General features: G+C 32.2%; 103 protein-coding genes (2 of these 103 cut by a window edge). 56 read left to right on the top strand and 47 right to left on the bottom strand.

The genetic code is table 11. The features are described from left to right. From WNY78_RS00745 to panC, 8 genes are all read right to left on the bottom strand, one after another. Nucleotides 1–2246 carry the 5' portion of a LamG-like jellyroll fold domain-containing protein gene (locus WNY78_RS00745; protein ID WP_342871263.1) on the bottom strand. The gene continues 1603 nt to the left of window position 1, outside the view, so only the first 2246 of its 3849 coding nucleotides appear in the window; its start codon is at nt 2244–2246; its stop codon lies beyond the left edge, outside the window. A 281-nt stretch (nt 2247–2527) separates the two neighbouring features. Then, nucleotides 2528–2659 carry a hypothetical protein gene (locus WNY78_RS00740; RefSeq protein WP_342871262.1) on the bottom strand — a complete coding sequence of 44 codons (132 nt, stop codon included), beginning with the start codon at nt 2657–2659 and terminating at the stop codon, nt 2528–2530. An 82-nt stretch (nt 2660–2741) separates the two neighbouring features. Further along, a complete protein-coding gene (gene radA / locus WNY78_RS00735; protein WP_342871261.1) occupies nt 2742–4100 on the bottom strand; it encodes a DNA repair protein RadA in 1359 nt (452 codons plus the stop codon). A 196-nt stretch (nt 4101–4296) separates the two neighbouring features. Next, entirely contained in the window at nt 4297–5478 is a 1182-nt protein-coding gene (locus WNY78_RS00730) for an alpha/beta hydrolase-fold protein (RefSeq protein ID WP_342871260.1), read from the bottom strand. Between the two features lie 88 nt (nt 5479–5566). After that, nucleotides 5567–6709, bottom strand: a complete 1143-nt coding sequence (locus WNY78_RS00725) for an alpha/beta hydrolase-fold protein (RefSeq protein WP_342871259.1) — start codon at nt 6707–6709, stop codon at nt 5567–5569. A gap of 37 nt (nt 6710–6746) precedes the next feature. After that, entirely contained in the window at nt 6747–7655 is a 909-nt protein-coding gene (locus tag WNY78_RS00720; protein WP_342871800.1) for a lysylphosphatidylglycerol synthase transmembrane domain-containing protein, read from the bottom strand. A 49-nt stretch (nt 7656–7704) separates the two neighbouring features. After that, nucleotides 7705–8055, bottom strand: a complete 351-nt coding sequence (gene panD / locus WNY78_RS00715; RefSeq protein ID WP_342871258.1) for an aspartate 1-decarboxylase — start codon at nt 8053–8055, stop codon at nt 7705–7707. A gap of 13 nt (nt 8056–8068) precedes the next feature. Further along, nucleotides 8069–8920 carry a pantoate--beta-alanine ligase gene (gene panC / locus WNY78_RS00710; RefSeq protein ID WP_342871257.1) on the bottom strand — a complete coding sequence of 284 codons (852 nt, stop codon included), beginning with the start codon at nt 8918–8920 and terminating at the stop codon, nt 8069–8071. Nucleotides 8921–9029: 109 nt separating this feature from the next. On the opposite strand from panC, the gene WNY78_RS00705 reads away from it, so the two are divergent. The 7 genes from WNY78_RS00705 (at nt 9030) to WNY78_RS00675 (ending at nt 20064) form a co-directional block, all read left to right on the top strand. Continuing rightward, nucleotides 9030–9839, top strand: coding sequence for a glycogen/starch synthase (locus WNY78_RS00705; RefSeq protein WP_342871256.1), 810 nt, complete (start codon nt 9030–9032; stop codon nt 9837–9839). An 11-nt stretch (nt 9840–9850) separates the two neighbouring features. Then, complete coding sequence (locus WNY78_RS00700) at nt 9851–11500, top strand: DUF4270 domain-containing protein (protein ID WP_342871255.1); 1650 nt, start codon at nt 9851–9853, stop codon at nt 11498–11500. A gap of 6 nt (nt 11501–11506) precedes the next feature. Then, nucleotides 11507–13354 (top strand): glutamine--fructose-6-phosphate transaminase (isomerizing), encoded by a 1848-nt coding sequence (glmS, locus tag WNY78_RS00695; RefSeq protein WP_342871254.1) that lies wholly within the window; start codon nt 11507–11509, stop codon nt 13352–13354. A gap of 197 nt (nt 13355–13551) precedes the next feature. Beyond that, a complete protein-coding gene (locus WNY78_RS00690; protein ID WP_342871253.1) occupies nt 13552–16341 on the top strand; it encodes a TonB-dependent receptor in 2790 nt (929 codons plus the stop codon). A gap of 11 nt (nt 16342–16352) precedes the next feature. Then, entirely contained in the window at nt 16353–18002 is a 1650-nt protein-coding gene (locus WNY78_RS00685; protein ID WP_342871252.1) for a G-D-S-L family lipolytic protein, read from the top strand. A 179-nt stretch (nt 18003–18181) separates the two neighbouring features. Then, entirely contained in the window at nt 18182–19690 is a 1509-nt protein-coding gene (gene atpD / locus WNY78_RS00680) for a F0F1 ATP synthase subunit beta (protein WP_342871251.1), read from the top strand. 80 nt (nt 19691–19770) lie between these two features. Then, nucleotides 19771–20064: a F0F1 ATP synthase subunit epsilon gene (locus WNY78_RS00675; RefSeq protein ID WP_342871250.1), complete on the top strand. Its 294-nt coding sequence runs from the start codon at nt 19771–19773 to the stop codon at nt 20062–20064. A gap of 753 nt (nt 20065–20817) precedes the next feature. Here the strand turns inward: WNY78_RS00675 and WNY78_RS00670 are convergent. The 11 genes from WNY78_RS00670 to WNY78_RS00620 all read right to left on the bottom strand — a co-directional run bounded on the left by WNY78_RS00670 (nt 20818) and on the right by WNY78_RS00620 (nt 28708). After that, a complete protein-coding gene (locus tag WNY78_RS00670; RefSeq protein ID WP_342871249.1) occupies nt 20818–21063 on the bottom strand; it encodes a DUF6090 family protein in 246 nt (81 codons plus the stop codon). Between the two features lie 275 nt (nt 21064–21338). Then, complete coding sequence (gene rsgA / locus WNY78_RS00665) at nt 21339–22406, bottom strand: ribosome small subunit-dependent GTPase A (protein ID WP_342871248.1); 1068 nt, start codon at nt 22404–22406, stop codon at nt 21339–21341. Between the two features lie 158 nt (nt 22407–22564). Next, on the bottom strand, nt 22565–23485 hold the full coding sequence (locus WNY78_RS00660; protein ID WP_342871247.1) for a hypothetical protein: 921 nt from the start codon (nt 23483–23485) through the stop codon (nt 22565–22567). A gap of 181 nt (nt 23486–23666) precedes the next feature. Beyond that, complete coding sequence (locus WNY78_RS00655) at nt 23667–24224, bottom strand: hypothetical protein (protein WP_342871246.1); 558 nt, start codon at nt 24222–24224, stop codon at nt 23667–23669. A 212-nt stretch (nt 24225–24436) separates the two neighbouring features. After that, nucleotides 24437–24910, bottom strand: coding sequence for a hypothetical protein (locus WNY78_RS00650; RefSeq protein ID WP_342871245.1), 474 nt, complete (start codon nt 24908–24910; stop codon nt 24437–24439). Nucleotides 24911–24969: 59 nt separating this feature from the next. Next, nucleotides 24970–25410, bottom strand: a complete 441-nt coding sequence (gene umuD / locus WNY78_RS00645; protein WP_342871244.1) for a translesion error-prone DNA polymerase V autoproteolytic subunit — start codon at nt 25408–25410, stop codon at nt 24970–24972. 123 nt (nt 25411–25533) lie between these two features. Beyond that, entirely contained in the window at nt 25534–26790 is a 1257-nt protein-coding gene (locus tag WNY78_RS00640) for a Y-family DNA polymerase (protein WP_342871243.1), read from the bottom strand. Nucleotides 26791–26849: 59 nt separating this feature from the next. Next, on the bottom strand, nt 26850–27092 hold the full coding sequence (locus WNY78_RS00635) for an ankyrin repeat domain-containing protein (RefSeq protein ID WP_342871799.1): 243 nt from the start codon (nt 27090–27092) through the stop codon (nt 26850–26852). Between the two features lie 100 nt (nt 27093–27192). Further along, nucleotides 27193–27408 carry a helix-turn-helix transcriptional regulator gene (locus tag WNY78_RS00630; RefSeq protein WP_342871242.1) on the bottom strand — a complete coding sequence of 72 codons (216 nt, stop codon included), beginning with the start codon at nt 27406–27408 and terminating at the stop codon, nt 27193–27195. 2 nt (nt 27409–27410) lie between these two features. Continuing rightward, the gene (locus WNY78_RS00625) at nt 27411–28229 is read right to left on the bottom strand and encodes a DUF2975 domain-containing protein (RefSeq protein WP_342871241.1); all 819 of its coding nucleotides are present in this window, start codon (nt 28227–28229) and stop codon (nt 27411–27413) included. A 2-nt stretch (nt 28230–28231) separates the two neighbouring features. Continuing rightward, a complete protein-coding gene (locus WNY78_RS00620; protein WP_342871240.1) occupies nt 28232–28708 on the bottom strand; it encodes a DUF2975 domain-containing protein in 477 nt (158 codons plus the stop codon). Nucleotides 28709–28850: 142 nt separating this feature from the next. Between WNY78_RS00620 and WNY78_RS00615 the strand changes: the two genes are divergently transcribed. The 5 genes from WNY78_RS00615 to bioA all read left to right on the top strand — a co-directional run bounded on the left by WNY78_RS00615 (nt 28851) and on the right by bioA (nt 33055). Continuing rightward, nucleotides 28851–29378, top strand: a complete 528-nt coding sequence (locus WNY78_RS00615) for a hypothetical protein (protein ID WP_342871239.1) — start codon at nt 28851–28853, stop codon at nt 29376–29378. Between the two features lie 9 nt (nt 29379–29387). Further along, nucleotides 29388–30536: a pyridoxal phosphate-dependent aminotransferase family protein gene (locus tag WNY78_RS00610; RefSeq protein WP_342871238.1), complete on the top strand. Its 1149-nt coding sequence runs from the start codon at nt 29388–29390 to the stop codon at nt 30534–30536. 15 nt (nt 30537–30551) lie between these two features. Beyond that, entirely contained in the window at nt 30552–30941 is a 390-nt protein-coding gene (locus WNY78_RS00605) for a DUF2007 domain-containing protein (RefSeq protein ID WP_342871237.1), read from the top strand. A 34-nt stretch (nt 30942–30975) separates the two neighbouring features. Then, nucleotides 30976–31587 carry a dethiobiotin synthase gene (gene bioD, locus WNY78_RS00600; protein ID WP_342871236.1) on the top strand — a complete coding sequence of 204 codons (612 nt, stop codon included), beginning with the start codon at nt 30976–30978 and terminating at the stop codon, nt 31585–31587. A gap of 202 nt (nt 31588–31789) precedes the next feature. Continuing rightward, nucleotides 31790–33055: an adenosylmethionine--8-amino-7-oxononanoate transaminase gene (gene bioA, locus WNY78_RS00595; protein WP_342871235.1), complete on the top strand. Its 1266-nt coding sequence runs from the start codon at nt 31790–31792 to the stop codon at nt 33053–33055. 48 nt (nt 33056–33103) lie between these two features. On the opposite strand, the gene WNY78_RS00590 is transcribed toward bioA, so the two are convergent. Continuing rightward, nucleotides 33104–33526 (bottom strand): cytochrome c oxidase assembly factor Coa1 family protein, encoded by a 423-nt coding sequence (locus tag WNY78_RS00590; protein ID WP_342871234.1) that lies wholly within the window; start codon nt 33524–33526, stop codon nt 33104–33106. A 128-nt stretch (nt 33527–33654) separates the two neighbouring features. On the opposite strand from WNY78_RS00590, the gene WNY78_RS00585 reads away from it, so the two are divergent. The 5 genes from WNY78_RS00585 to bioB all read left to right on the top strand — a co-directional run bounded on the left by WNY78_RS00585 (nt 33655) and on the right by bioB (nt 39325). Beyond that, on the top strand, nt 33655–34818 hold the full coding sequence (locus tag WNY78_RS00585; protein WP_342871233.1) for a beta-ketoacyl synthase N-terminal-like domain-containing protein: 1164 nt from the start codon (nt 33655–33657) through the stop codon (nt 34816–34818). A 72-nt stretch (nt 34819–34890) separates the two neighbouring features. After that, entirely contained in the window at nt 34891–35520 is a 630-nt protein-coding gene (locus tag WNY78_RS00580) for a hypothetical protein (RefSeq protein WP_342871232.1), read from the top strand. Then, the gene (locus WNY78_RS00575) at nt 35492–36919 is read left to right on the top strand and encodes an SPFH domain-containing protein (RefSeq protein WP_342871231.1); all 1428 of its coding nucleotides are present in this window, start codon (nt 35492–35494) and stop codon (nt 36917–36919) included. The genes WNY78_RS00580 and WNY78_RS00575 overlap by 29 nt, the downstream gene beginning before the upstream one ends. Nucleotides 36920–37228: 309 nt before the next feature. Further along, nucleotides 37229–38197, top strand: a complete 969-nt coding sequence (locus WNY78_RS00570; RefSeq protein ID WP_342871230.1) for an alpha/beta fold hydrolase — start codon at nt 37229–37231, stop codon at nt 38195–38197. 33 nt (nt 38198–38230) lie between these two features. Further along, nucleotides 38231–39325, top strand: coding sequence for a biotin synthase BioB (gene bioB, locus WNY78_RS00565; RefSeq protein WP_342871229.1), 1095 nt, complete (start codon nt 38231–38233; stop codon nt 39323–39325). A gap of 153 nt (nt 39326–39478) precedes the next feature. On the opposite strand, the gene WNY78_RS00560 is transcribed toward bioB, so the two are convergent. After that, a complete protein-coding gene (locus WNY78_RS00560; RefSeq protein ID WP_342871228.1) occupies nt 39479–39616 on the bottom strand; it encodes a hypothetical protein in 138 nt (45 codons plus the stop codon). Nucleotides 39617–39643: 27 nt separating this feature from the next. On the opposite strand from WNY78_RS00560, the gene WNY78_RS00555 reads away from it, so the two are divergent. Both WNY78_RS00555 and WNY78_RS00550 read left to right on the top strand, forming a co-directional pair. Then, nucleotides 39644–40504 (top strand): cupin-like domain-containing protein, encoded by an 861-nt coding sequence (locus tag WNY78_RS00555; protein WP_342871227.1) that lies wholly within the window; start codon nt 39644–39646, stop codon nt 40502–40504. 54 nt (nt 40505–40558) lie between these two features. Beyond that, on the top strand, nt 40559–41047 hold the full coding sequence (locus WNY78_RS00550) for a DUF6646 family protein (RefSeq protein WP_342871226.1): 489 nt from the start codon (nt 40559–40561) through the stop codon (nt 41045–41047). Between the two features lie 57 nt (nt 41048–41104). Here the strand turns inward: WNY78_RS00550 and WNY78_RS00545 are convergent, their stop codons facing one another. Beyond that, nucleotides 41105–41578 (bottom strand): regulatory protein RecX, encoded by a 474-nt coding sequence (locus WNY78_RS00545; protein ID WP_342871225.1) that lies wholly within the window; start codon nt 41576–41578, stop codon nt 41105–41107. 111 nt (nt 41579–41689) lie between these two features. Here WNY78_RS00545 and WNY78_RS00540 point away from each other — a divergent pair, with 111 nt between their 5' ends. After that, nucleotides 41690–47218, top strand: coding sequence for a GEVED domain-containing protein (locus WNY78_RS00540; RefSeq protein ID WP_342871224.1), 5529 nt, complete (start codon nt 41690–41692; stop codon nt 47216–47218). A 57-nt stretch (nt 47219–47275) separates the two neighbouring features. Here the strand turns inward: WNY78_RS00540 and WNY78_RS00535 are convergent, their stop codons facing one another. From WNY78_RS00535 to gdhA, 4 genes are all read right to left on the bottom strand, one after another. Continuing rightward, a complete protein-coding gene (locus WNY78_RS00535) occupies nt 47276–49684 on the bottom strand; it encodes a TonB-dependent receptor (RefSeq protein WP_342871223.1) in 2409 nt (802 codons plus the stop codon). Nucleotides 49685–49688: 4 nt separating this feature from the next. Beyond that, the gene (recO, locus tag WNY78_RS00530; protein WP_342871222.1) at nt 49689–50408 is read right to left on the bottom strand and encodes a DNA repair protein RecO; all 720 of its coding nucleotides are present in this window, start codon (nt 50406–50408) and stop codon (nt 49689–49691) included. A gap of 12 nt (nt 50409–50420) precedes the next feature. Then, entirely contained in the window at nt 50421–52790 is a 2370-nt protein-coding gene (locus WNY78_RS00525) for an ABC transporter substrate-binding protein (protein ID WP_342871221.1), read from the bottom strand. A gap of 126 nt (nt 52791–52916) precedes the next feature. After that, nucleotides 52917–54260, bottom strand: coding sequence for an NADP-specific glutamate dehydrogenase (gene gdhA, locus WNY78_RS00520; RefSeq protein WP_342871220.1), 1344 nt, complete (start codon nt 54258–54260; stop codon nt 52917–52919). A 223-nt stretch (nt 54261–54483) separates the two neighbouring features. On the opposite strand from gdhA, the gene WNY78_RS00515 reads away from it, so the two are divergent. Beyond that, nucleotides 54484–55302, top strand: a complete 819-nt coding sequence (locus WNY78_RS00515; protein ID WP_342871219.1) for a glutamate dehydrogenase — start codon at nt 54484–54486, stop codon at nt 55300–55302. Between the two features lie 68 nt (nt 55303–55370). Here the strand turns inward: WNY78_RS00515 and WNY78_RS00510 are convergent, their stop codons facing one another. Further along, complete coding sequence (locus WNY78_RS00510) at nt 55371–56540, bottom strand: cystathionine gamma-synthase (RefSeq protein WP_342871798.1); 1170 nt, start codon at nt 56538–56540, stop codon at nt 55371–55373. Nucleotides 56541–56655: 115 nt separating this feature from the next. Between WNY78_RS00510 and WNY78_RS00505 the strand changes: the two genes are divergently transcribed. After that, nucleotides 56656–57372, top strand: a complete 717-nt coding sequence (locus tag WNY78_RS00505) for a DUF3298 and DUF4163 domain-containing protein (protein ID WP_342871218.1) — start codon at nt 56656–56658, stop codon at nt 57370–57372. Here WNY78_RS00505 and WNY78_RS00500 read toward each other — a convergent pair. Then, nucleotides 57369–58628 carry a sodium:proton antiporter gene (locus WNY78_RS00500; protein ID WP_342871217.1) on the bottom strand — a complete coding sequence of 420 codons (1260 nt, stop codon included), beginning with the start codon at nt 58626–58628 and terminating at the stop codon, nt 57369–57371. The two genes, WNY78_RS00505 and WNY78_RS00500, sit on opposite strands and share 4 nt — an antisense overlap. Before the next feature lie 102 nt (nt 58629–58730). Between WNY78_RS00500 and WNY78_RS00495 the strand changes: the two genes are divergently transcribed. Next, the gene (locus tag WNY78_RS00495) at nt 58731–59090 is read left to right on the top strand and encodes an ArsC/Spx/MgsR family protein (protein WP_342871216.1); all 360 of its coding nucleotides are present in this window, start codon (nt 58731–58733) and stop codon (nt 59088–59090) included. Then, nucleotides 59083–59976: a DMT family transporter gene (locus WNY78_RS00490; protein ID WP_342871215.1), complete on the top strand. Its 894-nt coding sequence runs from the start codon at nt 59083–59085 to the stop codon at nt 59974–59976. The genes WNY78_RS00495 and WNY78_RS00490 overlap by 8 nt, the downstream gene beginning before the upstream one ends. On the opposite strand, the gene WNY78_RS00485 is transcribed toward WNY78_RS00490, so the two are convergent. Then, a complete protein-coding gene (locus tag WNY78_RS00485) occupies nt 59973–60449 on the bottom strand; it encodes an acyl-CoA thioesterase (RefSeq protein ID WP_342871214.1) in 477 nt (158 codons plus the stop codon). The two genes, WNY78_RS00490 and WNY78_RS00485, sit on opposite strands and share 4 nt — an antisense overlap. A 141-nt stretch (nt 60450–60590) precedes the next feature. On the opposite strand from WNY78_RS00485, the gene WNY78_RS00480 reads away from it, so the two are divergent. The 4 genes from WNY78_RS00480 (at nt 60591) to WNY78_RS00465 (ending at nt 63111) form a co-directional block, all read left to right on the top strand. Next, nucleotides 60591–61448 (top strand): YicC/YloC family endoribonuclease, encoded by an 858-nt coding sequence (locus tag WNY78_RS00480; RefSeq protein WP_342871213.1) that lies wholly within the window; start codon nt 60591–60593, stop codon nt 61446–61448. 26 nt (nt 61449–61474) lie between these two features. Then, nucleotides 61475–62065: a guanylate kinase gene (gene gmk / locus WNY78_RS00475; RefSeq protein WP_342871212.1), complete on the top strand. Its 591-nt coding sequence runs from the start codon at nt 61475–61477 to the stop codon at nt 62063–62065. Nucleotides 62066–62068: 3 nt separating this feature from the next. After that, nucleotides 62069–62647, top strand: a complete 579-nt coding sequence (nadD, locus tag WNY78_RS00470) for a nicotinate (nicotinamide) nucleotide adenylyltransferase (protein WP_342871211.1) — start codon at nt 62069–62071, stop codon at nt 62645–62647. 125 nt (nt 62648–62772) lie between these two features. Further along, complete coding sequence (locus tag WNY78_RS00465) at nt 62773–63111, top strand: hypothetical protein (protein WP_342871210.1); 339 nt, start codon at nt 62773–62775, stop codon at nt 63109–63111. On the opposite strand, the gene WNY78_RS00460 is transcribed toward WNY78_RS00465, so the two are convergent. The 3 genes from WNY78_RS00460 to WNY78_RS00450 all read right to left on the bottom strand — a co-directional run bounded on the left by WNY78_RS00460 (nt 63108) and on the right by WNY78_RS00450 (nt 65444). Beyond that, complete coding sequence (locus tag WNY78_RS00460; protein ID WP_342871209.1) at nt 63108–63467, bottom strand: YraN family protein; 360 nt, start codon at nt 63465–63467, stop codon at nt 63108–63110. The genes WNY78_RS00465 and WNY78_RS00460 overlap by 4 nt on opposite strands. A gap of 290 nt (nt 63468–63757) precedes the next feature. Then, nucleotides 63758–64768 carry an LD-carboxypeptidase gene (locus WNY78_RS00455; RefSeq protein ID WP_342871208.1) on the bottom strand — a complete coding sequence of 337 codons (1011 nt, stop codon included), beginning with the start codon at nt 64766–64768 and terminating at the stop codon, nt 63758–63760. 43 nt (nt 64769–64811) lie between these two features. Next, nucleotides 64812–65444, bottom strand: a complete 633-nt coding sequence (locus tag WNY78_RS00450; RefSeq protein ID WP_342871207.1) for a hypothetical protein — start codon at nt 65442–65444, stop codon at nt 64812–64814. 111 nt (nt 65445–65555) lie between these two features. Between WNY78_RS00450 and metG the strand changes: the two genes are divergently transcribed. The 6 genes from metG to WNY78_RS00420 all read left to right on the top strand — a co-directional run bounded on the left by metG (nt 65556) and on the right by WNY78_RS00420 (nt 72828). Then, nucleotides 65556–67622, top strand: coding sequence for a methionine--tRNA ligase (metG, locus tag WNY78_RS00445; RefSeq protein ID WP_342871206.1), 2067 nt, complete (start codon nt 65556–65558; stop codon nt 67620–67622). Nucleotides 67623–67669: 47 nt separating this feature from the next. Beyond that, nucleotides 67670–68128 (top strand): META domain-containing protein, encoded by a 459-nt coding sequence (locus WNY78_RS00440; RefSeq protein ID WP_342871205.1) that lies wholly within the window; start codon nt 67670–67672, stop codon nt 68126–68128. Between the two features lie 167 nt (nt 68129–68295). Next, nucleotides 68296–68769: a lipocalin family protein gene (locus WNY78_RS00435; RefSeq protein WP_342871204.1), complete on the top strand. Its 474-nt coding sequence runs from the start codon at nt 68296–68298 to the stop codon at nt 68767–68769. A gap of 2 nt (nt 68770–68771) precedes the next feature. Beyond that, nucleotides 68772–69479 (top strand): OmpA family protein, encoded by a 708-nt coding sequence (locus WNY78_RS00430; protein WP_342871203.1) that lies wholly within the window; start codon nt 68772–68774, stop codon nt 69477–69479. 84 nt (nt 69480–69563) lie between these two features. Beyond that, nucleotides 69564–71684, top strand: coding sequence for a Tex family protein (locus WNY78_RS00425; RefSeq protein WP_342871202.1), 2121 nt, complete (start codon nt 69564–69566; stop codon nt 71682–71684). A gap of 334 nt (nt 71685–72018) precedes the next feature. After that, the gene (locus WNY78_RS00420; protein ID WP_342871201.1) at nt 72019–72828 is read left to right on the top strand and encodes a T9SS type A sorting domain-containing protein; all 810 of its coding nucleotides are present in this window, start codon (nt 72019–72021) and stop codon (nt 72826–72828) included. Nucleotides 72829–72887: 59 nt separating this feature from the next. On the opposite strand, the gene WNY78_RS00415 is transcribed toward WNY78_RS00420, so the two are convergent. Together WNY78_RS00415 and WNY78_RS00410 are read right to left on the bottom strand one after the other, a co-directional pair. After that, nucleotides 72888–75416 carry an alkaline phosphatase family protein gene (locus WNY78_RS00415; RefSeq protein ID WP_342871200.1) on the bottom strand — a complete coding sequence of 843 codons (2529 nt, stop codon included), beginning with the start codon at nt 75414–75416 and terminating at the stop codon, nt 72888–72890. Further along, entirely contained in the window at nt 75400–75546 is a 147-nt protein-coding gene (locus WNY78_RS00410; RefSeq protein ID WP_194506331.1) for a hypothetical protein, read from the bottom strand. The genes WNY78_RS00415 and WNY78_RS00410 overlap by 17 nt, the downstream gene beginning before the upstream one ends. 76 nt (nt 75547–75622) lie before the next feature. Here WNY78_RS00410 and WNY78_RS00405 point away from each other — a divergent pair, with 76 nt between their 5' ends. The 5 genes from WNY78_RS00405 to WNY78_RS00385 all read left to right on the top strand — a co-directional run bounded on the left by WNY78_RS00405 (nt 75623) and on the right by WNY78_RS00385 (nt 83922). After that, nucleotides 75623–76525, top strand: a complete 903-nt coding sequence (locus WNY78_RS00405) for a histone deacetylase (protein ID WP_342871199.1) — start codon at nt 75623–75625, stop codon at nt 76523–76525. Nucleotides 76526–76617: 92 nt separating this feature from the next. Continuing rightward, complete coding sequence (locus WNY78_RS00400; RefSeq protein ID WP_342871198.1) at nt 76618–78756, top strand: hypothetical protein; 2139 nt, start codon at nt 76618–76620, stop codon at nt 78754–78756. After that, nucleotides 78725–79018 (top strand): hypothetical protein, encoded by a 294-nt coding sequence (locus WNY78_RS00395; protein ID WP_342871197.1) that lies wholly within the window; start codon nt 78725–78727, stop codon nt 79016–79018. The genes WNY78_RS00400 and WNY78_RS00395 overlap by 32 nt, the downstream gene beginning before the upstream one ends. A 13-nt stretch (nt 79019–79031) precedes the next feature. Continuing rightward, on the top strand, nt 79032–81434 hold the full coding sequence (locus WNY78_RS00390; RefSeq protein ID WP_342871196.1) for a hypothetical protein: 2403 nt from the start codon (nt 79032–79034) through the stop codon (nt 81432–81434). A 94-nt stretch (nt 81435–81528) separates the two neighbouring features. Then, nucleotides 81529–83922: a hypothetical protein gene (locus WNY78_RS00385; protein WP_342871195.1), complete on the top strand. Its 2394-nt coding sequence runs from the start codon at nt 81529–81531 to the stop codon at nt 83920–83922. An 88-nt stretch (nt 83923–84010) separates the two neighbouring features. Here the strand turns inward: WNY78_RS00385 and ssb are convergent, their stop codons facing one another. Continuing rightward, entirely contained in the window at nt 84011–84343 is a 333-nt protein-coding gene (ssb, locus tag WNY78_RS00380; protein WP_342871194.1) for a single-stranded DNA-binding protein, read from the bottom strand. A gap of 248 nt (nt 84344–84591) precedes the next feature. Here ssb and WNY78_RS00375 point away from each other — a divergent pair, with 248 nt between their 5' ends. Genes WNY78_RS00375 through WNY78_RS00365 form a run of 3 tightly spaced genes read left to right on the top strand, consistent with a single transcriptional unit; the run spans nt 84592 to nt 86362 of the window. Then, nucleotides 84592–85236 (top strand): fused MFS/spermidine synthase, encoded by a 645-nt coding sequence (locus WNY78_RS00375; protein ID WP_342871193.1) that lies wholly within the window; start codon nt 84592–84594, stop codon nt 85234–85236. Between the two features lie 33 nt (nt 85237–85269). Further along, on the top strand, nt 85270–85620 hold the full coding sequence (locus WNY78_RS00370; RefSeq protein ID WP_342871192.1) for a hypothetical protein: 351 nt from the start codon (nt 85270–85272) through the stop codon (nt 85618–85620). Between the two features lie 52 nt (nt 85621–85672). Continuing rightward, nucleotides 85673–86362 carry a DUF4898 domain-containing protein gene (locus WNY78_RS00365; RefSeq protein WP_342871191.1) on the top strand — a complete coding sequence of 230 codons (690 nt, stop codon included), beginning with the start codon at nt 85673–85675 and terminating at the stop codon, nt 86360–86362. Nucleotides 86363–86367: 5 nt separating this feature from the next. Here the strand turns inward: WNY78_RS00365 and WNY78_RS00360 are convergent, their stop codons facing one another. Beyond that, a complete protein-coding gene (locus WNY78_RS00360) occupies nt 86368–86835 on the bottom strand; it encodes a CBS domain-containing protein (protein ID WP_342871190.1) in 468 nt (155 codons plus the stop codon). 109 nt (nt 86836–86944) lie between these two features. On the opposite strand from WNY78_RS00360, the gene WNY78_RS00355 reads away from it, so the two are divergent. Beyond that, a complete protein-coding gene (locus WNY78_RS00355; protein ID WP_342871189.1) occupies nt 86945–87751 on the top strand; it encodes an NAD(P)-binding domain-containing protein in 807 nt (268 codons plus the stop codon). 85 nt (nt 87752–87836) lie between these two features. Beyond that, a complete protein-coding gene (locus WNY78_RS00350; RefSeq protein ID WP_342871188.1) occupies nt 87837–88526 on the top strand; it encodes a hypothetical protein in 690 nt (229 codons plus the stop codon). Nucleotides 88527–88621: 95 nt separating this feature from the next. Here WNY78_RS00350 and WNY78_RS00345 read toward each other — a convergent pair whose 3' ends face one another. Both WNY78_RS00345 and WNY78_RS00340 read right to left on the bottom strand, forming a co-directional pair. Next, nucleotides 88622–90685: a M13 family metallopeptidase gene (locus WNY78_RS00345; protein ID WP_342871187.1), complete on the bottom strand. Its 2064-nt coding sequence runs from the start codon at nt 90683–90685 to the stop codon at nt 88622–88624. Nucleotides 90686–90797: 112 nt separating this feature from the next. Further along, complete coding sequence (locus WNY78_RS00340) at nt 90798–91322, bottom strand: hypothetical protein (protein WP_342871186.1); 525 nt, start codon at nt 91320–91322, stop codon at nt 90798–90800. Nucleotides 91323–91474: 152 nt separating this feature from the next. On the opposite strand from WNY78_RS00340, the gene WNY78_RS00335 reads away from it, so the two are divergent. Further along, nucleotides 91475–92440 carry an NAD-dependent epimerase/dehydratase family protein gene (locus tag WNY78_RS00335; protein ID WP_342871185.1) on the top strand — a complete coding sequence of 322 codons (966 nt, stop codon included), beginning with the start codon at nt 91475–91477 and terminating at the stop codon, nt 92438–92440. Nucleotides 92441–92501: 61 nt separating this feature from the next. Here the strand turns inward: WNY78_RS00335 and WNY78_RS00330 are convergent, their stop codons facing one another. Continuing rightward, on the bottom strand, nt 92502–93080 hold the full coding sequence (locus tag WNY78_RS00330; protein WP_342871184.1) for a hypothetical protein: 579 nt from the start codon (nt 93078–93080) through the stop codon (nt 92502–92504). Between the two features lie 202 nt (nt 93081–93282). Here WNY78_RS00330 and WNY78_RS00325 point away from each other — a divergent pair, with 202 nt between their 5' ends. Continuing rightward, entirely contained in the window at nt 93283–94155 is an 873-nt protein-coding gene (locus tag WNY78_RS00325) for an AraC family transcriptional regulator (RefSeq protein ID WP_342871183.1), read from the top strand. 1 nt (nt 94156) lies between these two features. Here the strand turns inward: WNY78_RS00325 and WNY78_RS00320 are convergent, their stop codons facing one another. The 5 genes from WNY78_RS00320 to WNY78_RS00300 all read right to left on the bottom strand — a co-directional run bounded on the left by WNY78_RS00320 (nt 94157) and on the right by WNY78_RS00300 (nt 97705). Then, nucleotides 94157–94825, bottom strand: coding sequence for an HD domain-containing protein (locus WNY78_RS00320; protein WP_342871182.1), 669 nt, complete (start codon nt 94823–94825; stop codon nt 94157–94159). 50 nt (nt 94826–94875) lie between these two features. After that, nucleotides 94876–95865 (bottom strand): acyl-ACP desaturase, encoded by a 990-nt coding sequence (locus tag WNY78_RS00315; protein ID WP_342871181.1) that lies wholly within the window; start codon nt 95863–95865, stop codon nt 94876–94878. A 17-nt stretch (nt 95866–95882) separates the two neighbouring features. Further along, a complete protein-coding gene (locus tag WNY78_RS00310; RefSeq protein WP_342871180.1) occupies nt 95883–96623 on the bottom strand; it encodes a lysophospholipid acyltransferase family protein in 741 nt (246 codons plus the stop codon). A gap of 124 nt (nt 96624–96747) precedes the next feature. Next, nucleotides 96748–97158 carry a BrxA/BrxB family bacilliredoxin gene (locus WNY78_RS00305; RefSeq protein WP_342871179.1) on the bottom strand — a complete coding sequence of 137 codons (411 nt, stop codon included), beginning with the start codon at nt 97156–97158 and terminating at the stop codon, nt 96748–96750. A 139-nt stretch (nt 97159–97297) separates the two neighbouring features. Continuing rightward, the gene (locus WNY78_RS00300) at nt 97298–97705 is read right to left on the bottom strand and encodes a hypothetical protein (protein ID WP_342871178.1); all 408 of its coding nucleotides are present in this window, start codon (nt 97703–97705) and stop codon (nt 97298–97300) included. Between the two features lie 126 nt (nt 97706–97831). Here WNY78_RS00300 and WNY78_RS00295 point away from each other — a divergent pair, with 126 nt between their 5' ends. Further along, the gene (locus tag WNY78_RS00295) at nt 97832–98620 is read left to right on the top strand and encodes a DnaJ domain-containing protein (RefSeq protein WP_342871177.1); all 789 of its coding nucleotides are present in this window, start codon (nt 97832–97834) and stop codon (nt 98618–98620) included. Between the two features lie 3 nt (nt 98621–98623). Here WNY78_RS00295 and WNY78_RS00290 read toward each other — a convergent pair whose 3' ends face one another. Beyond that, nucleotides 98624–98773: a hypothetical protein gene (locus WNY78_RS00290; RefSeq protein ID WP_342871176.1), complete on the bottom strand. Its 150-nt coding sequence runs from the start codon at nt 98771–98773 to the stop codon at nt 98624–98626. A 272-nt stretch (nt 98774–99045) separates the two neighbouring features. Here WNY78_RS00290 and WNY78_RS00285 point away from each other — a divergent pair, with 272 nt between their 5' ends. The 3 genes from WNY78_RS00285 to WNY78_RS00275 all read left to right on the top strand — a co-directional run bounded on the left by WNY78_RS00285 (nt 99046) and on the right by WNY78_RS00275 (nt 102305). Beyond that, nucleotides 99046–99588 carry a sigma-70 family RNA polymerase sigma factor gene (locus tag WNY78_RS00285; protein ID WP_342871175.1) on the top strand — a complete coding sequence of 181 codons (543 nt, stop codon included), beginning with the start codon at nt 99046–99048 and terminating at the stop codon, nt 99586–99588. Nucleotides 99589–99600: 12 nt separating this feature from the next. Next, nucleotides 99601–101763, top strand: coding sequence for a hypothetical protein (locus tag WNY78_RS00280; RefSeq protein ID WP_342871174.1), 2163 nt, complete (start codon nt 99601–99603; stop codon nt 101761–101763). A gap of 116 nt (nt 101764–101879) precedes the next feature. Next, nucleotides 101880–102305, top strand: coding sequence for a hypothetical protein (locus tag WNY78_RS00275; protein WP_342871173.1), 426 nt, complete (start codon nt 101880–101882; stop codon nt 102303–102305). Here the strand turns inward: WNY78_RS00275 and WNY78_RS00270 are convergent. Then, nucleotides 102295–103782, bottom strand: a complete 1488-nt coding sequence (locus WNY78_RS00270) for a sulfatase-like hydrolase/transferase (protein ID WP_342871172.1) — start codon at nt 103780–103782, stop codon at nt 102295–102297. The genes WNY78_RS00275 and WNY78_RS00270 overlap by 11 nt on opposite strands. Before the next feature lie 24 nt (nt 103783–103806). Continuing rightward, a complete protein-coding gene (locus tag WNY78_RS00265; RefSeq protein WP_342871171.1) occupies nt 103807–104562 on the bottom strand; it encodes a DeoR/GlpR family DNA-binding transcription regulator in 756 nt (251 codons plus the stop codon). Between the two features lie 142 nt (nt 104563–104704). Between WNY78_RS00265 and WNY78_RS00260 the strand changes: the two genes are divergently transcribed. The 6 genes from WNY78_RS00260 to WNY78_RS00235 all read left to right on the top strand — a co-directional run. After that, nucleotides 104705–106273, top strand: a complete 1569-nt coding sequence (locus WNY78_RS00260) for a glycerol-3-phosphate dehydrogenase/oxidase (protein WP_342871170.1) — start codon at nt 104705–104707, stop codon at nt 106271–106273. Nucleotides 106274–106327: 54 nt separating this feature from the next. Continuing rightward, a complete protein-coding gene (glpK, locus tag WNY78_RS00255; RefSeq protein WP_342871169.1) occupies nt 106328–107830 on the top strand; it encodes a glycerol kinase GlpK in 1503 nt (500 codons plus the stop codon). Between the two features lie 7 nt (nt 107831–107837). Further along, nucleotides 107838–108566, top strand: a complete 729-nt coding sequence (locus WNY78_RS00250) for an MIP/aquaporin family protein (protein WP_342871168.1) — start codon at nt 107838–107840, stop codon at nt 108564–108566. A 91-nt stretch (nt 108567–108657) separates the two neighbouring features. Then, a complete protein-coding gene (locus tag WNY78_RS00245) occupies nt 108658–111429 on the top strand; it encodes a triple tyrosine motif-containing protein (protein WP_342871167.1) in 2772 nt (923 codons plus the stop codon). A 298-nt stretch (nt 111430–111727) separates the two neighbouring features. Then, nucleotides 111728–114763, top strand: coding sequence for a TonB-dependent receptor (locus WNY78_RS00240; protein ID WP_342871166.1), 3036 nt, complete (start codon nt 111728–111730; stop codon nt 114761–114763). A gap of 18 nt (nt 114764–114781) precedes the next feature. Continuing rightward, nucleotides 114782–115343: the start of a RagB/SusD family nutrient uptake outer membrane protein gene (locus WNY78_RS00235; RefSeq protein WP_342871165.1), read on the top strand. 1031 nt of this gene lie beyond the right edge of the window; 562 of the gene's 1593 nt are visible here — the first part of the coding sequence; its start codon is at nt 114782–114784; the stop codon falls past the right edge of the window.

The raw sequence follows: 115343 nt of genomic DNA, 5'->3' as shown, positions 1-115343 counted from the left end.
TGCGAGTCGGCTTGTAAATCTAAAGTTCCATTAAGTTCTAGATACCATGTATTATCAACTTTATGGTCTCCATTAATAGTCAATTTCTGATTTGAGTCTATGAACAACCCTAAATGAGTATGTGAATTCGTAGATGTTACTAAATTTTTAATGTGTACGATACTCCAATCTTTATTCGTCACTGCATTTTCAATATCCCAAATATCACCATGTAACCATGTATTTTGAGTACTCCAATCTCCATTAGCATTGGTTTGAAAAGGCATTGGTGCAGTTTGTGCTTGAATTGATGAGATATTGGTCACTTTAAGCGTTCTTCCGTATTGTGAATAATCATTTAGATTGTTTCCTCTAACTTCAGACATAGGATAATACGCTAAAAGGTTTGACCATAAAACGTTGTTTGAATTAGAATAATCTATAATATCTTTATCGATTAATGTACCTCTAACATTTCCGGAGAATTCAAAAATCTCTTGAAAAACCATTTGCTGAATTTGAGGAGCAGATAGCGCTTTATTAAAAACTCTTACTTCATCTAACTCACCCTTAAAATACTCTTTATTACTTACATTACTTGAACGTCGTCCAATTTCAAAAGCACCATTACTATCTGACGTCACCTCAATATTTACACCTATTGGACCTACATTAAAGCCTACTAACTCGCCATCAATGTATAACTCATTGAGTCCAGTTATAGAAGAAAATACTCCACTAACGTGATGCCATTCATTTTTACTTATTGCAGGACTGATAACCGAACGTGTGGTATTTCCTTCTGTTTTTGTTAAGAACCCAATTGTATTACCATTGTCTATATACAATCTACAACTTTGATCTTCTCCAGCGATAGTCATAGTGCCAGAAGCTGTATTATCTATTTTGACCCAAGCCATTATTGTAACTTGATCTAAATCATCAACAAAACCATCAACGGTTAGATAATCATCTATGCCATCAAAATCTAATTCTGCAGTTGGTGATGGATTTACATCAAATAAATCGCGATAGTCAACATCTCCTCCAGTTAATACATCAGTATCTGCATCTGGCAATTGGATTGAAGGATTATTAATACTTTCATTAACATCGAAAACAGGATCATTTGGACTTCCAGTTTCGAAATTATTATCTAAACCATCATTATCATCATCATTTCCAGAAACGGTATTTGCTAATCCGTTTTCTAAAATATCTGGTGTGCCATCATTATCTGAATCTGAATCTAGAAAATCTGGAATCCCATCACCATCTGTATCTACAGGAGTCAAACCTCCAGTGTAATTAGAATCAACTCCTGAACTTGAAAAAGTTCCAGAAGGCTGAACATAACCAACAGTTGATTGAGCTTCTACGTTATCTGGAATACCATCATTATCACTATCTATGTCTCTGTAGTTTGAAATCCCATCATTATCTGCGTCACTGAAAGAAATTTGAGGATCTGAAAAATTATTGACACAAGAAAATTCTAAACTGAAATATCTTACTAGGTTATTTATGTTTGCCCTAGCTAAAATTCCCATTTGAAAAGTCAAATTTGATTTATTAAAATAGCGCGCTTTTACATTAATCGTAGAATATGCGTTTGATGTTCCTTGATAATTGGTAGTTCCTGAGGTTGCTATTAAAAAATCATCTTCTTGAGTTATAGTGACATCTGTTGGATTATCAATAACATAACTATAAGGTACTGGAATTTTAATAACCTCAGCTTTTTGGTTATCTCCATCAATATCATTAAGATTCACAAAAAATTCTGGTATAACTATAGGTGTCGTTGTACTTGCAGTTACAAATTCTAGATTAAATTCAATATACCCTTCTTGTCCTGTTGTTAAAGACCCACATGTTACGCCTGGTTTTAGGTATTCAACTTGGGATGAATTGTCATCTAATAAAGGACAAGTAGCATTTACTCTAGAGTTTATTGTTAATAGACCGTCTATTCCTGGTGCTATATTAGCAAATCTAAATACCTCACCATCTAATAATGTATAAATATTATTATCACCTACAATTTCAGTAGGTAAATTACTGAAATCAAAATTTTCTTCGCTACCACATTCATTTGTAGTCACAATAGAATTACCTTTTTCAATACTATCCAAAATGCCATCATTGTCTGAATCTTCATCCATAGAATCAACAACAGTATCACCATCTGTATCTTGAGTAAAAGAAAATTGGGGAATAGAAAAAAGTATTAGAAAAAATACTATATGTAGTAATTTTCGCTTCATATTACAATGGTTAATTTTGATGACCAGTTTATTAGCCAAGTAGATTTTAAGAGGGACATCTATTTAATATATTACAAATTACAATTAAGTAATTCATCACATATTAAGTACAATATTACGCATTAGTTACAAGTATAAACATTAGACAATGTGTATATTAGATGAAATGTTTAGGAAATCAGTTGAATTGTCATTTGCTATAAATAAAACGCTCATAAAGACGCTAGAATACACGGTAAATTAGAAATAGTTATATTAAAAATATGACAAAAAAAGGCTAATTAACTGGCATCACCATTTTCTACGACTCTATCACTTAACCAATAATCTGAACCTCCACTTAGTACAGCAGTAGATCTAGGAACTCCTGAAAGAGTTTTTAAAAGTAGTGTGAAAAAAAAAATACTTTTCAAGAATACCTACAAGAATTTAGGTGAAAACGCATGTTTCATTTGGCAAATGCACATTCACCTATTTAAAGGTCTGATTTATTAATTAAATTATCAAATCTACAACATCCTCAATCTTAGAAATTAATTGTATCCTAATTGCTGATGGTTTCAAAGAAATTTTATTGTATTTAGATACAAAAATGGTTGAAAAGCCTAACTTTTCGGCTTCTATGATGCGTTGTTCTACGCGTTGAACTGGACGCACCTCTCCAGAAAGGCCAATTTCTGCAGCGAAACAAAAATCTTTTTGCAATGCGACATCTTCATTTGAAGATAAAATTGCTGCTACAACAGCCAAATCTATAGCTGGATCATCAACAGTAATTCCTCCAGTAATATTTAAAAACACATCCTTTGCTCCTAACCTAAAACCTGCACGTTTTTCTAAAACAGCTAATAACATATTAAGTCGTTTTGCATTGAAACCAGTAGCACTTCTTTGAGGTGTTCCATAAACTGCAGTACTAACCAACGCTTGAACTTCTATCATTAAAGGACGCATGCCTTCTAAAGTAGCAGCAATTGCATTACCAGATAAGTCCTCGTCTTTTTGTGAGATTAAAATTTCTGAAGGGTTAGAAACTTCACGTAATCCTGAACCTTGCATTTCGTAAATACCTAATTCATTAGTAGATCCAAAGCGGTTTTTATTGGCTCTTAGAATTCTAAACACATGATTACGATCACCTTCAAACTGTAAAACCGTATCGACCATATGTTCTAATATTTTTGGTCCTGCAATGTTTCCATCTTTTGTAATATGACCAATTAGAATCACTGGTGTAGCAGTTTCTTTCGCAAATTTAATGAGCTCTGTTGTGCATTCTTTTATTTGAGAAATACTTCCTGAAGAGGACTCAATATAATCACTATGTAGAGTTTGAATAGAATCTATGACCACAATATCTGGTTGTAATGATTCTATTTGTTTAAATATATTTTGAGTTTTAGTTTCTGTTAAAATATAACAATGATTTGCACTTGGATCAATACGCTCAGCACGCATTTTTATTTGCTTTTGACTCTCTTCTCCAGAAACGTATAAAGTTTTGTACGGTAATTTTAATGAGATTTGAAGTAATAATGTACTTTTTCCTATTCCAGGTTCTCCACCTAAAAGCGTTAGTGAACCAGGCACCAAACCGCCTCCAAGCACACGATTAAACTCTTCGTCCATCGTATTTAATCTGGCTTCTTTTGAGGTATCTATCTCATTTATCAAAAGTGGTTTTGAAGCTCTTTTTGAGGTATTAGCTGGTGTTTTCCAATCACTTTTTTCAGGTTTTTGGATGACCTCTTCAGTAATTGTATTCCATTCTTTACAAGCGGTACATTGACCTTGCCATTTAGAATACTGAGTGCCACAATTTTGACAAAAAAATGTTGTTTTAAGTTTAGCCATCTTTCTTTCTTCGGAAAAAGGATTCCGCAGTTAAAATTTCAGCTAAATTAAGATTTTTTAATTGATATCCTTGAACAAACTCATTATAGAAAAGAATTTTAGTGCCACAAGTTTTGATCTAAAACCTGAAGTAAAAAACCCTTTAATTTTTTTAAATAAGTAGACAAAAAAGTAGTCGGTCGAGTAAATGCTTAGTTTAGTTTTCTTCATCGTCTTCATTTTCAGTTTCGGTATCATCTTCTACGAATTTCAATCCCTCTACGTGAGCCATTATAAATTCTCTGTTTATATGAGACATTTCGTCTAAAGCTAGAGCAGACTCATATAACTTTACGGCCTTTTTTGTTTTACCTAATTTTTCGGCATGAAGTGCCATATAGTAAGTTCCAAAAGAAGAGTTTGGATTCAATTTATTGGCTAATTTTCCAATTTTGTAGACAGATTCTATGTCTTCTCGTTCATCTGCAATCGCAATTAATTGTTGTAATTCTTCTTCGGAAATAGGCTTAAAAATTCCGAAGAGATCATCAATACGCTTATAACGATCTACAATATAATCATCTAATGTACCTTCATATGGAAGTGCTTTTTCTCTTAATTCCTTTTCATCAAGAGGTTTATACAATTCAAAAATTCTATCTAAAGCTTTAGATAAAGCACCACTTACCAATGTGTAATGAGAATCACCTACTAGGTCATCAAAATAATACGTTAGGTATTGATTATCTAATATTTTTAAATCGTTATTTGTTTTTCTAATTCTGTCTCTTATTGGCTTTATATCTTTATCTGCTGTTGCCATGTAATAGAACACATCATTTTCTAACCACTCTAATCGTGTTGCCACGTTTTCACTCATAGTCCCTTTAAAATCTGGACTTAGATTTATATAAGCTTGAAAAACTGGAGTGTCTTGAAATAAAAATGAATTAATAAAGTTTCCCATTAAATCATGACCAACTGCGACCTTAAATTTACTCGTATTGTATTGAGAATCTATATAAGGAATTAATTCTTGGTCTATAAATTTATAGAAACGGTCACCAGATTCAAATGGAAGCCCTGAAACCTCATCATAATAACTATCGTAAAAACGCTCTTCACCTTGAACAACTCCAACAATTATTGATTTTGGCATTTCATCAAAATAAGTTTGATAGCTGACTTGACCTGCGACAGGTTCAAATAAATATTCAGCATCAAAAACGATGATGACAGGATGCTTTAAATCTGATTCTGGATCGTAATTATCGGGTAATTTAATTTTTAATTCTCTCGTAGAATTTAACTTTCGAGATTCAAATTTCTCATAGGTAACTTGCGCAAAAGATTGCACATAAAACAGTAATGAGAAGACAAAAAGTAGGGCTTTCTTCATCTTAAGTAGGTTTTAATTTAGGGACTGTAAATATACCTAAAATAAGTTAAACTACTAATTTATTCGACGAAATGCACAAATTAATTAACTATTTCTCCTGAAGGTCATAGATTTTATCCAGTAACATATCCTTGTTTACAAACTCAGAAGATTCTAAAAGCAAACCAGATTGATACTGAACTAAAGCTTTTCTATCATTGCCTGCCATTTCATAATATAACCCAGAGTAGTATGCACTAATCATTGATTCAGGATATTCATTTCTCGCAAGTTTAGATAAACTTTTCATAGACTCTATATCGTCCTTTTTCTTTGTTGCTGCTAAAATGGCTCTCAGATCATTTTCAACTACTTTCTTTTCAAACCCGTAGAAGAACTCAATATCTTCGTATTTTTTCATTAAATAAGCATAAGGACCTTCTTCATAGGTCAATACTTTCTCAACATATTCCTGTTTGTTAATAGGTTTATATAGACCAAAAATTTCGTTAATAGCTTTAGGAATCCCTAAACCTACAAGAGAATAATGATCTGCATCTGTAAAATCATCAAATCTGTAATGTAGCTTTGGATTTTCAATAGCGCTTAGTAAAGTATTACAAGCTAAAATATCTTCTCTTAAACCTTTGACATCATTATCGGCTGTAGCCAAATAGTAAAATGTATCTTCTGTAGTTATAGCGAGCTTTTCATTTAAACGATTTACCATCTCAGGTGATAAATCTGGACTAAAAGCTATATAACCTCTAAATAAAGGTTTGTCTTTAAATAACCAATAATTAAGAAAATTAGCACTTTGATCATGTCCTACTACGATTCTAAAATCTGAAGTCAAATAATTATCATTTATATAAGGTATAAGCTCCATACCAATAAATTCGAAGAACTGAGAGCCTCCTTCATCTGACGGAAAATACGTTGTATCACTAAAAGATAAATCTTCATCTCTTTTTTTAGCCTGATTGACACCAATCACAATTGATTTTGGCATATCTCCCCAATATGAGTGATAATCTACATTACCAGTCATAGGTTCAAATAAATAATCACCATCTAATACAACAACTAATGGGTAAGAAATATCACCTTCAGGATCATAATTTCTTGGTAATTGAATTTTAATCTCTCTTGTTTCACCAAGTTTAGAGGATTCAATGGTCTCATATATCACTTGAGAAGTTGCGATTTGGAAAAAGAAACCAAAACAAATTAATACTATAAATTTATTCATGATAAGCAAGGTTTAATAATTGAGGCAAGGTAAAAAATTATTTAATTCTATTATAAATTGGTAAGTAAATTAAAGATAATCCACCTAACACAATAATCATAAGTGTTTGGGATGACCACATAATCCAACCAAAAGCTATACTAGGTTCTTTTGCAATGGCAAATATTGAAAAAGCTGCATATACTGCTACTGGATAAGAACCTATACCTCCATTTGTTGCAGCGATACTGAAACTAGCAGAAATAAATCCAATTAATATAGCTGCTAAAGGCAGATTAGACGTTTCTGGAATTGCCCATGTTGTCACATAAAACATCAAAATATACATTCCCCAAATAAATAGAGTATGAAAAATAAAAGCCCATTTATTTTTCATTTTAAAAATACTCAAAATGCCTTCAACTAGTCCATTAACAAAAGAACGCACTTTAACAGCGATTTTTGATTGACTCTTTTTTACAAATAAGAAAAAGAGAGATCCTATTACAATAAGTCCAACAGCACCTAAAATAATTTTATAAGGATCAAATCTTTCAGAAAAAAACTGATAAATAAAATCAAATTCTAAAAACAAAGTGACTGTAATAATACCTAACATAACCACTAGATCTGCAATACGTTCTGCTACAATTGTGCCAAAACCTTTTTCAAAAGGGACTCCTTCATAATTTGTTAAAATGGTAGCTCTTGTAATTTCTCCAGCTCGTGGTATCGTATAATTAACAAGATACGTAGCAAAAACGGCCATGATACTATTAGGAAATCTCAATGTATAACCCAATGGTTCAATCATAAATTTCCACCTATAAGCTCTAGAAAGATGGCTTAAAAGTCCAAAAAACAAACCAAGACATATATAAGTATAATTGGCATTTTTGAAGTAAGTAATTAGCTCTTCCACTGAAATTTTAGACAAAGAATACCACACCAATGCCACTCCTAACAATAAAGGGAGTGTTATTTTTAGGATTTTACCAGTCTTTTTGTTCAAAAGCTTAATTTAAGAGGTTGTTAGCCTCATTAGGAAAAACTAATGAAGGCTTAAACACTTTAGCGTCTTCAATATCCATAAACGCATATGTAATTAAAATAAGTGTATCACCAACTGCTACTTTTCGCGCAGCTGCTCCATTTAAAGTGATTTCACCACTATTTCGTGGACCAGGAATACAATAGGTTTCTAGGCGTTCTCCATTATCATTATTGACAATTTGAACTTTTTCACCTTGAATAATATTTGCAGCTTCCATTAAATCCTCATCAATAGTAATACTACCAATATAATTTAGCTCTGCACCTGTAACTTTTACACGGTGAATTTTAGATTTTACAACTTGAATTTGCATGAGGCAAAGATAATTAATTTAGTGCGATATTATCTATAAGTCTAATATCGTCTGCATATACTGCAATAAATGCTCTATATGCTTTTTTGTTAGATTTTCGTTTAACTGTTTTTAGGGTTTTTATATCTGCTATAATAAAATATTCTAAGTCTAATAAATCATGTTTAGCAAATTGTTGAGTCACCCACTTTGTGACATAATTAGCACTTTTTGTGCCAAATTTTTCTTTAGCAGCTTTTATGGTTTTAAATATGAAAGGTGCAGCTTCTCGATATTCTGGTTTTAACCTTGTATTACGAGAACTCATTGCCAAACCATCTTTAGCCCTATGTATTTTACAACCAATTATGTTTACAGGTATATTGTGTTTTTCTACCAATTTTTTGATAATCATTAATTGCTGAAAATCTTTTTCACCAAAATAAGCGGTATCAGGCCTTACAATTTCAAAAAGTCGCTTTACAATTGTACCAACACCATCAAAATGACCATGTCTAAAACGGCCTTCCATTTCATGTTCTAAACCATCATAAAAAAATGACGTAGATGTTACGTTATCTCCATAAATATCATTTACTGTTGGTGCATAAACTATTATTTTTTCTTCGGAAATCGTAGTCAACAACTCAACATCGCTATCCAAAGTTCTTGGATATTTAACAAGATCTTCTTGATTATCAAACTGAGTAGGATTTACAAAAATACTAACAGCCATAACATCATTTTCACTCAAACCTTTGCTAATTAAGGAGCCATGACCTTCATGTAACGCACCCATAGTTGGCACAAAACCTATGGTTTTTTTATCTGACTTTAATGTATCGACATAAGCGATTAAGTCTGTTTTATTTTTAAAAATTCTCATACAATAACAAAAGTTTAACAGCGTGCAAACTTAATATTTTACTGACAATCTGCATAAATTTTTGTAATTTTGCATGTTTTTTACACTTAATTACAAAAACGAAAGATTTATGAAAGATAAGAGAATATTGTATGTGTCATCTGAGGTTGTACCATATTTACCAGAAACAGAGATTTCTTCAATGTCATTTGAAGCTCCAAAAATGGTAAACAAACAAGGAGGACAAATACGAATATTTATGCCTCGTTATGGAAACATAAATGAAAGAAGACACCAACTTCATGAAGTTATTCGTTTATCTGGTATTAATTTAGTTATCAATGACCTGGATATGCCATTAATCATTAAAGTGGCTTCTATTCCGAAGGAAAGAATACAAGTATACTTTATAGATAACGAAGAGTATTTTAAAAGAAAAGCAACATTGACTGATGAAGATGGAAAACTTTTTAATGATAATGACGAACGTGCAATCTTTTTTGCAAAAGGTGTCATTGAAACAGTAAAAAAACTAAACTGGTCTCCAGATATTATTCATGTTAATGGATGGTTAGCCTCTTTATTGCCTTTATACCTAAAAGAGTTTTACAAAAACGAACCTTTATTTACCGAAAGTAAAATTGTGACTTCTGTATACAATCAAACCTTTGAAGGCACGTTAGATAAGAATATGATTAATAAAGTGAAATTTGATAATATCGATGATGATAAGATTAAAGGTTTAGAAAAACCTACATACAATAATCTTATGAAAATTGCGATAGATAATTCTGATGCACTAATTAAAGGCTCAAATGAATTGCCAAAAGAATTAAGTGAGTATTTAGATGCTTCTGAAAAACCTGTTTTGGATTATTTCCCAATTGAAGATTTTGCTGACCATTTTACCGAATTTTACACTACTAGAGTTTTAGAATAGTAAATAGATTTATGAAAAAAATAAAAATTGCCCTGCGACACTTAGCATTACTGTTTGTTTTGCTAATCTCCTTTATTGCCTGTGACAAAGATTTTGCGAATATCGACTCAGATATTATCAATAATGCCAATGCTACTCATTTTGATACAAATGCACGATTATTTGATGTTATAGCCTATACTAAAGCATTAGATCCTGTTCAAACAAATGCTTTACCTATAAATCTTTTAGGTATTTATAAAGATCCTAGCGTTAGTTATGGTAGCACTACAGCAAGCTTAGTAACACAAATTAGAGCTGGAGCACAAGGCCCAGACTTTGGTGTTGAACCTGTTATTGACTCTGTAGTAATGACAATTCCATATTTTAGTACTGTAACAGGAATTGATTCTGATGGAATTACACAATATGAATTAGACTCCATATTTGGTTTAGGCACAATTAATTTATCAATTTATGAAAGTAATTACTTTTTAAGAGATTATGATCCTACTGCTTCAGATATTAATACACCTCAAAATTATTATTCTGATATGACAACTGGTTCAGATATGATAAGTAGTTCTCAATTAGAAGGTAATTTATTACATCAAATATTAAATTTTAATCCTAGTGCTGATCAAATTATCTTAACTGAAATAGATGAAGATGGAGAGACACAAGAATTAAATAGAATATCACCTTCTTTAAGAATTAAATTTGAGGACAATGCATATTGGCAAGAAAAGATAATTGACATGTCTGGTGAGACTGAATTAAGTAATATTAATAATTTTAATAATTATTTCAGAGGTCTTTATTTTAAGGCAGAGCCAACTTCTACAGAAGGTAAAATGATGCTATTAAATATGGCATCTAGTTCTGCAAACATCACTATTTATTACACTAGAGATCCTTTTACTGAAGGTTTAGATCGCGTACAAACAACTTTCACGTTTAGTTTCACAGGTAATAGAGTCAACTTTATATCAAATGATTTCCCGCTAATAAGTGGTAATGAAACTACTGGTGATGCTAATTTATATCTAAAAGGTGGGCAAGGGTCTATCGCAGAAATAAAACTTTTTAATGGTGAAGACCTAGATGAAGACAATCAAACAGACAATGCTTTTGAATTGTTTAAAAAAGAATTTGTAGAAACTGATGATGATGGAAACTTTGTAAGCTCAAAAAAGCTAATCAATGAAGCCAATCTTGTGTTTTATGTTAAACAAGATGAAGTTAATGCAAGTGGAGACGAACCAAATCGTGTCTTCTTATATGATATGAATAATAACGTAGCATTAACAGATTATTTCTTTGACAACACAAATACAACCAATCCTGAACTATCAATAAGTTCTCATTTAGTACCTTTAGAAAGAGAAAATGATGAAGCAACAGGTGAAGGAATAAGGTACAAAATTAGAATAACAGAACATCTAAATAATCTAATCCTTAGAGATTCTACTAATGTTAAGCTCGGTCTAGCAGTTTCTGGTAATGTTAACTTAGAAGGTAGCTCCATTCAGTATGATTTACTCAATCCAAGTGATGATGAGGATAAAGTTCCTGTAAGCTCTATTGTATCACCTAGAGGAACTGTTTTATATGGTAACAACACTAGTGATCAAGACAAAAAATTATATTTAGAAATATTTTTCACAGAACCAAACAACTAAAATTATATGTGTGGAATTGTAGGCTATATTGGCCATAGAGAAGCTTACCCAATAATTCTCAAAGGGTTAAAACGCTTAGAATACAGAGGTTATGATAGTGCAGGAATTGCACTTTACGATGGTACTGATATTAAATTATCTAAAACGAAAGGTAAAGTTGCAGATTTAGAAGAGCGTCTTGAAAAAGAAATCACTACTAATGGTACTTTAGGAATTGGGCATACACGTTGGGCAACACATGGTGTGCCAAATGATGTTAATTCACATCCACATTATTCAAATTCTGGGGATTTAGTAATCATTCATAATGGTATTATAGAAAATTATGAGTCTCTAAAGAAAGAATTAATTACTCGAGGTTATACTTTTAAATCTGACACAGATACTGAGGTTCTTGTCAATCTAATTGAAGACGTTAAGAAAAAAGAAAACACAAAGTTAGGTAAAGCTGTACAAATTGCATTAAATCAAGTTGTAGGTGCTTATGCTATTGCTGTTTTTGATAAAAACAAACCAAACGAAATTGTTGTTGCTCGACTAGGAAGCCCACTTGCCATAGGAATTGGAGAAGATGAGTTTTTCATAGCTAGTGACGCATCACCTTTTATTGAATACACCAAAAATGCTATTTATTTAGAAGATGAAGAAATGGCAATTGTACGTCGTCATAAAGGTGTGAAAATTAGAAAAATAAAAGATGACTCTCTAGTTGCTCCTTACATTCAAGAACTTCAATTGAATCTTGAACAAATTGAAAAAGGTGGATATGAGCATTTTATGCTTAAAGAAATCTATGAACAACCAAGTGCGATTTTAGATACTTTTAGAGGACGATTATTATCAAATGAAGCTATTATAAAAATGGCTGGTATTGAAGATAATATGAAAAAATTCCTCAATGCTAATAGAATTATTATTGTTGCGTGTGGTACATCTTGGCATGCTGGCTTAGTAGCAGAATATATTTTTGAAGACTTAGCTCGTATTCCTGTTGAAGTTGAATACGCTTCAGAGTTTAGATATAGAAACCCAATAATAAATGAAGGTGATGTAGTTATAGCTATTTCTCAATCTGGTGAAACTGCAGATACACTTGCAGCTATAAAACTTGCTAAATCTAAAGGCGCATTCGTTTTTGGAGTTTGTAATGTTGTTGGTTCTTCTATTGCTAGAGAAACTCATGCAGGTGCATATACGCATGCTGGACCAGAAATTGGAGTTGCATCAACAAAAGCATTCACAACCCAAATTACTGTACTCACATTAATTGCACTTCGTTTAGCAAGAGCTAAAGGAACAATTTCAAGTTCTGATTTTAGAATGCATTTAATCGAATTGGAGTTAATTCCAGAGAAAGTAAAAAAAGCATTAGAGTCTGACGCTTATGTCAAAACTATTGCAGCAATCTATAAAGATGCTAAGAATTTCTTATATCTTGGAAGAGGTTTTAATTTCCCAGTAGCCCTTGAAGGCGCACTTAAGCTTAAAGAGATTTCTTATATTCATGCTGAAGGATATCCAGCTGCAGAAATGAAACATGGTCCTATTGCTTTGATTGACGAAAACATGCCTATTGTTGTAATCGCTACTAAAAAAGGGCATTATGAAAAAGTAGTTAGTAATATTCAAGAAATTAAATCAAGATCTGGTAAAATTATTGGTATCGTTACTGTTGGTGATGAGCAAGTAAAAAACTTAGCAGATCATGTGATTGAAGTTCCAGAAACTATAGAATCTTTAACACCTTTGTTAACGACAATACCATTACAACTTTTATCTTATCATATAGCACTTATGCTAGGAAAAAATGTAGATCAACCTCGAAACCTTGCAAAAGCAGTTACGGTAGAATAGTTGAATCTTAATATTTGTTAAAAAAAATGCTGAAAATGTGAAATCCATATTTTCAGCTTTTTTTTTTATCAATCACACAAAAAATACATTCATTTATTGTTAAAAATTACTATGCACGCATAATTTTTTTGCTTTTTTTCATTTCAGTGTCATTAAATTATTTATATTGCTTTACTAAATTTAACTAATTCTCTAAAATGAAAACAATTTTCAAGATTATGATGCTGTTTTGCTGTGCTCTAACTTTTGCACAAACAACAACAGTAAAAGGTAAAGTCATCGATAATAATGGTATTCCATTACCAGGTGCAAATATCATTGTTGTTGGAACAACTACAGGTACAATTTCAGATTTCGATGGTAATTATACTTTAGTGGTAAACCAAGCACCTCCTTTCTCTATCCAAGTAAGTAGTGTAGGTTTTGAAAGTGTAACAAAAGAAATAACAACAAATCCACAAACTGTTGATATCACAATGACAGAAGGTAGTGCGCTTGATGAAGTCGTTATTTCTGCTTCTAGAACTCCAGAACGTATTTTTGAATCTCCTGTTACAGTCGAGCGATTTGGTCTTAAAGAAATTAAAAACACTGCATCTGCAGATTTTTATGATGGTTTAGAAAACCTAAAGGGTGTTGATGTCAATACAAACAGTTTAACATTTAAATCTGTAAACACAAGAGGTTTTGCAACATTTGCTAATAACAGATTCATGCAATTAGTTGATGGTATGGATAACTCTACACCTGCATTAAACTTCCCTATTGGAAATTTAGTAGGTATGGTTGAAACAGATGTTCAAAGTGTTGAATTACTTCCTGGTGCATCTTCTGCACTTTACGGAGCAAATGCCTTTAATGGTATTTTATTCATGCGAAGTAAAAACCCTTTTGATCATCAAGGTATTAGTGTTTCCTTAAAACGAGGTATTACTTCTCAGGAAGCAGCTGGAGATAATGAATATACAGATATAGGTATTAGAATGGCCTATAAATTCAGTGATAAGTTTGCTGCAAAAGTGAATTTTGGTTACTTACAAGGAACAGATTGGCAAGCAACTAGTGAGGTCGATAAAGACTTAGAAGGAGGAACTAGAGCTTCAAACTTGAGTTACAATGGAGTTAACGTCTATGGTGATGAAGTTGGAGCAAACATAAAAGATGTTGCATTAACGCTTGAAGGTTTAGGTATACTACCAGCTGGTGCAAATGCGCTAGTTCCTTCAGAAAGAGTTACTAGAATAGGTTACAATGAGCGTGATTTAACCAATTATAATGCTGAAAGTATAAAAGCAGATTGGGGATTATACTATCGCCCAATTGAAGATAATAATTTAGAGATTTCATATGTTGGTAAAGTGGGAACTGGAACTACAATTTACCAAGGTTTAAATAGATATAATATTAATGGTTTTTTCCAAGAACAACATAAATTAGAAGTAAGAAATGATAATTTCTTTGTAAGAGGATATGTTGTGGCAGATAATGCAGGAGATTCTTATGACATGGTATTTACAGGAATTCAGATTTTAAATGATTGGAAACCTCATGCTACTTATTTTGGAGAATATACTGGTGCCTATGTTCAAGCGACCTTAGGTGGAGCTACAAATGAACAAGCACATGCCATTGGTCGAGCTACTGCAGAAACAGGTCGTTTTGAACCTGGAACGCCAGAATATGATGCAGCATTTAATAAAAGTGTCAACGACCCTAACCTATTAACTGGTTCTAAATTTCAAGATGCTTCTAAATATTACCATGGAGATGCAAATTATAACTTTAGTCACTTAATTGATTTTGCTGAAATTCAAGTTGGTGGATCTTATAGAAAGTACAGTCTTAATTCTGGTGGTACAATTTACACAGATACAGATGGACCAATTGATTATTCAGAATTTGGTATGTATACTCAAATTCAAAAAAACTTAGACTTAAATGAGAATATGGAATTGAAGTTAACAGGATCTGTACGTTATGATAAATCCGAATTTTTTGATGGCTTTCTTTCTCCAAGAATTTCTGCAGGTTTAACTGTAAATAGAGATCACAATATTAGAGCTTCTGTTCAAAAAGGATTTAGAAATCCAACCACTCAAGATTTATTTATAGGATTAGATTCTGGTCAAGGATTCTTAGTAGGTTCTGCGCCTAGCAACCTAGATCGTTGGTCTAGAAATTTAGCTGTTTCTGGTGCAGGTCAAGCGCTTGGACAACCAGCAACTGTTAATCAAACTGGTGCTGCTCCTTACACTAATTCTTATTCTGCAACTTCATTAGAGAATTTTGCAGCTACAGGAGACCCTAACGTATTAGAGGTTGCAAATTCTTCTTTGGTAAAACCAGAGCAAGTAACTTCTGCAGAAATAGGTTATAGAGGTAAAGTCAAGAAATTTATTATTGATTTAAGCGTTTACTATAACAGTTACAAAGATTTTATTTCTCAAGAGCGAGTTGCTGCACCACTTTACGGTACAGCAGGTGATGGCTCATTATCAGTCTTAGCAATCGTTAATGGTGATTTCCAAGGCTACAGCGCTTATACAAATGCTAAAGCTGAAGTAAATTCTTATGGTGCAGCTATTGGAGTATCTACAAAGGTGTTTGGAGATTTTGATTTAGGTGGAAGTTATACTTACGCTAAACTAGATTTCGATCAAGAAAAGTTTCCAAATTTCACAACCAACTTTAACACTCCAGAGCATAAGTTCAAAGCTAATTTTGGAAATACAGACTTATTTAAAAACTTCGGATTTAATATTGCATATAGATTTAGTGATGATTATTTCTGGGAAGCTACTTTTGGAAATGGTGTAGTACCTGAGTTTCATGTTTTAGATGCGCAACTTAATTATAGAATTCCTAGTTTAAAATCACAATTTAAAATTGGTGCCACTAACTTAACTGGTGACGAATACTTCACCGCATTTGGTACTGGTAATATTGGATCTATGTATTATGCATCATGGACTATTAATAACTTATAAAAATTACAATAATGAAAACTATAAAATATATATTACTTTCTGCAGTCCTTATCGGGTTTACAGCCTGTAACGATGAAGAAGATTATGAAATTACAGAACCAGAAGTTGTACTTCCTGAATTGTCTGCTGGCTCTGCAAACTTTTCAAAATACGTGTCACTTGGAAATTCTTTAACAGCTGGTTATACTGATAATGCATTATTTATAGCAGGTCAAGAGAACTCTTTTCCAAATACGTTGTCTCAAAAATTCGCTCTTTTAGGTGGTGGTGCTTTTACGCAACCACTAATGAATGACAATTATGGTGGATTAATTGCTGGAGGACAAGTAGTTGTTAATCCTATGACAGGTGATACACTTTTTAAACCAAGACTAGTATTTGGAGGTGCAGGACCTGTAGCTTTAGAAAGTTTAAATCCTTTAGCTGTACCAACTACAGATTTCGCATTAAATAACCCAACTGGACCTTTTAATAATTTAGGTGTACCTGGAGCATTGAGTTTTCACTTATTAGGAAATGGCTATGGTAACTTAGCGAATTTTCCTGCTGCTGCAAATCCATACGCTATTAGAATCGCTGGAAATACAGATGCATCAATTATAGAATTAGCAATGGATCAAACGCCTACATTCTTTTCATTATGGATTGGTAATAACGATGTACTAGGTTATGCGACCTCTGGAGGAGCTTCTGGATCATTAACAGATCAAGCTACTTTTGATTTTGCATACGGTACATTAATAAGCACATTGACATCTCAAGGCGCTCAAGGTGTCGTTGCTAATATTCCAGATGTAACTACAATACCATATTTTACAACTGTACCATTTGCACCATTAGATCCAACAAACGAAGATTTTGGACCATTAATCCCAACTTTAAATGGTGTTTTCGGTCAATTAAATCAAGTATTTGCATATTTAGAAAGTCAAGGCGTTCCAAATGCAACTGATCGTCAAATTGTTTTTTCTGAAACAGCTGCAAGTCCAGTAGTAGTATTTGATGAAGGTTTAATGAATTTATCTGCTCAAATCACAGGCGTATTAAATGCAAGTCCAACTTTTCCTGCTTTTGTTCAATCATTTGGACTTCCAGCAGAAGCAGCTGGAGATGTCGCTACTTTATTCGGTCTTATTTATGGACAAGCTAGACAAGCTAATGCAGACGACTTATTAGTGTTGCCAAGTGCATCAATAATTGGAGAAGTAAACGAAGGGTTTGCAGCATTTTTAGAAACTCAAAATTTACCTCCTGCTCTAGCAGCTCAATTTGCTACTGAAGGTGTAACACTTCCTTTAGAAGACAAATGGGTATTATTACCTGCTGAACAAGCAGAAATTGCTATAGCTACTAATGGTTTCAATTCAACTATTTCTGCAACTGCTAGTCAAGCTGGATTAGCTTTTGTTGATGCAAATTTGTTATTAACGCAATTAGCTAATGGTGGTATCACAACTGGCGATTTCACATTAACATCTAATTTAGTTACAGGTGGTGCATTCTCTTTAGATGGTGTACATCCAAATGCAAGAGGTTATGCTCTAATTGCTAATGAATTTATGAGAGCTATTGATGCAACTTACGGTTCTAATTTTGAAGCGTCAGGTAATTTCGTAGATGTTGGTAATTACCCAACTAACTACTCCGAAAATTTGCAATAAAATAAAGACAAATTACATACTTAAAACACCCTCTTTCTTAAGCTAAGAAAGAGGGTGTTTTTTTTATACTGAAAAAAGCCAAAAAATAGACTTTATTTTTAAATTAAAAAATATATCTTTGCAGCGCGAAAAACGAATGTTTTTTCAATTGAAATATCTAAACATTAAACACATAAGTAATGTCAAAAGTTACAGGTAAAGTTGCACAAATAGTAGGTCCAGTTATCGATGTTGAATTCGGAGCTGGTGCTGAACTTCCAAAAATCTATGATTCTTTAGAAATTAAAAAAGCTGATGGATCTCTTTTAGTATTAGAAGTACAATCTCACATTGGTGAAGATACAGTTCGTACAATTGCGATGGACTCTTCTGATGGTCTAAGCAGAGGAACTGAAGTTAATGCAACTGGAGCTCCTATTCAAATGCCAATTGGCGGAGATATCTACGGACGTCTTTTTAACGTAATTGGAGATGCCATTGATGGTTTAGGTGATTTACCTAAAGCTGGAAATGCTGGTTTACCAATACACAGACAAGCACCTAAGTTTGAAGATTTATCAACTTCTACAGAAGTTTTATATACTGGTATTAAAGTAATCGATTTAATTGAGCCTTATGCAAAAGGTGGTAAAATTGGTTTATTTGGTGGTGCAGGTGTAGGTAAAACAGTATTAATTCAAGAGTTGATTAACAACATTGCAAAAGGACACGGTGGACTTTCTGTATTTGCTGGTGTAGGAGAACGTACTCGTGAGGGTAATGATTTACTTCGTGAAATGTTAGAATCTGGAATTATCAAATATGGTGATGACTTTATGCATTCTATGGAAGAAGGCGGATGGGATTTATCTAAAGTTGATAAACCTGGAATGAAAGATTCTAAAGCAACTTTCGTTTTCGGACAAATGAATGAGCCTCCTGGAGCTCGTGCTCGTGTAGCACTTTCAGGATTAACTATAGCAGAATATTTTAGAGATGGTGCTGGTGACGGACAAGGAAAAGATGTACTTTTCTTCGTAGATAATATCTTCCGTTTTACTCAAGCTGGTTCTGAGGTATCTGCACTATTAGGTCGTATGCCTTCTGCAGTAGGTTACCAACCAACATTAGCAACTGAAATGGGTGCAATGCAAGAACGAATTACTTCAACTAAAAAAGGATCTATTACATCTGTACAAGCGGTTTACGTACCTGCAGATGATTTAACCGATCCTGCTCCTGCTACAACCTTTGCTCACTTAGATGCAACAACTGTATTATCTCGTAAGATTGCTGAGTTAGGTATTTATCCTGCAGTAGATCCATTAGATTCTACATCACGTATCTTAGCAGCAGATATTTTAGGAGATGAGCATTACGATTGTGCAACTCGTGTTAAAGAGTTATTACAACGTTATAAAGAATTACAAGATATTATTGCCATCTTAGGTATGGAAGAATTATCTGAAGAAGATAAAATGGCTGTAAACCGTGCACGTCGTGTACAACGTTTCTTATCACAACCTTTCCACGTTGCTGAGCAATTTACAGGTCTTAAAGGTGTTTTAGTTGATATTAAAGAAACAATTACAGGATTTAACATGATTATGGATGGTGAATTAGATCACTTACCAGAAGCAGCGTTTAACCTTAAAGGAACTATCGAAGAAGCTATTGAAGCTGGAGAAAAAATGCTTGCAGAAGCTTAAACCTAGTAATCAGTCTTCAATTAAGCAGTTAGCGATAAGTGACTGTATTTTGAATACTAAATACTAAATACTTAAAAATTATGCTTTTAGAAATTGTATCACCGGAAGCTACATTGTTTAGTAGTGAAGTAGACTCAGTAGTTGTACCAGGAATTAATGGTGAGTTTCAAATGTTAAACAATCACGCTCCTATTATTTCATTATTATCATCAGGTACTATTAAAATTAATACGCACACACAATCTCATTTAGTATTTGATGAGCTACATGCGTCTGTTATACCTCACAATGATGACAATAAGGTTTTAACTGTGAAAATTAATTCTGGAACAGTTGAAATGAAAGACAATAAAGTTATTGTATTAGCAGATTAATTTTTTCTTCGGAAATTTAAAATATAAAAAACGTCAAACTTAAAGTTTGACGTTTTTTTCTTTATATATGTTTTTTCTATTCCATCTGAATTATAAGAACTCGTATTTTCAATAACCTCAAAAACATTTTCACGAATTACTTAGCAATACAACCTAAGGTGTTTACTTACGGATGCTTCACTAGTTTGCTTCGCTCAGATGTTCTTTTTGGCTAGTCAAAATAATTAAAATAAACGATCCTAAGTGGTTTCTATGTACACATAGACTAGCAATTGATTATACATCTTGTTATGCTTTTGTTATTTGTTTTCAATTATATATTGTTCAATTAGATTATTTAATGTTTTTGCCTTTTTATATAAAGCTAGTCTTACCATATGCGAATTAATTTCCCATGACTTCATCTTACTAATGTTCTCAATTAAGATTGGTTTAATAGCACTAAAATTTGGCCCTTCAAGAAACGTTAACTTTGGTGGTCCTGTATTTGCATTCCATCGGTCATCAAAATTGGGTTCGATAAAAGATGAATTATTATAATAGTGCTGATTTCTATCATTAAAAATAATGATTTGAGAATTATATAAACTCTCTTGTTTGACGACTTCTTCAAAAAATCTATAGTATTTCTGAATTGAATTACTTATCGTGTCTGATTGAATTAAATTTAGCTTTCCTGAAGATTTTAAATTTTCAAATTGTTCTGACCTTCTAACCAGCTAAGTCTGCTAGTTGTACGCAGATTTGATATTATTACTTGTTTTTTGATAGAAAGTTTGTGGAATTAAAAGTTCTTACCAAGGATGTATAGGCATCAAATTTAATTGTATCTCTAACGAAATGCGCTTCTAGTTCATCGATGTCATCATTTAGATTAGACTTAATTCCTATTAAATAGTCTAATTCTAATTTTTGATTTTGTCTTGATTGATTCCAATTATTTATCTGTAATGCAATTAAAATTCCGATAACCACAAGAACAATTTCTCCATATTGCATATTTAAAATACCTACCAGCTGGCAAGGCAGGCTTTCCAGTTTTATTTTTTTCCATAAGGTCGTATCGTATTTTTCTAAAGAATTTAATCATTGTTTAGTGGTTATTCATTATGAAACACAACATCTTCATTTATGGTTTGCTTCGACGGTTCACTTCGTTCACTTGTTACGCCTACAATATCAAAATACAGATTGGCTAAGTCTAAGTTATTAAAAGAAAACAAACCAGAATATAGAGTACATATCGAGATAATTAATTATAAACATTGTTATGCTTAGTACTTATTTCGTTTTCTTAGTTTTTTTACATTCTTAATCATTTTTCCAAAGTCTTTGTCCTTCTTTTTCTTTTCCTCAACAGTAGATTCATAAAAGGTTCTTTCTCTTTCCATCTTTTGAAAATTATTATAAGAATCTAGATCGATATGTTTATTTTCAACCGCATCGAGTATTGCACAACCCTGTTCTGTTATATGTGTGCAGTTCTTGAATTTACAACTTTGAGATAATTCAATTATTTCATCAAATGTAATTTCAAGTCCAGCGGAAGTATTAGTGATACCAATTTCTCTCATTCCAGGATTGTCGATTATAATTCCACCATTTTCTAAAATAATTAATTCTCGATGTGAGGTAATATGTTTTCCTCGATCAATACGCTCACTTATAGAACCTGTATTCATAAGTTCTTTACCTGATAGCAGATTTAGAAGTGTTGACTTTCCAACTCCAGATGAACCTAGCAAACAATAAGTCTTCCCTTTTTTTATAATTGCTTTTAATTCATCTAAACCAACACGAGATTGGTTGCTTATTGCAATTACAGAAATAGTTTTGATTCGTTCTTTTATTTCATTGATATATCTGTCTAATGTTGGCTCATCTATTAAATCTATTTTACTTAAAATAATGATTGGTTCAACTTTAGAAGTGTTGCAAATTGTTAAATACCGTTCTAAGCGATTAATATTAAAATCTCTATTTACTGATTGAACAATTAGACCATAATCAATATTAGTAGCAATAATTTGAATTTGCGCAGATTTTCCAACTGCTTGTCTTTCAATAATGGAATGTCTAGGGTAAATAGCATGTATTAACGCTTTATTCTCATCATATTGGGAAATTGCAACCCAATCTCCTACAGCTGGCAAATCGTATCTGCTTTGTGCAGTAAACCTTAAATTACCTATAAGTTCAGCTTCAAATTCTGTAGACTCTGTTTTAACAACATATCTATCTTTATGTTCCAATATAACACGACCAACATCAAATGACTTATTTATTTGTTCTTTTCGGAATGTATCTAAACTCGTATTATAACCTAAATCTTCAAGTTTCATTTCAGGTGAATTAACTGTATGAACACAACGTATTCTTGTATAGCTAGTTGCATTGGTAATAACTAAGTTAGCAAAAGAAAACGAACCAGAAGGAAATCCGTAGGATTTTCTAAGTATACGCAGACTGAGCAATTGGTTATGCACGTTGTTGGCTGCGGTTACTTATGTTTCCAATTTGTCAAGATATCAGCTATTTCTTTTCCAACCTCTTTTTCCAAACGAGTTGATAATTCTGTGTCAGAAAGTATTTCGTTTTTGCTTAAATCTGTATTAATCAAGAAATTGAGAAGCTTAATTAAAATATCGCTTTTACCGGAATCAATTATTGACTTTGCGTTTTGATAGAATTGCATTTGATACCATTCATAGTTTTGAGGCGTCAGTTTTTGAACATATTTTTCTTCAAAGTCTTTGAGTGTTTTATATTCAGCCATTCTATCTCCAGATTGTATTACAAATTCTGGATAGGTATCCATTAATTCATAAGAAGAATTAGATTTCTCTTTTATAAAAGAATACATACTCAATGTGGCAAATAATTCTTGTAACCACTTTCTTTGCGGTTTAGTCCCTTCTTTAAAATGATAAAGATGTGCTAATTCGTGAATTGATAAGGTCTCTCGGTAAAAGAGATCTAAATCAATATTCTCTCCGTAAACTGGTTTTAATGAAGTCCAATATTGTTCAGGTAATTGAGTAACCATTTTTTCTACTTCTCGCGAAACAACAGACTTATCTAATCCAAGTATTATATTTCCATTCCCAGCTTGAGGTAAACCAGGTGGTGGGAAATATGCGTATTTACTCCACTCTTTATTTTCAATGAATAAAACAGCAAAGTCTAAATCTGTTTGAAATATTTTGTCAAAGTACAATTTAGCATTGTTCAGGTTTTTCAGAGTTTCTGCTGTAGTTTTTATAGAATTATTTGAGACCAAAGTTTTAAAAGAATAATCTGTTTTTAATTCTATTAACCCACTATGAATAGAAGTGTCAATCCAAGTTTCTTGACCTTGCATCTGTATTGTTAAACAACATATTAAAACTGCAATCAGATTCGTTAAAGTTGATTTTTTCATAGTTCTGTTTTAATTGTTGCCAACATGTTCGTGTGAGGTTTACTTCACCAGTTCGCTTCGCTCGTGTGTTGCATTGGTAATAACTAAGTTAATAAAAGAAAACGAACCAGAGGGAAATCTATAGGATTTTCCGAGTAAACACAACATTAGCAATTAATTATACACCTTGTTAGCACTAGTTTTATTTCTTTTTTACGAATTTAATTCCAAGTATTATTAAGATTACTATCAAAGCAATAAAAAATATACTGGTTGTGGTGCTTTTTATAACTGAAAAAGTATTGGTTGCATTAACTGTAGTCTCTGTCAAATCTGGATAACTGTTCAACATTGTGATAATCCCAATATTTTCCAGATAATCCGCGATTCCCGCAATTATTGGTAACAGAGAAAGGTAGGTAAAAGGGGATTTGAGTTTGTTTAATTTTTTTAGAAAATATGCCAAAAGCAAAGAATAGGTCAGTCCAAAAAGTAGCGGATAAATCATATCCACAGGTATTTGGTTAGTTAAATAAATTTCACGTCCATTTTCACCAAGTGTACTAAATAATTTATTTACATAGTCCTGATTATATCCCGTTGGCAGCATATCCAACAATTTCATTCCGTTGGAGAATCCCATTGTCTTTGGAATCGTAACCAGTAACATGAATAGATAAACAACATTGGTCAGTATAAAAAGACCCAATATTTTTTTTCCGGAAGTGTATTTTTCTAGGATTTTACCGAATCGGTTCATTGTTTTTCAAATTAGTGCTAACGTTGTTGTGTATGGTTTGCTTCACCAGTTCGCTTCGCTCGTGTGTTGCGTTGGCTAGAACTAAGTTAATAAAAGAAAACGAACCAGAGGGAAATCCATAGGATTTTCCGAGTATACGCAGACGAGCAATTGGTTATGCACGTTGTTGTGCATTCGTTTTATTAAGGTTAAATATTTCTAATATCTTTAATTTATTTTCTTTTGATGCATATAGCCTCTATAGTTTGATGATTAATATTATTTATAACTTCCTGTTCAAAAACATTGAAAGTTATACCTCTAATAAGTCTAAATTTATAAATCTGATTTTCTTCCTGATAATGAAACCATCCAATTTTTTCTAAATCCATTAAACTATCATTAATGCTTATTTCGTTTCTGAATTTGCCTGAGTAATTGTTATATGCACATATTTGATTCGTTCTTTTGTTAATGGTATCATACCATATTTTTATATCAGGTAATGTGTAAGTGTAATAACTATGAAGTGTGTCAATTTTTACCTCTTTTAAATTGTCCAGCTCACTTTTTGTTAGAGAAAGAGAATATTTTCCAATCCTTTTGCCTTCAATAATTCGTAAATCAGATTTATCTACTTTATTACTGCATGATTGAACAATAATTAACACTAATATGATTAAGAGTGTTGTTGTTATATGTTTCATTAATTAAAATGTTTTTGATGATAAAGTAGATTCTCAAATGAAGCACAACACACATATATCTACACTTTCTTAATCACATTAGTAACAATACCCCAAATTAAAAAATTATTGTCTTCTGTAATATTTATGATGGGATAATTTGGGTTTTCTGGTTGCAACCACACTTCGCCATTAGAGACACGTAGTCGTTTTACGGTAAATTCGCCATCTAAAAAACAAACTGCAATTTTATTATTTACTGGCTCCAAGCTTCTATCTATAACCAATAAATCATTATCCTCTAATCCTGCTCCAATCATAGATTGACCACTAACACGAGCATAAAACGTGGCTTCTCTGTTTTTAACTAATTCATCATCTAATGATAAACGCTGTTCTTTAAAATCTTCTGCAGGAGATGGGAATCCTGCCGAAATACCTGTGTCAAATAATTGTGCTCCTGCACCTTCTATAGTTTCTGGTGTGAAGAAAGTTAAACTTCCTGATGTGTGTGCTATCATGGATTAAGTTTTTGTATTAGTTGATAAGCGCGTTAGGGGTTGCAGTGACATCCTTTTTTGCTTTTTACAAAAAAGATATAACGGAAAACCCGACCTTTAGGTAACGCCCAAATTATTATAATTTTATTTTACCACAATAATATCGTTAATATTTGTGGTGTATTTTGGTGATAATCGTTCTTGACGCATTTTCCATGTGCGTTTTAAATCTTGATTACCTAATTTAATTTTATGACTTTTATATTTTGCATTTAAACTATCTATGGACTGCATCAAAGGTTGATGTTTAGGGTTTTCTGCATCAAATAAATGCAATTGATGATTATCTGTTGGTACTATACCTGTTACAATGACACCAGCACGTTTGTACTTTATTCCCGATTTAAAGATAGACATTACAGCATTAACTGCGCAATTACTTATAATTAAAGATGAATTTGTTGGGTACGATAAATTAACATGTCTGCTTGCATGATGTTGTTCTAAATCTTTTTTGTGCCTATCGCTACTCAACATCACAATAATGACATGACAACTCGAGCCTTGTTTCCTTAATTTTTCGGCACAACTGGTAGCAAATGTAGAGATGCGTTCTTTTATATTATCTAGATCTGAATAGGTATATTCAAAACTTCTTGTTGTTGCAATAACACGTTTATTTTTAGGTTCATCTAACAGTATTTTAGAGTTGCCTTCTAAGTCTTTTTTTAGTTTCCACTCGGTAATTGAAAACGTTTTACGAACCCAATCATCTGATAATTGTGTAAAATCATAAGCTGTTTTACAGCCTTTGGCTTCTAATCGTTTTGCTAATCGACGACCAATTCCCCAAACGTTTCCAATTTTGGTCCATTTTAAGGCTTTGATTCTTTTGTCTTCACTGTCTATAACGTAGGTTCCTTTGGTTTCCTTCGGAAATTTTCTAGCGATCTTATTGGCGACTTTAGACAATGCTTTGGTAGGAGCTATACCAACACAGACCGGAATTCCTGTCCACTTCAAAATACGTGTTCTCATCTCATTTCCGTAGTGATTAAAATCATAGTTATGGAAACCCTTAAATTCTAGAAAAGATTCATCAATACTATACACTTCTACATCTGGTGTAAACTGTTCTAATATTCTCATGACGCGACTACTCATATCACCATATAATGGATAATTTGACGATAACACAACAATATTATTTGCCTTACAAAAGGGTTCCCATTTAAAAATAGGTGCTCCCATTGGCAAATCCAACGCTTTTGCTTCATCGCTACGTGAAATTACACAACCATCATTATTACTGAGAATAGCAATGGGTTGTCCTTGTAAATTAGGGTTAAAAACACGTTCGCAAGACGCATAGAAATTATTACAATCCACAAGTGCAAACATATGTGTAAATGTACAACAAATGTTTGAATTTAAGATTTTGTAAAATGAAATAAATTAGATTATAGAGCTGCTAAATATGTTGCAATTTCATCTTGTTTATATTTTTTAGCATAATCTAAGGCAGTAAGTCCTTTATCATTTTTGACCTCTAATTTTGCTCCAGCTTCCACCAATGATTTGACAAAATCTAAACGACCATATTTAACTGCATACATTAATGGTGTTTTACTCGTACAGACTTTTTCTAGATTTACTTTTTCGTCCAATAATAATTGGAAACAATCATTTGCATTTGATTTTATTGTTATGACTAATAAGGAATACGATGAGTTGCCGACATCAAAACAAGCGTTATGAAAATACTATTGTGATTAAAACTATTTTTATAACTCTTGTTTTTGATTAATCATTTTCTTCTTCTATATATTCTAATATATCACCTGGCTGACATTCTAAAGCGTCACAAATAGCTTCTAAAGTTGAAAACCGAATAGCCTTTGCTTTACCTGTTTTTAGTATGGATAGGTTTGCGGTTGTGATACCAACAATTTCGGCAAGTTCATTGCTTTTCATTTCGCGCTTTGCGAGCATGACATCAAGATTGACTACTATTGGCATAACTATATGGTTAGATCGTTTTCTTGTTGAATTAGACTACCTTTCTTTAATAAACTAGCAAGAACTAATAAAGAGAATCCAATAATAAAAAACATGAAGTCAAATTCTAATCTAGGATTCATGGAAAATTTAGTTACTCCATTAAATATGGTGTTATCAACTAAAGTTTCTGTTTTAACAAAGTAATATTTCTTACCGATAACGTAACTCATGACTAACTCAAAACTAGTACTAAATATAACAACCCAACCTATCAATCTTATCATTTTAAATAATGTAGGAGTAAAATTTAAATCTTTCTTTAGACTTTTAAAAATCTTCATCAATAAATAAAAAATAAGAGCTAAACACATAAATCCAACATAATTTTTCACAAGTTGAAGAATTAAAAAACTAGAGTTTTTAGATTTAGCAACTAAGTAACCTTGAGCATAAGTAACATGTTGATTAGTTGTAAACACTTCCTCATTATTTGGAAACTGAATACTTATAACATTTTTAACTCCAATCTTATCACTAACTGATAATTCAATAAACCGTTCTAATGTACCATAAGAAGATTTTTGACCTTTATCATCAGTATGAGTACTCTTAATATTAGACCAATTATTATTAAAAACCGTATTAGGAGCTTCTGCTCTGAGACGAACTGGTATATTATATCCTTTTGAATGATGATTTCCTGCAGAAATACTACCTGCTTTTCCATCAATTGTAAACGCTTCAAATCCAATTTGGATAACTATAAAAACTGTTATTATCCAAAATGCCAACGCGAAAAAGACATGTAAGCCAATTACTAAAATATTCTTTTTTCTCATAACTATATGGTTAATTCGTTTTCTTGTTTTAGGAGATTTCCGTTTTGTAAAATATCTGAAATGATATAGAGACTAAACCCTATAATCATTAAAAGAAAACCTTGTGCCATTTCACCAAGGAATAAAACTTCTTCTGAACGAAAAAGTAATACTATGCTAAACACAAGGTTCAAAAACCCTGAAATTAAGAACAGTTTTCCTGCAATTTTAAATTTAGTAGCGCTATTAGTGTTGAAGAAACCTTCTTTTATAATTTCTCCTAATCCGTTTTTTATAAATAATAAACCTACAAATGTTAGTACAGAAAAAATTAAACCAACAAACTGTGTATAGTATCCAAAAATGAATTCTTTGTATAAGTGTTCAAATTGATTTGTGAAATCAGTAAAAAAAGTGATATAAGCATTACCTAAAAAATGAATTAAGTAAATCACGATTAACACCAGTACAAAACCGTTTAAGAATTTTATTTTTTTCATGATTAAATCAATTTTATTATCGTTTAACAATAACAAATATATAAAAATTATTGATAAACAATAATTTTTTGTTAAAATCAGATCTATTTATTGTATTTCAAATGACGCTGTATTCCAAGTTTCATTATCTATATTTGTGGCTATGGATGCAATTATTAGATATACAAGAAAAGTGCCTATATGGAAAACTATTTTAGGATTTGCTGCAATAGGTGTTGGTCTTCTAGGCTTGATATCTCTAGTCTATTTAGCTTTAGTCCCTCTTCTTTTTGGGTTTATGATGTTAAAAACAAATGGATCGGAAATAGACCTAGAATCAAAAACCTATAGAGAAACAGATTCAATATTAGGTGTTAGTATTGGAAAATGGCAAACACTTCATAATCCAGAATATATTTCTGTGTTTAATACAACCGAAGATATTACTGTAAGAGCCTTAACCGCAGAAACCACAAATAGCTTCCCAATCATCGTACTGAACATTTTTTATGAAAGAAATAAAAAAATAACAGTTTATAAAACAGAAGATATTAAAGATGCCTTTGATGTCGCTTCTCACATTGCAGATGCATTAGCAATTGACCTATTAGATGCTACTGTAAAAAATGATTATAAATGGGTTGATACAGATATTCTCAGAGAAAAAGGTGACATTGTTTATACAGATTAATTTCAAAGGATGCTACCAAAAAAACTCCAAAACAAACTCGATAAGCGTCAACAAGACAATGCATTTAGACAACTAGGCACATCCAATAATCTCGTCGATTTTTCTTCTAACGATTATTTAGGGTTTTCCAAATCAAAAACCATATTTGATAACACTCATCAATATTTATTAGAAAACAACAACACTCAAAACGGAGCAACAGGCTCACGATTACTATCTGGTAATCACAAGCTTTTTACTCAAGTAGAGCAACAAATAAGTGATTTTCATAATAGTGAAACTGCGCTCATTTTTAATTCTGGTTATGATGCTAACTTAGGTTTTTTCTCATGCGTACCTCAGCGAAATGATATTATTTTATACGATGAATTTTGTCATGCATCCATTCGAGATGGTATTAATATGAGTAATGCAAAAGCGTATAAGTTTGAACATAATGATTTGCAAGCGTTAGAAAAAGAGATTCTTCGCTTCGCTCTGAATGACAACGACATGTATGTGATTACAGAATCAGTATTCTCCATGGATGGTGATTCTCCAGACCTAAAACAACTCTCAAAAATCTGCAAAAAGCACAATACAAACCTAATCATAGACGAAGCGCATGCAGTTGGCATTTTTGGAAAAAACGGAAACGGATTGGTGAACGAACTCCAATTAGAACATCAAGTTTTTGCAAGAATCATCACCTTTGGCAAAGCATTGGGTTGTCATGGCGCAGCAATTTTAGGAAGCCAAAAACTCAAAGATTATCTCATAAATTTTTCGCGACCTTTTATTTATACTACTGCATTACCACCTCACTCATTGGCTACTATTAAAGCAGCTTATGATGAGCTTGTCATTCAGATTGAAAGTGAAGAATCTCAATTAAATCAAATCCATCAAAACATCTATTTTTTTAAATCTGAAATTGAACGACTCCAACTTCAGCAGTTATTTATAGATAGTGATTCTGCAATTCAATGTTGTATTATCTCCGGAAATGAGCAGGTGAAGCACATTTCCGAGGCATTAAAAAAACAAGGATTTGACGTAAAAGCCATCCTCTCTCCTACTGTTCCAAAGGAAAAAGAACGTTTACGCTTTTGTTTACACAGTTATAATTCTTCAACAGAAATCACCAAAGTCATACAGTTACTTGCTACTTTTGTTTAAAATCAATGTGTCCCTATGATCGATAATTATAAAGTACTTACAACATTTCCTTATTCAACCGAAGCACAAATTACAAAGTCTAAACTCGAGTCAGAAGGCATTACTGTAATGTTATTAGACGAAAAAACTGTAGACTCAGACCCTTTAATAAGTCAAGCCATTGGAGGTGTCAAATTATTAGTAGCAGATGATGATTTTGAAAAAGCAGTACTAATCTTTAATGAGATAAGACCATATGAGCTTGATGTAAATGAAAATCCTATACATTGTCCATCATGCAATTCAACTCATATTTTGATTGCGCCTTTAGAACGCAAGAATCTATTTTATATGCTATTTCCATTTTTTGAAAAGACAAAACATATTTGTAACGATTGCAAAACGGTTTTTACAATAACTAATTAATTTAAAGAGATTCCTGCTTTTGCAGGACGTAAACATGAACACATATTTCATCACAGGAATTGGTACAGATGTTGGTAAAACTATAGCATCTGCAATTATAACAGAAGCCCTAGAAGCCGATTATTGGAAACCCATACAAGCAGGAGAATTAAATAATTGCGATACGAAAAAAGTGGAAAGTTTAGTTTCAAACACGAACTCAAAATTTCACGAGAATAGTTACGCATTACAAACACCAATGAGTCCTCATGCTGCTGCAGATATTGATAATATCACAATCGAACTCAAAAATATAACACCACCAAAAACCAAAAACAATCTAGTGATTGAAGGTGCTGGCGGATTATTGGTACCTATAAATACTAAAAACACAATTTTAGACCTCATCAAACCTAACTATAAAGTCATTGTGGTATCGAGGCACTATTTAGGCAGTATAAATCATACGCTTTTAACCCTTAATTTGTTAAAAGAAAAAGGATTTGATGTGGCTCTTATGTTCTCTGGAAATGAGCACAAAACAACAGAAGACATCATCACAAAAATGACAAATGTAAACGTTATTGGTCGCATAGATGAAGAACCGTATTTTGATAAAAATGTGATTTTGGAGTATGCTGAAAAATTTAGAAACAATTTAAAATAATCGTCACCCTGAACTTGTTTCAGGGTCACACAAACATGAAATATTAACCAATTCTTGCAGAACAAGTCATTTCAAAAGAGAAGTAATTGAAAATTGGCATAAATACTGAAAACTAAACTCAATCAAAAAGGCAAACCCAGATCTAGAAACTTTAGATTATTAAATAATGAGATGCTGAAACAAGTTCAGCATGACGTAAAAGATGAATTTAAAACAAAGAGATAAAAAACACCTCTGGCATCCACTAAAGCAACACCAACTGCATCCAGAAAGTCTAGCCATTATAAAAGCAAAAGGCTGTATCCTTACAGACGAAGATGGTAATGAATATATTGATGCAATTTCTTCGTGGTACACATCCATGTATGGACATTGCAACGATTACATTATCGAGAAGACCTACAAACAAATGCGGCAGCTTGATCAAATCATGTTTAGTGATTTCACACATGAACCTGCAATTGAACTATCTGAAAAACTTATAAAAATCCTACCAAAAGGTCAAAACAAGATTTTCTTTAATGACAACGGATCAACAGCTGTAGAAGCTGCTATTAAAATGGCATTGCAATATCATTTTAATAGTGATGATAAACGCTCTGTTTTTATTGCTTTTGAAAACGGATTTCATGGCGACACGTTTGGAGCCATGAGTGTTTCTGGCTTATCTGTTTATAATGGTCCCTTTGAGGAGTTTTTAATAGATGTCAAACGTATTCCAACTCCAGACGGTACAAATACAGAACACATTTTAAGTCTTTTAAAAGAGTACAACTCGCATCATAAAATAGCAGGATTTATTTACGAACCTTTAGTTCAAGGTGCTGCAGGAATGAAAATCTATGATGCTCAGGGTTTAAACAGTGTTCTATCATTTTGTAAACAACATCAAATCTTGACTATTGCAGATGAAGTCATGACAGGTTTTGGAAAAACAGGACGTTATTTCGCTTCAGATTATATCGAAACCAAACCAGACATTATTTGTTTAAGTAAAGCGTTAACCGCAGGATTAATCCCAATGGCAATCACATCTTGCACGCAAGATATTTATGATGCGTTTTTGAGCAATGATATGGCAAAAGGCTTTTTCCACTGTCACACGTATTCTGCAAATCCAATAGCGTGTGCAACTGCCATTGCTGGAATTGAGCTTTTAATATCTTCGGAAATTCAACACAACATCAAACAAATTTCCAAAGCTCATACAGACTTTGAACTCATAATAAAAAACCACCCAAAAGTAAAATCAACCAGACATATTGGAGTCATTTTCGCATTAGATCTCAACACCAAAATGGAACGTTATGGAGATTTGAGAGATAAGCTTCTCAAATTTTTTATGGATCGAGGTGTGTTTTTAAGACCATTAGGAAATACAATTTACATTCAAGTGCCTTATGTGATTTCTGATGTGCAACTCAAAAAAGTATATCAAGTTATTGAAGAGGCTTTAGAGATTATCTAACTAACATCCTGCAAGGTTATAGAAACCTTGCAGGATAATAGAGCACTATTAATATCTTACTACATCTAATAAATTAATAGTTTCTGTTTCTCCATCAATTTTCACGTAAAGTAAGTTGTATACCCACTCATCGTTTATTTTTTCAGCATCAACAATAATAACACCTTCGTCTTTTGGGCCTTTTATTGGTATCTCTAATGCTGCAGATGTCAATCCGTTTGAATACTTATAGCTTGAGTTTCCTATACCATCAGTCTCAATTGGTGTGCCTAAAAATTCAATAACGCGTTCATTTTCTATAGTTGTAGTATATGCATGTTTATAAGGTTCAGATTCCTTTACAGTATTTGAAACTTTATAAAATATACCACCTGCAATTAAAACTATGATAACAATAAATGATAAACAGCCTCCACCAAGTACCCAACCCCAATTTCTACTAAACCAACTTTTTCTTTTATATTCTTCCATAATGTTTTGATTGATTACTAAATGTAAGTAAACTAAAACAGGATTATGTTACAAATAGATAATAAATAACTACTGTTGGTTTTTAGACTACTGTTTAAATCTTACTTTTGTTTTAAATACATTTTCTATTGAATCAACCCATTTCGATAACCGCAATATCATCTATTTCCCCTTTAGGAAAAACTACTAAAAGCATCTGGAACACCTATCTAAATGATTCCCATTGTTTTACTGAAAAAGACGATGTTTTAGTGGCCACATTTCCGAAGGAATTAAAAGCAGATATAGAACAATTAAGACAATCTAACATAAAGTACAAATCGCTCGATAACTCTGTTTTGTATGCCATGTTCGCATCGAGACAAGCGATTAAAAATGCAGGATGGAAACCTACTGACAACTTCGGAATCAATATAGGATCCTCAAGAGGAGCAACAGCACTTTTTGAAACGTATCACGAAGAATTTCTACGGAATAAAAAAGCAGAAATCCTAACCTCACCAACTACAACCTTAGGAAATATCTCATCATGGGTTGCTCATGATTTACTAACCCAAGGACCAGAAATCTCCCATTCCATCACCTGTTCAACCGCTTTACATGCGATGCTTAATGGGATTGCATGGATCAACTCTGGTATGTGTGATAAATTTCTAGTTGGTGGTAGCGAAGCGCCTTTAACTGCATTTACAATTGCTCAAATGCAAGCTTTGAAGATTTATTCAAGAGCAAATTGTCATTCAGAACGAAGCGAAAAATCTCATTTCCCAAACCAAGCCCTTAACCCTAACAAAACCGAAAACACAATGATACTAGGTGAAGGTGCAGCGATGGCTTGTTTAGAATCTGGTGTACATAAAAACGCTTTAGCTAAAATAATAGGTGTTGGTTATGCTACCGAAATTCTAGAACACAATGCATCATTATCAACAAATGCTATGTGTTTTCAGCGTTCTATGACGATGGCTTTAGGTGATTTAAATCCTAACGAAATTGACGTTATAGTCACACATACACCAGGAACAATAAAAGGTGATCAGGCAGAAATAAATGCGATTTCAACAATTTTTTGTAACAAAATTCCTTCATTGACTACTAATAAATGGAAGATAGGTCACAGCCTTGGTGCTTCTGGACTTTTAAGTATTGAAATGGCAGTCCTGATGTTACAACATCAAAAATTCATTTCAGTCCCTTATTTAAAAACCGAAGCTCCAAAACACATTAAACATATTCTTGTTAATGCTGTTGGATTTGGAGGCAATGCAGTATCTATTTTACTTTCAAAATAACATTTAATATATATTGTAAGGCAGTTTTAAACGTCTTACCTTTAAATCTTAACTTTTTAATACTAATCGACTATGGAATGGTTTTCAGCTTTAGATGGATTCTCACAATTCTTTTGGATTATTGCGCTCATTGGCTCTGTAATTTTCGTTTTTGTAATCATTACCACATTCCTTGGAATGGATGGTGGAGACGACTTTGATGGTGTAGATTCTGAAATAGATGCAGATGGAGGCATTGGCTTTCAATTCATCACCTTTAAAAACCTAGTTGGTTTCTTTACTATTTTTGGATGGATAGGCATCGCTTGTATAAATGCAGGATTTTCAAAACCAATAACAGTAGTCGTTTCCTTATTTTGTGGATTATTAATGATGACCATAATGGCAGCAATGTTTTATGCTATGGGTAAATTAACAGATAGCGGAACTTTAAAATATAAAAATGCCATTGGTGCCATAGGCGAAATTTATCTCACTGTTGGTGCAAATCGCGAAAAAATGGGAAAAGTAAGCGTAAGAGTTCAAGGAACTTTAAGAGAACTTGAGGCACTTTCAGATTCATTATCTGAGCTTAAATCTGGAACCATCATTAAAGTGGTTGATGTTACTAGCAATGGCATCTTAATAGTAGAACAAACAAAAAAAGCAATAGAACCAATTAAAACCAAAACATATGAACTACCTAGTGACACAAAACTTTGATTTAGGATTTCCTATTGCAGCAGTGGCTGCAATACTTTTCATCTTTGTCTTTTTAATCATCCTTATAAAACGCTACAAGCGTTGTCCATCTGACCGTATTTTAGTGGTCTACGGAAAAGTAGGTGGTGGACAATCGGCAAAATGTATTCATGGTGGAGCAGCCTTTATTGTTCCTGTATTTCAGGATTATGAATTTCTAGATTTAACACCAATCTCTATTGAGGTTAACTTAGTAAACGCCTTATCTAAACAAAACATTCGTGTAAATGTACCTTCTCGATTCACCATTGGTGTCTCTACAGAACCTGGTGTGATGCAAAATGCAGCTGAGCGTTTATTAGGCTTAGGTCAAAATGAAATTCAAGAATTAGCACAGGAGATTATTTTCGGACAATTACGTTTGGTAGTTGCGTCTATGGATATTGAAGAAATTAATAATGATCGTGATAAATTTCTAACTAATATTTCTGCAAGTGTTGAGTCTGAATTAAAAAAAGTAGGTCTAAAATTAATCAACGTAAACATTACAGATATCGTTGATGAGTCTGGATATATTGAAGCACTTGGTAAAGAAGCTGCTGCACATGCAATCAATGCAGCACGTAAATCGGTTGCTGAGAAAACTAGAGATGGTTCTATTGGAGAAGCTAATGCTGTACAAGATGAAAGAACTCAAGTTGCTGCAGCAAATGCACAAGCCGTAGAAGGAGAAAATACAGCGAAAATTGCCGTAGCAAATTCAGATTCGTTACGTCGTCAACGTGAAGCAGAAGCTGAGCGTGTAGCAATCGCTTCAGAGAAAGTACAAGGTGCAAAAGCATTACAAGAATCATATGCTGCAGAGCAAGAAGCAGAAACTGCAAGAGCAGAACGTGAGCGTTCTTCTCAAATGGCAGATGTTATTGTACCTGCGGAAATTGATAAACGCAAAGTGGAAATCGATGCAGAAGCAGAAGCTGAACGTATTAGAAGACGAGCAAAAGGTGAGGCAGATGCGATATTATTTAAAGCACAAGCCGAAGCACAAGGTCAGTTTGAAGTCTTAACAAAACAAGCTGCTGGTATGGAGCAAATCGTTAAAGCTGCTGGAAACTCAAGTCGAGATGCAGTTTTATTATTAATTGCAGATAAATTACCTGAGTTAGTGAGACTACAAGCAGAAGCTATCAAAAACATTAAGATTGATAAAGTAACCGTTTGGGATAATGGAAGTAGTGGTGAAGATGGAAAATCATCTACAGCTAATTTCTTATCAGGAATGTACAAATCGGTTCCACCATTACAAGAAATGTTTAATATGGCTGGAATGGATTTACCTGAATATTTAAAAGGTAAAGACAAAGTACAACCAGAAGACGCTAAAGTTCTTCCGAAGAAAAAAGAAGACGACAAGAGTTAATCTAGTTTAGATTTAAAAAAATCCGCCACATGGCGGATTTTTTATTACTCTTTATTTTTATGTATCTATTATCTACATTGAAGAGATTCTTCAGTCATACTTCCTTCTGAATGACAGTAGGCTATTAATTAAAGACTAGTTTTTAAAAAAAATCAAAATGTCATTCATAACGCAGTGAAGAATCTTTTTTATAATAAATACCAGCACCTTATATAATTAAAATTCTTCACTGCATTATGTAATACAAATAGAGTTTAGCAAATTTAGAGACAGACATTTTTCTTTTATATTTACAATAAATTCATCCTTATGACCTCTACATTAAAAGCTTTACTTGTATTTGCATGTTTCACATGTTCAACGATATATTCCCAAACAGACCCAAACATCTTCGTTAAATTCGAATCTAAATTCTATGTGATTGATGGTTACAAAATCAATGTTGAAGTTTTAGGAGAAGGTGATCCTATCTTTTTTCTTCCTGGTGGACCTGGTAATTCTCACGATTATATGCAAGGTGCTTTTGGTCAGTATTACAAAACCAATACAGTTGTGTTTTTTGATTGGTTAGGTCGTGGCAAGAGTGATGATGCAAAAGATGTTTCAGAATATAGCGTTGAAGCAGATGTGGAGCTTATTGAAAAACTTCGGAAACTCCTCAAATTTGACAAAATCTCACTCGTTGGCCATTCCTACGGAACAGTGCCAGCTCAAGCTTACGCGATAAAATATAAAGACAATGTCAAAAATATGGTGTTGATAAACGGTTTCCATTCTGGAGCCATGTGGCAAGCCAATTGCGATAGTTATAATCATTATGCTAAAACGCATTTCCCAGAGAAATGGGTTGCTGTTGATTCACTACGGAAATTAGGCTACGTGTCCAGTCAAGAGCCTTTAAAAAGTGTGTATGGTGATTTTCCGACGAAATATATCTACTATCATAATACAACGCTTAAATCTAAAGTTCCGAAGACAACCTATAGAGGATGGGCTGGAGATGTGTACACAACAATTATTGGAAAAGATGGTGATTTTGATGTCTCTGGAAGCATGATCAATCAAGATTATAGACAACAATTAAAAGACATCAAAGCAAAAACTTTAATTGTTGCTGGTCGTTATGATGGTGTATCTACTCCTGAGTTTGCGGTACAATATAAAACCTTTATGCCTGAGGCTCAGTTTGAAATGTTTGAGCAAAGTGGACATAATCCTTACCTAGAAGAGCCTGAAAAATTTTATGCGCTTTTTGATAATTTTATGAACATTAAATAGGTATTTTTGAATCTAGAACGACAACATCTACACATGAGTAAAACAAGACATAACTGGACTAAAGAAGACATCTTAAAAGTGTATAACCAACCTTTAATGGATTTGCTATACGATGCATCAACAATTCATCGTGAGCATCATGATCCTAACACAGTACAAGTGTCTACCTTATTATCTATAAAAACTGGTGGTTGTCCTGAGGATTGTGGCTATTGTCCGCAAGCAGCAAGATATCACACAGATATTGAAGGTAATGACCTCATGTCTGTACAACACGTAAAAGCTCAGGCATTACGTGCAAAATCATCGGGAAGTTCTCGTGTTTGTATGGGTGCAGCTTGGCGAAATGTGAAAGATGGCGAAGAGTTTGACCAAGTTTTAGAAATGGTGAGAACCATCAACAAACTTGATATGGAAGTGTGCTGTACATTGGGTATGATTACAGAAAATCAAGCTCAACGTTTAGCAGAAGCTGGTTTATATGCCTACAATCACAACTTAGACTCTAGTGAAGAATATTACAAAGAAGTCATTTCTACTCGTGGTTATGAAGACCGTTTAGAAACGATTGATAATGTCAGAAAAACCAATGTTACGGTGTGTTCTGGCGGAATTATTGGTATGGGAGAAAAACCTGAAGACAGAGCAGGAATGCTTGTGGCTTTAGCGACTTTGAATCCACAACCAGAATCGGTTCCCATCAACGCTTTAGTTGCTGTAGAAGGCACACCTCTTGAGGATCAAACACCAGTTTCTATTTGGGATATGGTTCGTATGGTAGCTACAACAAGAATTGTGATGCCAGAAACTCAAGTGCGACTAAGTGCAGGACGAACAGAAATGTCTCGCGAAGGTCAAGCCATGTGTTTCTTTGCTGGTGCAAACTCTATTTTTGCAGGTGATAAACTATTAACAACGCCAAATCCTGATGTTGGTGAGGATATGGAAATGTTTAAACTATTAGGTTTAAATCCACAAAAACCATTTGTAAAAAAGTCACAACCAGAAACGGTAGAAGCTAACGATTCTCAATATGAAGCTTTTGGTGAGAAACCAAAATGGTCTAGACCTGAGCATAAAATTGAACGTAACGAAGACGCCAAACAAAAAGCTAAAGTTCTAAAATAAATAAGCTTAATAGTTGCAACTATTTATGATTATTGAATATGCAATATCTAATTGACTAGAACTTACTAAGATTGAAATCTATGTGTTTTTTTGGAGCCATTATTATTGGTACACCTTATCTGCTAATTGTTTCAAACTCGAGTAAACACACAATTAACAAGAAGTAAAAAGCATTAATTTTCGTTTCTTTAGCTTCGGAAATGTGCCAACTCCAAAACCGTAGTCATAATTATATACCAAATAAATGGATAATTTTAACAAACAATTAATTTCATTTGGTAACGTTTTCATAACTTTAAACCTAAATTTTTTTCACTTTTGAAACTCAACCTTCAAGATATTCCTCGTGTTAAAAACATTAGCAAAGAGGACTTTATAGAACAGTACTTTAAGCCCCAAAAACCTGTGGTGATTGAACAATACACCAAAGATTGGCCTGCTTATAAAAAATGGAATCTCGATTATATCAAGACTATAGCTGGCCATACAATTGTTCCGTTGTATGATGATCGTCCTGTTGATTATAAAGATGGATTTAATGAGCCACATTCAAAAATGAAAATGAGTGATTATGTAGATCTCTTAAAAAGTGAGCCTACCAAGTATCGTATTTTTCTCTGGAATGTATTGAAGGAAATTCCGCAGTTACAAAAAGATTACACGTTTCCCGATTTTGGTTTGAAGCTCATGAAACGTCTCCCAATGTTATTTTTTGGCGGAAGAGATTCTCATACATTTATGCATCATGATATAGATTTAGCTAATATTTTTCATTTTCACTTTGAAGGTAAAAAGCAATGCATCTTGTTTGATCAAAACCAAAATGATTATTTATATAAAATCCCACATTCATTAATTACACGAGAAGATATTGATTTTTCAAATCCGGATTTTGAAAAATGGCCTGCACTAAAAAAAGCAAAAGGTTGGCAATGTGAGTTACAACATGGTGAAATATTATACATGCCAGAAGGATATTGGCACTATATGAAATATCTCACTCCTGGGTTTTCTATGAGTTTAAGAGCCATAGCTAGACACCCTAAAAATTTTGGGAGAGCAGTTTACAATCTATTAATAATGCGTCATTATGATAATTTGATGCGACGACTAAAAGGACAAAACTGGATTGATTGGAAAAACGAGCAGGCAATCATTAGAACGAATAAAAAGACTTAAATCATGTCTAAATGTGTAAAACGATTATATTTGCACATTCTAAAATAAAAAACAATGAAAAAATTATTATTACTTATTGCATTGGTTTCAGTATCATTAGTAAATGCTCAAGCATTTGAAGGTAAAGGAGATCAAAAATTTCAAATTGGAGCTAACTTACAAGATCATGCAACAGGAATTAACGCGAGTTTTGACTATGGTTTAGGAGAAAATATTTCGGTTGGACTATCTTCAACTTACGCATTAGGAATTGATGGGTTAGATGCAGATTTTGGAGACCGTTTTGATTTAAAAGGACGTTTCAATGCTAACTTAGGTAATGTATTAAACATTGATGATAATTTCGATTTATATCCAGGTTTAAGCTTAAGTTTAAAGAATTTTGGTGGTCATTTAGGAGCACGTTATTTCTTTTCTGATGGTTTTGGAGTTTATACAGAAGCGACATTCCCATTAGCAAAATATAGCAATGACAAATTAGATATAGGCTATTATATTCACAATCAATTTGCTGTAAATATTGGAGCTGTTTTCAATTTGTAAGCCACAACAAATAACATATATTAAAAAAGCATCTTAAAATTTAAGATGCTTTTTTTTTTATGGAATCAACTCACGTATTTTATCATAAACCAAATGACTTTCCCAACCTCTATAAAAAAGGTAATCGGCTAATTTTTTACGTTTCTTTTGTTTGTTAGTTTCTCTCATCGTTTCTGCTTTTTTTTCTGCTAAGGCATGAAACGTGCTATAATAATCTACATCGCTAATTTCTTTTAAAGCTATTGAAATTAGGGTTTTGTTTATATCTTTTCTTCGCAACTCTAATTGAATACGTTGTTTTCCCCATTTTTTAATTCTGAATTTACCACGTACAAAAGCTTGTGCAAAACGTTCTTCATTCAAAAAATTATGTTGTAATAAATGCACTATGATTTGATCCCTTGCTTCAGGAATCATCTTCATATCATACAGTTTTTGAGTAACTTCTTTATGACAACGTTCTTGATATGCGCAATAATGTTCTAGTCGTTTTTGCGCTTCATCGACCGTATATGTTTTTTGTGGATGCATTGGGTAAAAATAACAATTTGTTAATAAGTGGAAACATCCAAACCACTGATTTTTACGTAAATTGCAGTATATTTGCTTGTTTGTTTTGCAAACAAAATCAATTCATTCCCTATGAAAAAAAATTACTTTCTAGTATTAATAGCATTTCTATGCGCAATTTTGTCTGGTTTTGGGCAAGTCTCTGAAAATTTTGATGGTTTAACTGAAAACAGTTATGGCAATTATAGCTACAATGGATTTGAAATCTCAAATGGTTTATGCAATTCAACAAATTCTCTGTCAGGAAATGCTGTGAGACTTCGAAATGCTACTACTGCTTTAGAATATGTTGGAGGAGACGGTAACGGAAAAGATGGAGGTGTTGGTGATATTTCTTTTTGGTATCGCTCTTGGGATGCGTCGCCAACCGCAGTCTTTGATGTAGAGGTAAGTATCAATGGTGCTGCTTATACAACTGTAGGTTCTCAAATTAGTACCTTTAGCACAACTTACGCTCAATGGACATATAGTTTAAATAATACTAGCGATAATATCCGAATTCGAATTTCTAGAGTTTCTGGAGAAAGATTACATATTGATGATTTTGAAATCACAGATTATGCAGTCACAACAGATCCAAATTTAGCAATCACAGGAATAACGAATCATGGTTCTTCATGTTTGACTAATGCAGCAACCACAATCCAATATACAATAACAAATAGTGGTATTTTACCTGCTGCTGGTGTAAACGCTGTTTCAGATAACCCTCAATTTGTAGTAAGTAATTTATCTTCCCCAGCTATTGCGGCATCTGGAACATCTACTTTTGATGTAACTTTCACACCTACAACCGCAGGTGCTCAAACAGCTACAATAACGGTATCGAGTACCACTCCTACGAGCAATTCTCCAACTATCGATTTAATTGGAACAGGAAGTACATCTCCAACAATTACAACACAACCAACAGCTCAAAACGAAGTTATTCCTGATACTGCTACATTTACTGTTACTGCTACAAATGCTGTGTCTTACCAATGGCAAGTCTCTACAAATGGTGGAGGAACTTGGAATAACGTCACAGGTGGAACAGGAGCAACAACAAACTCATATACAACTGGAGCTACATCTGCTCCAATGAATAATAATCAATATCGTTGTGTAGTAACTAATGCTTGTGGTACTGTTAATTCAAATGCTGCAACATTGACGCTTACTAATACACCAACTAGTAACGTTACAGGTGTTGAAGGCTGTTTTGATGACAATAGCGTAACATTAAGTTGGAACGCTCCAGGAACTGGAACTCCAACTGGCTATATGATTTTCGCTATAGATGGTGGTACAGATCCTGCAGGAGCAAAAACAGATGCAAATACATACACTGCAAATTCAGATTTCTCTGCTGCAACACCTGTAACTCCTGCATCTTTAGGACGTGTGGTTTACAAAGGAACAGCAACTACAGCAACAGTAACTGGTTTAACAGAAAACAATAACTATTCCTTCACTGTGTATTCTTATGTAGGAGAAACGCTGACAGGTTGGTCTGGTGGTGGAACTGGTGGAAGTACAGTAACCAATGAAACGGCTCAAGGTGATGTAAGCAATTTAGTTGCTACACCTTTAACCAATCAAGTGAATTTAAACTGGAACAACCCATTACCAACATCATGTTTTGATCAATTAATCATCGTTGCAAATACAGGTACAGTAACTTTCACCCCTACCGGAACCTATGCAAATACAGATGTTGACTATTCTACACCAAATTCTATTGTTTTTTCAACAACTGGTACGGTAAGTGTAAATTCAGTTGGTGGTCTTACAAATGGTACTAATTATTGTTTTAAAGTTTTTATACGTAGAGGAGCAACTTGGTCTGAAGGTGTTGAAGTTTGTGCAGTACCATCTTTGACGTATTGTGCTTCTAGTGGTGATGATACTGATGGTTACGAAACAGGAATAAGACGTGTTCAGTTTAACACTATTGACAATACAACACCTATTGAAGATAACGATTATTCAAATTTTACATCCATATCTACTACTGTTAATTTAGGAGATTCATACGATTTAACTGTATCTGTAAATACAGATGGAGATTATACTAACTATAATCGTGCTTGGATAGATTGGAATCAAAACGGAAGTTTTAATGATTCTGGAGAAGAATATGATTTAGGTTTAGCAGATGATCCTTCTGGAACAAATCCTTCAGTGGTTACTGATAACTCGCCATTATCAATTGAAATACCAACAAATGCTGCTATTGGAGCTACAAGAATGAGAGTTGCCTCAAGATATGACAACTACTCTACATCGTGTCAAAATGGCTTTGATGGAGAAGTAGAAGATTATACTGTTATTGTACAACAACCTTCTGGTGCAGAAATTAATATTAAAGGGAATAATATAACAATAGCAAACGGTTTCAATGCACCTTATGGTTTAAACAATACGCTTTTTGGAGCTCAAAACGTCGGAAGCACTAGTGCTTTTAAAAACTATTTTGTAGAAAATATTGGAGCTATATCGCTAAGTTTAAATGGTACTCCAAGAGTTGATATAATTGGTGCTCATGCTGGAGATTTTACAGTGACACTTCAACCAGCTGCAACTGTTGGCTCTTTATCTAATTCAGAGTTTAGAATTGTATTTTCTCCAACAGCAGATGGCACACGAACTGCAACAGTGAGAATAGAAAATACAGATAGTGATGAAGATCCATATGAATTTGATATTCAAGGAAACGCTGTTTGCTCAACAGTTTTAACAAGTAATATGTGGCCAACAGAAGGTCCAGAAAATACAGAAGTCACCATTACATCTGTAAATAATTTAACAGGTGCTACTGCTACAATTAATGGAGACGCTATGACAATAGTATCTTCTAGCGCAACAGAATTAGTCGTGTTAGTTCCTGCTGGTGCAACTAGCGGTAATTTAGAAGTTTTATTCTCAACTGGTTGTTCGTCATCAAATACATTTACTGTAATTGATAATGTAATCAATGGTTGTGAAACAGCTGTTTCATCAACTACACCTACAGATTTATTTATTAGTGAAGTTACAGATGCAACGTCTGGTAGTTCTTCTTACGTGGAAATATTTAATGGCACAGGAGCTGCTGTTAATTTAGATGATTATGATTTAGTGATATACAATAACGGTAATGCTTCTTCATCAGGCACAGTAAATCTTACAGGTACTTTAGCAAATAATGGTCTACATGTTGTAAGTATTGGTACAACAACTTGTTCGTTAAACAACTTAAATGTAAGTCCAGACCAAAGTGCGCCTAGTTTGGGTGGTGTGAATTTTGATACTAATAAAGCAGATGCTATAGTGTTAGAAAAATCTTCTGGTACAAACCAAGGTGAGAAAGATGTATTTGGAGAAAAAGGTAGTGGTACTTGGGCAAATAGTGTAACTTTTGGTGATGATGGTGTTAATTTCAGAAGAAAAAATGATGCTCCTGTTTTACCAACAATGACTTTTGATTTAGCACATTGGGATATTATTGATTGGGCAACTTGTGGTGATTCTGATTATGTAAATATTGGTCTTTATGATTTTTCACTTGGTATACCTCCTAGTGTTTCTGTATTGAATTCACCAACTTTTAGCTGTACAACTACGGTTCAATTATCTGTTGTTGGTACAGAAGGAGTTCCTTCAGGATTTGGCTTAGTTTATCAATGGTATTACTTAGCTCCAAATACAAATACATTTGTCGTTGTACCTAGTACGGCTGATTTTAATAACGATTCTACAAGTGCAACTTTAGATATTGACAATCCGTTACCATATATAGATTATCAATTTTATTGTCAAGTTAGAGAAAACACTGCAACTTGTTATACAGCAAGTAATGCTGTTAAAATCTCTGTAGTTACTACTATTTGGGATGGATCAGATTGGACAGCTTCTACTCCTCCTGATGAAGACACTATAGCTATTATTGATGGTCCATATGATACATTTACTAATGGAGATATTGATGCTTGTAGACTTATCATAAACTCTGGTATTGGCACAACATTAAATGTTGCCAATTCTGGATATGTTAGAGTTGTAAATAATGTTTTAAATAACGGTACAATTACAGTTCAAACGCATGGTGCTTTCGTACAAGACGGTCTTGGTCTTGCTGGTAATGGCACTTCTGGTACATTTATTAATAATGGATCGGCAAGTGTCATAAAATATACAGAACTTTTAAATGATTGGTACGAATATACGTATTGGAGTTCTCCCGTACTAAACCAAGCGTTAAATGATGCTACACCAAATACTCCTGCTTCTAGACGTTTCTATTTTGAGACAGCAAATTATTTAGATCAACATACAGATGAAACCACAAACGGTATTCCTGATGATATAGACGATAATGGTGATGATTGGCAAAATGCAACAGGTGATATTATGGAGTTAGGTAGAGGTTATGCTGCTACTTCTTCTCCATTGGGACTTTTTCCTCAAACAGACCAAGCTACTTTTGATGGTGAATTCTTTACAGGCGATTTATTTAAGTCTGTTATTAGAAATGGTTTTGCTGGTGATAATGACTGGAATTTTGTAGGTAATCCATATGCTTCTGCTATCTCCTTTACCGATTTACATGCAGAAAACAGTACTATAATTGATGGTGCTGCTTATTTATGGTCTCAAGCATTACCGCCTTTAGATACCAATCCTGGTAATGAAGTAATGAATTTCAACGACGCAGATTATGCAATTATTACTGTAGGTAGTGGTAACACTGCAGGTGGAAGTGGAGTTATTCCTGCTGCAGGTAATTATATACCGTCTGCACAAGGATTCTTTGTAAAAGCTATAAACGCTGGTGGTAATTTAAGGTTTACTAATCAAATGCGTCGTGCAGATAACACTAGTAATAATCAATTTTATAGATCTAGTGATCCTGAAAATGATAGTTCAATCTATGAGACAAATAGATTATGGGTTAATCTAACATCAGAAAGTGGAGTTTTCAATCAAATATTAGTTGCTTATGTTGATGGAGCAACAAATGGAGAAGATAGTTGGAGTTATGATGCACCAAGAAACTTATCTAGCGGATTGTCTTCTGTAATTTATACTTCTATCGAAAATGTTGACACGAGATATGCCATTCAAGGAAAATCTCCTAGTAGCCTTTCTATTGAAGAAGTAATTCCTGTTGGTTTTAAAACTAATATTACTCAGGCTACTCTATACAAATTCTCTATTGCTCAATTAGAAGGTGAATTCATGAATAATAACACCGTTTATCTTAAAGATAATCTAATGAATATCATACATGACTTGAGTGCAAATGATTATGCTTTTACTTCGGAAATTGGAGAATTTAATGACCGTTTTGAAATAGTGTTTCAATCTGAAGCACTTTCAGTAAACGAGAACGAATTAACTCCTAACGATTTAACAATAGTAGAACTAGGTAATGGAGATGTTACATTTTCCGTAGGAAAAAATATGACGATAGATGCTGTTGAAATCATGGATATGTTAGGTAGAACAATCTATAACCTGAGAGGACAAAATAGTACTGAAACTTATAATCTGTCTAATTTAAGTCAGGCTACTTACATTGCTAGAGTAACATTGTCTAACGGACAAATAATCACTAAGAAAGCAGTGAAAATGAATTAAAGTAGTATAAAACTACAGTAAAAAAGAGATTTTGGTAATATGCTAAAATCTCTTTTTTTATATGCTATACCTAAGCGAAAGAATTAAGTTTCGTCCTGGAGCAGCAATACCAGATGAGTACGTTTGATAACGTTGATCTGTAATATTCTCTAATGAAGCTGTAATAGTTAGCGCTTTTGAATATTGATATCTTGTTCTTAAGTTTAAAGTGTACCATGAAGGTGAGTAAGGATTTCCATTAGAATCTAGTGCATAGATATAATCTTTAACTTGCTCTGAAGGTGCTAATTTTAAGTATGATAACTCGTTATTATATTCAGCAAAAGCATCTATTAGATATTTTCCTTTTTTCCAAGTAAAATGTGTGTTTCCAAAATTTGGCGCAATATGTCTCACTGGTATTTCTATACCATTGTCTTCTTCTGTTCCTCCAATAATGTTGTATTGGGATGTGAGTTTTAAGTTCTCGGTAATATTGAGTTGAAAACCAGCTTCAAAACCATAAATCCAAGCTTTTGACGCATTCTGGATCGCTTGTATATTACTCAACTCACCATCATATACTATTTGAGACTCTCCATTTAACGTAAAGTCTTGTCTCACCAAAGCATTATCTAAAAACGTATAATAGGTAGCGAGATCTATAACAAAAATAGAATCGAAATTTAATTTAAGTGCTAATTCACCACCATAAGCATATTCAGGTTTTAAATCTGGGTTTGGCACAACGACTGAACCTGGTTCTGAATCAAATACTTTACCTATGTCATCAATATTTGGAGCTCTAAAAGCTGTAGATGCATTTAATTTCCATTGTACTGTTTCATTAGGCATCCAACTTATTCCTGCGGTTCCTGTTAAGGCTCCAGCATCAAGCTTGGTGGAATCATAAGGCAGATTTAAATACGCATTATTTTCACTAAAGTCTGCATTTGCAATGATATGATTGTATCTCAATCCAGATTGAAAAACAAATTTACTGTTTGGTTTATATTTAAAACTCAAATAAGCTGCCATTGATTGCCAATTAGAACCGTTTGGATATCTTGAAACTGTTGGAGTGCTTATATTTGTTTCTATATCAAATTGCTCGCCTGTTGACTTAATATTGTTATAGACATATTCTAGACCATAAAATAAGGTACTTTTCTCACTCAAATCTTTTTCTAAATCAACATTAAAAGAATATGCATCAACTGCTTCTTCTCTGATACTTCTATCCGTAGATTGAAAATCTCTATCAAATCTACCTTCTTGAAAATTTTGATATGCAACTGTGGTTTGTAACTTATCATATAAATTTGACCTACTGCTTAATTTAGTCATTTGAAAATTACCCATGAACCAACGTTGTGGACCATAGTCCCACTCTGCAGAGCGCAATTCATCACCTCTATATCGTATTAACCTATCATATCTTGAATAACTTGAAGTTGTTGAATAATACAATCCTAAATCAAAACTTAAATCTTCTTTTGGTTCATACCTCACTTTCTGCAACACATTAATTTGATCATAACCTGTTGGATTTTGAATTCGAGGGTTTTCGTTTTGAACAATAATATCTTCTCCATTTATGGTTTCAACGTATTCTGGTCTCAGGTAATCATCAGGTCCATGCATACCCATTCTAAGATCATCAAAATCTGTATAACTGAAACTCGTTAAAAATGCCCATTTTTTTAATCCAAAATTCAAATCTAAATGTCCTGTTTTTTCTGTGTTAGCAGATGCATATCTAACTGCAGCATTAGCATTAAAAAACAAAGAATCCTTATATGATAACTGTGGTTTTTTGGTATAAAAACTCATCACACCACCTATAGCATCACTACCATATACTACAGAACCAGCTCCTAAAGTTATTTCTGTGTTTTGAATTGAAAATGGATCAATAGAGATTACGTTTTGTAAATTCCCACCTCTAAATGTGGCATTATTCATTCTAACTCCATCAACTGTAATCAATAAGCGATTAGTAGAAAAACCTCTAATCATAGGACTTCCACCACCTAATTGGCTTTTTTGGATATACACATTTCCAGTACTTTCTAGAAGATCTGCACTGGTTTGAGGGTTTTGAAACTGTATATCTTTAGCACTGATATTAACTATTGTTTGAGGAATATCTTTTTTACTTTGTTCAAATTTAGAAGCCGAAATAACAATTTGGTTTAAGCCTTCAATTTTAGGCACGAGAAATACCTTAAAATCAACACCTGCTTTAGCAATTTTTATAGCTCTTTGGTTGTATAATAAATTTTGAAAATATATGGTTTCATTAGTATTAAATTGTTCAATAGAAGCCTTACCATCTAAGTCTGTTATTGCAGATTTATCTTTATTAAAATTGAAAATAGCAACTCCTGGAATAGGCTCATTAGAACCTTCTTCTAGAACTGTTACGGTTTGAGCGTTACTTATAATGAATGAAAAAATAAGTAAAACTGAAAGTCTTAACTTCATAAATTTAATTAAATACTTGATTAAAAATTTTTAATGATTTTGGTTTTCTAAAACTGCCCAAATGTAATTCAAAATACAATAATAACATTGTTAGAAATGACTGCCTTTGTTTTGAGTTTAACTTAATAGAATCAAGACCATCAAAATTTATGCCTAAGAGCTGTTTTAGGATTGTTAAATTTTCACCTGAAACACTATAAATATCTTCCTTTTTTGATTCAAAAAGTCCGTTGTTTAAATTAAAATACATTTGATTTGTATTTGATAGGTCAGGATAAAACCCCAAATACTTTGTTAGATTAAGAAGGAAAAGCAAATGAAAGTTTGAAAATTCGTCTTTAGCATCTAACCATCTAAAGGTTGTTTCTAGATAATAATATAATTGCTTATTTTCTTCTTCTTCTCTCAATACCGAAGACAAAACCTCTGAGAGAAACATGACTATAGAACCTTTAAATAAATTGGTATGAAGTGTCGTAAAATTAAAGTCTAAGCGAACCTCTTTAATAGATTGTAATGATTGGTTTTGCCTGTAATTTTCTTCAATTTGCAGTTGAGATAGCAATTGATAATAAGCCGCTTTAGAACTCCCTTTTTTACTATTTAAAACACCTCTCAACAAATAGCTAACAACACCTCGATGTAATGTAAAACATTTTACAATTAGATCATTGTCTCTATATTTAAGTTTAGAGAGTACAATAATTTTAGATGTATTGAGCATATTAGAAGTTGGTTACCTAACTATCAGTAATTTTAAAACTTTAGTTTCAAACGAATCTAAATCTGATATTAGAAACAAATATACTCCAGAAGCTACCACATTTCCTCTTAAATTTTTACCATTCCAAATCCCTGTACCACCATCAATAGCAAAATTATAATTTTGTTTTGAAGATCTTTGATTAACACCAGATTGAGCTTCGGCAACAAGATTACCTTCTATATCTGTGATTTTAACGTTCACGTTTTCGGTCAGTCCAGACACTTTTACACCATTGTTAATATTATTTAAGTCATCAAAACCTAAAATATCATATTCTGGTCTTACTGGATTTGGATATACATAAGCTTCTTCTAATGTTTCTTTCGGCTTAGTTCCTCCTGAAGAAAAAGACACTAAACCTCTATCTGTAGCTATATAAACTCTACCTGTTTGAGGGTCAATTGAAATATCTGAAATTGTATTAGATGGTAATGGAGAGTTATCTGTAGTGAATTGATATATTGTTTCTTGACCGTCTGGTGTAAAATAAAATATTCCTGAATCTAGTGTTCCTACCCATTTATTATCAGACCCATCAACTTTAATATCGGTTATAAATTGATTTGAAAGTAATTCTGTAGGTATACCGTCTTCTAATATCACAATCGTATTCACACTTGGATCTGGATCATCAACAAAATTAGAGGTGTTATATAATACTCTTATACCTTTTATTGTACCAATCCAAAGTTGGTTTCTACTATCTAGTGCTAATGCTCTTACTAAAGCAGATGGCATGTTTTGTTCTTCGGAATATACATTATTCATTTCTTGAGTTTCAGTATTATAACCTATCACACCATTAAGAAAAGAGCTTACCCATTTCATACCACCATTACCAATTTCTAAGTCACCAAAACCTTGATCATCATTTAATGCATCTGGTAAGACCTCTGAAAAGCTATAACCTTGCCACTGATTTGTAGATGGGTCGTACGATTTTAATGCACGATCCACTTTTGAAGTGAGTGTCCACATCAAACCATTTCTATCAAATTTAGAAGCAGATTGACGAATACTGACAAAAGTAGGTGCTGGTGGGAAAATCAACGATTCTAAACCACTATTATTTTGATTGTAAAGTTCAGTAGCTTGATCATCGTTCAATTCTAAAATCCCGTTATGAAAAGAACTTATAAATACTTGACTAGGATTAAATGGATTAATTGCTATATCAACTAAGTTTTTAGCATTTAATAAACTGTCATAAGGTATATTTTTCCACTCTTGATCTCTTAAAATACTTATTCCTCTAGATCGAAAAGGTGATGGATTAAACGACAATGTATAATCTCCATAAGTAACCCATAATTCTCCATCTCCAGCTTCAATTTTAAATGCGTTGTTACTTGTTGGTCCTTCTGGTAATATCACATCAAATGTTTGTGAATCTTCTGGGATTGTTTTCAAAACACCACTTGAAGTTGTACCAATATAAACATCATTGTTAGATATCGTTGCAGATGTAAAATCTGTATCAAACTCTTCAATTGTAGATATTGTTAGTATCTGATTAAAATTTTCGTCATAAATAAAAACATCTTCATTAAGAGTAACTATTAAATTAGAATCAACAGACCTAACATCTTCTGGTAAAGTTGGATACGTAAATAATGAATTTAAGTTATCATTTACAACGTCATACAACACTTTATTTTGATCCACAGTGTAAAGCTTACTACCTAAAGTTTGTATGGCTATATAATTACCACCAGTTATTGTCGTCCATTGTTGAAAATCAATTAAATTAGGGTTTGTTAAGTCGGCTTTTCTTAATCCATTTGAATTTGTAGCTGCATAAATAAAATCATTAAAAATTGCCGTTTGACTTATTGCTATTTGGCTACCTCCATTACCAATAAAATAAGAGTCACCAAATTGTAATTGGCTTAAATCATATACTGAAATACCATAATCTGTAGAAATATACAACAGACCATCACTTTCATTAAAATGATTAATTTTCTTTAATACGGGAGAAATGCTTTCTTTTTCAAGAATATCTACTATTGATAAAATTTCAGTATCACCATCAAAAACGATTTCCAACAAACCTGTTTCATAACCTACTACTAATAATTCAAACTCTTCACTATATTTAATGGTTGTAATGGTTTCTCCTGAAAGCCCTTCAATAGTGGTAATCTTATTTATTTCATTTGTTAAAACATCATAACTAAAAATAGCATTTTCTGATGCTGCAAAAATTTTATCATTCCCTTTAGTGACATCTTTAATTTCAAAAAATGAAAAATAGCCTTCCCATAGTGTTGAAAAATCTTGAGAAACTCCTTTAAATGATACTAAAACCAAAAGGATAAATACTATTCTTTTAAACATATCAATGTTGTTTTTGACAAATATATTTATATCTAACGACTTTTTAACTAATATCATATACTCGTACAAATAAAAAAAGCTCTCAAATTATATTTGAAAGCTTTTTCTATAAAATTTAAAAATATATTAAACGACACCTTGAGCGAGCATTGCATCTGCTATTTTAACAAAGCCAGCAACATTAGCACCTTTTACATAATCAACATAACCATCTGCTCTTGTACCATATTCTACACAAGAAGCATGAATGTCATCCATTATTCTTTTAAGTTTTTCATCAACTTCTTCTCTTGTCCAACTTAATCTTAATGAATTTTGGCTCATTTCTAATCCAGAAGTAGCAACACCTCCAGCGTTAGACGCTTTTCCTGGTGAAAACAATACTTTAGCATTCTGCAAAGCCTCAATTGCTTCTGGAGTAGTTGGCATATTAGCACCTTCTGCAACAGCAATTACATTGTTATTGATTAACTGTTTAGCTTCATCACCATTTAATTCATTTTGAGTTGCACAAGGTAATGCGATATCACAATTGATAGACCAAGGTCTTTCTCCTTCATGAAAAGTAGCTGAACTATATTTGTCAAGATATTCACTAATTCTTCCTCTCTTAACATTTTTAATTTCCATGATATGAGCTAACTTATCTGCATCAATACCATCTGCATCAAAAATATACCCAGAAGAATCAGACATAGTTACCACCTTAGCTCCTAATTGAGTTGCTTTTTCACAAGCATACTGTGCTACATTTCCAGATCCTGAAATAACAACAGTTTTATTTTCAAATGAATCTCCATTTGTAGCAAGCATATTTTTAGCAAAATACACGCAACCATAACCTGTAGCTTCTGGTCTAATTAATGAACCACCATAAGAAATTCCTTTACCAGTTAAAATACCAGTAAACTCATTTTGTAACCTTTTATATTGTCCAAACAGATATCCAATCTCACGACCACCAACACCAATATCTCCTGCAGGAACATCTGTATTAGCTCCAATATGTCTATATAATTCAGACATAAAAGACTGACAGAAATGCATTACTTCATTATCACTTTTACCCTTCGGATTGAAGTCAGATCCACCTTTTCCTCCACCCATTGGCAAAGTTGTTAGTGAATTTTTAAAAACTTGTTCAAAACCTAAAAATTTAAGAATACTTAAATTTACAGAAGGATGAAAACGCAATCCTCCTTTATAAGGTCCAATTGCTGAGTTAAATTCAACTCTAAATCCTCTATTAACTTGAGTATTTCCTTGATCATCAATCCAAGGCACTCTAAATATAATTGTACGTTCTGGTTCAACCATACGCTCTAAGAGCATTTTTCCTTGATATTTAGGATTGTCCTCAATAAAAGGAATAACCGTTTCTGCAACTTCGTGTACAGCTTGTAAAAATTCAGTTTCATGACTGTTTTTGTCTTTTACAAGTTTTAAAAAAGCTTCAATTTTTTCTTTCATTTATTAAAGTATTAATAATCAATGTTGATTTTTGTTATACAAAGATACATTATCTTTAAAATGTACATACATATTTTTTTATATTCTCAGTGAAAAGTCAATTTAGTATTAATTTTACAAAGAACCATTCTTCGGATAAATTTACATTTCATCTATTTATTTGGTTGTTAATCTATATTTTATATATTTGTTAACGTATAAGTCCCTCAATAACATAATACCTATGAAGCTTAATTTTAAACAATTAACATTTATATTCGTTTTTATACTAGGTATAAACGAGTGTTATTCTCAACTTGGGTTTTCTCACGAAATTGGTATAATTGCCGGTCCTGTTGCTTTTCAATCAGATTTTGGAGAACGTAGAGACTTTGAAACAAATGCTGGAAATACTGGTATTGGTATTGGTATTGTTCATTATATCAACTTTGCTTATAGAGCAGATTGTAACTGCTATTCAACAGACACCTATTTTAATGATCATTTTAAATTACGTAATGAAATCTCTTGGAATAGAACTAAACTCAACCACTTTGGGAAATGGGTAGATGCTTCTAGAACTGGTGAAAATGCCGAACGTTTAAGAAGTCACTCTGGAGTTGCACAAAATTTAGATATAGGAACTCAAATAGAATTTTTCCCAAAAAGTATTCGATCTTTTCAAGCCTTTAGTTATTCTTTTGCTCCTTTTATAAGTTTAGGGGTTCATTTGACTGCTTATAACCCTAAAGTAATGACAAATTATAATGGATCTACCAATATAAATGATTCTAATAACTTTTTTCAACCTTGGGTAAATGCTGCAGATCCCAATGTTATCGAAGATCCTTTTTTATTCAACGGAAATGACACAACATGGTCTATGGTTGGTAGTGTTGGTACTCGATATAAATTAACGGTACTTTCAGATTTAATGATAGATTTAAGATGGCAGTATTATTTTGGAAATAAAGTTGATGGTTTAGATCACAATTTGAGTTCTAACAAAGCTAATGATTGGTTAGTTTGGTTAAACTTTGGATACATCTACTACCTAGACTAATACTAACATAAATTATAAAAAAAGACCAAATTCACGTTTGGTCTTTTTTTATTTTAAGAACATGTTTGTTAACCAATTGCTTGCTTTAAATCGGCAATTAAATCCTCCTCATCTTCAATACCCACACTTAACCTAATTAACGAATTTACGACACCCGTTTTTTCTCTTTCTTCTTTAGGAATACTCGCGTGCGTCATACTCGCAGGATGACCAGCTAAAGACTCAACACCTCCTAAAGATTCGGCAAGTGTAAACACTTTAAGGTTCTCAACTATTTTAATTGCGTCCTTGTAATTATTTCCTTTAGTTGTAAATGACACCATACCTCCAAAATCACTCATTTGCTCTTTAGCAATAGTATGATTTGGATGACTTTCAAATCCTGGCCAGTAGACATTTTCAATCTTTGGATGATTTGCTAAATACGTTGCAACTACTCTACCGTTTTCACAATGACGTTGCATTCTAACATGTAAGGTTTTTATACCTCTTAAGGCTAAAAAACTATCTTGAGGTCCACAAACTGCACCACTTGCATTTTGTATAAAATACAATCTATCAGCAAGTTCTTTATCTTTTACTATTAATGCTCCCATCACCAAATCACTATGACCTCCTAAATACTTTGTAGCAGAGTGCATAACTATATCTGCGCCTAAATTTAAAGGCTGTTGAAGATAAGGCGTTGCAAACGTATTATCAACAGCTAATAACACATTATGCTTCTTAGCCATAGCTGCAGTCCTTTTAATATCAATGATATTCAACATTGGATTAGTTGGTGTTTCTACCCAAATCAACTTCGTATTGTTAGTGATATAGTTTTCAATATTAGAGGCATTTCCCATACCTATAAAATGAAACTTGATTCCAAATTTTTCAAAAATACTGGTAAATAAACGATATGTTCCACCATATAAATCATTTGTTGAAATCACCTCATCTCCTGGTTCTAATAATTTTATAACGGCATCAATAGCTGCTAATCCAGAACCAAATGCCAAGCCAAAATTTCCATTCTCTATACTAGCAAATGAATTCTCTAACGCAGTTCTCGTTGGGTTAGCACTTCTAGAATACTCATACCCTTTATGGCCTCCTGGAGTAGACTGTGCATATGTTGATGTTTGATAAATTGGAGGCATTACACTACCATATGCTGCATCTGGTTTTTGACCACCATGTATTGTTTTTGTGTTAAATTTCATATGCCTTTTGTGTGTTTTTTTCTGAAATATCTAAGATACAAATCTGTTAAAATAATTTCAAAATGTTGGCGTTACTAACAAACTTAAGGTTTAATATTGTGTATTCAAATCTTAGTAATACCTTTATAACAAAATCTCTTAAATTTTGAAAAAAGCAAGCCTCACAATACTCGTCTTACTACTTTTTATATCTTGTAAAAAGGAAGTGAGAGTTGATTTTTCCGAAGAAATAATAGAAACTTCTGAAGGTGCAGAAATAGCGCTTAATTTTCCTAAAGCAGAAGGCACTAAGGATGTCACCAATCGCATCAACCAAACCATTGAGAACTATATCATTGAACAAATTAATGTGTCTGAAAGTGATACTACTAATGGAAATTTAAACGATGCTATAGCTAAGTTTAACAACGAATATAAACGTTTTAATACTGATTTTCCAGATGCTGCACAGCAATGGGAAGCATTTATAGATGGAGAAGTAACACATCGTTCTCCCGAAATTATTAGCATTGCCATAACTTCATACTTAGATACTGGTGGAGCTCATGGAAATTCTAGCGTGAGATTTTTTAATTTTAATCCGCAAACAGGAGAACAATTACAAACAAATGATCTGGTTAGCAATCTGCAAGGACTTTCCGAAGTTGTAAAAAAACAACTCATAATAGAGCTTAAAGCAGATAATAGTGATATGGAAGACGTGTTCTTCGGAAAAGAATTTCAGCTACCAGAAACCTTAGGTTATAGTGATGAAGGGCTTATTGTATTATATAACCCTTATGAAATTGCTTCATATTCTCAAGGAATTGTTGAATTTACTATTCCGTTTGAGGATATCAATTCATTTTTAAAAATCAATTAATCTGCTTCTTTTGATAGTTTTTTAATAATTGGTCCTACGGTTAATCCTTGACCTATTATTGAAAATACGACGATGACATAGGTAATTACTAAAAATAATTCGCGATACATTTCTGTGGTTAAACTTAAAGCAAGCGCTATAGATATACCTCCTCTCAATCCTCCCCAAGTCATAATTAAATTGGTGTGTTTTACAAACTCTAATCTTTTATCAAAGAATTTTATTGGTAACCACAAAGACGCATAACGACTTAATAACACTAACGGAATTGAAATAATACCTGCTAAAATATAAGTTGTTTCAAAACTTAATACAAGCATTTCCATACCTATCATCACAAAAAGAACGGTATTTAGTAGTACATCAATAAGTTCCCAAAATTTATCTACATAAACCTCTGTAATATCAGACATAGAATTTTTTCGTACCGTATCATTTCCAACAATTAATCCTGCTGTTACCATGGCTAAAGGTGCAGATAAATGCCATTGATGTGCCAACAAACTTCCTCCCATAACAGTTGCAATAGTTATAATAACCTCAACTTCATAATCATCTATAGATTTTAATAACTTATAAGTGATATACCCTAAAACTAGACCAAGAGCAATGCCTCCTAATACTTCCTGACCAAACAATTTAGCAATTTCACTAAACTCTATAGCTGCATCTGGTTTAGCAGCAATTGCGAAAATAGTTAAGAACACTACGACACCTACACCATCATTAAATAAGGACTCTCCTACAATTTTAGTCTCCAATTTTTTTGGAGCTCCAGCTTTTTTCAAAATTCCTAATACGGCTATGGGATCGGTTGGAGAAATTAATGCTCCAAACAATAAACAGTAGATAAATGCGACATCTAATCCTAATAGCTGTAATAGATAAAAAGTTAAAATTCCAACAAGAAAAGTAGAGACCAACACACCTAATGTTGCAAACACCAAAACAGGCCAACGTTGAATTTTAAGCTGATTAAAATTGGTATGTAAAGCACCTGCAAACAGCAGAAAACTCAACATAATATCTAGTAATACCGTTTTAAAATCAATTTGAGTAATAAATGCTTTTTCTCTTAATAATAACGTGTCATCAAATTGACCAATAACGACTACAATAATGGTAAACACAATGGTAATTAGCATTAAACCAATAGTAATTGGAAGTTTTAAAAATTTCACATTGATATAACCAAAAAGTGCTGACAATACAATCAAAATCGATGCAATAGCATAATAGTCTACCTGATATTCCATAGGTGTTTAAATTTTCGATAAAAGTAACTATTTTTCTTTTTAAATCTGTTTTCTTTGCACTAAGTAAACCAAGATGATATCTCATAAATTGTAAAACTAACAATGAAAAAAATATACTTTCTAAAAACTTGCAGTACTTGTATAAGAATTATTAAATCATTGGATTTACCAGATGATGTCAAATTTCAAGATATCAAAACCGAAGAAATTACCGTCAAACAACTGGAAGAGCTAGCAGAAATGGCAGGTAGCTACGAAGCTTTATTTAGCAAAAGAGCAAAACTTTATAAGGAAATGGGTCTCAAAGACCAAAACCTTACCGATGAAGAATTTAAACACTATATTTTAGAGCATTATACCTTTTTAAGTCGACCAGTAATTGTTTATAATAATAAGATTTTTATTGGAAATAGTGCTAAAACTGTAGAAGCTGCAAAAGCTTTTATTCATGCTAATGAATAGTAGGAAATTCGCGATATTCGCTGTATTCATGGTTCAATTACTTTATGGATTGAATTATACTATAGCTAAATTTGTAATCAATGAAGGTTTTATTAAATCATTTGGGTTTACACTTTTAAGAGTATTAGGTGCAGGTATTCTTTTTTGGATTTTTGGGCTCTTTATGGAAAAAGAAAAAATTGATCGTAAAGACTATTTTACGTTTTTCTTAGGTGCCGTTTTTGGAGTTGGTATTAATATGCTTTTCTTTTTAAAAGGGTTGGAACTCACATCTCCTATTCATGCCTCTGTCATCATGACTACAACTCCAATATTAATTCTTATTCTGTCCTCTATATTCCTTTCAGAAAAAGTGACTAAGCTTAAAGTTCTAGGAGTGTTTTTAGGCTTTTGTGGTGGAATTGTATTAACTGTTTTAGGGAAATCTACACGTACAGGAGACAATATATTACTAGGCAATACTTTTATATTTTTAAATTGTATTTCTTATGGTATTTACATTATAATTATTAAAAAATTAACTGCTAAATACCATCCATTTACATTTATAAAATGGTTGTTTTTGTTTGGTTTGATTATAATATTACCGTTTGGTTATACAGAAGCAATAGAAATTCAATGGCATACATTTACTCCATATATTTGGTTTTCTGTCATATTTGTAGTCGTTGGTGCCACTTTTGGAACTTATGCTTTAAACCCATTAGCTTTAAATTCACTTAAAGCCTCAACAGTAGGCGTTTTTATTTATTTACAACCTGTAATCGCAGGTGTTTTCGCAATATTTATGGGAATTGATAACATTAGCCCAGTAAAAATTATAGCAATGGCTTTAATTTTTGCAGGTGTATATTTAGTATCTAAAAAACCTAAAGCAACTGCTTAAACTAAGTCTTGTGGTTTTTTACCAGACTGTCTCGTATCTTCTTTTGTAAGGACTTTAAAATTTGATGACTGCGGAAATTTTAAAATTAAGCTTTTAAGCTGCTCTGGTAAAACAGTCAAACTTCGAGTTTTTAGATCCATCCAAGCTCCAAAGATGTCACAAGTAGCAACATGCTTTCCTTTTTGATTATAGAAGTTATGTTCAAATTTGAAGAACATTCCGTCATCACTCAATCCTGAAACCGAAAGTGAAACCGTTAGCGTTTGACCTAGAAAAGATTCTTTGAAATAATGTATTTGTTCAGAAAACACTACTGGACCAATACCATAATCTATTAGTTTTTTCATAGAAAACCCATGCTCATTTAAAAATCCTACTCGCGTATGACTCATAAAATTTAAATAAGCAGAATTAGCCAAATGACCATTTGCATCAACATCACTCCATCTAATTTCAAAATCTTTTTTGTACATATTTTCGTATTTAAGATTGCAAAGTTATTGTTTTTTATAAACCCAGACGTTGCGTTTTATAACTTTATGATTTTAGTTACCTTTGCATAAACCTGAGCTCAATCTAATATTGAACTCAGGTTATAACTTTAAAAAGCGTTCATGATACAATCAATGACAGGATATGGTAAGACTGTGATACAACTTCCAACGAAAAAAATCTCTATAGAAATAAAATCTCTAAACAGTAAAAATTTAGATCTCAATACACGTATGCCATCCATGTATCGTGAAAAAGAATTAGATGTTAGAAAACTTATTGCATCAAAACTAGTAAGAGGTAAGATAGATTTTTCGCTTTATATGGAGATTACAGGAGAAGAAACTTCAACTCAAATTAATACCACTGTAGTTAAGCAATACATAAAACAATTAAAAGAAGTTGTTGATGGTGACGAAACCGAAATGTTAAAAATGGCAGTACGTATGCCAGATGCATTAACTACTGAACGTGAAGAAATTGACGAGAATGAATGGAATGATATCGCGAAAGTAATTGATAGTAGTTTAGAAAAAATTCAGCAATATAGATTGGATGAAGGTCAAACTCTTGAAGCTGATTTTATTGATCGTGTACAAACTATTTCTAATCTTTTAGATGCTGTTATTGCTATGGATCCAGATCGTATTGAAGGAGTACGCGAGCGATTAACCAAAGGTATTGCAGATATTAAAGAAAAAGTTGATGAAAACCGTTTTGAGCAAGAACTCGTTTATTATATTGAAAAATTTGATATTACTGAAGAAAAAGTACGATTAAAAAACCATTTAGAGTATTTTCAAAAAGCTTTAAAATCTGATGATTCTAACGGAAAAAAACTAGGTTTCATCTCTCAAGAAATGGGACGAGAAATCAATACCATTGGTTCAAAATCAAATCATGCACCAATGCAAAAGTTAGTTGTTCAAATGAAAGATGAATTAGAAAAAATTAAGGAACAGTTATTGAACGTACTGTAATTTTAAAATCTATTAAAGCAAATTAAGTGTCAGAAATAAAAAATAAAAACAGAGGTAAATTAATCGTGTTTTCAGCACCTTCAGGTTCGGGTAAAACAACTATTGTTAGACATTTACTAAAACAAAAAGAACTTAATTTAGAGTTTTCAATTTCAGCTACATCAAGAGAAAAACGCGGAAATGAAGTTCATGGAAAAGATTACTACTTTTTAGATGTTAAAGACTTTAAAAACAGAATCAAAAATGATGAGTTTTTAGAATGGGAAGAAGTATATCGTGATAATTTCTACGGTACTTTAAAAACAGAAATTGAGCGCATTTGGGGAAAAGGTAAAAATGTTATTTTTGATATTGATGTCTCTGGAGGCTTGCGTATAAAAAAGAAATTCCCAAAAGAAACTATTGCCATTTTTGTGAAACCACCAGACCTTAATGAACTCGTTATCAGACTCAAAGAACGAGGAGAAGAAAGTGTCGATAAAATTAATATGCGTGTTGCAAAGGCACCTGCCGAATTAGCTACTGCGCCTCTATTTGATAACATAGTATTAAATAAAGATTTAGACAAAGCACTAGATGATGCTTACCAATTAGTTGCTAATTTTATTGAAGACTAAATTATGAAAATTGGTTTGTATTTTGGGACTTTTAATCCAATTCACATTGGACATCTAACGATTGCAAATCATCTTGCAGAACATAGCGATCTAGATAAAATTTGGTTTGTTGTCACACCACATAGTCCTTTTAAAAAGAAAAGTTCATTATTGGATAATCGTCAGCGTTTTGAAATGGTCTATCGTGCAACTAAGGACTATAATAAATTAGAACCAAGTGATATTGAATTTAATTTACCACAACCCAATTACACAATAAACACGTTAACTTATCTTCAAGAAAAGTATCCTAAATATGAATTTTCTTTAATTATGGGAGAGGATAACTTAAAAAGTTTCCATAAGTGGAAAAACTATGAGCTCATTTTAAAAGATCATGATATTTATGTGTATCCTAGAATTTCTGAAGGTAAAATAGAAACCCAATTTGATAATCATCATAAGATTCATAAAGTCAATGCACCTATTATGGAATTATCATCAACATTTATTCGCAAATCCATTAAAGAAGGCAAAAATGTGAGACCAATGTTACCAGAACATGTATGGGAATATTTGGATGAAATGAATTTTTATAAGTAATTTACAATAATTTTTGAATTTATACGTTGGGTTATTTTTTTGTTAAATATGAAAATTAATCTTCAAAAAAACTTCATCCATTTAAAAAAAACCTTTACTTTTATTATCTAATTTTTTAAACATAAATGAGCACAACACTTATCATTGGCATTTCCCTCGTTTCCCTTTTAATATACAAGGTGTTTGAATGTGTTAAACGCAACAAACTCAACAAATTAGATAGAATTAAATTTACAGTTTCATCATTATTAATTGTAGCCTATATTTCTACTGGTTACTTCTTAAACTACCCAGATTCTTTATACTGGTTCATTTTTTCAGCTGTAATTATATTATCACTTAGTTTATCATCAAAACTAGTTAGAGAAGAATTTAAACGCTATTTAGCATTGAGTAATAAAGATAAAGTTATAAATGCTTTATACTATTCTTTAACTCTAGTTAGTATTTCTATTATTTTTTAAAAATGATAAAAGGCATCTTCTAAATGCTCTAAACTCAATCCTTTTTTATTCAATACGATTGCGATAATATCAAATCGTACCTCAACATCCATCTCATTATCATTTACGAAGTAATCTACTGCTTTAATAATACGCTGTATTTGTTTTGGTTTTAAAAATTGTTGCGGATCACCAAAATTGGCACTAGTTCTTGTTTTTACTTCTATAATTGCTAAAACGTCTTCCTTTTTTGCAATAATATCCACTTCTGCTTTTTGATATGTGTAGTTTCTAGCAACAATTTCATAGCCGTTTTTTAGTAAGAATTCTGTAGCTAATTCTTCTCCTTTTTTTCCTAATTCGTTGTGGTTTGCCAAAATATAGTTTTGAGCCGCAGTATTCAGTTTACTAGTATTAAAACTGATTATGACTTATAATTAGCATCAATATACGCAATTGCTTGTTCTTGAGTTAAAACCGCAAACTTTTTATAACGATTATGAACATCAACACTATCATCAAGAGCATTTTCTACAAGCTCTTTATTCTCACATAAGTTAACATGTTTCTATTCTCCCAAAAGATAGATCATTAGCAATTTTCTGGTTGATTTTCTGAATAAGTTAATCACGTTCTGGTTTTGAAAGATCACAGAAGCCATATTCAGTTATTCAAAAACAACTGTAGACTTCTCTTTCTCAACATTTAATTCAATAACAGCTCCTAAAGTCAAAGCGCGATTATCCTTCTCATGTCCAGCTGGCATACCAAATGCAATAGGGAAATCATAATCTGCTAATGCATCTAATATCAATTGCTCCACAGAAGTTCCCCAAGGTGTTGTATTTTTTCGCATCCTACTCATATCTCCAACTAAAAGACCTGCACAATTATCAAAATATCCAGCACGTTTCATACTTTGTAACATACGATCAATATGATATTTATATTCTCCTATTTCCTCTATAAACAAAATTTTTCCGCTAGTATCAATACTTTCTTTTGATCCTAACATGGTATGAAGCATGGTTAAATTTCCACCAACTAATGGTCCGCTTGCCTCACCTACTCTATTATATGTAGAACCTTTTAAGGTGTAATCAACCGGTTTTCCAAAGATTGTAGATTTAAAGGTCTCAACAGTTTCTTTTATTTCTGAAATATCTTTGGGTAAGCTCACACACATCAATGCATGTATAGTTTGAAATCCTTCATTATGAAACTGATTATGTAGTGCTGTAATGTCGCTATAACCAATGAGCCATTTTGGATTTTCCTTAAACTTAGTATAATCTAATTTATCTAAAATTCTAACGGTTCCATATCCTCCTCTTGCACACCAAATCGCACTTACAGTTGGATTATCTAGCGCTTTTTGAAAATCCTCACAACGCTCAGCATCTGTTCCTGCAAAATGGTCTGCTTTACTAAACACATGTTTTCCAACAACAGCATGTAAACCCCAACTTTTCAACAATGCAACTGCCTGAGCAACTTCATCATTTCTGTTTTTTAATATTCCTGAAGGTGCTACTATAGCAACAGTGTCGCCTGCTTTTAAAAATTGTGGTTGTATCAAAACAGTTTGTTTTTTTTGGACAGATTTATCTTGAGCGGTTACATTTCCGAAGAAAAAAGAAACGCATATTAAGATTAAAAAAGAATGGGTTTTAGACATATTGTAAATGTAAACGATATTTGACACAATTAAAAAGAGATTTTCAATACTTTTTATGCCAACCAAAACCAAAGTTTAAGCCTAATCCAAAATAATTAACCTCTCCCAAGCTTCCAAATAATTTAACTCCAAAACTTCTTCCAAAAGACGTTGGTTGTCCTACAGGAATTATTCCATAAAAGACTCGAATTCTTTTCTTTCTAGCTTTAAAAATATTAAAGTTTAATTCAAAAGGAATAGCCATATGGGATTTTCTAAATCTAATTTTATCTCCATCAACATAATGTGAATATTTCAATAAATTGGTAGACAAACCTGCCGACAAACTCAAAGCAGACCCACTAAAAACAAATCGTTTCCCATAAAGTAATGCAAACTCATTCATAGAATCTCCTCCTGTATATCTTGGGAAAATTAATATGGCAGCAAATCCAGCTTCACGATTTTCTTCAGCAATATAAGTTGTTCTAAACGTAAATAAATCTTTATTTATTTGATAATTTACATCAAAACCTAGAGTCAAACCACTTACTTCATTACTACTACCTCCTACACCAATCATGAAATTTCCATAAATTATTGGATTTGATTCAGATCGTGCTGATTCTTCTACATTTTGAGCTAAACATAAACTCACACAAAAGAATACTAAAATAAAATTATAGTGCTTTTTCATTGCTTTTATACCAAATCTAACAAAAAAACATGTCCAAATTTCATTTGGACAGTTAAGAGTTAAAGAATAAAAAACTTAATGGTTATTTTTGCACACAAATTGAAACACTTTATGTCAACACATCCAAAACGATATACAATTACAGCAGCTTTACCATACACTAATGGTCCAATTCATATTGGCCACTTAGCTGGTGTGTATGTGCCTGCAGATATTTACGCACGCTACAAAAGATTAACTGGTAATGATGTGGCTTTCATTTGCGGAAGCGATGAACATGGTGTGCCAATTACTATTAAAGCAAAAAAGGAAGGTGTTACACCTCAAGATATCGTTGATAAATATCATGCGATAATCAAAAAATCGTTTGTTGACTTCGGAATAACCTTTGACAACTACTCACGTACCTCTGCAAAAATTCATCATGATACTGCACAAGAATTTTTTAAAACCCTTAATGATAAAGGTGAATTCATTGAAGAAGTTACAGAGCAATTATATGATGAAGAAGCTAACCAGTTTTTAGCAGATCGTTTTGTAACAGGAACGTGTCCAAAATGTGGAAACGAAGAAGCTTATGGTGATCAATGTGAAAATTGCGGTTCTAGTTTAAATGCAACAGATTTGATCAACCCGAAATCTGCAATTACAGGTAATGTACCTACATTAAAAGAAACAAAACACTGGTTTTTACCACTTGATAAACACGAAGCCTTTTTAAGAGAATGGATTTTAAAAGGTCATAAAAAAGACTGGAAACCTAATGTTTACGGACAAGTAAAATCATGGCTAGACGACGGGTTACGTCCAAGAGCAGTGACGCGTGATCTCGATTGGGGAATTCCTGTTCCTGCTCCAGGAGGCGAAGGCAAAGTGCTTTATGTTTGGTTTGATGCACCTATTGGTTACATCTCTGCAACCAAAGAATGGGCTGCAAGAGAAGGTAAAGATTGGGAACCATACTGGAAAGACGAAGACACTAAACTCGTTCATTTTATTGGTAAAGATAATATCGTATTTCACTGTATTATTTTCCCGTCAATGCTAAAAGCTGAAGGGTCTTATATTTTACCAGACAACGTGCCAGCCAATGAGTTTTTAAACTTAGAAGGTAACAAACTATCGACGTCTAAAAACTGGGCTGTTTGGTTACCAGATTATTTAGAAGACTTCCCAAACCAGCAGGATGTGTTGCGATATGCATTGACTGCAAATGCACCAGAATCTAAGGATAATGATTTCACTTGGAAAGATTTCCAGGCAAGAAACAATAATGAGTTGGTAGCAATCTTCGGAAACTTTATAAATCGAGTTGTCGTCCTTACCAATAAATATTACGAAGGTGTTGTACCTGAAGCTTCAGAATTTTCTAAAATTGACAACGAAACATTGGCTGCAATAAAAGCCTATCCAGCCGTTATTGAAAGTTCTATTGAACGTTACCGTTTTAGAGAAGCAAGTCAAGAATTGATGAACTTAGCACGTTTAGGTAATAAGTACTTAGCAGATGAAGAACCTTGGAAACTCATCAAAACAGATGAAGTTCGTACAAAAACGATCATGTTCGTCGCACTCCAAATTGCTAGCGCTTTAGCAACATTGAGTGAACCGTTTTTACCATTTACTTCGGAAAAACTAAAAGGGATACTTTGTCATTCCGCACTTGATGCGGAATCTACTTGGAGCGATATTTCAACCAAAGACATCTTAATCTCATCAGGTCATCAAATAGGAAAAGGCGAATTGTTATTCTCAAAAATTGAAGATAAAGCTATGGATGAGCAATTAGAAAAATTAGCAGCTAGTAAAAGAGCAAACGAAGCAGCTAATAAAGTTATCGAGCCACAAAAAGACATCATAACGTTTGAAGATTTCACGAAGCTTGATCTACGAGTTGGAACTATTCTCGAAGCAGAAAAAATGCCTAAAACTAAAAAGCTTTTAATTTTAAAAGTAGATACAGGAATTGATACAAGAACTATTGTGTCTGGTATTGCAGAAAGCTTCACTGCAGAAGAAGTAGTTGGCAAACAAGTTACTGTTTTAGTCAACTTAGCTCCAAGAGCATTGCGAGGTGTTGAAAGTGAAGGGATGATTTTAATGACCGAAACTCCTGAAGGTAAATTGGTTTTTGTAAATCCTGATACTGCTGTTAAAAGTGGGTTGCAGATTAGTTAATTTTATTTGGTCTAATTTTTGAATAATTTTAAAGAAACTTAAATAACATGAAATTATTTACACTAAATATCTTTGCAATTCTTGTATTAGCTACAAGTTGTAATTCAACTAAAAAAGAGAATACTACAAGCTCAGATGATATTAAAACAGAGGTAGTGATTACTGATAACGAAACACCTTTTAAAGATACTAAATGGAAATTAGTAACATTTATGGGTAACGATGTGAGTGATAAAAACGCATTTATTACGTTCTCTTCAAAAGACAATAAGGTTTATGGTAATGCAAGCTGTAACAGTTTTAATGGCTCATATAAACTAGGTGATGGTTTTAGAGTTTCGCTATCAAAAATAGCTACAACTTTAATGGCTTGTCCAGATATGTCTACTGAAACTGCTTTTTTAGAAATTCTTGAAAAAGTGGATAATTACTCATTAAACGGAACCAAAATGACACTTAATAAAGCTAGAATGGCTCCTTATGCTGTTTTTGAAGCTGATAAATAAAAACATATTACATATTTAAGAACCTCTCAGTTGAATACTGAGAGGTTTTTATTTTTCAAATTCTTACTAAAGGTTACTTACTATTTCAAATGAAGTAACAATTAAATGATTTGCATCATTCAAGACATTGTACCATGATTACCTTAGCTTAAACTAAAAAAATAATCATGAAACAATTAATAGCAATCTGTTTCGCAGTGTGTTTATTATCCTGTGGAGCAACAAAAACAGTTAAAACTTCAAAAAAAGTCATAAAAGGGAATTGGACTCTAAGCAACATTACCTATAGTAAAACGGGAGCGTATAATGTAACATTATTTAATGATGCAAGTAAAGATTGCTTTGAAGGTAGTAATTGGCAATTTATCCCAAATAATAACACTGGTATTTATACAATTACTAAAAGTGATTGCACTACAGGAGGACGTTACTTCAATTTCACTATTCAAGAAGTTGACGAAGCAACAGGATATTATAATTTTCTTTTAAAACCTACAAATGAAAAAGGAAAATCTGAAACCAACGCTGGTTTTCGTCTCTATTTAACCTCATTAACAGATTCTCAGATGCAATGGCAACAAACCGTCGATGTTGATGGTGTCCCATTTATAATTAATATAAACTTTACAAAAACCCAATAATTATGAAAACATATATAAATAAGATAGCAGTAATTGGTTTTACCATTGTTTTAACAATGAGTATGATTAGTTGTAAGGCTGTAAAAAACTCTAATAATAAACAAAAAGGAACTGTAATTGGAACCACAGGTGGAGCAATTCTAGGAGCCATAATTGGAAATAACGTCGGAAAAGGTGGTAATGGAGAACTTGGTGCTGTCATTGGTGGTGTCGTTGGTGGTACAGCAGGTATTCTTATTGGTAATAAAATGGATAAACAAGCTCAAAAAATCGAGGAGGAAATTCCTGGAGCCGTAGTAGAACGTGTTGATGATGGTATTGTCGTTACATTTGATGAAAATAGTGGTGTTTATTTTGCTACAGACAAATCAAATATAAATTCTGCATCACAAGTAACACTAGATAAATTAGCTGATATATTTGTAGAATATCCAAACACCAATATTTTGGTTGTAGGTCATACAGATAGTGTTGGAACAGAAGATTACAATATGAATTTATCTAAAAATAGAGCGTATTCTGTAACAAATTACTTAATAAACAAAGGTTTATCTAACGGAAGATTTAACACGAATTGGTTTGGAGAATCACAACCAAAATATGATAATAATACTGCAGATGGCAGAGCAAAAAACAGACGTGTAAATGTTGCCATTGTTCCAAATCAAACTATGATAGACCAAGCACAGCAACAAGCAAATCAAAATTAAAAATTCTTTTAAAATCATTCGGCAATTAACGCTGAGTTAAATATATTACCGACCTTATACAAAACACGTATAAGGTCTTTTTTTATGATAACATATATACAAGAAAACACTAAGCTACCAAAAGACAGTATCGTCAACACTGTTAATTTATTAAATCAAGATTGTACGATTCCTTTTATTTCTAGATACAGAAAAGAAGCCACAGGGAATTTAGACGAAGTTCAAATTGGAGATATTGTAAAATATAAAGAACAATTTGAAGCTTTAGAAAAACGAAAAACGACCATTTTAAAAGCACTTGAAGAACAAGGTGTTTTAACTGCGGAATTAAAAACAAAAGTAAACGCTTGTAAAGACAGTATAACTCTAGAAGATTTATATCTACCTTATAAAAAAAGCCGAAAGACAAAAGCGGAAACCGCTCGCCTAAACGGATTAGAACCGCTTGCAAAAATCATTATGTCACAAAATAATAATGATTTAGAATCTACTGCACAACGCTACGTAAAAGGTGTTATTTCTTCTTCGGAAGATGCTCTAGAAGGCGCAAGACATATTATCTCAGAATGGATTAACGAACGGTCAGATATTAGATCCAATCTTAGAAATCAATTAGAGCGTCATGCCATGATTTCAACTAAGGTTGTTAAGTCTAAAATTTCCGAAGAAGGTGCACAAAAATTTAGAGATTATTTTGAATGGGAAGAAGCATTGAGTCGTATTCCGTCGCACAGATTACTCGCCATTTTACGAGCTGAAAACGAAGGTTTTATTCGCGTAAAAATTGACATTGATAACGAACGTGCTTTAGATTACATAGATCGTAAACTTATCAAAAGTCAAAATGCATGTGCAGATCAAATAGAATTGGCCATTTCAGATGCATATAAGCGTTTATTATTCCCATCATTAAGTAATGAAGCGCTTCAAAAAGCAAAAGACAAAGCAGATGAAGCTGCAATCTCCATATTCGCCAAAAACTTAAAGCAATTATTACTTGGTTCTCCTTTAGGAGAAAAACGTGTTTTGGCCATAGATCCTGGATTTAGATCTGGTTGCAAAGTGGTGTGTTTAGATGAAAAAGGCGATTTAAAACATAACGAAAACATTTATCCGCATGCTCCAAAAAACGATCAGATTGGAGCCATGAAAAAAATTAGTTTTTTGACCGAAGCGCATAAAATAGAAGCTATCGCCATTGGAAACGGAACTGCATCAAGAGAAACCGAAGCGTTGGTTAGAAAAATTAGATTCAATAGAGATATTCAAGTCTTTGTAGTTAGTGAAGCAGGAGCTAGTATTTATTCGGCATCAAAAATTGCGCGAGATGAATTCCCTAATTATGATGTTACTGTTCGAGGATCTGTTTCTATTGGACGACGTTTACAAGATCCTTTGGCTGAGTTAGTAAAGATAGATGCGAAGTCTATTGGAGTTGGTCAATACCAACATGATGTAGACCAAAGTAAACTTAAAAAAGAATTGGATGTGGTTGTCGAAAACTGTGTAAACTCAGTTGGTGTTAATATCAATACTGCTAGTCACAGTTTATTAAGTTATGTCTCAGGAATTGGATCAAAACTCGCCGAAAACATTGTGAATTACAGAAGTGAAAAAGGTGCATTCTTATCACGAAAAGATATTAAAAAAGTACCAAGACTTGGTGACAAAGCTTTTGAGCAAGGCGCAGGATTTTTGAGGATTAAGGATGGTAAAAATCCGTTAGATGACTCTGCTGTACACCCAGAAAGCTATCCAATTATTCAACAAATGGCAAAAGATGCTAGTGTTTCAATTTCCGAATTAATAGGAAATAAAACACTCCTTCAAAAGGTGAATTTAAAAAACTACGTTACAAATACAGTTGGATTACTCACCCTAGAAGACATTGTAAAAGAACTAGAAAAACCAGGTTTAGATATTAGAGAACAAGCAAAAGTATTTACGTTTAATCAAAATATCAAAACCATTAATGACTTAAGTGAAGGTCAATTATTACCTGGTATTGTCAATAATATTACAGCTTTTGGGTGTTTCGTGGACGTTGGAATTAAAGAAAGTGGTTTGATTCATGTGTCTAATTTATCAGACAGTTTTGTGAAAGATGTTAATGAACATGTGCATTTGCATCAGCAAATTGTTGTAAAAGTTTTAGATGTTGATGTGGCTAGAAAACGAATTCAGTTAAAATTACACAACAAATAACCTTATTAGAATAAGAATAGCTTCCTATTTTGAAAGGAATAACAAAATTGTGCTCGAAATAACCTTATATCATAATATAAAAGCTTCCTTCATTTTAAATTAGCAATTATAAATATGAAGATGTTTTGATATTCAACTGTACCCTAATTAGTTGTTTGAAAAAAAAAAAAATAGAATAATAAATTACAATTTAAAATAAGTTTTATTAAACATTTAGCGATTTTAATGATTGAATTTTAGATAATTCATAAAAATAAAATACTATTCACAAACAATATTGAATTTATTGTGGGAAAATTGTACATTATTCCACTAACCAATACTTAATTTAAATATGAAAAAAACTACTTCTTTAAAATTATCAAAACAACTTGCAAAGTATGGCGCTTTAACAGCAGCTATTGTAGGTGTTAATGACGCTAGTGGACAATCTATTATCTATAATGATATTGCTGATTTTACAGGTGGTGTTGGAGATACATTTCTTATCGATATTGACAATAATGGAACTAATGATTTCCAAATTAGACATAATGGAAGTTCAAATTTATACATTGATCCATTAACTGCAAGTAATGATGTTTTGGGTTCTGGTGGAGCTACTTTTGCCTATCCATTTGCGCTTAGTAATGGAGCGACGATATCTAATGGTGCTGGATCTTGGTTTAATAATGGATTTTCAGGCGGTTTTCAATCCTTAAATTATGGATCTTGTAGCTTTGGTAACTGGTGTAGCATAACAGACGGGTTTTTAGGACTTAGGTTTAACATTTCAGGTAGCATACATTATGGTTGGGCTCGTCTTGATATTGATGCTTTTGGTGATGTATGGACTATTAAAGATTTTGCTTATCATGATACTGCTGATACAGCACTTAATGCAGGACAAGAAACTTTATCTGTTGGCACAAGTGTAATAGAGGACATTAAAATCGTAGCTCTAAACAAAAGTATAGGATTGTACAATTTATCAGATGCTACTAATTATCGATTAGTAAATATGGCAGGAAAACAAATTTTAGATGGTGAAACTACAGGTTCTAGTTTTGTTATTGAAGCAAACGCTATAGCAAACGGTATTTATATTATAGAATTAACTGATCCAAATTCGAAAGCAGTAATTAGAAAGAAACTTGTATTATAATTATTGATACAGTTTAAAATAATTTAAAAAGCGTTTACACAGTGTAAACGCTTTTTGTTTTAATTCTTGTTACGATACAATGTTTTATCAACACAAGATTTCATGAGATCTTGATTCATTTCTTTACCAATGAATGATACCACTTTTTCAATGGTAGTATTTGTATCGTTTAACGCGTCTTTATAATTTACATAAATTAATTCTACGCTAGGCTCCTTGTCTTTCCATGTTTCAACTTGACTTAAATGTCTTTGATACGTATTAAATAATTTTACAGGAAATGTTTCTGCATCTTTACCTATCATTTTTTGTTGCGATTTTACCACTTCATTTAAATCTCGATTCATGAAAATAACTTTATAACGATATTTAGGATCTAGAAATTTAAGCAAAGGAGCTACAACTTTAAGGGATTTATTTTGCGCTTTATTTAACCAACTATTATCATTATGCAAAGCCATAACAGGGTCATATTCAAAATAGCCTTTGGGATTTGACTCATCAGCTTGTCTGTTAGCATCTGACAAAGCTTTAAGCCCTCCTTTATCTAGCATTTGCATCATTAAAGAGGTTCCTGATCTTGGTAATCCAGAAACGATCACAATTTGATCTTTTCTGTATTTAAAATCACTTTTATCTCTAAACTCAATAGGCGTATTTATTTTCTCTTGAATGTTTTCTATCGCTTTTTCTGCACGATAATGCGTTTTTGGTTTTAATTTAGCTGCTGTTTCATAGGCTTTTTGTGCATTTTCTATGTCACCTAATTTTTCAAGCGCTTCTCCTAACGTATAATGTGCTTCTGGAAAATATTTAATTAACTCAATAGCTGTGAATGCATGATCTGCAGCTTCTTCATAGTCTTTAATTCGAATTAAAACAACAGCTAGTGCTTGATGATACCTAGCATTATCAATTTCAAACTTTAAAGCATTTTCAAAAGCTTCTTTAGCTTCTTCAAAACGATTTAACCTTGTGTAAATTTTTCCTATTTGAAACCATACTTCTCCATTAGGCTTATTGTTTTTTGCTTTAACTAAAAGATTTAAAGCTTCTTGTGTTTTATTTTTACCTAATAAAATTTTAGCTTCAGAAAAATACATGTTAATCTCAAACTTTTTGTCGCGTGTTCTTAGCTCATTGAGATATGTTTCAGCTTTATTAAAATCTTGTTCTTCTAAACTAATTGATAACAAGTCCATAAAATATGGAATGATATCTACAGGCTCTTTTTCTTGTATAAGTTCTAATAGTATAGGCTTAGCCTTTTTATAATCCCTTTTACCGAGATAAACACGAGCCAAATTATGTTTTAAATCACATTTAGTTTTTAAAATAGAGACTTCAATTTTTTCATCTGGGCGCTCGATATAACCTAAATCAATTAGTTGTTGCATGGCTTCTTGATCATTTAATTGATCATGATTATTTGCATTTTTATGTTCTCCAAAATCACCTTCAACATTTTCCCAACTCTCTATAAATTGAGGAGGTTTAACCTCTTCAAAAATATCTAAAGCAATTTTACCATCCATATCTTTACCAATGGGTAAATCAAACATATGTAGAATAGTAGGAGCAACATCAACTAAGCCTAATCCAAAAATCTTTTCGTTCTTTTTAATATTAGGTCCAGCGGCAACAAACATTCCAAATTGCCTATGTTCTAAAGAAGGTGCTGCTTGGTATTTTGGCATTTTAAGAATTCGTTTATTACCAGACTCATAACCATGATCAGACATTACAATAACAGTTGTGTCATCATCAACCAAATCTAACATTCTCCCTAACATCATATCTTGAAAACGATAAGCACTAAAAATACAATCATTATATATTTCAAATAAATCTTGAGGAATTGGTGCTAATTTAGGTGGATGAAATTTCATAAATGCATGGCAAAAATGGTCTATAAAATCAAAATATACACCCATAAAATCCCATTCTGTTGTACGCATTAAATTGGTGGCAGCAGCATGCAAAGAGACGTTTTCAGCCATAACTTTAGCAAATGTTTGTAAACCTTGATCTTTTTCTTGATTAATTTTTAAAGCATTTGGTATGAAAGGTAAAATATGGGCTTCTGTTATTTCAGAAGGGTGTAAGCGTAAATCATGTAGATCTTTAACTAACTTACTTGGATGAATTGTGCCATCAACAATAGGACTTTTAACATTTGGATTTATATTAACTTTTTGAAATTTATCTGTGACGATAACACCATTTATAGGTTCTGCAGGAAAACTAGGCCACCAACCCACTAAATTACTTTTTAAACCTTGATTGTGAAAAATATTCCAGAGCGCTCTTGATTTTCTGGATGAAACCGTTACTGGTCTTATACCTTTCATATCAGGCATCAACTCTAAAAAACCTAGTACACCATGCTTATCTGGTGTTTTGCCTGTAGCAACAGTAGACCAAAGCATTGGTGAGTAAGGTGGATTCATTGTCGCCATATTACCATAAACACCTTTATCAATAAGCTTTTTTAATGCAGGCATTTGTCCTTTAGCTAACAAAGGTCCTATAATTTTCCAGTCTGCAGCATCCCAACCTATTAAAAGTACTTTATTCTTTTTCTTCATCTTTTCTTTTTTGTTGTGCTTCCTTTTTCACTTCACGCCATGCTCTCAAACCAATATCTCCTAAAGCCAAAAGCCCAAGAGATCCTTTTTCGGTTATCTCAATAGATTTATTTTCTAATTCTTCACTCATATTTTTAATGTTGGTAAGCCTAAAAATAGTATAATTCTAAGACGTACATTTACACTTTGAAGTTTTTAAATATAAAATGCTCAAAATAGCCCTTCATCCTATTTACAAATACCCATTACCAGAAGGTCATCGTTTCCCAATGCTCAAATATGAATTGCTACCGCAACAACTTCTATATGAAGGTACTTGCTCAAAAAACAATTTCTTTGAACCAGAAATCCCAAGTGATAAACATATTTTGAGAGTTCATACACAAGATTATTTTCAAAACTTGAAACAGTTAACTTTAGATAAACGTGCTGCTCGAAAAATAGGCTTTCCGTTAAGCAATATTCTCGTTGAACGTGAAGTCATTATTGCTGATGGTACTATAAAAGCCAGTGAATTTGCATTACAAAATGGCATAGCAATGAATATAGCAGGAGGTACACATCATGCCTACACTAATAGAGGTGAAGCATTTTGTTTATTAAACGATCAAGCTATTGGAGCTAGATATCTTCAGCAGAAAAAATTAGCAGATAAAATCTTAATCGTTGATTTAGATGTACATCAAGGTAATGGAACTGCAGAGATTTTCAAAAACGATAATTCAGTATTTACGTTTTCTATGCATGGAAAGAACAATTATCCATTTAAAAAGGAAATTAGTGATTTAGATATCGCTCTAGAAAATGACGCTAATGATGAAACCTATTTAAATTTACTTTATAAAACGCTTCCCAAGTTAATAAAACAAGAACAGCCTGACTTCATTTATTATCTATGTGGTGTTGATGTTATTGCAACAGATAAATTAGGAAAATTAGGCATGACTATTGATGGTTATAAACAACGAGATCAATTTGTATTAGAGACTTGTAAGACCAATAAAACCCCTGTAATGTGCTGTATGGGTGGAGGTTATTCTCCAGACATTAAAACTATTATCAATGCACATGCTAACACATTTAGATTGGCTCAAGATTTATTTTACTAAGAAAGTTAATTTTTAACTAAACATTATTTAATTACTTGTAAGAAAATAGAACGATTTAAAGTAAATTTATGTTCACTATCAACCATCTAACTATGAAAAATTCTACTTTTCAAAAACATAATAGTGTTTTATTAGTCTTTTTTAGTCTCGTTTTTCTCTTCGGAAATTCTCAAACACCAAATGAGGATGTGCTTTTTGAAGCTTATAAAAACTACTCAAAACTTCCACGAGAGACTGCTTATGGTCACCTCAACAAATCCACATTAATCAAAGGGGAAAGTTTAGGGTTCTCAATTTATCTTTTTGATAAGTACACCAAAAAATCGTCTATACAGACCAAAAACGTGTATTGCACTATTCAAAATAGATCTGGCAAAGTCTTAAAAAAACAAATGATTTTAGCAGAGAATGGTGTGGCTTCTGGGATCATTGAAATTGATAGTTTATTTACATCGGGAAATTACGTTTTTAAAGCCTACACCAATTGGATGCGAAATTTTGAAGAGCAAAATTTTTATGTACAGCACATTAAAGTCATAAATCCAGATGAAGACTCTTTTATTGAAGCTGATGATGACGAACTTTTTGATTTAGACGCACAATTTTTACCAGAAGGAGGTCATTTATTGCTCAACGCTAAAAATACCGTTGGAGTGGTAATAAAAGATGATTACGGGTTTGGAGTACCACTTTTAAAAGGCAAAGTTCTCGACAGTAATCGCAATGAAATTACCAATTTTGAAACCAATATACACGGAATTTCAAAATTTGAATTCACACCTCTAGCAAGAACGGTTTACACAGTTACACTTAGTGATGAAGAGCAAACAGAAATCACATTAGATATTGGAGACTCTAGAGGTGTAAATATGACACTTCAGGATTTAAATGATAAAGTGGCTTTGGTATTTAGAACCAATGCAAATACATTACCTGAGATTGCTAACAAAACCTTTAAACTCACTGTTGGTGATGGCAGTCAACTAAATGCATCTGACATAACATTTAAAGATAATACAGAAATTAAAGCGTTTGTTAGCCATCAAGATTTTACAACTGGAATAAATATTATTACCCTTTTTGACGAGAACAATACACCTGTTCTAGAACGTTTATATTTTAAACATGATGGCATTAATTCTTTAGTAACTGGAGTGCCAAGTGTAGAGAAATTAAATGACTCTTTGATGATATCCATCCCATCTGCATCTATTAACTCAAAGCTGTTTAACAATTTAAGTATTTCGGTGTTACCTTCTGGAACAAAATCGTATAACCATCATCATAATATCTTTTCTTATACATTTTTACAACCTTATGTTAAAGGCCGTATTGAAAATGCGAGATATTATTACACCAATGTAGATAGAAAAAAGAAGGCTGAATTAGATAATTTATTAATGACTCAAGGCTGGAGTAGTTATGACTGGACTACAATTTTTAATAATCCACCTACCAATCAATATGAATTTGAAGATGGTATCTCCATAAATGCAAATTTAAACAACACAAAAGGCGATACATTTTTAATTTACCCATTACAAAATTCTCCTACTGTAACTGCAACCGTTAAAAATGGAGAAAACAGTTTTTCTGCAAGAGGATTTTTACCTCTAGAAAATGAATCATTAAAAATCGGAATGCTTGACAAACAAAATCGTGTACATAAACCTAATCTTTATGTCCAATTTTCTCCTATGGTAATCCCAAATTTAGAACACAATTACGCTTCATTAAATTATAAAAACAATAGTACCTTTAGATATGATGCTTCACTGCCATTACTGGATGAATCGTGGAATAAAATTGAAACACTAGACACAGTTTTATTATCTGCCAATAAAGAAAAAGAGCGCATTGAGAAAATTAAACGCTTAAATCATGGCACACTTACTGTTTTTAATGATTTACAGAGACAAACTGCTAAAGATTTCCCTACGTTCCTTTCTAGTAAGGGTTATGTGATAACTAGAAATCTATATGATCCAAGAGCTATAACTATAAAAAACAGTAAACGTACAACCCTGACTGAAGGAGATTCTAGAACTCCAATAATTTATTTAAACGATCAAATAGTTTATGACACTAGCATACTATTAGATATTGATATGCGCACATTAGATTATGTGATTATTAACCAATCTGGATTGGGTGAAGGTAATAGAGGATCTGATGGCGCTATAAAAATAAACCAATTATATGCTTGCAACCAAAGACAATTTTGTTTCTAGAGATTCTAGTCAAGTATTAAAATTTCCGCAGTCATTCTCTGTCTCAAAAAAATTTTACACACCAACCTATTCATCTTATTTAAATGATTTTTATCAAAATTATGGTGTTATTGATTGGTTTCCGAAATGTAACAGTAGTGACAATGGCATCCTCAAATTCAAAATATTAGACACCAAGAATAAAGACATAAAACTTTTTATTGAAGGGATTGCTAACGATGGTGCTTATGTTTCCGAAGAAAAGATCATGACTATTAACTAAAAACAACCGTATTATGAAAAACTCTACTTTTCAAAAATTCAACTGTGTATTATTAATCCTTTTTAGTCTTGTTTATTTCTACGGAAACTCTCAAAACTCGAATGAGGATGTGCTTTTTGAAGCCTATAAAAACTACTCAAAACTTCCACGAGAGACTGCTTATGGTCACCTCAACAAATCCACATTAATCAAAGGGGAAAGTTTGGGGTTCTCTATTTATTTGTTTGATAAGTACACGAAAAAATCGTCTACACACACAAAAAACGTGTATTGTACGATTCAAAATAGATCTGGTAAAATCTTGAAGAAGAAAATGATTTTAGCAGAAAATGGTGTGGCTTCAGGAATCTTTGAAATTGATAGCTTATTTAAATCTGGCAATTACGTTTTTAAAGCTTATACCAATTGGATGCGAAATTTTGAAGAGCAAAATTTTTATGTGCAGCATATCAAAGTCATAAATCCAGATGAAGACTCTTTTATTGAAGTTGATGATGAAGAGCTTTTTGATTTAGATGCCCAATTTTTACCAGAAGGTGGTCATTTATTGCTCAATACTAAAAATACAGTTGGAGTGATAATAAAAGATGATTACGGGTTTGGAGTACCACTTTTAAAAGGTAAAGTTTTAGATAGTAATGGTGATGAAGTCACCAACTTTGAAACCAACTTATTAGGAATTTCAAAGTTTGAATTCACTCCTCTAGCAAGAACGGTTTATACCGTTGAGCTTAGTGATGAAGAACAAACAGAAATCACATTAGATATGGGAGAATCTAAAGGTGTAAATATGACGCTTCAGGATTTAAATGATAAAATAGCTTTAGTCTTTAGAACTAATCCAAACACCTTACCTGAGATTGCAAATAAAACATTTAAACTCACTATTGGCAATGGTAGCCATCTAAATGTGTCTGATATTATTTTCAAAGACAACACAGAAATTAAGGCGTTTGTTAGTCATCAAGATTTTACAACAGGAATAAATATCATTACACTTTTTGATGAGAACAACAAACCTGTTTTAGAACGTTTATATTTTAAACATGATGGCATTAATGCTTTGGTCACAGGAGTGCCAAGTGTTGAAAAATTAAATGACTCTTTGATGATTTCTATACCTTCTGCCTCTATTAACTCTAAGTTGTTTAACAATTTAAGTATTTCGGTTTTACCTTCTGGAACAAAATCATACAACCATCATCACAACATATTATCTTATACATTTTTACAGCCTTATGTTAAAGGTCGTATTGAAAATGCGAGATATTATTTTACCAATGTAGATAGAAAAAAGAAGGCTGAATTAGATAATTTATTAATGACTCAAGGTTGGAGTAGTTATGATTGGACTACAATTTTTAATAATCCACCTACTAATCAATATGAATTTGAAGATGGTGTCTCCATAAATGCGAATTTAAATAATACAGAAGGTGATAAATTTTTAACCTATCCTTTACAAAATTCTCCAACTGTGACAGTAACACTAAAGGATGGTGAGCGCAATTTTTCTGCAAGAGGGTTTTTACCTCTAGAAAATGAAGCATTAAAAATTGGTATGATTGATAAACAAAATCGTGTTTTTAGGCCCAACTTATATGTTCAATTTTCTCCAATCGAAATACCAAATCTAGAATACAAATACACGTCATTAAATTATAAAAATAATAGTGCATTTAGGTATGATGCATCGCTTCCTATACTAGATCAATCATGGAATAAGATTGAAACATTAGATACCATATTATTAACAGCTAATAAAGAAAAAGAGCGCATAGAGAAAATAAAACGTTTTAATCATGGTCGAATTGATTTTTTTACAAATGAACAAAGATTAAACATTACTGATTTCTCAGCATATATAAATACAAAAGGTTTTTTATCAAGAATTGTATACCCTCCTCTTGAACACCCATATTTAAAAATTGAATCCCTTAGAGTTAAAACCCTAAATAGTAGTACTGATCCATTAATTTATATTGATAATATGCCTGTTACAGATTTTGACCTGTTACTTAGTTTTGATATGTCTTCAGTAGATTACATAATAATAGACAAACAAGGTTTTAATGAAGGTATGAGAGGTGGAAATGGTGTTATCAAAATTGTAACCAATCCACATTTAAAAACTGCACAATTTAGTAATGATAAAGCACGTACTCAAACCATTAAATTCCCATTAACCTTCTCTGTCTCTAAGAAATTTTATACACCAACTTATTCATCTTATTTAAATGATTTTTATCAAAATTATGGTGTTATTGATTGGTTTCCGAAATGTAAAAGTAGTGACAATGGTATCCTTAAATTTAAAATATTAGATACCAAGAATAAAGAATTAAAACTCTTTATTGAAGGCATTGCTAATGATGGCGCTTACATTTCCGAAGAAAAAATAATTACGCTCAATTAAACCAATTTTTATTATTCATTTTTTAAAAGCGTGGTATGTTTATTGATGTTAAATTTTTAACAGAAACCTAACGCACTTTTAAATATCTACTATTATGACAAAACTGTACTCTACCTCTAAAATTACAAACTCTAAACTATTCATTCTATTATTTTGTTTACTCTGCTTTAATTCAATTATTGGACAAAATAAAACAGATATAGAATCTTCTTTTAATGACTATGTTAAACTTCCAAGAGAAGTGGCATATGCTCATCTCAACAAATCTCTCTATCTCTTAGATGAAACTATTGGGTTTAGTGTATATGTGTTTGATAAAAACAGTAAAACACATTCTAATGGAACCACTAACGTGTATTGTTCAATTGAGGATAGTAAAGGAAACATCTTAAACAAAACGCTTATTCTTGCTGAAAAAGGCGTGGCAAACGGAAGCTTTCAAATTGACAGTACCTATGCCTCTGGAAGCTACACTTTTAAGGCGTATACCAATTGGATGAAAAATTTTGATGAGCAAAATTTTTATCTACAAGACATTAAAATTATAAATACAGATGAAGAAAACGACCTTTCAACACGAATGGAAGCTCCTATTATAGATACTCAATTCTTGCCAGAAGGTGGTCATTTAATTTCAAATATTAAAAATGTAATTGGTGTTGTGATCAAGGATGATTCTGGTTACGGACTAAAAGAAGCAGAAGGCATCATTAAAGACTCAAATGGTGAACTCATCACCAATTTTAAAACCAATCAATTTGGTATTGGTAAATTCATTTTTATACCAGAAGAAGGAAAAGATTATACGGCAGAAATAACTTATAACGACCTAACATCTACTGTTAAAATTAAACCTGCAGAACGATCAGGCTTAAATTTAAGTCTTAATGATTTGGGTTCTAAAATTGCCTTAACAGTAAGAACAAATGCTAAAACAGTAAAAAATATTAGAGGTAAAAACTTCAAATTAATAATCCATAATGGAAGTATAATAAAGTCATTAGACATTAGCTTCACAGATGCTCAAGACATTACAAAATTAGTTAACCATAGTGACTTGTACTCTGGGATGAATATTTTTACGCTTTTTGATGAAAAAAATAAACCTTTATTAGAACGCCTTTACTTTAACCATGATGGTATTTCTATTATAAATTCTGAAAAGGAAAACATCACTAAAACCTCAGACTCAATAACGGTTTCTGTTCCATTTAAAACTATCAACGCTACAAATTTTCATAACTTAAGTGTTTCTGTGCTTCCATCTAGAACAACATCTTATGATACGGATCATAATATCTTATCATATACTTATTTGCAACCTTATGTAAAAGGGTATATTGAGAATGCACGTTATTATTTTACTGCAATTGATAGAAAGAAAAAATTTGAGCTCGATAATCTTTTATTAACTCAAGGCTGGAGTAGTTATGATTGGAATTCAATTTTTGATTATGAATCTGAAATAAAATACAATTTTGAAAAAGGAATTTCGGTTAATGCCAATGTCAATAAGTCTAAGAGCAATTCATTTATTATGTATCCTATGACACATAGTTCTACTCAAACTTTAGACGTCCCAGAAAATGAAAAAGGATTCAATATCGTAGGATTACTACCAATGGATGATGAAAAAATAGCATTTGGATCAATCGATAAAAAACAAGGTGTTGAAAAACCTAATCTTTATTTACAATTTACACCATCAACGATTCCTACAATAGATAATTTTGTAAAAACGCTACCATTAAAAGTAAAATCTATTTACGATTCAAAAATTGAAGAATCGATGTATAAAAACTCTATTTCTGATGCTCAAGAATTAGATGAAGTAGTTATTAATGCTCAAAAAGAAAAAGCAAGAGTTGATAAAATAGAACGTGTTCATCCCATAGGTAAGATTGATATATTTGATGAAAATGCTCGTAATAGATATATTGATTTCCCTTCATATATAAGCACAAAAGGATTTAGTGTAATTAAAGGCGCTAATTCATTAAGCATTACTCCATTAAGACGAATGACTTTAAACTCAAGTAACACTCCACTTATTTATCTAGATAATTTATTGTTATCTGAATTTAGCATCTTACTAAATCTAAATATGAGAGATATAGACTATATAGTTGTTGACAAATCTGGGTCTAGAGAAGGTATGAGAGGTGCTGCTGGTGTAATTAAAATATTTACAGATCCTAATTTAAAATTTGGAAAAGGTATACAAAAAGATATTTCACAAGAATCTCAAATCCCATTAACGTTTACATCACCAAAAACGTTTTATGCGCCTTTATATTCTAGTTATCGTAATGAATTCTTTAATAAATATGGTGTTATTGATTGGATTCCTACTGGAAAAATAGATAGCAATGGCTACTTTACTTTCAAGATTGCAGATAAAGGTATTGACCAAATAAAGTTGTTTATAGAAGGTACTGCTAATGAAGGAAGTTACATTTCCGAAGAAAAAATAATTACGCTCGATTAAGATAATGTGTACTTTTTTAAATAAGTATTGACAATAAGAAAAGGCTTCCGTTATGGAAGCCTTTTTTTATTCTGAATATCTAAATATTCTATTTACCTAACATCAATAATTCGTTGCAAATAATTTCTGTTGTGTAACGCTTAGTGCCATCTTTATCATCCCAAGAGCGGTTTGTTAATTTACCTTCAATTGCAATTTCTTTACCTTTTGTGATGAACTCTTCTACGACTTTTACAAGTCCGCCACGTACCACAATATTATGCCAATACGCTCGCTCTACTTTGTTACCGTCTTTGTCTTTGTAGCTATCATCTGTAGCTAAAGAGAATTTTGCCATTTTGTTTCCATCTTGAAAGTTAATGATTTCTGGATCTTGTCCTAATCTTCCAATCAACTGTACTTTGTTTCTTAATGTGTTCATGTGTTCTAAATTTTAATGTTAAACAGTTAATACTTTGTTCTGAATGTCTTTCAGAATCTTTTATCGTCGTGATGAATCATAATACTCATTTCTAAATTAGTTATCGTGACTAAAACGATTCAACACTGCAAATATGAGGTGACTTGCAAATGTTAGTCGGTAGTTACGTATTTAAATTCGTTTGTAAATGTTTGTAGTCGTTTGTTGTTGGTTAAAATTATTAGTATATTTTTGTACCTTCACCAGCAATGATGAAACTTATAAGCCATATTATTCCTATTACTAGGACTGTAAAATCAGAATTTTCTGGAACTCTAGAAATCACTTGGATTAACGGGAAAAAACATCTCAACACTAAAAATGCTAATTATAGTTATGGTGCTTTACAAGCAATATTAAAGTTTGGTTTAGAGAAAATTGATCTTAAAAAAGTGAATTCAGTATTACTTTTAGGTCTTGGTGGTGGAAGTGTTATTAAAACTTTGAGAGACGATTTCAAGTATCAAAAACACATTACTGCTGTAGATATTGATCCTGTAATGATTGACATTGCAAAATCTGAATATGATATACAAGAGACTTCAGAACTAAAAATAATTTGTAAAGATGCTCTTGAGTTTGTAAAACAGAAGACGCAACCCTATGATTTAATCATTATTGATTTATTTATTGATACTTCCATTCCGAAGGAATTTTTAACCCTAAATTTTTGGAATGATATCATACATTTAAAATCATCTAATGGTGAGATTTTATTTAATGCCTCTTTAGAAAAAGAAAAAAGCAACGAACTAAAAACGGTGATCCAATTTCTAAAGTCTAAAGTGTATCAAGTAGATATTTTTGAAAAGGTACATAATGTCAATACGGTTGTCATTACTAAATCATTATAAATGTATATCTTGTAACAACAAGCAATTTTAATTATGCAAAAAAAATGTCCTGAGTGTGGTGATAAAATAGTTGGAAGAATCGACAAGAAATTCTGTAGTGATGCTTGCCGAAATGCATACAATAACAACATTAATAAAGACAGTAAAAATCTTATAAGAAACACCAATAACCGTCTCAGAAAAAACTATCGTATTTTAGAAGAACTCAACCCAAATCAAAAGACAAAATCGTCTAGGGCAAAGCTTATAGAAAAGGGATTTGACTTTAATTACTTCACAAGTATCTATACAACTAAAGCTGGTACAATCTACTATTTTGTATATGATCAAGGCTATTTACCTTTAGAAGGAGATTATTATGCTTTGGTAAAAAGAGAAGGCTAACTTGTAACACTTTGATTGATTATAGGACTTATATCATATAACCACATCAACTATGGCCACACCTCTAATCATTTTTTTAATTATTTGTTTTATAGCAGTTATCATATTGCTAAGCTATTATTTTAGCGGAAAACAAGTCATTATAAGAACCTTATCTAAAATTCCTGTAAAACCAGCATCTAGTTTAAAAACGAATGAGCTTTCAAAAGTTATGGGTAAAGCATTACATGTTGAAGAACCTTTAAAAGCACCATATTCTGGTAGAAAATGTGTGTTTTATCAAATAAAAATTCAGAAAAAAGTAAGTAATGGTAAAAGTTCGCATTGGAAAACGATTGTTTCCGAAGAAAAATTTCAAGACTTTTTTATAGATACTAATGGTGATTTTGTGATTATAAAACCAAGTGACCATCCAAGAAATTTTATATGTCATTTAGTAAAAGATAAAAACCAATCGTCTGGAACTTTTAATGATCCAACACCAAAATTTGTAGCGCTTTTAAAACGCTATAATATAGAACCTGAAACCTTTTTTGGGTTCAACAAAACGTTGCGTTATCAAGAAGGTATTATTGAAATTGGAGAACGTATCACTGTGGCAGGAATTGCCAAATGGAAATCACTAAGTGAGCCATTACCAGAATATCCATATTCTAAAATTGCTACTTTAGAAAGTGACGCTAAACAAAAATTAATTATTACAGATATGCCTGAGGTTTTACCAAAACGAAACCTGAGATAGAGGTGTTATTTCCAATTCTGCCCTTTTAAATCTAATGCAGCTTTTAAAATATCTTTTTGGCTTATTTGCCCAACTAGTTTTCCGTTTTCTACAATTGGAAAACGTCTAATTCTAGACTCTAAAAACTTATTGGCTGCATCAAAAACATTCATGTTACCATCAATAGTTTCTACATTTTTTGCCATCCTTGTTTCAACAGTATGTTGTTCCATTGGTAAGTTATGATAACGACTTTCACTAATATCTTTTAGGCAATCACCTTCAGAAATGATACCAACCAATTCATTATTGGCATTCACCACTGGACCTCCAGAAATTTTATTTTTTATTAGTGATTGTATCACTTCATCTACCGATTGTTCTGGTTTAAACGTAATTAGATTGCGTGACATAAAATCACTCACTTTAAATGCATTTACCTCTGTTGTATTTTGCTGCTGCTTTCTAGCGCCTTGAAAACTTTTAATGCCCATAACCAATTTTTTTTGCGTGAACTTAAAGTTACTGAAAATTAGTGAACTAAACCAACACTTTAACTAATGCATTAATTTGTAAATTTGGAGACATTAAAAATCGTTTGTTTTGAATTCTAAAATTTGTGTTATTGGTTGTGGTTGGTTGGGATTCCCATTAGCTAAAACATTAATAGAACTTGGCAATACAGTTCACGGATCAACAACATCAAAAGACAAAATAAAAACTCTAGAAAAAGCAGGAATTATTCCGTTTTTAATTCATTTTACTTCGGAAGGTGTCACTGGAAATATCACATCTTGTCTAGAAAACTGCAAAACGTTAATCGTTAATATTCCTCCTGGTTTACGTAAAAATTCAGATAACGATTACGTGAAACAAATGACACATTTTGTGAATCATATTGAAAGTTCTTCAGTAGAAAACGTATTGTTTATTGGTTCTACTTCGGTTTATGATGATAGTGAGGATTTCCCTGTAATTAGAGAAGATTCTCTTACATCAAACTCTAAAACTGCTTTAAAATTATTAGAAGTCGAGGCACTCTTTCAGCAAAACAAAAATTTCAAAACTACCATTTTACGTTTTGGTGGTCTTTTTGGTGATGACAGGCATCCAGCTACCTATCTTTCAGGAAAAACAAACCTTAAAAATGGAGAAGCTCCTGTGAATTTAATTCATAGAGAAGATTGTGTGTCTATTATCATTTCCGTTGTAAAAAACAATATTTGGGACACTATAATTAACGCTTCTACGCCTTCGCATCCAACCAAAAAAGACTATTATACGTCAATTTGTAAAGCGCTTGAGCTACCAATTCCTGAGTTTGATAATACAACAACTAGTAAAGGAAAAATAATTGATTCTTCAAAATTGGTACAACTTTTGGATTATGAATACAAAGTAAAACTTTAATAATTAGCAGACATTTAACGAACTAACTTCAATTATTTTTTTAGTTTTGGCACAATTAATTTATGAAAACAATTAATACGAACACATGAAAAAAATTATTCTCCTTTTAGCAATCGTCACGACATGTAATGTGACTGCTCAAACAAAATCTGAACTTTTAAAACACTTTGAAGCTTACCATAAAGAAATGAAAGGTCAAGGTGATGTACAAGGTGTCATCAATGCGATGACTCATCTTAATGTGTTACAACCAAGTCCACAACGATTAGACACACTTGCCTATATTTATGTGTCTGAAGGTAGAAATCTCGAGGCATTAAATACCATTGGTATTGATAAAAACGCCAATGACTCTGATATTAATACAGAAGTTAAAGCCATCGCACTAAAAGCGCTTAATCAACCAAAACGTGCTGTCGTTTTTTACGAAGAGTTATTTAAAAGAAATGCAAATGCTTATTTAGCTTATGAAATTGCAGATTTAAAAACGCAATTACAAGATTTAGGTGGTGCAAAAGCGAGTGTAGATTACGGTTTAACAAATGTAAAACCAGATATGAAACGTGCGTTTTACGAATCTCAACAACCTTATGAAGTCTCTCTTAAAGGTGCTTTAACGTATATGAAAGCATTAATTGTTTTTAATATGAACCAAAACGATAATTTAGATCAAGCCATTGGTTTACTTGATGAAGCTATTGCTTTAGATGCTAATTTTAATTTAGCAAAAATTAGTAAGGATGCACTTGTGGCTAGAAGGACACCTAAAGATTAATACGCTCTTATAAATTATGCTTTGCATTGTCAAGTATCAAAATAAAAAAAGCACCCAAATTGGGTGCTTTTTCATTTGTATTAATGTGATTGGTATTACCAAATTCTAACACGCTCTTCTGGAGCTAACCACATTTTATCACCTTCTTTAATATCAAATGCTTCATAAAAAGCATCTATATTTTTAAGAGGTTGTGTTGCTCTTTGAATTCCTGGAGAGTGAGGATCTGTTTTGATTTGTGTTCTCAAAGCATCATCTCTTGTTAATGTTCTCCAAACGGTTGCCCAAGACATAAAGAAACGTTGCTCTGGTATGAAACCGTCAATATCTTCTGGTCTTCCATTTTCGGCATAGTATAATTGTAAACCGTCATAAGCTCCAAGTACACCTCCAAGATCTCCAATGTTTTCACCTAAGGTAAATTTACCGTTGATGTTTACACTATCCATTACTTCAATAGCACTATACTGTTCTGCTAATGCGTCTCCACGTTTTGTGAATTCTTCAAGATCTTGATCTGTCCACCAGTTTTTTAAGTTTCCGTCGCCATCAAAACGCGCTCCACTATCATCAAAAGCATGAGAAATCTCGTGACCAATTACTGCTCCTATTCCACCATAATTTACAGCTTCATCTGCCGTCCAATTATAAAAAGGTGGTTGTAAAATTGCAGCTGGAAACACAATCTCGTTATTCATTGGGTTGAAATAAGCGTTTACCATTTGTGGTGGCATTCCCCATTTTGACTTATCTACTGGTTGTCCAATATCAGCAAGGTTTTTTTCGCTTGCCCATTTACCAACAGCCATCATATTCTCAGCATAGGTATTACCTTCTTTTACCATCATTTTCGAGTAATCTTCCCACTCATCTGGATAAGCTATTTTTACAGTGAACTTATCTAATTTTTCAATGGCTTTAGTCTTAGTTTCTGGAGTCATCCATTCTAAATTCTGGATTCTATTTTGAAACGCTGTAATGACGTTAGCAATCATTTTTTCTGCTTTAGCTTTAGCTTCTGGTGGAAACTTAGCATCTACATATAATTTACCTATTGCTTCTCCAACAGTTCCATCTACTGTACCAAGTGCACGTTCATCTGCTGGACGCATTTTTTTAGAACCGTTTAAAGTTTTTCCGTAGAATTCCCAGTTTGCTTTTTCTATTTCCGTAGTTAAAAAACCTGCAGCACCATTAATTGTACTCCAATCCATTAGGGTTTTAATATCTTCAATTGATGTAGTCTTTAAAAAGTCGTTCATAGCAGCCATATATTTTGGTTGCATCACGTTAAGTGTTTCCATCTCTGCAGTAATTCCTAAATCTTTTACCATTTTAGTCCAATCAATAGCAGGAGCCATTTTTTGCAACTCTTCTAATGATGTTGGATTATTATAATTACGTGCATCTCTCATAGCAACTTTATCTAATCTAGGCTCTGCAAGTTGCGTTTCCATAGCTAAAATCTTTTTAGCTGCTGCATCTGCATCTTCTTTACTATAGTTGATGTATTGTAACATTCTAGATACATGGTCTGTATATTGCCCTCTTATTTCTTTAGATTTTGCATCTTGATCTAAGTAGTAATCACGTTGAAGCCCTAATCCATCAGGATATACCCAAGCTACATTCATGCTACTATCATTTAAATCTGCATTTGCTCCAATGCCAGCAAAAGGTGCTCCAACACCCATTGTTGTTGCATACACAGTTTGCATATCATTGAGGTTTTTAATGCCATCAATTTTATCTAACATTGGCTGTAATGGTTTTATACCAGCTTTGTCTCTTGCTATAGTATCTAACTCTGAATCAAATATTAGAAGTGCCTTTTTTTGATCTGTACCTTCTTCATATTTTCCAAGTTCTTTTGAAGTCATCAAGATGTCTAGAACATCTTTTCTCGTGTCTTTACGTAAAACTCCAAATCCTCCCCAACGTGTTTCATCGTCTGGAATACTTGTTGTTTTTGCCCAATTTCCGTTAACATAGTTATAGAAATCATCTTTAGGACTTACCGAAGTGTCCATGTTGTCGAGATTAATTCCAGGAATTTTCTCAACCATTGCAGTTTCTTCTTTTGGTTCTTCTTTACATCCTAAAAATGCAAAAAGTCCTAAAGCAGTAACCACCAAAATACTTTTAATATTGGTTTTCATAATGTGCTTAAAAATTTAAATTTGATTAAAATTAGTTATTAATTAGAAGCTTTAAAGACAGATTTGTTACATATTAACATAATATTAAGAGTCTAACACCTTGAAAAATCACCTATTGTGGCTTAAGAACATTGTTCTTTTCGAATTCAAACTTCTTGTTAATTTGTAAATTAAGGTTAGAAATCGTTACCAATAACTCTCTAATGGCTTGAAGTTTTTCCGTTTTATCAATATTAGAAATGGTTAATAAACTATTCAACTTTTGCACTTTTGTATCTAACGCAGTAATTCTAGCCGAAATCTCGTTGGTTTGTAGTTGCTGAGGCATTTCTGATCTAAGTTCTTGTAAAAGTGTTTTTACAATTAAAGGATCTCCAGAAAAATAAGATAAATCTCCTTGTTTTAATAGGTCAATTTGAATCTCAAGTTCTTGATACTTTTGCCAATCGGTTACAGCTTTTTCTGAATCTCTGCTTAAACCAAAATCATCATAACGAATAGATTCAATATCTTTTTTAGATATCGTTTTTGCGTCTATTTGCTCTTGGGTTTCAACAATGACTTCGGAAACTTTATCGGTTTTACAACTCGTTACAAAAACACAAATACTTAAACAAAATAACAATACTAAACGCATAATGGGAACTATTCAATTTGAAGTAAATATAAGCAAAGTGAAAACATCTTAATTGGAATTAACAAAATAATAAAGCGTTTATAATTTTCTTAAAATATGTTTATACTGCTTTTATTCTTTTTATTTTTGACTATCTATTTAAACAAAATAATATGTCTAGAATTTTAGTAATTGGCGCAGGTGGTCAAATAGGATCTGAACTCACTTACAAACTAAGAGACCTTTATGGCTCTGAAAATGTTGTAGCAAGTGATATTGGTTATCACAATACTCATATTGTAAACTCTGGTCTTTTTGAAATTGTAGATGCTCAAGATTATGCATCTGTTAAAATCTGTGTTGAAAAACATAATATTGATACTATTTACCTCTTGGCTGCTATGTTAAGTGCTACAGGAGAAAAGTATCCAATGAAAGCATGGGATTTGAATATGAATTCTCTCTTTCATGTTTTAAATCTTGCAAAAGACGGATTTATAAAACGAATTTTCTGGCCTTCTAGCATAGCTGTTTTTGGACCTACAACTCCAGTTCTAAATACACCTCAACATACGGTTACAGAACCTACTACAGTGTACGGTATTACAAAACAAGTTGGTGAGCGTTGGTGTGAATATTACTATAATAAATATGGTGTTGATGTAAGAAGTTTGCGTTATCCTGGAATTATAAGTTGGAAAACGATGCCTGGAGGAGGCACAACAGATTATGCTGTAGAAATATATCATAAAGCCATAATTGACAAACACTATGAAAGTTTCTTAACCGAAAACACAGAACTCCCTATGATGTTTATGGAAGATGCTATTGATGCAACCGTTAAATTAATGCAAGCACCTTCAGAAGCTATAAAAATAAGATCATCTTATAATTTAGCAGCTATCAGTTTTACTCCAAAAGATATTTCCGAAGCAATACAAAAACATATTCCAGATTTTAAAATCACATACGAACCAGATTTTAGACAGGATATTGCTAATAGTTGGCCTAAATCTATTGATGATTCACCTGCTAGAACAGATTGGAATTGGTCTCATAACTATAGTCTTGAAAAAATGACTGAAGAAATGATTTCTCAATTACGAAATAAGTACAAAAATTCTATAACTGTAAATTAATACATACAAAAAAAGCACTTTCTAACGAAAGTGCTTTTTTTGATTTAAGGCAAAATCTTCTCTATAATAGTGTAAAAGTTTTATTAAAAACTCGATCTCCAGAGGTCATATGCAAATAATAATCTCCTTTTTCTTTTTCAGATAGTTTATACACTTTGTTCAAAACCTGATCTCCTGTTAATGTATCTTTTAAAATACTTTCTCCATTATAAAATAACTCAATATCTAAAGTCTTAGTGTCCATTGACAAAAGAGAAATTAATAATTGATCATCTTTTGTTCTCACAACTGGTTTAAAAACAGTCTTCTCTTTACTTTCTAAAAAGACCACATTATTAGATTGAATAATAAAAGGTGTAATAATAATTTCAAAGTCTTTGCTTAACTCAACAGTATATGAACCATCTTCTAAAGCCGTAAAATTAAACTTCTTTAAGAAAGTCCCATTTCGTTTAATTGTTTCAGAAAAGAGTATGACTCCTTCATTATCTATAATTGTATATTGATGTCCTTTTTTTACGTTAGAAAATTTTAATGTTGTAATCGCTTTCGAAGGTACATCAATTACATTTTCGTTTGCGTAGCCTGTAACTATCGTTAACATAAATGCTACCATTACTAGTGTTTTAATTGTTTTCATCACTTTTTGGGTTTTAATGATTTATACTACAAATTTATACTGAATTGCACTCTTAGAAAACATCAGATTTGGCACATTTGTATTCTATTTTAACAAAAAATTAGCTACACAAATATCAACATGTTAAATTAGCATAGTTTAATGCTAATTCTATATAGGTTTTTTATTTCATTTATATTAAATTTGTAAGTAATTCCGAATCATGATTAAAAGAAAAGCTACTTTAGAAAAAATAAGTCCAAATTTTGGAAGTTCTGTTTTTGTAAAAAAAAGCACTTCTAATGATAATGAGCATAAGCCTTATTGGCATTTTCATCCTGAGATTGAATTAGTATATGTGAATAAAGGCCAAGGTAAACGTCATATTGGTAGTCACCTCTCTTATTTTAATAACAGTCAGCTTATTTTAATTGGCTCCAACCTTCCACATAACGGATTTACAGATCGTCTCACACAGCATGGCTCTGAAGTATTAGTACAATTTAAACCAGAATTTTTAGGTGCTTACTTTTTTGATATTCCAGAAATGGCTGATGTCAATGCTTTATTTGAGCGTTCAAAAAACGGAATCCTATTTAAACCAGAAACCAAAAGACGTCTTGGTAAAAAAATTCAGAAATTAGATGAAGTTGAAGGCTTTGAACGTATCATGCTTTTACTTAAAATCTTAAAAAAATTAGCTGAAGTAAAAGATTATGAGATTTTAAATGCTGATGGTTTTGTTTTTGAAACCGAATTACAGGATAGCGCGAAAATTGATATCGTTTACAAACACATAAATAACAATTTCCAGAACCATATTTCATTAAATGAAATTGCAGATAAGGTAAGCATGACAGTTCCTGCTTTTTGTAGATATTTTAAAAAAGCTACTGGCAAAACATTTACTAAACTGGTTAATGAATATAGAATCGTTCATGCTACAAAACTCTTGTCTGAAAGCCAAATGAGTATTGCAGATGTTGCCTTTGATTGTGGTTTTAATAATTTCTCACACTTTAATAAATTGTTCAAGGAATTTACTGGAAAGAGTGCTTTAAAATACCGTAAAGAATTGACTCCAATCATGTATTAATTTATTTTTCACCATCCCACTCTGCATAGAATTGCTCTAAAAACTGTTCCATAAATTTATGTCTTTCTAGAGCTATTTTTTTACCCGTTTTTGTATTCATTCTATCTTTTAAAAGCAGTAATTTTTCATAGAAATGATTAATTGTAGGAGCTGTTGATGCTTTATATTCTTCCTTAGTCATTTCTAAATTTACTTTAATAGATGGGTCAAAGAGTTTTCGGTTTTTAAAACCTCCATAATTAAAGGTTCTTGCTATACCTATTGCTCCAATAGCATCAAGTCTATCTGCATCTTGAACCACATTCAATTCTGAAGACGTAAAATCTTGATTTATATTTCCGCCTTTAAATGAGATGTGTTTAATAATATTAACAACATGCTCAATGACTTTTGAATCTACATTGTTCTCGAATAAGAATTTACGAGCTATTTTAGGTCCAACGGTTTCATCACCATCATGAAACTTACTGTCTGCAATATCATGAAGTAAAGCACCTAGAGCGACTACAAAACCATCTACATCTTCATTTTTAGAGATGAGTAATGCATTATTATAAACTCTCAAAATATGAAACCAGTCGTGACCACCTTCGGCTTTTTCGAGTTCTTTTTTTACAAATCTTTTGGTGTTTTCTATTATATCTTCGGAAGTATGCATGGATTTCATCATGTCTTAAAATTAAAAATTCCCTTCAGTTTCTGAAAGGAATTATTTATAATTTATTTTAAAGTCGCAGGTTCTACCCATTTAAACTGATATGAGTTTTCTGGTATTTTCATTCGATCTGCTAAACGTAACATTCTTGGTGGTAATTTCATTAAATAATCTCTTGCTTTTTCGGCTTCATCATTTAGGTTTTTTATGTTACCTAAATCCCAACGATCAATTAATTTTTGAAGTATATCAACATAATCTTTAGACGTGTACACACCAATACGTTGTGCTGTATTAGAAAACTCTTCAAAAGCAGTACCAATTTTTTCACCAGATTCTCTAAGGAAATGCGCTGGCATTGCAATTTTTTGCTTCATCATATAATGAAAAGCCATCATCATTTGACTTGGATCTACTTCAAAAATACGTTCTACAAACTCTGAGTAAGCATGATGATGTCTCATCTCGTCTCCAGAGATAATTTTACACATTTTTGCTAGTTGCTTATTCCCTTTTTCTTTAGCCATTTTAGCCACACGATTGTGAGAAATGTACGTTGCTAATTCTTGAAAGCTCGTATACACAAAGTTTTTATAGGGATCTCGATCTGTACCAATATCAAAACCATCTGCAATTAAATATTGCGTGGTTTTTTCTATTTCTTTCATATTAACACGACCAGATAAGTATAGATATTTATTAAGTACATCTCCATGACGATTCTCCTCACCTGTCCAATGTCTTACCCATTTTCCCCAACTATTACGTCCTACTTGATCAACACCTTCAACATCCATCAACCAAGATTCGTATGATGGTAAAGCTTCTTCGGTAATCATATCACCAACTAATACCACCCAAAAGTCATAAGGAAGTTCTTTAGAAAGTTCTCTAATTTCTCTCACCTCTTCATGAAAATTATCACTTTGAGAGTTAGGTAAAAAATCGGTAGGTTGCCAAATTTTCTCTATAGGAATTAAGTATTTTTCAATGAGTTGATCTACATCTTTTTCTAGATGTTGCATCACTTCCAATCGTATGTTTTTTAACGACATATAAAAACGTTTAATGGTTAGTTAACACGAATAGCGTCTGTAATTGTTTTTTCAACAGTAGTCAATAACGCTTGTTTATCTGTAAAGTTAGCGATTTCTATGGGTTTATGAACAGTAAATTTTATATGATTTCCTATTCCCATTGGAAAATTCCCATAACGTAATGTTTTCCATGAATCATTAACTGTTATTGGAACAATCAAAGCAGATGGTGTCTTTTTTATAAGTATTTCTAAACCTTTAGTTTTAAAAGGCTTGGGATAGCCATCTTTACTTCGAGTACCTTCAGGGAAGATAACTCCTGCTCGTTTTGTGGTTTCTAGGTATTCGCCAAACTTCATCATTGCTGGTAATGCTTGTCTGGGATTTTTACGATCTATGAGTACAGATCCTCCATGACGTAAATTATAAGATACGCTTGGAATACCTTTACTTAATTCTTGCTTTGAAACAAATTTGACATGATGTTTCCGTAGATACCACATTATAGGAGAAATGTCATACATACTTTGATGATTAGAAACTATGATTAAGGGTTTATCTGTAGAAATATCATAAGGATTATCCCAACTAACACGAGTTCCTAAGATAAGTAAACCACGCATTATACATAGTTGTAAAGCGTCTACCGTTGTTTTAAATGCCTGGTAACCAAAAACATTAAAACAAAACCATTGAATTGGGTGAAAAAACACTAAGGTCATTCCAAATATAAGGTAGTATAAAACCGATAAAGGATATGCTAAAAGTTTTCTCATGCTGTAAAATTAGCCGATTGCTCACAAATCACAAAAAAACCACGATTAAAAAATCGTGGTTTTGTAATTATATAGAGAATTCATCTCATACTGAGAGATTCTTCAATTTGATTTAAACGCTTTTCTAGCAATGCTCATTATAAGCATCCATAAGGTTTTCAGCAATTAACTCTGCTGGACGACCTTCAATATGGTGACGCTCTAACATGTGTACTAATTCGCCATCTTTAAACAATGCCATACTTGGTGAGCTTGGAGGAAAAGGTGCCATGTGGCTTCTTGCAGCATCTACTGCTTCTCTATCAACTCCTGCAAATACAGTGACAATGTTATCTGGACGTTTTGCATTTTGTAAACTTTGTCTTGCTCCTGGACGAGCATTGGCAGCTGCACAACCACAAACTGAATTCACTACAACTAATGTTGTTCCTTCTTTTGCTAACGCAACCTCTACAGCAGCTGCTGTATGTAATTCTTCAAAACCAACTTTGGTTAAATCCTCACGCATAGGTTTTACTAATTCTGCTGGATACATATATTTTAATATTTTAGATTATTATTCTGAATTGCAAAGATACGCAAAATAACTAGTTGATATAAAGTATTCAGTTAGCAGTTTGAATGGTGAGATATGAATTTTCTATAGTGAGATGTTTCCGAAGTAAAAAGAAAAACTATCTATTGAAAGTTAATTGAAATCCGTCACTTGTAAAAGCACCTTCGTCTAATATGAGTTCATTTTCCGTTAGGACTGAAAGGTCAAAATTATAGAATTCAAGTACAAGTGTTTGTTCATCATCTGTTGTTAACACTTCATAATCATAAACTCCTGTTGGTAAACCATCAAAAATAACAAGCTCAGTATTGGTGTTAGTTACAGTTAGTTGCTGTGTTTCTTGATTAAAATTCCAAATAATTATACCGTTTTCATAATCATCATCAATTCCAGCTAATCCACCAATAACGTTGACCAAAGACCACGAACCTTCTAAAGTAGGTTCATTATTTGCTACTACATCATCATCGCTATTGCATGACAATACCATCAAAGTAAAAACTAGTAAATACAAACACTTTTTCATAATACAATTGATTTTATACCTTAAAGATACCAAAACCTTAAAAAGGTTGCGTGGATTCGTAACAAAACAGAATAAAGTATACTAACAAATAGTATATTTGAAATTCACAATAAATAAATTACATACATGAGTTTTGCAAAATGGATAGGAGGCGCTTTAGGTTGGTCTTTTGGTGGACCAATTGGTGCCATAATTGGTCTTGCTATTGGAAGTTTAATTGATAGTTCTACTCAAGGTGGAGGTTTTTTATTAGGCGACGGGAATACACAACAACAAAGACGTACAAGGCAAACCACTTCTCGTTCTAGAACTCAAACACGTACTCGACCTCAAACACGCTCTGGAGATTTTGAAGTAAGTCTTTTAATATTAGCTTCTGTAGTAATTAAAGCAGACGGTAAACAAGAGCAAAGTGAGTTAGATTTTGTGCGTAAGCAGTTTGTGAGTATGTACGGAAAAGATAGAGCTAATCAAGCATTTAAACTATTTAAAAATGTTAGTAAGCAACAAATACCTGTACGTAAAGTATGTTTACAGATTCGGGAAATGATGGATCATGCGTCTCGTTTACAATTGCTTCATTTTCTCTTCGGAATAGCGAAAGCAGACGGCATGGTTACAGACGATGAAGTTTCTCAAATTTATATGATTTCTGGTTATTTAGGAATTAGTTCTCGTGACTACGGAAGCATAAAAGCCATGTTTTATAACAGTACAGATAATGCTTATAAAATTTTAGAAATTACAAAAGAATCAACAGATGATGAAGTTAAAAAAGCCTATCGTAAAATGGCAAAAAAATATCATCCAGATAAAGTGATTCACTTAGGTAAAGAACATCAAAAAGGTGCTGAAGAAAAATTTAAGCAAGTGCAAATGGCCTATGAACAATTACAAAAGGAACGAGGATTTTAAGCTTTAACGCTTATTCTCTCTTTCGTTTATTCGCTTTTCTATATCTTTAAAATAGCGTTTTTCTTTATGTTTTCTGTAGATAAATGCAATGACTACGATGAGTCCAAGTATCATTAATCCGCCTTGTCCTGTGATGTAATTAAGTATATCCATAGTTGTAGATTAAGGGCATTATAGTCGACAATAAAAACAAAACTTTCATCTTTTGGTTGTTTTTTAGATGAATTACCACTTTATACGATGTGAATTAAACATAGTAGAAAATAAAGCATTTCTACTCTAGAGTACTTATTACTTCAAAAAACTTCTTTGTTTTAAAAGTTTTATTTGAGCTAATATCTAATTTGGTATTAAAATTGTGTAAAATTATTTAAAAATTTTTGGAGACCTTTTCAACTTTTGACCATTAATAAGTAAAACAGTGTATGAGTGATCAAGACATTTTAGTACTTTTTAAAAAAGGTCAACGTGAGAAGGCATTTAAAAAACTATATCATCTGTATCCCAGAATTGAGAAACTCGTACTTTCAAAAGGAGGCAGTAAAGATGATGCAAGTGATGTGTTTCAAGAAGCACTTATTATTTTAAACCGAAATATCCAAACCTCAGATTTTAAACTCACCTCTTCCTTTTATACCTATCTGTATTCGGTATCGCGATTTGTGTGGTCAGATCTTCAAAAAAGCCATACCAAACAGCAATTACAAGAACTTAATGCGCAAGAGGTTCAAGTTTTTCAAGAGGTAATAGAGGAAAAAAAATACCAACTTGCCGAACATGCTTTTCTAGAAATAGGGAAACGATGTCAACAATTGTTACAACTGTTTTATCACCAAGCCATGTCATTTAAAGACATTGCTAATGTGATGCAATTTAAATCTTCAAAAATTGCAAAAAACCAGAAGTACAAGTGCTTACAAAAAGCAAAAGACATCTATCAAACCAAATTAAAATCGGTTCAATCCTAAAAACGAAAACGCATGGAAACTTACACTCAATACATAGAACTCATAAACGATTACCTCAACAAAGTACTCTCAAATGAGGCTAAGTTGGATTTTGAAACTAAACTTCAAATTGACACTGCATTTAACACCATATACCAAGAACACATTGTGTTTTTAAATGGTCTAGAGCGCATAGACATTAAAAGTGATATCCAAAATGCAAAACGCTCTTATTATACAGAGAAATGGCTAAAAATCTCAGGGATTTCAATTCTAGTTATTGGAGCTTTAGTGATGTTATATACGTTGGTTTTTAATACTTCGGAAATGGAACCAACTCCAAACTCCGACATTTTTAATACAATTATTATTGATTCTACATCTAATAAAAAATTAAGCAGCAAAACGTTTGTAGATTCTACAAAAGTCAATGAGGTAGAAACAAAGTCTGAGCACCAAATTAGGTTTACTACTACAACAGTCAATAAAAAATTTGGAGGCACTTCAAGTACAGATTTAGAGATAAAAAAACGTCCTCAAACCATTAGTTTAAATACTCAAAAAGGTACTATAATTACTTGTAAAGAAGGTACAGTTTTAAAAATCTCAAAAGGCTCATTTATCAATCCAAAAACTGGAAAAACAGTTACTGGCAAAGTAGATATAAAAGTGACTGAATATTATCAACTCTCAGATATCTTATTAGCAAATCTTTCCTCAGTTTCCAATGACAGACAACTAGAAACTGGAGGCATGTTATACATCGAAGCAATGCAAGGCGCAATAAAATTAGAATTAAAAGACGATAAGCCTATTGACATCTCATTTCCGACTAAAAACAAGAAACAAGGCATGCAGTTATTCTCAGGAGAATGGAAAGATGAGAACATCAATTGGAGGCTTCAAAACAATCAAACCTTGGTAGACTTGGAAATTTCCGAAGAACCAATAGATGAACTCATAGAAGTCCCTTTTAGTGTTGTAGAACAAGCTCCAATATTTCCTGGATGCGAAGATGAAACCACTAATGATGCTAGAAAAAAATGCATGAGAGATGCTATTTCTAAATTTGTAAAAAGACGATTTGATACTAATATTGGTAATGATTTAGGTTTAACTGGACGTCAACGCATCAATTCAATTTTTAAAATTGATACCGAAGGAAATATCATTTTTATTCAATCTAGAGGATCACATCCAAGATTAAGCGAAGAGGCTGACCAGATCATATCGTTATTACCAAAAATGATTCCTGGCAAACAACGAGGTAAAGCTGTTATTGTACCTTATTCTTTACCTTTTGTTTTTGATATTAAAGGTGAAAATTCAATTTCCGCAAAACTTATTAATGCAGATACTATTGCAATGAATACGAGTGTCGTTTTTGACAGCAGCTTAATAAGTGCTAGGGAAATGGATACGATTTACGAAGAGAAACGTGGCATCGTTGAATATATTAGAGAAGTGATGCACGATAAAGATTTTCTTGTAGATTCTCAATTTATAAGGCAATGGGAACAGTATAAAAAACAAAAGCTAATTAGAAGTATTAGTTTAGAAACGAAACCTAATTATATTGAAAACGCTATCGTTTTAAGAAAACCATTGTTAGAAATGGAAAACTCAAAATTTAAAATTTTAGATGATGATTCTATTACTCGAGGAGGACATATCATTAGAGTACCTTGGGATAAAGCTCAAGTTCCATCGAGTTCTAGAGGCTATAAACTTGTGCCTAAACCAATATTTCAAGCAGGAAGCAAAATGGTAACAGCTAAAGAGTTTGAAGCAAGATTAGGAGATGTCACAGACACAGATATTTCGTCAAGAGATGTTGGTAATTACGTCTTAAAAACGTCAAGCTTAGGTTGGATTAACTGTGATCGTTTTATCAACGGAAGAACAACCAGAATCAAATACAAACTCAAAATAAAAAATGCTGAAGGTGCTAAAATTAATATGGTTTTTAAATCGTTGAATTCTGTATTACCAAGTTGGGAAGCTAATGGTTTTTATGATTTTAGAACGGTTGGTAAAAATGAAGACGTTGTTTTGATAGCTATTAAACGTAAAGATGGGAAACTCTATTATGACATGGTAGAAACCAAAACGAAATCAAATCCGCAAATAGATTTTGACTTTAAGGAAGTAACCATTGAGCAACTAAAAAAAGCTATAGAAAATATTAAATCGTAACTTTAACTATGAGATTCTTCTTTTCACTCTGAATGACATTATATTTTCAAAACAAAGTCTAATGTCATTCAGAAGGAGGCACAACTGAAGAATCTTACTTGTAATAAAAATAAATCATGAAATACCTGTTAACTTTTATTATAGTATTGAGTTCACTTTCAATGAACGCACAAGATGTCGCAGGAGTTTATCAAATAAAATCAGATTCTGAAGAGCATAGCTCAATAAGAACGCTTACCTTAAATATCGATGGTACCTTTGAGTTTTATGGTTATGATAAAAACCATGATGTTATTGGAAACAAAACTAATTATTACGGAAAAGGCACATGGACTAAAGAAAAAAAGGTCATCACTTTTTCTACGGAAGCTTCAGATCTAGATTTAAAATACACACTCGATTTTAATAACTCTAAAGCAAGATTTAATAGTAAATCACCAAGAGATAAAACAGATCGCGTATTTGCTAACTTTATTATTTTTTACGAAACTAATGTATTTATAGCACAACGACTTAAACTATTTCAGTCGTCTACTTTTTAATATTAGTTTCACACCAAGTATTATAAGCAGCTTCTAGTTCTTTTACAATTTCAGGATGCTCTGCAGATACATCGTTGCGTTCACCAGGATCATTTTCTACATCAAATAATTTAATAGTTAAATCGTCTCTAATTGGAGCTATATATTGAGCAGATGGTTCACTTTTCCAGTGGTTTTCTTTTGCGTTAGTCACTTTCCATTTGCCTTTACGTACTGCCCAAGTTTTTTGCCATTTCCAAACTAATAATCTGTCTTCGTTAGCATCTTCAAACAAATTGATTCCGTCAATATTTGTATCTGTAACTGTTGCACCTCCTGCTTTTGCAAGCGTTGGTAAAATATCTGCAGCAGACACATATTTGGTTTCCACTTTACCAGCTTCTACAATTCCTGGCCAACTTACAGCCATTGGCACTCTAATTCCGCCTTCCCAAAGTGAATATTTTCCTCCTGTTAATGGTGCATTGTTAGAACCTGTTAATGGAGAGCCTCCATTATCTGATATAAAAACAATCAAGGTATTCTTATCTAATTTTTGTTCTTTTAAAGCATCTAGAACACGACCAATATTATCATCAAGGCAGTTAAGATTTGCTAAATAGTACTTTCGTAAATCGTCTGTATTTATAGCTCCAATTCTAGAATATTTATCATAATAAGCAGAGTAAGATCCTGCATCATGTTTCCCGTAAGCTACTAAACTATCTGGCTCGTAATTCGGGATTTCTTTAACGTTATACTTATCTAAATACTTTTTTGGAACTTCATGTATTAAATGATGAACTGCATTATAAGACAATGTTAAAAAGAATGGCTTATCACGTTTACGTTTTAAAAACGCTATAGATTCATCTGTAAAAATATCGGTTAGATACCCTTCTTCGTAACTTTTTTCTCCCATATTATGCATTAATGGTCCAAGCAACGCACTTGTACCAAAAGGGTCTGGAGTACGATCTTTAATACTTTGGGAATTCAACCAATAATCATGTGCATGAGCAGAAAACCCTAAAAACTCATCATAACCATGATTTAACGGATATTCTCTAACATCATTTTTATGAAAATTTTGACCTAAATCATTTTTACCAATTCTTGCTGTTTGGTAGCCAGCTTCTTTTAGATATTCTGCAATGGTTTTTACATTGTCTGGTAATCCTGGTCCCCAACTTGCAGGTTTGTCCCATCTAAATTGGTTTTTTCCAGTGATGATTCCTGCTCTTGACGGACTACAAACAGGTGCAGTTACATAAGCTTGAGTATAAACAGTTCCTGCTTTGCCAAGTCTTGTAATGTTTGGTGTAGAAATCGTTTTATCATGATTCTTAAAAGGAGAAAAATCATTATAACCTTGATCATCAACGACTATTAATAAAATGTTTGGCTTTTCTTGAGTTTGAGTAATGTCTTTGTTTTCTGTTTTTGATTTACAAGAAAATAAGACTGCTAATAAAAGGACTATTACTGCTTGTTTCATTTTTAATCTATTTAAATTATTTGTCTAATTGACAATAGTCACTTTAATATCTTTTTCTTCAAGCTTTTTTCTATAGGCACTTGAAATGCCATTATCCGTTATGATTTCATGTATTTGAGACAAATCTGAAATACGAGCAAAACTCTTTTTTCCAAATTTTGAAGAATCTGCCAAAACGATAACTTTTTGAGCAGCAGTAAGCATTTTTTTGTTTAACTCTGCTTCTTCTAAATTGGTGGTTGATAATCCGTATTCTATATCAATACCATCAACTCCTAAAAATAACTTACTACAAGAAATATTTTTTAGAATATATTCCGTATAATTTCCAATAACCGAAGCAGAACTGTGACGTATATAACCACCAAGTTGTAGAATCTCAATGTTTTTATCATGAATTAAATTTAACACCACATGAAGCGACGACGTGATAACTGTCAATTTATTTTTTGGTTGAATAAACTTTGAAAGTGCCTGAACTGTTGTCCCAGAAGCTATCAATATAGAATCATTTTCTACAATTCTTGAGGCTGCCATTTGGGCTATTCCATTTTTTTCTTCTACGGAAATTTTTTCCTTATCAATAACCGTCCGCTCATTTATATAAGGATTCTCTAACGAAGCGCCTCCATGAGTTCTATGCAACAATCCTTTTTGCTCCAGCAGTTTTAAATCTTTTCTGATGGTTACTGCAGACACATTTAAAATTTCGCACAACTCTAAAACTTCAAGATGTTTTTCTTTCGTTAGTCTATTTAATATATCTTCATGTCTCTTCATGAAAACAAATATAGTAAAACGAAACTATATGAAATATATTTTATTCTAATTTGTTTCGTTTTAACAAAATTTAGTTTCGTTTTCTTTCGTATATAATAATATTTCATATATTTGAAGCTAATTGTAATAAATAAAAACACTAGTGTTCGATAGAGAAACGTTAATAAATCAAATAGAAACTACTAAAAATTGGGATGTTATCATCATAGGTGGTGGTGCAACAGGTCTAGGAGTAGCTTTAGACTGCACAACTAGAGGGTATAAAACACTTTTGTTAGAACAAGTAGATTTTGCTAAAGGAACCTCAAGCAGAAGTACAAAACTAGTGCATGGTGGTGTTAGATATTTAGCTCAAGGCAATATTGATTTAGTGCGAGAAGCTTTATACGAAAGAGGCTTAATGCTAAAAAATGCTTCACATTTAGTAAGCAACCAATCGTTTATTATCCCTAATTATAAATGGTGGGACAATATGTTTTATACAGTTGGTTTAAAAGTTTACGATTTTCTTTCTGGAAAACTAAGCTTTGGAAAATCTGTTAGAATAAAGAAATCTGAAACTATTTCAAGACTATCTACTCTAGAAACAAGCAATTTAAAAGGAGGAGTTGTTTATCATGATGGACAATTTGATGACTCTAGACTAGCAATAAATATAGCTCAAAGCTGTATAGAAAATGGCGCAACAGCTATTAACCATTGTAGAGTTAAAAATCTTCTTAAGGATGAAAAAGGACTAGTTAATGGTGTTGTAGCAATAGACACTGAAACAAATATAGAATATACATTAAACGCCAAAACTGTAATTAATGCTACAGGTGTGTTTACAGATGTAGTCTTAAAAATGGATGATGCTTCTGCTAAAAATACCATTCGTCCAAGTCAAGGTGTTCACTTAGTTTTTGATAAATCATTTCTACCTGGCAATGATGCTATTATGATCCCAAAAACAGATGATGGTCGTGTTTTATTCTTAGTACCTTGGCATGATAAAGTTGTGGTTGGCACAACAGATACTTTATTGGATAGCCATAGTTTAGAACCAAAACCATTAGATAAAGAAGTTGATTTTATTATTGAAACAGCCAATAGGTATTTAAATAAAGATGTTTCAAAAAGTGATGTACTCAGCATTTTTGCAGGTTTACGTCCGTTAGCAGCACCAAAAGACAAGTCGGAAAAAACCAAAGAAATCTCTAGAAGCCATAAAATTATTGTTTCCAATTCTGAATTGATTACCATCACAGGAGGGAAATGGACAACTTATCGCAGAATGGCTCAAGACACAGTAGATAAAATTATCGAATTAAATAAATTACCTAGTGCAACATGCAAAACAAAAGAGTTGCTCATTCATGGCGCAAATGGTAGCACTGTAGATCGTTCGAATCATTTGTATATTTATGGAACAGATAAAATCAAAATTGAGAAATTAATACAAGAAAAACCTAGTTTATCTGAACGTTTACATGATAGATTACAATTTACTAAAGCAGAAGTTGTTTTTGCTGTAAGACACGAAATGGCGAGATCTATTGAAGATGTTCTGGCAAGACGTGTTCGTGTTTTATTTTTAGATGCTAAAGCTGCCATAGAAATTGCACCTATGGTTGGTGAAATTATTAGAGAAGAATTAAATGAAACCGATGATTGGCGAGCAGAGCAAATTTCAGGATTTATAAAAACTGCAGACCAATACGTTTTAAAATAATAGGTGCTTTTCTGAAATTATGACTTCGGAAATAGGCCAACTAAACACAATATTATGGGAAAATATATTCTTTCATTAGACCAAGGAACAACCAGCTCAAGAGCCATTGTTTTTGATAAAAAAGGGAATATCGTGTCCATGGCACAAAAAGAATTTACACAACATTTTCCCAAACCAGGTTGGGTAGAACACGACCCATTAGAAATTTGGTCAACTCAAACAGGTGTTGCTGCAGAAGCACTTGCAAAAAAGGGACTCGATGCACAAAATATTGCTGCAATTGGTATTACAAATCAACGAGAAACTGTAGTTGTTTGGGATAAAAAAACAGGAAAACCAATTTACAATGCCATTGTTTGGCAAGATAAACGAACATCTGATTATTGTGATGAATTAAAAAAACAAGGCAAAAATGATCTTGTTAGAGAAAAAACAGGTTTAGTAATAGACTCTTATTTTTCGGGAACAAAAGTAAAATGGATTCTTGATAATGTTGAAGGTGCTCGCGCAAAAGCAGAAGCTGGAAATTTAATTTTAGGCACTATTGATACGTGGCTTATTTGGAATTTCACCAAAGGAGAACAACATATTACAGATGTTACCAACGCTTCACGTACATTAATGTTCAACATCAACACAATGGATTGGGATGACGAATTACTCGAATGGTTAACGATACCTAAGAGCATGTTACCAGAGGTTAGACAATCTAGTGAAGTTTACGGACATACAAAATCTACTTTTTACGATACAAAAATTCCAATTGCAGGTATTGCAGGAGATCAACAAGCAGCGCTTTTTGGACAAATGTGTACAAAGCCAGGAATGGTAAAAAATACATATGGCACAGGCTGCTTCATGCTAATGAATATTGGTGATAAGCCAATAGTTTCAGAAAATAATCTTTTGACGACCGTAGCTTGGAAGGTTGATGGAAAAACAACATATGCATTAGAAGGAAGTATTTTTATAGCTGGAGCTGTCGTTCAATGGTTGCGAGATGGTTTAAAAATTATACGAGACTCTTCCGAAGTAGAAAAATTGGCGAGTTCTGTTGAAAGTAGTGATGGTGTATATTTTGTACCAGCTTTCGCAGGTTTAGGCGCACCACATTGGAATCAGCATGCAAAAGGAACCCTATTTGGTTTAACAAGAGGAAGTACAGATGCGCATATTGCTCGTGCAGCTTTAGAATCTATTGCGTTTCAAACAATGGATATTTTAAAAGCTATGGAAGCTGATGCAGATATTTCGATTAAAGAATTACGTGTAGATGGTGGTGCGACGATCAATAATATGTTAATGCAATTTCAAAGTGATGTACTAAACACACAAACCGTTAGACCAAAAATAGTAGAAACTACTGCAATGGGAGCAGCTTTTTTAGCTGGATTGGCAGTGGGTTATTGGGAAAGTACTGACGAGATTCAAGATATTTGGCAAATTGATAAGACCTTTAGTCCAACCGAAGACAGAGCAGAAACCGAAACCAATATTAAAGGTTGGTATAGAGCAATTGATGCTTTAGAATACTGGACTACTAACGAATCTAAATAAAAAAAAGATGACACCATTTATAGCAGAAATTATTGGAACCGCCATTTTAATTTTATTAGGTGGAGGCGTTGTGGCCAACGTTGTACTCAACAAAACTATTGGTAATAATAGCGGTTGGATTGTAATTACTACAGGATGGGCTCTAGCAGTTTATGTTGCTGTTGTAATTGCAGGACCTCACAGTGGAGCACATATTAACCCAGCAGTAACCGTTGCATTGGCAGTTGCAGGAAAGTTTGCTTGGGCTAAAGTTCCTCTATATGTTTTAGCACAAATGTTTGGTGCTATGATTGGATCTACTTGTGTTTGGTTAATGTATAAAAGTCATTTTGATGATACAGAAGATGCAGATGCAAAAAAAGCTGTTTTTTGTACTGCACCAGCAATTAGAAACACATTTACTAACTTTTTTAGTGAAGCTATTGGGACTTTTGTATTACTATTTACCATATTTTATTTCACAGATGCAAGTATTACAGATACTGAAACGGTTGTAGGATTAGGTTCTCTTGGAGCATTACCAGTTGCTTTTTTAGTGTGGTCAATTGGCTTATCTCTTGGAGGCACAACAGGTTATGCAATTAATCCTGCTCGTGATTTAGGACCAAGAATCATGCATGCCATTCTTCCTATTAAAAATAAAGCAAAAAGCGATTGGTCTTATGCTTGGATTCCCATTTTAGCACCTTTAGTAGGTGGTTCATTGGCAGCTTTACTTATGCTAGGGCTTTCATAAAACTCAAAATAATTAATAAAATAATATATGCCAATTCTATATGAATTGGCGTTTTGTTTGTTCAATATCTAAAAGTATCTTTACAATACAGATGAAACGTATACTCTCCAATGTCTTTTTATTTTTAATCTTGTCACTTCAAGCACAAGAGTTACCTCCTATTGAAACATTTACTGCAATAGACTATAGTGGAGACAACCAAAATTGGATGATTTCTCAGGATAGTGATGATTTCATCTATGTTGCTAACAATAAAGGCTTGCTAGAATTTAATGGATCGGTTTGGAACAATTACGTGTCCCCAAACAATTCTGTTATGAGAGCAGTAAATGTTATTGATGATAAGATTTTTACTGGTTGTTATGAAGAATTTGGGTATTGGGTAAGAAATCATTTAGGTCAATTAGAATACACCTCTTTAATTCCGAAGTTAAAAAATGCAAGCTTAAAAGATGATCAAATTTGGAATATCATCACGTATCATGAGTGGATTTTATTTCAATCGAGTCATGCACTTTACTTTTATAATAAAACAAACGACACGTTTAAAATTATTTCTTCGGAAAATATCATTTACAAAGTCTTTCTTGTTAATGAACATTTATATTATCATGTCGCAAATGAAGGTCTGTATAGAATTATTGACGGACAACCTAAGTTAATAAATAATAATCCTGTTGTTACAGAAGATCGTGTGATCAATATTTTTGAACATGAAAATCAATTACTAATCGTCACAAGAAAATCTGGGTTTTTCTTTTTGGAACATAACGCACTAAAACAATGGGACGTTTCTAGTTTTACTAAACTTAAAGAGTATAGTGTGTTTAATAGTATTCAGCTTGATGATGGAAGTTTTGTTTTAGGGACTATTTCAAACGGAATTCTAAAAATTAATACAAGTGGTGAGATTGAATATATAATAAACCAGAAAAAAGGTTTGGGTAACAATACTGTATTGTCGCTTTTTGAAGATAAAGATCATAATGTTTGGGCTGGATTAGATAATGGTATTAATTGTATCAATGTTACATCACCAATTAGAACTTTTATTGATTACGAAGGTGTTTTAGGAACCGTTTATTCTACCATTATTTTTGATAACCATTTGTATGTTGGCACCAATCAAGGTCTATTTTATAAATCATTAGCATTAAAAAATCAAGAATTTGCTTTTATTGAAGGTACAGCTGGTCAAGTCTGGACGCTTTATAACGATAATGATGAAAACCTAATCTGTGGTCATCATCTTGGCACATTTTTAATTAAAAATAATACGGCAAAAAATATAAGCCCAATTCTAGGTGCTTGGAATTTTAAAAAAATTCCTAATCATGATAATCTATTATTACAAGGAAATTACAACGGACTGCACATTATTGAAAAAGTTGAAGGCCTTTGGGGTTTGAAGCATAAAGTTGAAGGATTTAATAATTCTGCACGATTTTTTGAAATCAATAGTAATAACGAAATATTTGTAAATCATGAGTATAAAGGTTTATACAGTATGCAAATTGATGAGTTATTTAAAGAAGTTAATAACATAAAGTTACACCCAGAAGTGCCAACTAGTAAAAGTTCTAGCTTAATATCTTATCGTAATTCAATTTTATATGCTGCCAATGAAGGGATTTATAAGTATGAAAATGAAAAATCTACATTTAGTAAGGACACTTTGATTAGTAATTTATTAGTCCCTTCAGAATATACATCTGGTAAAATGGAAATTGACAATACAGGTAAACTCTGGTTGTTTTCTAAAAACAACATCAGTTATATTAAAAATGATGACCTTACTAATAATCCAGAGATTACTAATATTCCTATTCCCTCTCATTTGCGCTCTGGTGTTTTGGGTTTTGAGAATATTCAGCATATTGAAAACGAGACCTATGTTTTAGGAACCTCTATTGGTTATCTCACTTTAGATTTATCAAAAGCAGAATCTCAAAAAGAATTTATAATCTACATTAAAGATGTTTCGATTAAAAATTTAGAAGGACTTTCAGAACATGTATCTATCAATGACGATGGTGTTTTTGAACACAAAAAAGAGATCTTAACGTTTAATTATTCAGTACCTCAATATGATAAATATTTAGATGTTAAGTATCAATATCGTTTAGATGGTCACATGGAAAAATGGAGTGATTGGTCCAATAAAACTTCTATTCAATTTGAAAATCTAGCTTTTGGAGATTATCTCTTTGAGGTTAGAGCCAAAGTTGGCAATCAATTATCGCAAAATATTAGTCAGTATAAATTTAAGATTAACAGACCTTGGTATATTTCTAACATTGCACTAGCAATTTATTTATTGTCCCTAATTGGTATTGGGTTTTTAATTCATAAAGCCTATAAATTTTATTATGATAGAATTTTAAAGCATGAACAAATTAACAATGAAAAAACAGTCATTCAAATCAAAAATGAAAAATTAAATCAAGATATAGAAAGTAAAAATCGTGAACTCGTAATTTCTACTATGAGTATTATTAAAAAGAATGAACTCTTAAGCAAAATAAAGAAAGAGCTAAAGAAAAGTGACACAATAAAAGATATTGGAGATGCAATAAAATTAATTGATAACAACTTAAATAATACTAAAGATTGGAAATTCTTCAAACAAGCCTTTAATAATGCAGATAAAGACTTTTTAGATAAAATTAAAGTTGAACATCCAGACTTAACACCCAACGATTTACGATTTTGCGCCTACTTAAGACTCAATTTATCTTCAAAAGAGATTGCTCCACTACTTAATATTTCGACTAAAAGTGTTGAAACAAAAAGGTATCGACTTCGAAAACGATTGAATTTAAATCATGATGACAGCTTAGTTAATTATATCTTAAAATTTTAAGACCACTACGAGTCTGTTTTTCACCTAGACTTTACCACGACAAGTGATGTTTTATTCATTAAAACCAAGCACAGAGCCTAAATTTAACATTGGTAAACTTTGCTAGTGTATACAAAGTATCATAGCCATTAAGTAGAGTCGCTTTTAATAAAATATTGTGATGTTCGTTTTTTATCGTGGTGAAAATTATCAATTTAACAATAATTTGCTACTAAATTTACGAAAGCTTAATTCTCAACTATAGTAAAGTTTTAAGTCAAATAATAATTTTGATACTTTATTAACTAATCCAATATTTATGAAATTAAAATTTCAAAGATTTAGAATTGAAACATTCTTATGTCTCTTTTTACTATGTAGTTCATTTTCATTAATGGCTCAAACTACAGTAAAAGGAAAGGTGCTTTCGGCAGCAGATAACATGCCATTACCAGGAGCATCTATAATAGAAAAAGGCACATCTAATGGTGTCTCAACAGATTTTGATGGTAAGTTTTCATTAAATGTAACTAATGAATCTTCAATAATTGTAGTGTCATACTTAGGTTATGAAACACAAGAATTTAAAGTAAGCACCAGTGAAATGACTATTAGTCTTAAAGAAGGAAATGCTTTAGACGAAGTTATTGTTGTTGGTTACGGTACACAAAGAAAAAGTGATTTAGTAAATGCAGTTGCAACAGTAGATATAGAAGAAGCTGTATTATCTCCTACATCTGACGTAAATGAAATGCTTAGAGGTAGAATTGCAGGTTTACAAGTAAACGTTGGTGGAGGAACATTAAGACCTGGAGGAACATCAGAAATTACTTTTAGAGGTCAAGGATCTATTGAAGGTGGTACTAGTGCAATTTACGTAGTTGATGGAATTATTAGAGATGGTGGCATTGAAGATATTGATCAAGATGACATTCAATCTGTAGAATTCTTAAAAGATGCTTCAGCACAAGCAATTTATGGTTCTCGTGGTGCAAATGGTGTTGTTTTAATTACAACTAAGAGAGGTAAAAACAAAAAAATAGAAGTGAGTTATCATGGGTATTTAACTACCAAATCAATCGAAAGAAATTTTGATGTTTACAGTGGTGCAGAATTTGCTCAGTTAAAAAGAGAAGCACACAGATCAAACAATGCAGATGATTCATATTCTCTTGATGAAGATATCTTTTCTGAATTAGAATTAGAATCTATCGCAAATAACGAGTTTGTAGATTGGGAAGACGAATTAGTTAAAAATGGTCGAGTAAACAGCCAAGCATTTAGCATAAGTGGTGGTACAGAAAATACCAAGGTATTTGGTAGTCTCAATTATTTCGAAGAAGAAGGTTTAATCCCTACATCTAACTACATAAGAAAGACTTTTCGTTTAAATGTAGATCAAAAAATTAATGATAAATTCTCAGTTAATTTTGATTTGAATTTATTAAATGACGATACAGAAAGAGCTGCCAATGTTAACGTTATCACATTCTCTCCTTTAGGTAGAGCGTATGATGAAGATGGTAATCTTACAAGATTTCCAAGTGGAGAAGAATCGTCTGCTGTAAACCCAATCTGGAACCTTAGAGAACAAAATAATGAAGAAAAAGGAAACGATTTTGTTATAAACATTACACCGACTTGGCAAATTTTAGAAAATTTACAATACCAATTAAAAACCAACTTCACTAGAAGAACCTCAGAAAGAGGACAATACCAATCAACACTTAGTGGTGCTGCAGATGATGTTAGTGGTAGAGCTATTATAGATAGCCGATTACAAGAATCTTATTTGGTAGAAAACATATTAAGTTATAATAAAGAAATTAACGAGAATAATAAATTTGATATCACACTAGTTCAGTCAATTCAAGAAGACGAATCTTCAAGAACAATTTCTACAGGTGAAGGTTTTGTAAACGATGTACCAGGCTATAATGGTATTGCAGATGCAACAGGAGAAATAACTATCGGAAGGCAAAACGCAACTATAAACCGAGTAGGTTTAATGGCTAGAGGACGTTACACTTTAATGGATCGCTATTTATTTACTGCAACAGCTAGAAGTGATGCTAGTTCTGTAAATGCTGAAGGCAGTAAATGGAGTTCAAATTTTGGTGGTTCATTTGCTTGGAAATTACATAACGAGAGCTTTTTATCAGATGTTGAATCTATAAGAGAACTAAAATTAAGAGCTAGTTATGGTTCTTTAGTTAATGGTTTAAATAGATCACTTACAAGTTTTTTTAGAGCAGATGGACAAAATTATATTTTTGATGAACAATCTGAATCTGGTTATGTGCCTCTAAATGTTTTACCAAATAAAAATCTAACATTTGAAACAGTTACAACTTTTAATTTAGGTTTAGATTTTGCAGTTTTTAACAATATTCTAACTGGTAACATCAATTACTATGATGCTAGAACAACAGATTTATTATTGAAACGTCAAGTACCTTCAATTACAGGTTATGATTTTACATATTTTAATGCTGGAGAATTACAAAATACAGGTATAGAAGTTAGTTTAACAGCTAATATTATAAACAATGACAATTTTAAATGGTCAGTATCCACAAACTGGTCTAACAATGAAAACAAGATTTTAGAGCTTTATAATGACGGAGAAGGTAATGCTATTACAGAAGATGATGGTTTTGGGTATTATGTTGGTCAATCAATAGGTGTGATAAGACAATATCAATTTGATGGTATTTGGCAAGAAGGCGATGATTTCGCTAATGCACCTCAAGCAAATCCAGAGTCTACAATTTCACAAGATAATTTAAGACCTGGTGACATTAGAATTGCCGATGTTAATGGTGATGGGATAATCACTCAAGATGATCGTGTATTTACAGATCAAAATCCAGATTGGTTTGGTTCATTCTCCACCAATTTTGCTTATAAAGGATTTGATTTATTTGTAGATTTCTATGTTGTAGAAGGCGCAACTAAAGTCAACCCATTTTTATCAGACTTTAATAATGGTGGTACACTATCTGGTAAGCTAAATGGTGTAAAAGTAGATTATTACACACCAGAAAATCCATCGACAACATTTCCAAGACCTAACTATGATTCTACACCGCTTTATTTGAATTCTCTAGCGGTTAAAGACGCTTCTTATGTAAGATTAAGAACGGTTAGTTTAGGATATTCTTTACCAAATAAAACACTAGAACAAATTGGTTTAGATCAAGTTAGATTTTATGTAACAGGAAGTAATTTATTTACAAACACAGATTATATTGGATATAGTCCTGAAGTTAACATTAGAAGCACTTTTGATAGTGCAGACACTGGTTATCCAGACGCAAGAAGTTTCACTTTTGGAATACGTTTAAAATTTTAATTGATAAAAAGAAAAATTATGAAAACAATACTTTTTTATAAAGAGACAACATACAGTTTCTTTTTAGTGCTTATCTCTCTATTCACATTATCTTCTTGTGAAGACTTTTTAGAAGAACAGCCAACGACAGAAATAGACGCTAATTATATTTATTCTTCAGAAACTGGTTTAAAATCTGGTGTAGTAGGTTTATATAGCTTAGAAAGAGAACGATACGAAACTAGTACAGAGGATTACATGGGAGCTGTATTAATGTCTTCTAGAAGTGACTTAGCTTTCAGTAGAACTGGTTATACAGGTTTAATGGGAAGATATGAGAGAGGTGTTTCTCCAATAGATCAAGGAGCTAATTTTACATCTTCTCTATTTTGGGACCATTATTATAGTATTGCAACCAAAGCAACAGAAATCATTAATGCTGCAGAAATTCTTGAAAATATAGATGAGGAATCTAGAAGTCAAATCATTGCAGAAGCAAAATTCTTTAGAGCACATTCTTATTTTTACCTATACAGAATGTTCAATAATATTTATGTTACTACGGAATCTTTAGAAAGCGCATTTGAGGTGATTAACGATA

This window comes from Psychroserpens sp. AS72 (genome assembly GCF_038900375.1).
In the GTDB taxonomy this organism is placed as follows: domain Bacteria; phylum Bacteroidota; class Bacteroidia; order Flavobacteriales; family Flavobacteriaceae; genus Psychroserpens.
The sequence above is the reverse complement of the archived record's forward strand: the minus strand, read 5'-3'. Positions and strand labels throughout refer to the sequence as shown.

What these genes read in the sequence shown, in the direction of transcription:
- WNY78_RS00465 (WP_342871210.1), top strand. Translation starts at nt 62,773, where the DNA reads ATGAGCACAACACTTATCATTGGCATTTCCCTCGTTTCCCTTTTAATA.
- WNY78_RS00275 (WP_342871173.1), top strand. Translation starts at nt 101,880, where the DNA reads ATGAAATACCTGTTAACTTTTATTATAGTATTGAGTTCACTTTCAATG.
- ssb (WP_342871194.1), bottom strand. Translation starts at nt 84,343, where the DNA reads ATGAACACATTAAGAAACAAAGTACAGTTGATTGGAAGATTAGGACAA.
- nadD (WP_342871211.1), top strand. Translation starts at nt 62,069, where the DNA reads ATGAAAATTGGTTTGTATTTTGGGACTTTTAATCCAATTCACATTGGA.
- WNY78_RS00375 (WP_342871193.1), top strand. Translation starts at nt 84,592, where the DNA reads ATGATGAAACTTATAAGCCATATTATTCCTATTACTAGGACTGTAAAA.
- WNY78_RS00560 (WP_342871228.1), bottom strand. Translation starts at nt 39,616, where the DNA reads ATGAAAACGTTACCAAATGAAATTAATTGTTTGTTAAAATTATCCATT.
- WNY78_RS00485 (WP_342871214.1), bottom strand. Translation starts at nt 60,449, where the DNA reads ATGTACAAAAAAGATTTTGAAATTAGATGGAGTGATGTTGATGCAAAT.
- WNY78_RS00265 (WP_342871171.1), bottom strand. Translation starts at nt 104,562, where the DNA reads ATGAAGAGACATGAAGATATATTAAATAGACTAACGAAAGAAAAACAT.
- WNY78_RS00335 (WP_342871185.1), top strand. Translation starts at nt 91,475, where the DNA reads ATGTCTAGAATTTTAGTAATTGGCGCAGGTGGTCAAATAGGATCTGAA.
- radA (WP_342871261.1), bottom strand. Translation starts at nt 4,100, where the DNA reads ATGGCTAAACTTAAAACAACATTTTTTTGTCAAAATTGTGGCACTCAG.
- panD (WP_342871258.1), bottom strand. Translation starts at nt 8,055, where the DNA reads ATGCAAATTCAAGTTGTAAAATCTAAAATTCACCGTGTAAAAGTTACA.
- WNY78_RS00550 (WP_342871226.1), top strand. Translation starts at nt 40,559, where the DNA reads ATGAAAAAATTATTATTACTTATTGCATTGGTTTCAGTATCATTAGTA.
- WNY78_RS00705 (WP_342871256.1), top strand. Translation starts at nt 9,030, where the DNA reads ATGAAAGATAAGAGAATATTGTATGTGTCATCTGAGGTTGTACCATAT.
- WNY78_RS00605 (WP_342871237.1), top strand. Translation starts at nt 30,552, where the DNA reads ATGATCGATAATTATAAAGTACTTACAACATTTCCTTATTCAACCGAA.
- WNY78_RS00410 (WP_194506331.1), bottom strand. Translation starts at nt 75,546, where the DNA reads ATGAGTGAAGAATTAGAAAATAAATCTATTGAGATAACCGAAAAAGGA.
- WNY78_RS00650 (WP_342871245.1), bottom strand. Translation starts at nt 24,910, where the DNA reads ATGAAACATATAACAACAACACTCTTAATCATATTAGTGTTAATTATT.
- WNY78_RS00435 (WP_342871204.1), top strand. Translation starts at nt 68,296, where the DNA reads ATGAAACAATTAATAGCAATCTGTTTCGCAGTGTGTTTATTATCCTGT.
- WNY78_RS00350 (WP_342871188.1), top strand. Translation starts at nt 87,837, where the DNA reads ATGAAAAAAATTATTCTCCTTTTAGCAATCGTCACGACATGTAATGTG.
- WNY78_RS00305 (WP_342871179.1), bottom strand. Translation starts at nt 97,158, where the DNA reads ATGTATCCAGCAGAATTAGTAAAACCTATGCGTGAGGATTTAACCAAA.
- WNY78_RS00320 (WP_342871182.1), bottom strand. Translation starts at nt 94,825, where the DNA reads ATGATGAAATCCATGCATACTTCCGAAGATATAATAGAAAACACCAAA.
- WNY78_RS00455 (WP_342871208.1), bottom strand. Translation starts at nt 64,768, where the DNA reads ATGTCTAAAACCCATTCTTTTTTAATCTTAATATGCGTTTCTTTTTTC.
- WNY78_RS00385 (WP_342871195.1), top strand. Translation starts at nt 81,529, where the DNA reads ATGACAAAACTGTACTCTACCTCTAAAATTACAAACTCTAAACTATTC.
- WNY78_RS00580 (WP_342871232.1), top strand. Translation starts at nt 34,891, where the DNA reads ATGGAATGGTTTTCAGCTTTAGATGGATTCTCACAATTCTTTTGGATT.
- WNY78_RS00280 (WP_342871174.1), top strand. Translation starts at nt 99,601, where the DNA reads ATGGAAACTTACACTCAATACATAGAACTCATAAACGATTACCTCAAC.
- WNY78_RS00730 (WP_342871260.1), bottom strand. Translation starts at nt 5,478, where the DNA reads ATGAAGAAAGCCCTACTTTTTGTCTTCTCATTACTGTTTTATGTGCAA.
- umuD (WP_342871244.1), bottom strand. Translation starts at nt 25,410, where the DNA reads ATGATAGCACACACATCAGGAAGTTTAACTTTCTTCACACCAGAAACT.
- WNY78_RS00345 (WP_342871187.1), bottom strand. Translation starts at nt 90,685, where the DNA reads ATGAAAACCAATATTAAAAGTATTTTGGTGGTTACTGCTTTAGGACTT.
- WNY78_RS00515 (WP_342871219.1), top strand. Translation starts at nt 54,484, where the DNA reads ATGAAGCTTAATTTTAAACAATTAACATTTATATTCGTTTTTATACTA.
- WNY78_RS00240 (WP_342871166.1), top strand. Translation starts at nt 111,728, where the DNA reads ATGAAATTAAAATTTCAAAGATTTAGAATTGAAACATTCTTATGTCTC.
- WNY78_RS00500 (WP_342871217.1), bottom strand. Translation starts at nt 58,628, where the DNA reads ATGGAATATCAGGTAGACTATTATGCTATTGCATCGATTTTGATTGTA.
- WNY78_RS00660 (WP_342871247.1), bottom strand. Translation starts at nt 23,485, where the DNA reads ATGAAAAAATCAACTTTAACGAATCTGATTGCAGTTTTAATATGTTGT.
- WNY78_RS00670 (WP_342871249.1), bottom strand. Translation starts at nt 21,063, where the DNA reads ATGCAATATGGAGAAATTGTTCTTGTGGTTATCGGAATTTTAATTGCA.
- WNY78_RS00365 (WP_342871191.1), top strand. Translation starts at nt 85,673, where the DNA reads ATGGCCACACCTCTAATCATTTTTTTAATTATTTGTTTTATAGCAGTT.
- WNY78_RS00450 (WP_342871207.1), bottom strand. Translation starts at nt 65,444, where the DNA reads ATGAAAAAGCACTATAATTTTATTTTAGTATTCTTTTGTGTGAGTTTA.
- WNY78_RS00615 (WP_342871239.1), top strand. Translation starts at nt 28,851, where the DNA reads ATGGATGCAATTATTAGATATACAAGAAAAGTGCCTATATGGAAAACT.
- WNY78_RS00395 (WP_342871197.1), top strand. Translation starts at nt 78,725, where the DNA reads ATGCTTGCAACCAAAGACAATTTTGTTTCTAGAGATTCTAGTCAAGTA.
- WNY78_RS00725 (WP_342871259.1), bottom strand. Translation starts at nt 6,709, where the DNA reads ATGAATAAATTTATAGTATTAATTTGTTTTGGTTTCTTTTTCCAAATC.
- WNY78_RS00690 (WP_342871253.1), top strand. Translation starts at nt 13,552, where the DNA reads ATGAAAACAATTTTCAAGATTATGATGCTGTTTTGCTGTGCTCTAACT.
- atpD (WP_342871251.1), top strand. Translation starts at nt 18,182, where the DNA reads ATGTCAAAAGTTACAGGTAAAGTTGCACAAATAGTAGGTCCAGTTATC.
- WNY78_RS00590 (WP_342871234.1), bottom strand. Translation starts at nt 33,526, where the DNA reads ATGGAAGAATATAAAAGAAAAAGTTGGTTTAGTAGAAATTGGGGTTGG.
- WNY78_RS00545 (WP_342871225.1), bottom strand. Translation starts at nt 41,578, where the DNA reads ATGCATCCACAAAAAACATATACGGTCGATGAAGCGCAAAAACGACTA.
- WNY78_RS00295 (WP_342871177.1), top strand. Translation starts at nt 97,832, where the DNA reads ATGAGTTTTGCAAAATGGATAGGAGGCGCTTTAGGTTGGTCTTTTGGT.
- WNY78_RS00400 (WP_342871198.1), top strand. Translation starts at nt 76,618, where the DNA reads ATGAAAAATTCTACTTTTCAAAAACATAATAGTGTTTTATTAGTCTTT.
- metG (WP_342871206.1), top strand. Translation starts at nt 65,556, where the DNA reads ATGTCAACACATCCAAAACGATATACAATTACAGCAGCTTTACCATAC.
- WNY78_RS00285 (WP_342871175.1), top strand. Translation starts at nt 99,046, where the DNA reads ATGAGTGATCAAGACATTTTAGTACTTTTTAAAAAAGGTCAACGTGAG.
- WNY78_RS00625 (WP_342871241.1), bottom strand. Translation starts at nt 28,229, where the DNA reads ATGAGAAAAAAGAATATTTTAGTAATTGGCTTACATGTCTTTTTCGCG.
- WNY78_RS00525 (WP_342871221.1), bottom strand. Translation starts at nt 52,790, where the DNA reads ATGTTTAAAAGAATAGTATTTATCCTTTTGGTTTTAGTATCATTTAAA.
- WNY78_RS00330 (WP_342871184.1), bottom strand. Translation starts at nt 93,080, where the DNA reads ATGAAAACAATTAAAACACTAGTAATGGTAGCATTTATGTTAACGATA.
- WNY78_RS00325 (WP_342871183.1), top strand. Translation starts at nt 93,283, where the DNA reads ATGATTAAAAGAAAAGCTACTTTAGAAAAAATAAGTCCAAATTTTGGA.
- bioD (WP_342871236.1), top strand. Translation starts at nt 30,976, where the DNA reads ATGAACACATATTTCATCACAGGAATTGGTACAGATGTTGGTAAAACT.
- rsgA (WP_342871248.1), bottom strand. Translation starts at nt 22,406, where the DNA reads ATGAAACTTGAAGATTTAGGTTATAATACGAGTTTAGATACATTCCGA.
- glmS (WP_342871254.1), top strand. Translation starts at nt 11,507, where the DNA reads ATGTGTGGAATTGTAGGCTATATTGGCCATAGAGAAGCTTACCCAATA.
- WNY78_RS00390 (WP_342871196.1), top strand. Translation starts at nt 79,032, where the DNA reads ATGAAAAACTCTACTTTTCAAAAATTCAACTGTGTATTATTAATCCTT.
- WNY78_RS00290 (WP_342871176.1), bottom strand. Translation starts at nt 98,773, where the DNA reads ATGGATATACTTAATTACATCACAGGACAAGGCGGATTAATGATACTT.
- WNY78_RS00685 (WP_342871252.1), top strand. Translation starts at nt 16,353, where the DNA reads ATGAAAACTATAAAATATATATTACTTTCTGCAGTCCTTATCGGGTTT.
- WNY78_RS00540 (WP_342871224.1), top strand. Translation starts at nt 41,690, where the DNA reads ATGAAAAAAAATTACTTTCTAGTATTAATAGCATTTCTATGCGCAATT.
- WNY78_RS00425 (WP_342871202.1), top strand. Translation starts at nt 69,564, where the DNA reads ATGATAACATATATACAAGAAAACACTAAGCTACCAAAAGACAGTATC.
- WNY78_RS00405 (WP_342871199.1), top strand. Translation starts at nt 75,623, where the DNA reads ATGCTCAAAATAGCCCTTCATCCTATTTACAAATACCCATTACCAGAA.
- WNY78_RS00415 (WP_342871200.1), bottom strand. Translation starts at nt 75,416, where the DNA reads ATGAAGAAAAAGAATAAAGTACTTTTAATAGGTTGGGATGCTGCAGAC.
- glpK (WP_342871169.1), top strand. Translation starts at nt 106,328, where the DNA reads ATGGGAAAATATATTCTTTCATTAGACCAAGGAACAACCAGCTCAAGA.
- panC (WP_342871257.1), bottom strand. Translation starts at nt 8,920, where the DNA reads ATGAGAATTTTTAAAAATAAAACAGACTTAATCGCTTATGTCGATACA.
- WNY78_RS00490 (WP_342871215.1), top strand. Translation starts at nt 59,083, where the DNA reads ATGAATAGTAGGAAATTCGCGATATTCGCTGTATTCATGGTTCAATTA.
- recO (WP_342871222.1), bottom strand. Translation starts at nt 50,408, where the DNA reads ATGCTCAATACATCTAAAATTATTGTACTCTCTAAACTTAAATATAGA.
- gdhA (WP_342871220.1), bottom strand. Translation starts at nt 54,260, where the DNA reads ATGAAAGAAAAAATTGAAGCTTTTTTAAAACTTGTAAAAGACAAAAAC.
- WNY78_RS00620 (WP_342871240.1), bottom strand. Translation starts at nt 28,708, where the DNA reads ATGAAAAAAATAAAATTCTTAAACGGTTTTGTACTGGTGTTAATCGTG.
- WNY78_RS00480 (WP_342871213.1), top strand. Translation starts at nt 60,591, where the DNA reads ATGATACAATCAATGACAGGATATGGTAAGACTGTGATACAACTTCCA.
- WNY78_RS00535 (WP_342871223.1), bottom strand. Translation starts at nt 49,684, where the DNA reads ATGAAGTTAAGACTTTCAGTTTTACTTATTTTTTCATTCATTATAAGT.
- WNY78_RS00420 (WP_342871201.1), top strand. Translation starts at nt 72,019, where the DNA reads ATGAAAAAAACTACTTCTTTAAAATTATCAAAACAACTTGCAAAGTAT.
- WNY78_RS00440 (WP_342871205.1), top strand. Translation starts at nt 67,670, where the DNA reads ATGAAATTATTTACACTAAATATCTTTGCAATTCTTGTATTAGCTACA.
- WNY78_RS00640 (WP_342871243.1), bottom strand. Translation starts at nt 26,790, where the DNA reads ATGTTTGCACTTGTGGATTGTAATAATTTCTATGCGTCTTGCGAACGT.
- WNY78_RS00250 (WP_342871168.1), top strand. Translation starts at nt 107,838, where the DNA reads ATGACACCATTTATAGCAGAAATTATTGGAACCGCCATTTTAATTTTA.
- WNY78_RS00675 (WP_342871250.1), top strand. Translation starts at nt 19,771, where the DNA reads ATGCTTTTAGAAATTGTATCACCGGAAGCTACATTGTTTAGTAGTGAA.
- WNY78_RS00340 (WP_342871186.1), bottom strand. Translation starts at nt 91,322, where the DNA reads ATGCGTTTAGTATTGTTATTTTGTTTAAGTATTTGTGTTTTTGTAACG.
- WNY78_RS00630 (WP_342871242.1), bottom strand. Translation starts at nt 27,408, where the DNA reads ATGCCAATAGTAGTCAATCTTGATGTCATGCTCGCAAAGCGCGAAATG.
- WNY78_RS00315 (WP_342871181.1), bottom strand. Translation starts at nt 95,865, where the DNA reads ATGTCGTTAAAAAACATACGATTGGAAGTGATGCAACATCTAGAAAAA.
- WNY78_RS00495 (WP_342871216.1), top strand. Translation starts at nt 58,731, where the DNA reads ATGAAAAAAATATACTTTCTAAAAACTTGCAGTACTTGTATAAGAATT.
- WNY78_RS00270 (WP_342871172.1), bottom strand. Translation starts at nt 103,782, where the DNA reads ATGAAACAAGCAGTAATAGTCCTTTTATTAGCAGTCTTATTTTCTTGT.
- WNY78_RS00360 (WP_342871190.1), bottom strand. Translation starts at nt 86,835, where the DNA reads ATGGGCATTAAAAGTTTTCAAGGCGCTAGAAAGCAGCAGCAAAATACA.
- WNY78_RS00570 (WP_342871230.1), top strand. Translation starts at nt 37,229, where the DNA reads ATGACCTCTACATTAAAAGCTTTACTTGTATTTGCATGTTTCACATGT.
- WNY78_RS00655 (WP_342871246.1), bottom strand. Translation starts at nt 24,224, where the DNA reads ATGAACCGATTCGGTAAAATCCTAGAAAAATACACTTCCGGAAAAAAA.
- WNY78_RS00245 (WP_342871167.1), top strand. Translation starts at nt 108,658, where the DNA reads ATGAAACGTATACTCTCCAATGTCTTTTTATTTTTAATCTTGTCACTT.
- WNY78_RS00370 (WP_342871192.1), top strand. Translation starts at nt 85,270, where the DNA reads ATGCAAAAAAAATGTCCTGAGTGTGGTGATAAAATAGTTGGAAGAATC.
- WNY78_RS00300 (WP_342871178.1), bottom strand. Translation starts at nt 97,705, where the DNA reads ATGAAAAAGTGTTTGTATTTACTAGTTTTTACTTTGATGGTATTGTCA.
- WNY78_RS00575 (WP_342871231.1), top strand. Translation starts at nt 35,492, where the DNA reads ATGAACTACCTAGTGACACAAAACTTTGATTTAGGATTTCCTATTGCA.
- WNY78_RS00610 (WP_342871238.1), top strand. Translation starts at nt 29,388, where the DNA reads ATGCTACCAAAAAAACTCCAAAACAAACTCGATAAGCGTCAACAAGAC.
- bioA (WP_342871235.1), top strand. Translation starts at nt 31,790, where the DNA reads ATGAATTTAAAACAAAGAGATAAAAAACACCTCTGGCATCCACTAAAG.
- bioB (WP_342871229.1), top strand. Translation starts at nt 38,231, where the DNA reads ATGAGTAAAACAAGACATAACTGGACTAAAGAAGACATCTTAAAAGTG.
- WNY78_RS00430 (WP_342871203.1), top strand. Translation starts at nt 68,772, where the DNA reads ATGAAAACATATATAAATAAGATAGCAGTAATTGGTTTTACCATTGTT.
- WNY78_RS00310 (WP_342871180.1), bottom strand. Translation starts at nt 96,623, where the DNA reads ATGAGAAAACTTTTAGCATATCCTTTATCGGTTTTATACTACCTTATA.
- WNY78_RS00700 (WP_342871255.1), top strand. Translation starts at nt 9,851, where the DNA reads ATGAAAAAAATAAAAATTGCCCTGCGACACTTAGCATTACTGTTTGTT.